Origin of the sequence: Streptomyces sp. NPDC096048, assembly GCF_044763415.1 — a bacterium.
Classification (GTDB): Bacteria; Actinomycetota; Actinomycetes; order Streptomycetales; family Streptomycetaceae; genus Streptomyces.
In genome coordinates this window covers 1-113,383 of record NZ_JBIWGG010000002.1, presented here as the reverse complement: position 1 = coordinate 113,383, position 113,383 = coordinate 1, and the positions used below count along the sequence as shown (strand labels likewise).

The window sequence follows — 113,383 nt, the reverse complement described above, 5'->3', positions numbered from 1 at the left end:
CGGGAAACCGACAGCCGCCCCGGGCGCGGACACGGGGACCTCAGGCCGTCTGCCCGCCGTCCACCACCAGGTCGGTGCCCACCACCGACGCCGCGTCGTCCGACGCCAGGTACAGCACGGCCGCCGCGACCTCCGCCACCGACGAGACCCGGCCGAGCGGCGTCTCGTCGCGCATGCGCTCGGCCCGCCCCGCTTCCGTCTCGCCGGGCCGCAGGGACATGGAGGTCGCCGTGGCGCCCGGGCTGACGGCGTTGATACGGACCCCCTCCCCGATGTGGTCCAGGGCGGCGCCCCGCGTGAGCGCCGAGACGGCCGCCTTGGTGGCCGCGTAGGCGGCGGCGCCCGGGCTGCGCTTGTGCGCACCGAAGGTGGAGGCGATGTTCACGATCGTGCCGCCGCCCGGCTGGGTGCGCATCTGGCGCACCTCCGCCTGGAGGGCGAGGAACACGCCGGTGACGTTGATGTCGAGCTGCTCGTGCCAGTCCTGCTCGGGCAGATCGGCCACGGCGACTCCGCCGCGGAAGACGCCCGCGTTGTTGACGGCCACGTCGAGGGAGCCGAAGTGATCGACGGCGGCGTCCACGACGCCCCGTACGTCGGCGGCACGGGCGACGTCGGCGGTGACGGCGAGTGCCTTGCCGCCCGCCGCCTCGATCAGGGCCACCGTCTCGTCGAGCGGCTTTTGCCCGCGCCCGGTGACGACGACGTGCGCGCCCTCGGCGGCGAGGGCCAGGGCGACGGCCCGTCCGATACCGGAGCCCGCCCCGGTGACGAGGGCGGTCCTGTCGGTGAAGCGCTGGGTGGTCATGAATCTCCCCTTTTTCTTGACCGATCGTTTCATTATGAGGTCAGCGAGACGCCCCTCCGGAGAGGGGGTCCGGTGTCTCAGTCGAGCAGCGCGAGCGCCTGTTCCGCCGCGTCCCGCACCCGGGCCGGGTCCGGCGACGCCTTCCCGACCACCCGCAGCCCCTGGAGCAGTACCAGCAGCATGCGGGCGAGGGTCAGCGGGTCGCGGCAGGCGGGCAGTTCGCCCTGGGCGCGGGCCCGGACCAGCGTCGAGTGCAGCACGGTCTCCAGCTGGTCCCAGTTGCGCTCGACCCGCCGCGCGGCGACCGGGTCGTGCGGGGCCAGCTCGGCCGCGGTGTTCGTGACGAAGCAGCCGCGTTCCCGCAGGTCATCTGCGGTCGCCTCGGCGGCGTAGCGGCGCACCAGGGACCGTACGCCCGGCAGGGCCGGGCCCGGCCGGGCGAGTTCCTCCAGCAGTTCCGGGAGCAGTCCTCGCTCGTAGCGCTCCAGCGCCTTCAGGTACAGCTCGTGCTTGTTGCCGAAGGTCGCGTAGATGCTGGCGCGCCCGACGCCGAGATGCTCGACGAGGTCGGACATCGACGTCGCCTCGTAGCCGCGCCGCCAGAACAGCTCCAGGGCTGCCCGCAGCGCGGCGTCCGGATCGAACTCCTTGGTCCTGGCCACGCGTCGCAGCCTAGGGCTATCTGAAACGGTCAGTCAAGAACGGTGTGCTCAGGCCGCCTTCACCTCGTACGTCTCCACCCGCACCGCCTCGTCGTCCAGGCACTCCCCGGTCGCCAGGTCGAAGCGCTGTTTGAGCAGCGGGGAGGCGACGAACGGGCGGCCCCGGTGAGTGCCGGTCAGGCCGCGGGAGAGGACCGCCGCGCCGGTGAACGGGTCCCGGTTGTCGATGGCGTACAGCTCGCCGTTCCGGTCGCGGAACAGGGCCACCTGGCCGCCGTCCGGCAGCAGGGCCGCGACGCCCCGGCCCGGGAGCAGGGCGCCGAGGTCGCAGGCGGTGAACCAGTCGTCCGTCAGGCGCAGCCGTACCTTCAGGTCGGTCGTCTCGGGTGCCGTCGTCTCGGGTGCCAGGGTCATCGCCGGGTGCTTCCTTCCAGGAGGTCGTTCTCGAGGGCTTCCCCGGTGCGCCGCAGGCCGATGTTCAGCAGCGGCAGGTCGGGCTTCATCTGGTCGCGCTCGGGCACGAAGCCCACGACCGGGTCGGGGGTGTCGGGCGCGTTCACGAAGGACACGAACCGGGCCAGCCTCTCGGGGTCGTTGATGGTCTCGGCCCACTCGTCGCGGTAGTGCGAGACGTGGGCGGACATCAGGGACTCCAGCTCGTCGCAGATGCCGAGCGAGTCGTGCACGACGACGTCCCGCACGTGGTCCAGGCCGCCCGGGATGCGCTCCAGCCAGGTGGAGGTGCGCTCCAGTTTGTCGGCGGTGCGGATGTAGAACATCAGGAACCGGTCGATGAGGCGGACCAGTTCGGCGTCCGAGAGGTCCTGCGCGAGCAGGTCCGCGTGGCGCGGGGTGGCGCCGCCGTTGCCGCCGACGTACAGGTTCCAGCCGTTGGACGTGGCGATCACGCCGAAGTCCTTCGACTGGGCCTCGGCGCACTCGCGGGCGCATCCGGACACCGCCGACTTGAGTTTGTGCGGCGACCTCAGCCCCCGGTAGCGCAGCTCCAGGTCGATCGCCATCCGCACCGAGTCCTGGACGCCGTAGCGGCACCAGGTCTGGCCGACGCAGGACTTCACCGTGCGCAGCGACTTCCCGTACGCGTGCCCGGACTCGAAGCCGGCGTCCACCAGCCGCGCCCAGATCACCGGCAGCTGCTCGACGCGGGCACCGAACATGTCGATGCGCTGACCGCCGGTGATCTTCGTGTAGAGCCCGAAGTCCCGGGCGATCTCGCCGATGACGATCAGCTTCTCGGGGGCGATCTCGCCGCCGGGGATGCGCGGGACGACCGAATAGGAGCCGTTCTTCTGGAGGTTGGCCAGGAAGTGGTCGTTGGTGTCCTGGAGGGCCGCCTGCTCGCCTTCCAGGACATAGCCGCTCGCGCCGATCGCCGGGGCGAGGGAGGCGATGATCGAGCCGACCGTCGGCTTGCAGACCTCGCAGCCGTCACCACCCCGGGCGCCCTCCCGGCCGTGCCGGTCGAGGAGGTCCCGGTAGGAGGTGATCCGCAGGGCGCGGACGATCTCGTACAGCTCCTCGCGGGTCTGGGCGAAGCAGCCGCACAGGCCCTTGTCGACCTCGACGCCGCTCGCCTCCAGCTCGGCGGTGACCAGCTGGCCGAGCACCTTGACGCAGGAGCCGCAGCCGGTGCCGGCCTTGGTGCACTTCTTCACCTCGGGCACGGTCGTGCAGGAGTGCTCGGTCACCGCGCCGCGGATCGCGCCCTTGGTGACGTTGTGGCAGGAGCAGATCACCGCGTCGTCGGGGAGCGCGGACGGACCCAGCTGGGCCGGGGCCCCGGCACCGGCGGGCAGCACGAGGGACTCGGGGGCGACCGGCGGGACCGAGCCGGTGAAGGCGCGCAGCGTGCCGTACGCCTCCGCGTCGCCGACCAGGATGCCGCCGAGCAGCGTGCCGTCGCGACCGACGACCAGCTTCTTGTAGAGGCCCGCGCGGGAGTCGGAGTAGACGACGTCCAGGCAGTCCCCGGCGGTGCCGTGCGCGTCGCCGAAGGACGCCACGTCCACGCCGAGCAGCTTCAGCTTGGTGGACAGGTCGGCGCCGGTGAACGCCGCCTCGTCCCGGGCGATGGTCGCGGCGACCGTCTCGGCCTGCTCGTACCCGGGCGCCACCAGCCCGTACACCCGCCCGTCGGACGCCAGCGCGCACTCGCCGATCGCGAACACGTGCGCGTCGGTGACGGTACGGCACTGCTCGTCGACGCTGATGCCGCCGCGCTCACCGACTGCCAGACCGCAGTCCCGGGCCAGCTGGTCGCGGGGGCGGACACCGGCGCTGAACACCACGAGGTCGGTGGCGAGTTCGGAACCGTCCGACAGCTTCATGCCGGTGACGGCGCCCGACGCGTCGTCGACCACGATCTCCTGGGTGCCGACGCCCGTGTGGACGGACAGGCCCATGCCCTCGATGGTGCGCAGCAGCGCCGCGCCGCCGCCCTCGTCGACCTGGACCGGCATCAGGCGCGGCGCGAACTCCACGATGTGCGAGGTGAGCCCGAGGCCCTTGAGCGCCCCGGCCGCCTCCAGGCCGAGGAGTCCGCCGCCGACCACCGCGCCGGTCGTCGCGGTCTTCGCGTACTCCTCGATGGCGAGCAGGTCCTCGATCGTCCGGTAGACGAAGCAGCCCTCGGCGTCCTTGCCGGGGACCGGCGGGACGAAGGGGTAGGAGCCGGTGGCCAGCACCAGCACGTCGTACTCGACGACCAGCCCGGAACGGGCGGTCACCCTGCGGGCGTCCCGGTCGACGGTCACCGCCGGGTCGCCGACGCGCAGCTCGATGCCGTGCTCGTCGATGAAGGCCATGTCGGTCATCGACAGGTCGTCGGGGGTCTTGCCCGAGAAGTACGAGGTGAGCTGGACGCGGTCGTAGGCGGGCCGCGGCTCCTCGCACAGCACGACCACGCGGTGCGTGGCGGTCAGGCCGCGCTCGGCGAGCGCTTCGAGGAAGCGCTGGCCGACCATGCCGTGGCCGACGAGCACGATGGTGGGGGTGGGCCCCGGGGTGGCGGTCATCAGGAGCCTCCGTCATTGGTGAGCAGGTGGAGCAGGGGGCCGCCGTCGGACGGGAGCGGCTCTGCTCCCTCCCAGGCGCGCGCGAGCGCGCCGACGGTGCCGAGTTCGCCGACCAGGACCCCGCCGACCAGCCGGTCGTCGCGGACGACGACCTTGCGGTAGGTGCCCCGGGTGGCGTCGGCGAGCTGCACGACGTCGTCGCCGGGGCGGGGGTCGGTCTCGCCGAACGCGGCGAGGTCGAAGGGGCTGTCCGGCCCGAGGGGACTGCCGGACCCGGTGAGGGTGAGCCGGGTCAGGGACCGGGTGCCGGTGTAGCGGGCGGCCGTGTCGTCCCCGGCGAGCAGCTCGGCGAGCGCGCCGGCCTGTTCGAGGGCGGGCGCGGCCAGTCCGTACACGCGTCCCGCGTGCTGGGCGCAGTCGCCGACGGCGCGGATGTGCGGGTCGGACGTGCGCAGCTCGTCGTCGACGACCACGCCCTTCGCGACCTCCAGTCCCGCCGCCCGCGCGAGGCCGACGCGCGGCCGGACCCCGCACGCGAGGACGACCAGGTCGGCGCCGAGCGCGTACCCGTCGGCCATCTCCACCGACCGGACCGCCCCGCCGACCGAGCGCACGTCGCGTACCCGGCACTCGGTGTGCACCTCGACGCCGAGGTCCTCCAGGTGCCGCCGGACGAGCGCGGACGCGGCCGGGTCGAGCTGGCGCTCCATCAGCCGCTCGGACTGCTGGGCGAGGACGACCTGCGCGCCGCGCACGGCCAGTGCGCGGGCGGCGGAGACGCCCAGCAGCCCGCCCCCGATGACGACCGCCCGCGCCCCGTGCCGTACCGCCTTGGACAGCCCCAGGCAGTCGTCCATGGTGCGGAAGGCGTGTACGCCCTCGGGCAGTTCGCGGTCCGGGGTGAACAGGCCGCGCAGGGGCGGCAGTACGGCGTTGGAGCCGGTGGCCAGGACCAGGTGGTCGTACGCGATCACCGAGCCGTCGGCGCAGCGGACCGTCCGTCCGGCCCGGTCGATGCCGGTGACCCGGCCGCGCAGCAGTCCGGCGGGTGACGGCAGGGCGATCACCTCGGGGCTGTAGCGGCCGGCCAGCACCTCGGCGAGCAGCACCCGGTTGTACGGGCGGTGCTCCTCGTCGCCGAGCAGCAGCGCGGGCGTGCCGAGCTCACCGAGCCGCCGGGCGAGCGTCACGCCCGCGAGTCCGGCGCCGATCACCACCACACGCGTATTCGAGGTCATGGCACCGAGCGTGCGGTGCGGGTGTTACCCGGTGGCATCGCGTCTGTTTCCCGCGGGGAACGCTGCCCTCAGCGGGAGCGGGGGGTGGGTGTGAGGGCACCGGCGACCGACTTGCGACCGACTCGCGACCGGCCGGCGACCGACTAGCGACCGGCTAGCGCCCGGCCGGCGACCGGCTAGCGCCCGGCCGGCGACCGACTCGCGCCCGGCCGGCGACCGACTCGCGCCCGGCCGGCGAACGACTCGCGCCCGGCCGGCGAACGACTCGCGGCCGGGCGGCAACCTCAGAAGTCCCTCATCTTGATGGACGGCACATCCATCCCGTCCATAAGCTCGCGATCATGCCCGACATATCGCTGACCACGGTCGTCCTGCTCTGCCTCGCCGCCCTCGCGGCCGGCTGGATCGACGCCGTGGTCGGCGGCGGCGGGCTCCTGCTGCTCCCGGCGCTGTTGCTCGGGCTGCCCACCGGTACGCCGGCCGCGCACGCGCTGGGCACCAACAAGGCGGTCGCCATCGTCGGCACCACCGGCGCGGCGGTGACCTACGCCCGCAAGGCACCCGTGGACGTCCGCACGGCCGTCCGCATCGGACTGGCGGCGCTGGCCGGATCGTCGGGCGGGGCCTTCTTCGCGGCCGGGATGAGCACCGAGGTGCTCAAGCCGGTGATCATGGTGGTGCTGCTCGCGGTCGCGGCCTTCGTGATCCTGCGCCCGGCCTTCGGCACCGCTCCCGCCACCGGCCCGGTCACCCGCCGCCGGGTCTTCGCCGCGATCGGCCTCGCGGGCCTCGGCATCGGCTTCTACGACGGCCTCGTCGGCCCGGGCACGGGGACCTTCCTGGTCCTGGCCCTTACCGCCGTCCTCCACCTGGACCTGGTGACCGCCTCCGCCACCGCGAAGATCGTCAACTGCTGCACCAACGCGGGCGCCCTCGCCACGTTCGCCTGGCAGGGCGCCGTCCTGTGGCAGCTGGCCGTCCTGATGGCGGTCTTCAACCTCGCCGGTGGCATGTTCGGCGCGCACACGGCCCTGAAGAAGGGCAGCGGCTTCGTCCGGATCGTGCTGCTGACGGTCGTCTTCGCACTGGTGGCGAACCTGGCGTACGAGCAGTGGCTGGCCTAGGACTCCCTCTTCCCCCGCCGCAGATCCAGCAGCTCCACCATCCCGGTCGTGTCCTCCTCCCCGTGCCCCTCGGCGAGCCACCGCTCCATGAGCGCCATGTAGGGCGTCAGCAGCTCCGGGCTCACGCCCTGCTCCTCGGCCGTGCGCAGCAGCGTCGCGTTGCCCGCCACCTGCATGGCGAGGTTGGAGACGACGTCCTTGCCGTAGTCGCCGCTCGCCAGCTGTTCGGCGGCCAGGTGGGCGGAGCCGGTCATCGCGCCGAGCCACGACACCAGCAGCGGTGCGAAGTCCTTCGGGGCGATGTCCTCGGGGCCGATCAGCGCGAAGGCGTGCGTGATGCCCGCGAACATGCCGCTCATCGCGCTCAGCAGCGCCACGTCGTGCAGCGCCGCGAAGCCCGCGTCCTCGCCGACGTAACGCGTACCGGCCGGGACGGCGAGGGTGTCCCGGTGCTCCTCGAACAGGGCGGGGGAGCCGCTGTAGAAGACGTACCCGCCGGAGTCGGCGTCCCCGATCATCGGCGGTACGGCCATGATCCCGCCGTCCAGGAAACGGGCCCCGCGCTCCTTCGCCCACGCGGCGCGGGCACGGCCCTGGGCGGGCGTGCCGGTGGTGAGGTTCACCAGGTCCCGCCCGGACAGGCCGGCCCCGTCGATGGCCTCGCCGACCGAGGCGTCGTCGAGCAGGCAGGCGATCACCAGGCGGCTCGCGGCCACCGCCTCGGCCGCGCTCGCGGCGACCGTCGCACCGTCGGCCGCGAGGGCCTCGGCGCGGGCGGGGGTGCGGTTCCAGACGGTCACGGGGTGCCCGGCGGCGAGCCAGGCGCGGACCAGGGCGGTGCCCATGGCGCCGGTGCCGAGCACGGTGAGCGGGGTGCGCGGAATACGGGGAGCGGCTGCCGTGTCGGTGATGGTGTCGGTCGTCGTGTCGGTCATGGTGTTCAGGCTCCGCCGAGGGGGGCCGCCGCTCAAGTACGCACTTGGAAGTGGGTGGTTACCCCCGGGGAAGCATCCAGGCGGCGGCCCCAGGCGGCGGACACAGACATCGGACACAGACATCGGACACAGGCAGCGGACAGGGACAGGGACAGGACGGGGAGACGGGTATGGGAACCGGGACGGCACGGCGGCCGGGGGCGTACATCTGCGGGATCGACGCGGCGATGGACGTGATCGGCGGGAAGTGGAAGGGGCTCATCCTCTGGGCGCTGCACGAGCGGCCGTACCGCTTCGGTGCCCTGCGCCGGGAGCTGCCCGGCGTGACGGAGAAGGTGCTCACCGCGCAGCTGCGGGAGCTGGAGGCCGCCGGCATCGTGCACCGCGAGGAGTACCCCGAGGTGCCGCCGCGCGTGGAGTACTCGCTGACCGCCCGGGGCGTCGCCCTCAACGAGGCGCTGGCGCCGCTCGGCGCCTGGGGGAGGGCGAACGTGCTGAACGCGTCACCGGCTGCCGGTGAGGTGCGCGAAGACGACCACGTTCCCCTGGTAACCGGTGCTGCGTGAGTAGTCGCCGCCGCAGGTGATCACGCGCAGCTCGGGCCGGTTCGCCGCGCCGTACACCTTCCGGTCGGGGAAGTCCTTCGCGGCGTACACCTCCACCGCGTCGACCGTGAACACCGCGACGCCGCCGTCCCGCCGGTCGACCTCGATCGTGGCGCCCTTCTCCAGCGCGCCGAGCCGGTAGAAGACGGCGGGACCCTCGGCGTTGTCGACGTGCCCCGCGACGATCGCGGTGCCCGTCTCGCCGGGGGAGGTGCCGGCCTCGTACCACCCGGCCAGGTTCTCCTCCTCGGCGGGCGGCACGTCGAGGCTGCCGGACGGCGTCAGGCCGAGGCCCGTCATCGGCGCGTCCACGCCGATCGCCGGGATGCGGACGCGGTCCGGCGGCGAGGGCGGCAGCGCGGGCGCGGCGGCGGCCTCGCCGGTCTGTCCGGTGCGGGCCTGCGCGGCCGACGGCTGAGGCGGGGCCTCGGCCTGGGCGCCGCCGACGAGCAGCCACGCCCCGCAGCACAGGGCGCCCGCGGTGACGGCCGCTATCGCGGTGTTGCCGACCCTGCGCATGACGTCCCCTCTCCCTCGGGTCCCTCTGAAGGCCCCCTGCCCCCTCCGGGCCGCGAGGGGCGTCGGACCCGGAGGGGGTGGGGAAGTGCGGTACCGGCGGACGGGCAGCGGAGGGTGCCCGTCAGATCCCGTCGCCTCTCGCCCGGCGATGCAGGAGCCAGGTACCGCCCGCGGCGGCGACGGCAAGAGCCGCCACACCGGCCGCGGTCTGCACGGGGTCGGGGCCAAGAGCGCCCCCGACCCCCGTCTTCACGCTTCCTCTGGGATACACCTGCTCGCGGGCCGAGGTCAGCGTGACCACCAGGTCGCCCGTCACCCGCAGGCCGCTCCCGCCACAGGTCGCGACGATCTCGTACGTCCCCGGCTGCGCGCTCGGCGGCACCTCGAAGCGGCCCACCGAGCCGCCCTCGCCCGTGCCCGGCGCCAGCGGGAACGCACCGGCGCCCACCGCGCTGGCGTCGCCCGCCGCCGAGCCGCCCTCGCCGCACGCCGCCGTGGTCACCATGGCCGGCTCGCCCGGCACGACCGAGGACGGGTACACCTCCAAACCACCGGTCGCTGCGGCCTCCCCGGCGGAAGCGGACGCCGGGGCGGCGAGGCCGACGGCCGCGACGGCGAGCGCGGTACCGGTCAGCAGGCGGGCGGTACGTCGCATCGGTGCTCCTTTGAGCTCTTCGGTGGCCCCTGCCCTACCGAGGAAAGTCGCACCGGAGGCGCCCCGCTTCCCGAGGATGCGCCGGGACTGGGATGAACGGGTGTCGGCCCCGGGCCCGGCGGGCCCGCGCGGAACGCCGTTTCGGCAGGTCACCGGCGTGTGGCGGGGGTGCACCGGAAAAGATGCCGAAGGGCGCGGGGTGCGGGTGTGAACGGGTGACCGGTGCCTCCGGACGGACCCGCCGACGTCTCGATCCGACCTCCAGCGAAGTCGACTCGCGCATGAGGGGAGAGAATGACCCTCTGTGGAAACCGCGCGACTCCCGTTCTTCGTCTACGGCACGCTCCGCCCCGGCGGCCCCAACCACGACCTCTACCTGCGCGGACGCATCCGCGCGGCGGAACCGGCCCGCCTGCACGGAGCCGTCCTCCACGCAGGCCCCGGCTACCCGTACGCCGTGGAGGAGCCGGGGGAAACCGGGGCAGGGGTCGCCGGGGAGCTCGTCACCGCCCGGCCGGAGACGTACGACGAACTGCTCGTCGCCCTGGACCGGTTGGAGGAGTACGTGCCGGGCGACCCGCGCAACCTGTACGACCGCGTGGCCAGAACGGTCGTACGGGACACCGGCGGGGCGCCCGTCCGCGCCTGGGTGTACGTCGCCGCCCCGGCCGTCGCCGCACGGCTGCGGGCCCGGGGCACGCCGATCGAGGACGGCACCTGGCCCGTGCGGTGACCGCTCCGTCGTGCTCGTCGGCGTGACCGCTACGACGTGCTCGTCGGCGTGGCCGTTACGGTGTGCCCGTCGTCGTGCCCGCCTCCGTCACCGCTTCCACCCGAACCGCGCACACCTTGAACTCCGGCATCCGCGAGGTGGGGTCGAGCGCCGGGTTGGTCAGGGTGTTGGCGCGCCCCTCGCCCGGCCAGTGGAACGGCATGAACACGGTGTCCGGGCGGATACCGGTGGTGATGCGGGCCGGCGCCACCGCCCGCCCGCGCCGGGAGACGACGGCCACCGGATCGCCCTCGGCCGCGCCCAGCCGCGCCGCCAGCCGAGGGTGCACCTCCACGAAGGGGCCGGGCGCGGCGGCGTTCAGCTCGTCCACCCGCCGGGTCTGCGCGCCCGACTGGTACTGCGCCACGACCCGTCCGGTGGTCAGCAGCACCGGGTACTCGTCGTCCGGCTCCTCGGCGCTCGGACGGTGCGAGACGGGCACGAACCTGGCCCGCCCGTCGTCGGTGGCGAAGCGGTCGAGGAAGAGCCGAGGGGTGCCCGGATGCCGGACGGCCGCCCCGGTGCCCCCGGTGCCGGTGGCCCTGGTCCCGGCGGTTCGGGCGACCCCGGCGGTCCGGGTGACCCCGGTGGTCCCGTCCGTGTCGTTCGGCGCCGGGCACGGCCAGAACACCCCGTTCTCCTCCGCCAGCCGCCGGTAGTCGATCCCGGAGTAGTCCGCCGGGCCGCCCGCGCTCGCCCGGCGCAGCTCCTCGAAGACCTCCTCGGGCTCGGTCGGGAAGCCCTTCTCCACGCCGAGCCGGGCGGCCAGTTCGTGCAGGACCTCCAGGTCGCTGCGGACCCCGTCCGGCGGACTGACAGCGCGCCGCCGCAGCAGCACCCGCCCCTCCAGGCTGGTCGTGGTCCCCGTCTCCTCCGCCCACTGCGTCACCGGCAGCACCACGTCCGCCAGCGCCGCCGTCTCGGAGAGCACCACGTCGCACACGGCCAGGAAGTCCAGCGACCGCAGCCGCTCCTCGACGTGCGCCGCGCGGGGCGCCGACACCACCGGGTTCGAGCCCATCAGCAGCAGCGACCTGATGTCCGTGCCCAGCGCGTCCAGCAGCTCGTAGGCGCTGCGCCCCGGCCCCGGCAGCGAGTCCGGGTCCACGCCCCACACCTCGGCGACGTGCCGCCGCGCCGCCGGGTCGGTCAGCTTGCGGTAGCCGGGCAACTGGTCGGCCTTCTGGCCGTGTTCCCGCCCGCCCTGCCCGTTGCCCTGCCCCGTCAGACAGCCGTACCCCGACCGGGGCCGCCCGGCCCGCCCCGTCGCCAGGCACAGGTTGATCCAAGCGCCCACCGTGTCCGTCCCCTTGGCCTGCTGCTCGGGCCCGCGCGCGGTGAGCACCATCGCCGCTTCCGGCGCGCAGAACAGCCGCACCGCCTCCCGCAGGTCGGGAACGGACACCCCCGTGATCCGCTCCACGTACTCCGGCCAGTGCGCCATCGCCGCCGCCCGCGCGTCCTCCCAGCCGGCCGTGCGCTCCTCGACGTACTCCTCGTCGACCCGCCCCTCGGCGACGACCAGGTGCAGCATGCCCAGCGCGAGGGCCAGGTCGGTGCCCGGCCGGGGCGCCAGGTGCAGGTCGGCCTGCTCGGCGGTCTTCGTGCGGCGCGGGTCGACGACGATCAGCGTGCCGCCGTTCTCGCGCAGCTCGGTGAAGTACCGCAGCGACGGCGGCATCGTCTCCGCCGGGTTCGACCCGACGAGGATCACGCACCCGGTCCGCGGAATGTCCTCCAGCGGGAACGGCAGCCCCCGGTCGAGACCGAACGCCTTCACGCCGGCCGCCGCCGCCGACGACATGCAGAACCGCCCGTTGTAGTCGATCTGCGACGTCCCCAGCACCACCCGCGCGAACTTCCCCAGCGTGTACGCCTTCTCGTTGGTCAGCCCGCCTCCGCCGAACACCCCGAGCGCGTCCGCGCCGTGCTCCGCCCGCGTGCGGGCCAGGTTCCCGGCGATCCGCCCCAGCGCCTCCTCCCAGGAGGCCGGCACCAGCGTCCCGTCGCCGGACCGCACCAGGGGCGACGTCAGCCGCACCCGGGACGACAGCAGCGCCGGCGCCGTGCGCCCCTTGCCGCACAGCGCGCCCCGGTTCACCGGGAAGTCCGCCCGCTCGGTCACCTCGACGGTCCCGTCGGCGGCGGGCGCCAGATTCATCCCGCACTGCAGGGCGCAGTACGGGCAGTGCGTGGGCGTGGCGGTGTTCTGCATGCCGTCCAGCGTGCGTCGCCCGTGTTACGCGACCGGGCGGCGCTTTGTTACGCCGCCGGGACGGTGACCTCCCCGGGGCCCGCCGGCCGCGGTGAGGGGCGCGTCACCGCTCACCGGCCAGGTCGAGCGCTCGCGCCACCCCCGGCTCCTTCGGCCCGAGGAACGTGGGATCCGGCTCGAAGACCGCGTCCAGCGCCGCCTTCCCCGCCGCGAGGATCTCCCGCGCACCCCCGTAGTACCAGGTCGCGTCGTGCACGTCGTCGACCCCGACGCCGTACGAGGCCACCCCCGCCTCCTGGCACAGCGCGACCGCCCGCCGGATGTGGAAGCCCTGGCTGATCAGCACGGCCCGGTCGACCCCGAAGACCTTCTTCGCGCGGACGCAGGAGTCCCAGGTGTCGAAACCCGCGTAGTCGCTGACGATCCGCCCGTCGGGCACCCCGTGCCGGACCAGGTACGCGCGCATGGCGTCCGGCTCGTCGTACTCCTCGCGGCTGTTGTCGCCGGTGACGAGGACCACCTCGATCCGGCCCGCGCGGTACAGCTCGGCCGCCGCGTCCAGGCGGTGCGCGAGGTACGGAGACGGCTCGCCCTCCCACAGCCCGGCGCCGAAGACGACGGCGACCTCGGTGCGGGGCACGTCGGCCGTGGTGCGCAGCCGGTCGCCGGTCGCCACGTGCAGCCACGTGGCCGGCAGCAGCCCCAGCACGCACCCGGCCATCACCGCCCGGATCAGCAGCCGCCGCCCCTTGCGGGTGCGCGGCAGGCGCGGTCTGCGAGGTCTCCAGCGGCGCATCGGTGTCGGCCCCCTCCCTGATCGTCTCCTGACCCCAGGGACGTCCGGGCGCGCCGTCCGGTTCGCCGGCCGCTCACACGCGGAGCCCGGCGCCGTGTGAACCGACGGAAAATCCCTGTGACATCCGCGCAACGGGGAGGCAATGTCCGGCGGCCACCCTCGACGCATGACGGCGATGACACTGATGGGCCGGGCGACGAGCACGGCGGCACCCGGCGGCACCCCCGCTCTGGTCGTCGTCGCCCACGGCAGCCGCGACCCGCGCGCGCTGAGCACCGTACGCGCCCTCCTCGACCGGGTCCGCGCCCTGCGCCCGAGCCTGCCGGTGCACCTCGGGCACATCGAGCTGAACGAGCCCCTGCTGCCCGACACGCTCGCCGCCCTGGGAGACGGGGCGGCCGTCCTCGTCCCCCTCCTCCTCAGCCGCGGGTACCACGTCAAGCGGGACATCCCCGAGACGGCCGCGGCATCCCCGGCCCACACCCGCGTGTCCGCCCCCCTCGGCCCGCACCCCCTCCTCGTGGACGCCCTCCACGACCGTCTCGTGGAGGGCGGCTGGCCCGTCCACGCGGGGCCGGACCACGCGGTCGTCCTCGCCTCCGCGGGCTCCCGCGACCCGGACTCCAGGACCGACACCGCCCGCACGGCCGCCCTCCTGTCCGCCCGCCTCGGCGTCCCGGTGATCCCGGCGTACGCCTCGGCGGCGTCCCCGACGGTGCCGGAAGCGGTACGCGCGCTGGAGGCCCGGGGCCACCGCGCCGTCGCCGTCGCCTCGTACTTCACCGCCCCGGGCCGCTTCGCGACGGAGTGCGCGACAGCGGCCCCGTGGATCGCGTCGCCCCCGCTGGGCACCCACCCGGCGATGGCGCGGCTGCTCCTCCACCGCTACGACCAGGCACTCGTGAAAGGCGGCGAGAACAACCTCCCCGAAGGGGCGCGGGACGCGTCGACCTGCGGCTCCGCCGGGTGGGCGCGACCAGCCACAACGCACCCCGCACCCGCGAGCGCACCGCACCCGGCACACGCATAGGCGACCCGACTGTCACACCTTCCCCTTACTGTTCACGACATGGAAGGCACCGCACCCCCACCCCCGTACGACCCGACGTCAGTCGCCCGCTACGCGCCCGAACCGGACAAACGCCCCGGCCGCACCGCCTTCCAACGCGACCGCGCCCGCATCCTGCACTCCTCGGCCCTGCGCCGCCTCGCCGGCAAGACCCAGGTCGTCACGCCGGGGGAGCGCAACCCCGTCTGGGACGCCAGCCCCCGCACCCGTCTCACCCACTCCCTGGAATGCGCCCAGGTCGGCCGCGAACTCGGCGCCGCCCTCGGCTGCGACCCGGACCTCGTCGAGGCCGCCTGCCTCTCCCACGACCTGGGCCACCCGCCCTTCGGCCACAACGGCGAACAGGCGCTCAACGCCTTCGCCGAGGACTGCGGAGGCTTCGAGGGCAACGCCCAGTCGCTCAGGCTCCTGACCCGCATCGAGCCCAAGCGGTTCACCGAGGACGGCTCCGTCGGCCTCAATCTCACCCGCGCCACCCTCGACGCCGCCACCAAGTACCCCTGGCCCCGAGGCGCCCACCCCACCGACCCCGCCTCGTCGAAGTTCGGCGTGTACGACGACGACCGGCCCGTCTTCGAGTGGCTGCGCGAGGACGCCCCCGGCGCCCGCATCTGCTTCGAGGCCCAGGTCATGGACTGGGCCGACGACGTGGCGTACTCCGTGCACGACGTGGAGGACGGCCTGCACGCCGGTCACATCGACCCGAACTGCCTGCTCGCCGACCCCGAGCGCGAGGCGGTCTTCGAGGTCGCCGTCGGCCGCTACGTCCCCGTCGGCACCGACCACGCCGAACTCGCCGCCGCCCTCGACCGGCTCCTCGCCCAGGACTGGTGGCCGCACGGCTACGACGGCTCGGCCGTCGCCCAGGCCCGCCTCAAGGACGCCACCAGCCAGCTCATCGGCCGCTTCTGCCTCGCCGCCGAGACCACCACCCGGGCCGCCCACGGCGGCGGCCGGCTCACCCGGTACACGGCGGAACTGGTGGTCCCCCGGGAGACCCGCATGGAGTGCGCCGTCCTCAAGGCGGTCGCCGTGCGCTACGTCATGCAGCGCACCGAGCAGGAGCGGCTCCGCGCCGACCAGCGCGTCGTCGTCGCCGAACTGGCCGAGGCGCTCACCGCCCGCGCCCCCGACGGCCTGGACCCCCAGTTCCGCGCCCTGTTCGACCGGGCAGCCGACGACCGCGCCCGCAAACGGGTGATCGTCGACCAGATCGCCTCCCTCACCGACGCCTCGGCCCGCTCGCTTCACGCCCGCCTGACGGGGCATCCATGAGACTGGCGGGACAGGTGTGACCCGACAGGCACGGAGGCTCCCGAAACACGGCCCTCCGTGGCCTGATCGGGTCACTCCCTCTTCCCGCACCACGTCACGTGCGGGACGCTCGCATGTGGCGGCACCCTGACGAGGAGGCAAACAAGTGGTCGACGCGGATCAGACATTCGTCATCGTCGGAGGCGGCCTGGCGGGCGCGAAGGCGGCCGAGACACTCCGCACGGAGGGTTTCACCGGCCGAGTGATCCTCATCTGCGACGAGCGCGACCACCCCTACGAGCGCCCGCCGCTGTCCAAGGGCTTCCTCCTCGGCAAGGAGGAACGCGACAGCGTCTTCGTGCACGAGCCCGCCTGGTACGCGCAGCACGACATCGAGCTGCACCTCGGCCAGACCGTCGTCGCGATCGACCGCGCCGCCAAGACCGTCCACTACGGCGACGACGGCACCCGCGCCGGGTACGACAAGCTGCTCATCGCCACCGGCGCCGAGCCCCGCCGCCTCGACGTCCCGGGCACCGGCCTCGCCGGCGTCCACCACCTGCGCCGCCTCGCCCACGCCGAACGCCTCAAGGGCGTCCTCGCCTCCCTCGGCCGGGACAACGGCCACCTCGTGATCGCCGGCGCCGGCTGGATCGGCCTGGAGGTCGCGGCGGCGGCCCGCGAGTACGGGGCGGAGGTCACCGTCATCGAGCCGGGACCTACCCCGCTGCACGGTGTCCTCGGCCCCGAGCTGGGCGCCGTCTTCGCCGAGCTGCACGAGGCGCACGGCGTCCGCTTCCGATTCGGCGTGGAACTGACCGAGATCATCGGCCAGGACGGCATGGTGCTGGCCGCCCGCACCGACGACGGCGAGGAGCACCCGGCGCACGACGTGCTCGCCGCGATCGGCGCCGCCCCGCGCACCGCGCTGGCCCAGGCCGCCGGCCTGGAGATCGCCGACCGCGCCCACGGCGGCGGCATCGTCGTCGACGCGAACCTGCGCACCTCCGACCCCGACATCCACGCGGCCGGGGACGTGGCCTCCTTCCACCACGCCCTCTTCGACACCAGCCTGCGCGTGGAGCACTGGGCCAACGCCCTGAACGGCGGCCCCGCCGCGGCCCGCGCGATGCTCGGCAAGGGCCCCGCCCACGACCGCGTGCCCTACTTCTTCACCGACCAGTACGACCTGGGCATGGAGTACTCCGGCTGGGCGCCCGCGGGATCGTACGACCAGGTGGTGATCCGCGGGGACGCGGCGAAGCGCGAGTTCATCGCCTTCTGGGTGAAGGAGGGCCGGGTGCTGGCCGGGATGAACGTGAACGTGTGGGACGTCACGGAGCCGATCCAGCAGCTGATCCGCTCGAGGACGCGGGTGGACACGGAGGCGCTCGCGAACCCGCACGTGCCCCTCGAAAGCCTCGTCGCGTAGCCGTCGGCCGGAGCCGATCGCCGCGCCCGAGGATGTCGGTGGCGCCCCGTAGACTTCAGGCGTGGCTGGACGGATCAACGACGAGGACGTGAAGGCGGTACGGGACGCGGTCCCGATCGACGCCGTGGTCTCGGAGTACCTCCAGCTGCGCAACGCGGGCGGCGGGAACCTGAAGGGGCTGTGCCCCTTCCACGACGAGAAGTCCCCGTCCTTCCAGGTCAGTCCGAGCAAGGGGTTCTTCCACTGCTTCGGCTGCCAGGAGGGCGGCGACACCATCACGTTCGTGATGAAGATCGACCACCTCACCTTCTCCGAGGCGGTCGAGCGGCTGGCCGGCCAGGCCGGCATCACCCTGCGCTACGAGGAGGGCGGGTACAACCCCACCCACCAGCGCGGCGAACGCATCCGTCTGGTCGAGGCCCACAAGATCGCCGCGCAGTGGTACGCGGAGCAGCTGGCGACCAGCCCCGAGGCCGACACCGGCCGCGCCTTCCTCGCCGACCGCGGCTTCGACCAGGCCGCCGCCCAGCACTTCTCCGTCGGCTACAGCCCCCAGGGCTGGGACCACCTCACCCGCTTCCTGCGCGGCAAGGGCTTCAGCGACAAGGAGCTGGTCCTCTCCGGCCTCTCCCAGGAGGGCCGCCGCGGCCCCATCGACCGCTTCCGCGGGCGGCTGATGTGGCCCATCCGCGACATCGGCGGCGACGTCGTCGGCTTCGGCGCCCGCAAGCTCTACGAGGCGGACAACGGCCCGAAGTACCTGAACACCCCGGACACGGCGATCTACCGGAAGTCCCAGGTCCTGTACGGCATCGACCTGGCGAAGAAGGACATCGCCAAGGCCAGCCGCGCCGTGGTCGTCGAGGGCTACACGGACGTCATGGCCTGCCACCTCGCCGGCGTCACCACCGCCATCGCGACCTGCGGCACCGCCTTCGGCGGCGACCACATCAAGATCCTCCGCCGCCTCCTGATGGACAACGGCTCCGCCCGCGTCATCTTCACCTTCGACGGCGACGCGGCCGGCCAGAAGGCGGCCCTGCGCGCCTTCGAGGACGACCAGAAGTTCGCCGCCGAGACGTACATCGCCATCGCCCCCGACGGCATGGACCCCTGCGACCTGCGCCTGGCCAAGGGCGACGACGCGGTCGCCGACCTGGTCGAGCCGCGCACCCCGCTCTTCGAGTTCGCGCTCCGCCAGATCGTCTCCCGCTACGACCTGGACACCCCGGCCGGCCGCGCCGCCGCCCTGGACGAGGCCGCCCCGGTCGTCGCCCGCATCAAGAACAGCGGCGCCCAGCACGAGGTCGCCGTGCAGCTCGCCGGCATGCTCGGCATCCTCGACACCCAGTTCGTGGTCAAGCGGATCGCCCAGCTGGCCCGCTGGTCCCGCGACCGCGGCGGCAAGGGCCCCGCTCCCGACCGGCAGCAGCGCGGCGGCGGCACCCCGCAGCAGTACGCCGCCCCCGCCGGTCCGGGCCCCCGCGGCGGCCCGGCGCTCAACCTCCGCAACCCCGTCTTCGCCACCGAACGCGAGCTGCTCAAGCTCGCCCTCCAGCGCCCCGAGCTGGTCTCCCCGGCCTTCGACGCGTACGGCGTCGACGAGTTCACCGCCCCGCCCTACGCCGCCGTACGCGAGGCGATCATGGAGGCCGGCGGCGCCGAGCTCGGCGTCCAGGACCCGCAGGACTACCTGGTCCGCGTCCGCGAGGCCGCCCCGGACGACGCCGTCCGCGCCATGGTCACCGAACTCGCGGTCGAGGCGATCATGCTGCACCGCGGCGTGAAGGACGTCGACGAGGTCTACGCGGGCGCCCAGCTGGTCACCGTCCGCCGCCGTGCCGTCGAGCGCCGCATCCGCGACATCACCGGCCGCCTCGCCCGCCTCACCGGCCACGGAGACCCCGCCGAGCTGGCCGCCGTACAGAACGAGCTGTGGGTCCTCCAGCAGTACGACCAGACCCTGCGCGTACAGGGCGCCGCCGCGCTCTAGAGCAGACCGCGGGTAACCGCGCGGTCACGCCCGGACGCAAAAAGTCACCGCACGCCCCTCGTGGCGGCGATGTGTCGTACCCCACACTGGGGGCGGTGCCTGAGTCCTCGCGGTGCGGCCGATCCGTCCCGGCGGGTCGCTGATTCCCGCGGTTCCGCTCACGCGTACGGGGCGGACAGCGGCGACGAGCCCGCTCCGCCCCCCGAAGTACCGCCGCCGGCCCCCGTCGGCCGCGTCCATCCTGGAGGTCGCCCCCGTGCAGACCCAGACCCTCACCCAGACCGACACCGGTACCGACGGCGCGGAGCCGGACGCGGAGAGCGGCGTCCTCGTCACGGTGCCCCCGCAGCACCGCGCCGTGCACCACCCCGAGAACCCCCGGAACCGGCCGGAGGAGCCGCCCGCGCCGGACGACGCCCTCGAAGCGGCCGAGCACCCCGGCGACCCCGCCGCCCCCACCGACGCCCCCGAGCCTCCGCCGCCCACCCGCACGGAGACCGGCGGGCCCTCCTCCGACCTGTTCCGGCAGTACCTGCGGGAGATCGGCCGGATTCCGCTGCTCACCGCGGCCGAGGAGGTCGACCTCGCCCGGCGCGTGGAGGCCGGGCTGTTCGCCGAGGAGAGGCTGCGGCTCGCCGTCGACCTGGACAGCCGGCTCGCCCTGGACCTCGACCGGCTCGTCGTCATGGGCCGCGTGGCCAAGCGGCGCCTGATCGAGGCGAACCTGCGGCTCGTGGTGTCGGTGGCGAAGCGGTACGTCGGGCGCGGGCTGACCATGCTGGATCTGGTCCAGGAGGGGAACCTGGGGCTGATCCGGGCCGTGGAGAAGTTCGACTACGCCCGCGGCTACAAGTTCTCCACCTACGCCACCTGGTGGATCCGCCAGGCCATGTCCCGGGCGCTGGCCGACCAGGCGCGCACCATCCGCGTCCCCGTCCACGTCGTGGAGCTGATCAACCGGGTCGTCCGCGTCCAGCGGCGCATGCTCCAGGAACGGGGCTACGAGCCGACCGCGCAGGACGTCGCCGCCCACCTGGACCTGACCCCCGAGCGGGTCGGCGAGGTGCTGCGACTCGCCCAGGAGCCGGTCTCCCTGCACGCCCCGGTCGGCGAGGAGGACGACGTGGCCCTCGGCGACCTGATAGAGGACGGCGACGCCGCCAGCCCCGTCGAGTCGGCCGCGTTCCTGCTGCTGCGCGAGCACCTGGAGGCGGTGCTCTCCACCCTCGGCGAACGCGAGCGCAAGGTCGTCCAGCTCCGCTACGGCCTGGTCGACGGCCGCCCCCGCACGCTGGAGGAGATAGGCCGGATCTTCGGCGTGACCCGCGAGCGGATCCGCCAGATCGAGTCCAAGACCCTCAACAAGCTCCGCGACCACGCGTCCGCGGACCAGCTGAGGGGCTACCTGGACTGAGCCCCCGCTCCGCCTCCCGCCGAGCCTCTACTCCACCTCCGCCACGGCCTGCGCGAACTGAGCCCGGTACAGCCGCGCGTAGGCCCCGCCGGCCGCGAGCAGCTCGGCGTGCGCGCCCTGCTCGACGATGGCCCCGTTCTCCATCACGAGGATGGTGTCCGCGTCCCGGATCGTCGACAGCCGGTGGGCGATCACGAACGACGTCCGCCCGTGCGCCAGCTTGGCCATCGCCTTCTGGATGAGCACCTCGGTACGGGTGTCCACGGACGACGTGGCCTCGTCGAGGACCAGGATCACCGGGTCGGACAGGAACGCCCGCGCGATGGTGATGAGCTGCTTCTCACCCGCGCTCACACCGGTGCCCTCGTCGTCGATCACGGTGTCGTAGCCGTCCGGCAGGGTCCGCACGAACCGGTCGGCGTGCGCGGCCCGCGCCGCCTCCTCGATCTCCCCGCGGGTGACCTTCCGCGACGCCCCGTACGCGATGTTCTCCGCGATGGTGCCGCCGAACAGCCAGGTGTCCTGGAGCACCATGCCGATGCCGGCCCGCAGCTCGTCCCGGGACATCTTCGCCACGTCCACGCCGTCCAGGGTGATCCGCCCGCCGGAGACCTCGTAGAACCGCATCAGCAGATTGACGAGGGTCGTCTTCCCGGCCCCCGTCGGTCCGACGATGGCGACCGTGTGACCCGGCTCCACCTTCAGCGACAGGTCCTCGATCAGCGGCTTCTCCGGGTCGTACCGGAAGGAGACGTGCTCCAGCTCCACCCGCCCGCGCAGGTCCTCGGGCCGGGCGCCCGGGATCGGGTCCGCCGACTGCTCCTCGGCGTCCAGCAGCTCGAAGATCCGTTCCGCCGACGCGACGCCCGACTGCACCAGGTTCGCCATCGACGCGACCTGCGTCAGCGGCATCGAGAACTGCCGGGAGTACTGGATGAAGGCCTGCACGTCACCGATGGACAGGGAGCCCGAGGCCACCCGCAGGCCGCCCACCACCGCGACGAGCACGTAGTTCAGGTTGGACACGAACATCATCAGCGGCTGCATGATCCCGCTGTTGAACTGCGCCTTGAACCCGGCCTCGTACAGCGCGTCGTTCTCCTCGGCGAACTGCTTCGCCGACTCCTCCTGGCGCCCGAACACCTTCACGAGGGTGTGGCCGGTGTACATCTCCTCGATGTGCGCGTTCAGCCGCCCCGTCGAGCGCCACTGCCGCACGAACTGCGGCTGCGACCGCTTGCCCACGCGCGTGGCCACCACGTACGACAGCGGCACGGTCACCAGCGCGACCAGCGCCAGGATCCAGGAGACGTAGAACATCATCGCCAGCACGCCGATGATGGTCAGCAGCGAGTTGATCAGCTGGCCCATCGACTGCTGCAGCGTCTGCTGGATGTTGTCGATGTCGTTCGTCGCCCGGCTCAGCACCTCGCCGCGCTGCCGCTTGTCGAAGTACGACAGCGGCAGCCGCGACAGCTTCGTCTGCACGTCCTCCCGCATCCGGAACATCGTCCGGTTGACCGCGCGGTTCACCAGCCGCGTGGCCACCGCCATCAGCAGCCCGGCGACGGCGAACACCGCCAGCGCGAGCAGCAGCACCTCACCCACGGCACCGAAGTCGATGCCCTGGCCCGGGGTGAAGTCCGTGCTGCGGAGCATGTCGGCCACGTCGCCGTCGCCGCGCTCGCGCATCGAGTCCAGGACCTGCTCCTTCGTGGCCCCGGACGGCATGTCCCGCCCGACGATGCCCGCGAAGACCAGGTCGGTGGCCCGGCCGAGGATCTTCGGCCCGATCACGCTGAGGCCGACGCTGACGACCAGGCACGCCAGCAGCGTGCAGAGGACCACCCGCTCCGGCCGGAACCGGGCGACGAGCCGCTTGCCCGACCCCTTGAAGTCCATGGAACGCTGGTCGGGGCCGCCCCCGGCCATCATGCGACCCGCAGGCCCTGCCATCAGGCAGCCTCCGCTTCCGTCAGCTGGGAGAGCACGATCTCCCGGTAGGTCTCGTTGTCCGCCATCAGCTCGTGGTGCCGGCCCACGCCGACCACCCGCCCCTCGTCCAGCACGATGATCCGGTCCGCGTCCCGGATGGTCGCCACCCGCTGCGCCACGATCACCACGGTCGCCTCGGCCGTCTCCCGGCCCAGCTCGGCACGGAGCGCGGCGTCGGTGGCGTAGTCGAGGGCGGAGAAGGAGTCGTCGAAGAGGTAGATCTCCGGGCGCTGGACCAGCGTCCGGGCGATGGCGAGACGCTGCCGCTGGCCACCCGACACGTTCGTGCCGCCCTGCGAGATCGGCGCGTCGAGCCCGCCCTCCAGCCGCTCCACGAACTCCCTGGCCTGCGCCACCCCCAGCGCGTGCCACAGCTCCTCGTCCGTGGCGTCCGGATTGCCGTACCGCAGGTTGGTGGCGACGGTGCCCGCGAAGAGGTACGGCTTCTGCGGCACCAGCCCCACGATCCTGGCCAGTACCTTCGGATCGACGGTCCGTACGTCCACCCCGTCGACCAGCACCTCGCCGTCGGTGGCGTCGAACAGCCGGGGGACCAGCCCGAGCAGCGTGGACTTGCCGCTGCCGGTGGAGCCGATGACGGCGGTCGTCTCGCCCGGCCTGGCCACCAGCTCGATGCTTCTGAGCACCGGCTCCTCGGCACCGGGGTAGCGGAAACCGGCCCCCCGGATCTCCAGGTGCCCGTGCCGGCGCAGCTCGGTGACCGGCGCCACCGGCGGCACCACGCTGCTCTCGGTGCCCAGGACCTCCTGGATGCGCTCGGCGCACACCTCGGCGCGCGGCACCATCATGAACATGAAGGTGGCCATCATCACGGACATGACGATCTGCATGAGGTAGGCGAGGAACGCGGTCAGATCGCCGATCTGCATCTCCCCGCTCTCGATCCGGTGGGCGCCGAACCACACCACCGCGACCGACGACACGTTCACCACCGTCATGACCACCGGGAACATCAGCGCGAGCAGGTTGCCGGTGCCCAGCGCCACCTCCGTGAGGTCGGCGTTGGCCTTGCGGAAGCGCTGCTGCTCGTACTCGTCCCGCACGAAGGCGCGGATGACGCGGTTACCGGTGATCTGCTCGCGCAGCACCCGGTTCACCGTGTCCAGCCGCTCCTGCATGGCCCGGAACAGCGGGCGCAGCCGCCGCACGATCAGCGTCACGCAGATCGCCAGCACCGGCACCACCGCGACGAGCACCCCGGACAGCGGCACGTCCAGGCCGAGCGCCATCACGATGCCGCCGACGCACATGATCGGCGCCGACACCATCAGCGTGAACGTCATCAGGGCCAGCATCTGGACCTGCTGCACGTCGTTCGTCGTCCGGGTGATCAGCGAGGGGGCGCCGAACTCGCCGACCTCGCGCGCCGAGAAGGACTGCACCCGGTCGAAGACCGCGCCCCGCACGTCCCGGCCGACCGCGGCCGCCGTGCGCGCGCCGTAGTAGACGGCACCGATGTTGCACACCACCTGGGCCAGCGAGATGCCGACCATCAGGGCGCCGTAGCTCAGGATGTAGCCGGAGTCACCCTTCACGACACCCTCGTCGATGATGTCCGCGTTCAGGGTGGGCAGGTAGAGGGAGGCGCAGGTCTGCAGGAACTGCAGCGCCACCAGCAGGGCGATGGGTTTCTGGTACGGCCTGAGGTAGGCCCGCAGGAGTCGTATGAGCACGCTGGGTCTCTCGGTCGGCGACAGGGGCCGATTGGTTGCCCCTGGCCCCTATCGTCGAACACTCCACCCGCGTTACCTCAACTGATTAACCCAACAGCGCGCTACTTCCGGCCTTACGGGCGGTACGGGGACCGGGAACGGCACGCGGGGGTCGCTCCTCACGTGCGCAGCGCGCCCGGGTGGGTCTGCTCCCGCACCGACACGAACTGCTGGCGCACCGCCTGCCCCACCGCCAGCTCCTCGCCCGGCTCCAGCACCTGCGCGACCGCGCCCTGCCAGACGGGGGGAGTGCGCGGGTCCAGCGTGCCCTGGGACACGCCCAGCGCCCAGGCGGCCTGCCGGGCGGAGCCGATCGCGGCGTAGTCCGCCGGCTGCGGCACGACGACCTGCGTCCCGAACAGCGCGGGCGCCGCCGCCTGCACGGCCGGCAGCTCGGCCGCCGCGCCCAGCAGGAAGACCCGCCGCACGTCCACGCCCCGGCCGCGCAGCACGTCCAGGGCGTCGGCGAGACCGCACAGCATGCCCTCGAACGCGGCCCGCGCCAGGTGCTCCGGCTTCATCGACTCGCGCCGCAGGCCGGCGAGGGTGCCGGCGGTGTGCGGCAGGTTCGGCGTGCGCTCGCCCTCCAGGTAGGGCAGCAGCACCAGCCCGTGCGAGCCCGGCGTCGACTTCATCGCCAGCTCGGACAGGCTCTCCAGGTCCGGCACGCCGAGCAGCTCGGCGGTGCCCCGCAGGGTCCGTACGGCGTTCAGGGTGGTGACGACCGGCAGGTGCATGCCGGTGGCGTCGGCCAGGGCGGTGATCATGCCGGTCTGGTCGACGAGCGGTTCGGTGTGCACGGCCATGACGGATCCGGAAGCGCCCAGCGACACCACCGCGTCGCCCAGCCCGATCCCCAGCCCGAAGGCGGCGGCCTGCGTCTCGCCGGTCCCGGCGGAGATCAGCAGGCCCTCCGGCGTCGTGCCGGCCGCGTCGGCCGGGCCGATCACCTCCGGCAGCATCACCTGGTGCCCGAGCGCCATCTCGACCAGATCGGGCCGATAGCCGCTGCTCGCCGCCGACCAGTAGCCGGTCCCGGACGCTCCGCCCCGGTCGGTGGTCCTGCGGACCGGCCGCCCGAGCAGCTGCCACACCAGCCAGTCGTGGGCCTGGAGCAGTACGGCGGTCCGGGCGGCGGCCTCGGGTTCGGTCCGGGCCAGCCAGCGCAGCTTGGTCACCGGCTGCGCGGCCTGCGGCACCGAGCCGACCGCGTGCGCCCACGCCTCACGCCCGCCGAGCGCGTCGATCAGGTCGGCGGCGGCCACCTGGGAGCGCTTGTCGCCGCCCACCATGGCCGGGCGCACGGTGTTGCCCTGCGAGTCCAGCGGCACGACCGAGTTCGCCTGCGCGGACACGCCGATGGCCTGCACGCCCTCCAGCAGGCCGCCGCCGGCGGCCTCCCCGAGGGACAGCAGCCAGGCCTGCGGATCGACGTCCGCGGGACGGCCCCCGCCTTCGGGGCTTTCCACCGGATGCGGCGCGTAGCCCTGCCGCAGCACGGCACCCGTGTCCGAATCGCAGACGACGATACGAGTGAAATCGGGCGAACTGTCCAACCCGGCGACTATCCCCATACCCGAAATTCTGCCGCACCGTGAGCGGTGTCCGTACCCGGTGGGGGCACGAGACCCGGTGGAGGCACCCGTCTCAGGTGTTGCTCGTGCCCCAGTCGTCCGCGCCGCTGCCGTTCGTGTTGCGTTCGCGCAGGGAGCGGACCCGCTGGGCCACCGAGTCGGGCATCCGGTCCCCGACCTTGTCGCTCACCGCGGAGTACGCCTTGTCGGCGAAGTGCCTGCCCTGCTGGGCCGCGGACTCGGCGGTGTTGCGTACGGCGGGGTTCTGCGCGACCTGACGGGCGGAATTCCGCAACTGCTCGTACCGCTCCCGGCCGGCCTTGGTGCCCAGCACGTATCCCACCGCGAGTCCGACGACGAACGTGAGCCGGTAACGCATGGCGGCCACCCTTCCCTTGCTCTTGATCCCCGGTGCCGGGGAGTACCGATTGGCGGAGCACCCCCCTGCTTGCGCTAATGTATGTGTCGCAGCGAGCGCGCGCCCCCTGGCGGATACCCAGGTAAGTGCGTTCGATGCGGTACGAGACCTTCCTCGGTAGCTCAATTGGCAGAGCAGCCGGCTGTTAACCGGCAGGTTACTGGTTCGAGTCCAGTCCGAGGAGCTCGGTCCTCCGTAGCTCAATTGGCAGAGCAGCCGGCTGTTAACCGGCAGGTTACTGGTTCGAGTCCAGTCGGGGGAGCATGGTGAAGGAGGGCCCCGCAGGGGGTCTTTTTTCATGTCCGGGAACCACGCGGCACGCTGCGGAGTCCTCAAGGTCATGAAGGCGTCGCGGCAGCCGACCACCCGAGGCAGGAGATCGTATGAGCGGCTATGCTGCGGCAGACGGCGCGCACACCTGTACGCGACACGCCGCTATGGGGCGGTAGCTCAGCCGGTTAGAGCAGCGGACTCATAATCCGTCGGCCGTGGGTTCGAGTCCCACCCGCCCCACTCCAGCATCTTGGCGCAGGAACGTTTTCACCTGCGCGTCCGGCCCCTGAACGCGCGTGCGGGGACGCCGGCCAGTGGCGTCCCCGCACGGTGTGAGCGTCGTCGCTGAGGTCAGACGGCCCACTTGCTGCACGTGCCGGCGCTCACCCAGCGGTGCGAGCTGATGGCGTTGCTGACCCGGTAGCCGCTGGTGAAGAAGTCGTTGGTGAGGTCGGAGGCGTAACCCTCGTTGCGGGAGAGACAGATGTTGCCGCCGCTCCACTGCGTTCCGGTTCCGTTGAAGAACTGGACCTCGTAGCTGTTTCCCTTGTTGAGGATGGACGTCGCCTTGTTGGTGTCTCCGCCCTGGAAACTTCCGCCACTGTCACCCCAGTTGGAGTCGTTGCCCGAGGCCCTGCCGAGGTATCCGTCGCAGTAGGCGTAGTCGTAGGCGTACATGTAGCCGGAGGTCGCGCCCGAGTAGTTGTCGGAGCAGGTCGCGGCCGCGTGCGCGGTGGAGACGGGGAGGGCGGTTCCGAGAGCGGCCATGGCCATGACGGTCAGTGCGGCGGGCAGTTTCCTCATGGGTGAACTCCTTGGCTGTCGGTCGATCGGTACTTTCCGTGACCGGAACGCCACGGAAATCTGTGGTGGGAACACCTTCCGGACTCAGAGGTCTCCGGCCTGTGCGAGGGCGGACATCCTCATCCGCTGGTACGCGGAGAATTCTTCCGCGTAGTCGCGCAGGGTTCGTTCGCGGTATTCCTTCTCAAGGGCACGCGCGATCTTTCCGAGGGAGGTCTTCCGGGCGCATTCCGCCTCGGTCACGGCCAGCGCGGTTTCTGCTTTCCGGGCCTGTGACTCGCTCATTCCCCTGATCAGGCCGTCCCGCTTCCGGCGGATCTCGTCAGGGCTTTCGAAGGGCTCCCCCGCACCCTTCATGCAGTGCGACCACGCCGTCACAGCGGTGACCAGACGTTCGTCCCGCAGGATCCGCGGGACGTACAGGGGCGTCAGCGACGTCACGGTCTTCTTGGCGCGGAACCAGGCCGAATGGTCGCCGTAGAGCTGTTCCCTGGCTTCCGCGTAGCAGCCTGTGCGCGGGGTGCGGACCGAGCCGCCGGACGGCAGCTCGACGGTGAGGGTGTCATCGAAGTCCCCGTCGAGCGCTCTCGAGTAGCGCATGCGTTCCTTCTCGGGGAGTGCGTTGGCGTAGGTGATGTTGGGGTGACTGCGGCGTGCCTCCTCGGCCGCGGCGTCGAACGACCGGCCGTAGCCGTACCGGCGGGCCCAGTCGACGTCGTCGACGACATACCCGCCGGCCTTGCGCTCCGCGACGCTCGCCACCGGCCCCGGCCAATAGCGGAAGCCTTGGCGTTGCATGCACTGCCGGACGAGTCCCTCCTCCGCGCGGTCGATCTCGACTTCCTCCGCGGCGGTCAGGTCCCTGACCGGAGTTCCCGGCTGGGCGGCAGCCCTTTCCTGATGCGGCCGCTCCGTTTTCGTCGGCTTTCCGCTCTCGGAAGTGCAGCCGGCGGTCAGACAGGATATGAGAACGGCCGAAAGCAGAACGGTTTTCTTCCCCCGCACCCGGTGCCTCCTCTTTCCCTCTTCGCTGCGCTCCGATCCAGGAGACTAGAGGTGCCGAGGCGAGTGGACTTTGTCGTGCGCGCACGGATCTTTGTCAGTTGTGCAGTCGGCCACCGGTCACGTTCTGTGCCTTGTGCGGCGGGTGCCGCAAGCCGCATCCTGATATCCGTGAGGGTGCGGGAGGCAAGCGTGGGGAGAGGTGGCTTGTGGGGGGAACAGATCACCGCGTCGTCGCGTCAGCCCCGGAGCGGGCGGGGCCCGGAGCCGGCCAGGGGGCGACACTCGACACTTCGGTCATGGCACCGCGGGAACGCGAGGACACGATCCGGCACGCCTTGTGGAAGTCCTTCTCCCGGGTCGACATAGATCACCACGCCCCCCAGGAGGCCATCGGAGCCCGTATGGGACTCGGCACCGTGGGACCCATGAAGGTCTGCTCCGCCCAGGGCACCCCGGTGTCCCTGCGCCGTACGGAGCGGCTGGCCCGGGAGGACGCCGAGCCGGCGGTGTTCCTCGGACTCCAGGTGGCCGGCACCAACCTGGTGGGCCAGTACGACCGCCAGTGCCTGATCGGGCCGGGGAACCTGGTGGTCTTCGAATCGACCGCTCCGTACACGCTGCGCTTCGAGAAGGCTTTCGACTATCTCTCCCTGCGCATCCCGCGTGCCGCGCTCGCCCTTCCGGAGCGGGTGCTGCGCGATGTCGCCGCCATCACCCTCGGCCCGGGCAATCCCACCGCGCGCCTCGCCTTCACGTACTTCTCCCACCTCGCCGCCAGCGAGGAATTACGCGGCGGGGAGCACGGCGAAGCGATCGTCGGACCCAGCGTGGAGCTCCTCCGGGCCGTCGTGACCTCCCAGTCCGGCGATGCCGACCTCGTCCGGGCAGCGATGTCGGAGGTGCCGCTCAGCCTGCGCATCACCCAGTACATCCGTGAGCACCTGGCCGACCCGGGGCTGTCGGCCCCGCGCATCGCCGCCGCGCACGGCATCTCGGTCCGCCACCTCTACACCGTGCTGTCACGGTCGGGCATCAGCCTCGGAGACTGGATCCGCGCGCACCGCCTGGCCGAGTGCAGGCGGGAGCTGGCCGGTCCGAGCGGCCGGGTGCGGACCATCGCGGGGATCGGCCGTGCCTGGGGCTTCGTGGACGCGACCCACTTCAGCAAGGCGTTCAAACAGGCCTACGGCATCTCACCGCGGGACTGGCGGGAGCAGCACCGCCCCGCCCCCTGGCGCGGGAGAGCCGTACGGACCGTCGCCGCGCGGGCCGACGTGCCCTGAGATCCGGCCGACGGTGTCGCCGGGTCACCGACGCTTCACGTCGTCCACCGTGTCCGGTTCCTCGTCGTCGCGTTCGCCCTCCGCCTGGGAGGGAGTGGTGTGCGGCGGGCCCGGGGCGTCGTTCCGCTCGTCGTCGCGTTCGCCCTCCGCCTGGGACGGGGTCTGATCACTCATCGTGGTGCCTCCTCGTGCCGGACGGGATCCCGGGCCGGGTACCCGTCCGTGGCCGGCGGCACCACTCAGCTCCCGAGCCTGCCCAGTGCCGTCCGCAGGGCTGTGCGCACCTCGGCCGGCGGGGGAGGGCCGTCGCTCTCGGCGCTGGCGGTGACCGCCGCGGCGACCGTGCGCAGCTTGGTGTTGGACAGCTGGGAGGCCTCCCGCAGGATGTGCCACGCCTCTTCCGACGTACAGGCGTGCAGCGCCATGAGCACGCCCCGCGCCTGGTCGATGACCGGGCGGGAGGCGATCGCGTGGCGCAGCTGCTCCACCTCCTCCTGGAGGACGTGCAGCCGCTCGGAGCGCTCCGCCGCCACCGACGAGGGGGCCGCGGCGGTCGCGGGCCGCGCCTCGGGCTCCGGCCGGTGGGCCGTGTCGCGGAGGGGGTCGGTGGTGTCCAGGCCGGTGAGTTCCAGGATCCGCAGCGGCTGGCCGTGCCAGTTCGTCGCCGTCGCCGGCACCGCCTGCCGGTGGCTGTAGCCGCCCAGCAGGTCCAGGAACCGCAACCCGGCCGTGTCCATGAACACCACGTCGCCCATGTCCAGGTCGACCCGGTCGATGTCGGCCGGCAGCGCGGCCAGCGCTTCGGCCAGGATGTCCGCGCACCCGTGAACGAGCTCTCCGCGCGGAACCAGCAGCGCCCGGCCGGCGTCCACCTGGCCGTCGATGACCAGGGTGGCCGGCCTCCCCGCCAGACGTGGTGGTGCCGATGGGGTCATGTCACCGCCTTGTCCGTCCTCGCTTCGTACCTGACAGACGTTCGCCAACGTCGCACAGCCCCCGTCGGCCTCGGACCGACCGCGGACCGGGCCCCGGTCCGCGGCTGTCCGGTGCCGCTGTCGGTGCACCTGCCCGCCCGTCCGAGGAGTACACCCGGGGCCGGGGAATGACCCGTCCATGGCTGGGTAAAGGCGCTGTCCGCCGGCTCCGGCCCGGCTCCTTTCCCCGCACGCTCACAGCGGCGCCCGCCACGTGACCGTCGTCCCCCCGCCCCCGCCCCCGCCGGTCTCGCCGTCGTCGCTGACCGTCAGCCGTACCGCGTCCCCGCCGCCCGGCGAAGCGCCGGTCGCGTCGACGGCGACCTCGACACGGGAGACGCCCGGCCGTCCGGCCGCGTCGGTCAGGGCCCGGCGCAGGGCGGTGAGCAGGCGGTCCGCTACCCGGTCCGGTACTCGGGTGTCGACGGCGCCCGTGAAACGCGTGGAAGGCGGGAAGCCGAGCAGGGCGGCGGCGGACGCGGTCTCGCGCAGCACCCGGCCGCGCAGTCCGGCGGGAGGGCCGGCCGGGGGCTGCCGCAGCGCGAAGATCGTCGTACGGACCTCCTGGACCGTGGACCGCAGTTCGTCCACCGCCCGGCCGAGGATGTCACGGACGTCCTCGGCGCCGGGGCGGCGCTGCGTGGACTCCAGCATCATGCCGGTGGCGAACAGCCGCTGCACCACCAGGTCGTGCAGGTCCCGGGCGATGCGGTCGCGGTCCTCGTAGACCGCGAGGCGCTCCCGGCCGCGCCGGGCGTCGGCGAGGACGAGGGCGAGCGCGGCCTGCGAGGCGAACTGCGTGGCGAGCAGCCGTTCGACGGCCGTGTACGGGCTCTCGCCGCGGCGGCGGGGGAGGGCGAGGGTGCCGATCAGCCGGCCGCTCGCCCGCAGGGGCAGCATCATGCTCGGCCCGAACCGGTGCCGCACGTGCGTCGTCATGCGCGGATCGGTCGCCGAGTCCGCGATGAACACTGGTTCGCCGCCCAGGAGCTGCTCCAGGACGGGGCTGCCCGGCGCGATGGCCGCGCCGACGATGCCGTCCGGGTCGTCGGACGTCGAGGCGGTCACGATCTCCATGCCGCCCTCGGCGGTCGGCTGAAGGATCACGCCCGCGCTGGCGCCGGCGAGGAGCCGGGCCCGTTCGGCGACCGTCGTCAGCGCTTCGTCGGCGCTGTCCTCGGTGAGCAGCGCGGTGGTGACGGCCGCCGCGCCCTCGAGCCAGCGTTCGCGCTGCCGGGCCGTCTCGTACAGCCGGGCGTTGCCGATCGCGATGCCGGCCTGCGTGGCGAGGACCCGCAGCAGTTGCTCGTCCTCGGCGGTGAACGGCCCGCCGCCGGGACGCGGGACGAGGCACAGCTCGCCGAACTTCTCGTCGCGCTCACCGTCGCGCACGTGGATCGGCATCCGCAGCCGGGGCGCCGGCTCCGGTACGCCGTCCGGGCCCGGGGTGCGGATCTCGGCGAGGCCGTCCCGGCCCGGGTCGGCGGTGGTCAGGGCCGCCGAGGCGGCACCGGTCAGTTCGGCGGCGCGGTCCACGATGTGCCGCAGGGTGCTGCGGAGATCGAGGTCGGTGCCGACGCCCAGGACGGCTTCGAGGAGGCGGGTCAGTCGGGACGCGGGCTGCGCGGTCATTCCGTCCGGCTTCCTCGGGTTCTTCGGTCTCCGCGCCTTCCCGGCTTCCCCGCTCCGCTCGCCGGTGGGCCGGTGGGCCGGTGGGCCGGTGGGCCGATGGGCCGGTCAGTCGGCCGAGGCCGGGTTCAGGGCCAGTGGCTCGACGCGGCCCTCCAGCATGGTGCCGAGGCCCTGGACCGCACACACGTCGGGCCGCTCCGCGATGTGCACCGGCATGCCCGTGGCCTGACGCAGCATCTGGTCGAAGCCGGGCAGCAGCGCGCTCCCGCCGACCATCATGATGCCGCGGTCGGCGAGGTCCGCGACCAGGTCCGGCGGGCAGTCCCGCAGCACCTTGCCGATCCCGTCGAGCACGGCCGTCAGCGGCGTCTGGATGGCGTTGCGCACGGTGGCGGTGTCGACGCGCACACTGCGCGCGAGTCCTGTCGCCACGTCCCGTCCGTGGATCTCGGTGGTCGTCGGCCCCTGCGGGGTGAGCCCGTTGCCGGACAGGGCGAGTTGCAGCGGACGTACGGACTGGCTGGGCAGCACCAGTTCGTGCTGGTGGCGCAGGAGCTGCACGATGGCGTGGTCCACGGCCTCACCGCCGACCGGGATGCGTTCGGCGGTCACGATCGAGCCGAGGGAGAGCACCGCGACCTGAGTGGCGTGCGCCCCGCACACCATGATCATGGTCGCCTCGGGCTGCTCCACGGGCAGTCCGCAGCCGACCGCCGCGGCGATCAGCGTGTCGACGAGTTCCACACGGCGCGCCCCGAGCCCGACCAGCGTCTCGATCGCCGCCCGCTGGGCCAGCGGATCGGCGTCGTGCGGGGTGCAGGCGGCGGCACGCAGCCGGGGCTTGCGGCGCAGGGCACGGCGGATCTTGTCGCCGAGCAGATGCCGCAGCATGCGCTGGGCCATCTCGATGTCGACGACCGTGCCGCCGGACACGGGCCGCACGACGCGGATGTAGGCGGGGGTGCGGCCGGTCATCTTCTCCGCGAACTCGCCGACCGCGATGAGCGCACCCGTGCGGGTGTTGACCGCGGCGGCGGACGGCTGGTCGACGACGAGTCCGGCACCCTTGACGTACACGCGGGTCCGCGCCGCGCCCAGATCGACGGCGAAGTGGCAGCGGCGCAGCTGCTCCAGACTGGCGGTACTGGCGGTCATGGCAGATCCTCCCGAGAGCGCGGACCGTGCGGGGCCGCCCGGTGGCCGGCCTCCTAGGCATCGTGCGCGCGGGCCGGGGCGGGCGCCTTCTGGAGAGGGCCGGGCGGGGGGCCGCTGAATGGGGGGTGTGCGATCAGCGGCCACGGGCCCCGTCGACCGTGCGGTACCAACCCCTGTCGCCGCCCAGCGGCCGGAACGCGTCCGTGGCGAGGGCGGGGACGCCGTCGCTCTCCTCGTCCTCGTACATCTCGTCCTCGTACACCGCGTCGTAGTACAGGGAGTCCGAGAGGGCGATGATCGCCTGTGCGCCGGAGGTGTCCAGGGCCGCGTCGACCGACCCGGCGTCCGCGCGGAAGACCTGCTCCTCCCCGCCGTCCGTGCGGAACTCCACCTGCCAGAACTCGACCCGCACCCGCAGGCCGCCCACGCGTGCCAGGTGCCCGGGCAGACCCCGCACGGTCGCCCGGAGGAGGCGGGAGGCAGCCACCCGCGGCGCCAGCAGCACGAGGATGCCATCGTCCTGATCGTCCAGGAGTTCGTACGCCTCACCGTGGAGCCCGCTGTCCGTCAGCAGGTCCGTGACCACGCCGTGCAGGATCCAACGGTCCTCGCCGTCCAAGGGGCCGTCTGCGGAGGCGTAGCGGGCGCAGTCGCGGAAGTCGGTGTCGAAGTCGCCGTCCCCTGCGGCTTCCTCTGCCGCCGCGACCTCCGCCAGGAGCTCCGCTCTCTCCAGGGCCGCCTCGGGGTCGAGGTCCGGATCGTCGTCCGGACCGCCGCCCCACGCGGCGCTCCCGACGAGTGTGCGGGGCTGCTCCTCCTCGGCCGGCATCTCCGGTTCCCCCAGCAGGGGTGTCCAGAGATCGTCCTCCGTGGGGAAGGGACCCTCCGGAAGCTCGTCCGGCGCGGACACGGCGCCTTCCGGGCCGCCCGGGTGCGGCGGGTCCTCGTACGCCTGCCACGGGGCGTCGTCCGCCGGCTCGTCGTGCTCCTCGCGCAGTTCCCGGCCCAGCGCCGCCAGGGCCGGGCTCCGGCCGCCGGACAGCTCGTACTCCTCGTACACCGCCAGGGCCTCCTCGCCGCGGCCCTGGCGGCGCAAGGCGATCAGATACAGGCGGCGGAAGTCCTCCCGGTGCGGGTGGGCGTGCAGCAGGCCGGCCAGGTCGGTGGAGGCCCGCTCGTACTCGCCGAGGGCCAGGTCGAGTTCGGCGCGCTTGGTGTACAGGGCGAGGCGGAGCCGGACGAGGCGGGTGCGGGCGGTGCGGGCGGCGGGGCCGGGCACGTCCGCCAGCGGTTCGTCCCCGTGCCAGAGCGCCAGCGCCTCGGTGACGTGGTCGCGGGCCTCGGCGTGCGCGCCGTCCAGCCGCGCCGCGTCGGCGCGCCGTACCAGCTCGTCGCAGTGCACCACGTCCACCTGGTCGGCGCTGGTGTGCAGGGCGTAGCCGTGGGCGGGTGTCGCCAGTACGCCGGGCCCCAGGACGTCCGCCAGCCGCGTCGCCAGCCGGGTCACCTCGGCCCGCGGGTTGCGCGGCTCGTCGCCGGGGTCCCACAGCCCCCAGCGCAGTTCCTCGTGCGTCACCGTGCGGCCGTGCTTGAGCAGCAGCATGGCGAGCAGGGCGCGGGTGTCCGGCGACAGCGTGGGGGAGCCGTCCGGGAGCCGCACCCGCAGCGGTCCCAGGACGTGGTACCGGCGCCGCTCGTACGCCTCGGCCGCCCGGGCGGGCGGCAGCGGATCCGCGAGCAGCTCCAGGCCCTGGCTCTGGGTCGCAGGCGAGGCGGACATCAGCTGGTCGAAGGCGTGCGCGTAGTGGATCCGCAGACTGCCGGGCAGCCGGTCGAGGTGGCGGGAGTCGATCGGGACCGTCAGGCGCGAGGTCCCCGATGTCAGCATCAGCAGGACGTCGCACAGCGCCCGCAGGTCCTCGGAGCGGCCCGCCGGGCCCGAGGTGCGTCCCGGTTCGAAGAGGCTGAGCCGGACCGTGCCGTCCGGCATCAGGACCACCCGGGAGGCCTCCAGACCGCCGTGCGTGACGCCCGCCTCGTGCAGGGCGGCGAGCGCCGTCGCCAGCTGCGCCCCCACCGACACCGTCAGCGGCATCGGCAGCCGCCGGCCGCCGGACCGGGTGAGGGCGTTCAGGGCGATGCCGTCGAGGTGCTCCATGACGACGTACGGGATGTCGTCCTCGATGCCGCGGTCGAGGACGGCGACCACGTTCGGGTGGGCGATCTCCGTCAGGCGGCGCGCGTCGCGCAGGAACGCCTCGCGCGACGCCGGGTCGGTGTTCGCGTCGTGCAGCCGGACCGTCACCGTCCTGTTCTCCCCGGTGTCCTCGGCCAGCCACATCCTCCCGGTCGGCGCGAGCCGGCGCACCGGCCGGTAGCGCGCGCCCAGCGCGGGCGGGAAGGGCGACGGGGCCGCTGGCCGCTCCCGCGCCGCCAGCTGCCGCGCGCTCTTCTGGCTGATCCGCGCGAACGACTCGTTCCCGTCGGCCCGTTCGGTGCCGTCCCGGTCGGGGATCAGCGCGCGGAACTCGCCGGGCGACCGCCCCGCCCGCTCGTCGATCAGGCCGCCGGTCCGCAGCAGCAGTTCGTGGGTGCGGTTGCGGGCGGTACGGGGCAGACCGCGCAGCAGCAGGTCGCGCACGCCGGGGCGGAACGCGTACGAGCCGGGCGGCCCGGCGACCGTGGTGAGCAGGCCGCTGAGGATGACCTCGGCCAGGTGCTGGGGGAGCGGGTGCGGCTCGACGGCGGCCTGCACCAGCCGCATCACCGGCAGGTCCGGACGCCCCAGCGCGAGGTGCCCGGCCAGCCGGAACGCCTGGGGCGACGCGCTCGCGCGAAAGCGCAGGACCAGCTCCTGCGCGGACAGCCGCGCCACGTCGGTACGGTCGTCGACGTCGGCCGGCAACGGGCGGTGCAGTGCGGCGGCGGCGCCCGGGTACTCGGTGCCGCCCGGGCTCGCGACCAGCGCGGCCCAGTTCGCCAGCCACTCGGGTCCCGGTTCCAGCACGGGCACGTACACGGCCTTCCCGGGCGCCCCGGGCGCGGTGCCGTCGTACGGCGTGAAGGCGAGCGACGCACTGGGCGCGGCCCGGTGCGGTGCCGACAGCCGGCCGGGGACCGGCGGCAGGGCGGTGTCCCGCCACAACTGCTCGGGCAGCGGCTGGAGTACGGCCAGGGGCGTCCGGCGCGCCCAGCGGCGCAGGGTGCCGAACCACCGGGTGCCGGCCGGGCCCTCGCGCCACTGCGGGCCCATGCAGTCGCTGATCAGCAGGGTGACGGTACGGCCGTCGGCGGGCGCGTCGGCTCCGTCGCCGCGGACGGTGCCGTCGGGTTCCGCGCGGTGCAGGGTGACCGTGCGGAAGACGCCCGACTGGGCGAGCGTGGCGTGCAGTTCGCGCACCAGGGGCTGCCAGACGGGCATCGTGGGGCCCGTGTCGTGCACCAGGTTCAGCCGCAGCCAGCGCTCCCGCACGGGCCGCAGCACCGGCAGCCACCACTCGGGTCCCGCGCCCATCCGCGCGATGCGGTCGGCGGTCGCGGCCTCGTCCACCATGTGCCCCACCGGCGCGTCGGTACGGCGCTTCAGCGGACGCAGGGAGCGTTGCAGGGCCAGCGTGTGCCGCAGCATCGGCGGGGCGGGCGCGAGCAGGGCGCTGTGCGGTTCGGCCGCCGAGGTGCCCGGTGCGGGGGCCGGGGACGGCAGGCGCAGGGGGGTGCGTGCCTCGGGTGCGGGCGGCGGTTCCTGCGGCCGGTCGCGTCGGCGCGGCCCGCCCTGCCGGTGCCGCTCCGGCGTCACCCGGGGTGCGGGCGGTGGTGCCGGCGTCGCGGGCTCCGCCTCGGCAGGGGGAGTCGCCGGAGCCGCCGGAGTCGGACGGTCCGGCTCCCCGGGCTCCATCTGCCCCGCCAGCCAGAGGAGTTCGGCCAGCTCCAGCGGGGTCGGGCGGACGCCCGAGGCCGCCCGGCCGAGGATGTCGGCCAGACGGGGAAGGGGCTCCGGTGCGCCGGGGCGGTCGGCGGGCATCAGAAGGCGTCTGGCTGCGGGGACCGGCCCAGGTACGGCATCAGCTGCTCCGCCAGCTCGTCCAGCGAGTCGGTGCCCAGGCCGGAGGAACGGGCCAGGTAGATCGCGTTGAGGAGCTGGTCGGTGGCCAGTTCGCCGCTGCCCACCCGGGACAGGAACCGGTCGATCAGCTGCTGCGCGTACCCGTCGGGCTCTCCCAGGTGGGCGCGGACGATCTCGGTGAGGTGCGCGTCGTCCGGCTGCCGCAGGCGCAGCGAGACACAGCGGCGCAGGAACGCGGGCGGGAACTCGCGCTCGCCGTTGCTGGTGAGGACGACGAAGGGGAAGGACTTGCAGCGGACCCGGCCGCGCTCGACGGGCACCCGCTGGTCGGTGCCGTCGATCAGCACCTCGGCACGCCCGTCGGGGGTGTCCCGGGAGGCCCGCACCAGTTCGGGGATCTCGTACTGGCCCTCCTCCAGGACGTGCAGCAGGTCGTTCGGCAGGTCGAGGTCGCTCTTGTCGATCTCGTCGATGAGCAGGGCGCGCGGGCGGGCGTAGGGGAGGAGGGCGGTGCCGAGCGGGCCGAGGCGCAGGTGGTTCTCGATGCCCGTACCGGCCGCCGGGTCGTCGGGACGTTCGGTGGCGTGGCGTGCCGCGTACAGCCGGGAGAGCGGGTCGTACGTGTAGAGGCCGTCGTGGAGGGTGCTGCGGCTGGTGATGTTCCACCTCAGGACCGGGCCGAGGCGCAGTTCGCGGGCGACCGCGTAGGCGAGGGACGACTTGCCGGTGCCGGGCGGGCCGGTGACCAGCAGGGGGCGCCGCAGGTACAGGGCGGCGTTGACCAACTGCACCGTGTGCGCGGAGGCCTGGTAGGTCGCGGCCCGGTGGACGCGGTCGGGCGACGCGGCCCGGGCGTCGCCGTCCTCGTCCGGCGGGTCGAGCACGGGATGGCCGTCGAAGGCCCGCCAGGGCGGCGGCGGGGGCAGCTTGGTGATGCCGTCGTGGGGGGCCGGCGCACCGGTGTAGACGGGCCACAGGGGCATGGTTCTTCTCTCCGAGCGATCGGTGCGGCGGGCGGTTCGTCCCGGCGGCGGTTCAGCCGACCGGTGAGTGCAGCAGGGCGGTGGGTTCGGCGAAGCAGCGGGGGTCGTCCCACAGCAGCTGGACGTCTCTCGCCCAGTGCTCGTCGGGGACGTCGGCCGCGTCCGCGGCCTCGCGCAGCTCCATGACCAGGCGGGGCAGTTCGGACGGTGGCACCCCGGCCACGGACACGGCGAGTTCGTCGAGGAACGCCGTACCGGAGCAGGGGCCGTCGTGCCCGTCGCCGGGGCAGCCCCTGCGCGACCACAGCAGCACCGGGACGGGGACGTGCAGACCGACCTCGAAGTGCTCCCGGGCCGCCGCGGGCGAGCTGGCGAAACCGGCCAGCTCCGCGTCGTCCCGCAGCCGCATGCGCAGGCCGGCCGGGCGCTCCCGGGTGCCGCAGTCGACGCGGTACAGCGTGCCGCCCGTGCTGACCCCGAGCTTGCGCCACTTCTTGCGCAACTGGTGGCGGAGCCGTCCGCTGCGGTGGCGGTGGCGGTCGGTCACCACGAGCGGGTAGGCGCAGCCGAGCGGCGTGGGGTCGTCCTCGCTGCACGCCCAGTGCGCCACCGGTTCGTTCAGCCACTCGCGCGGCAGCACGAAGGTGAGCAGTTCCTCGGCGCCGGGATCGAGCTGGGTGAACGCCTCGTCGATGCGCTCCTGCACGAACGACCGCACCGCGCTCCTGGCCAGCCGGCGCGTGCCCACCGGGCGGCGCTGCCCGTCCCGGTAGGCGGACACCTCGACGGTGACCTGGTCGGCGCCGACGCCGCTGTGATCGATCTCCACGACGATGGGCGACCACGTCGCGGGGCGCGGCGGCGGTGCGTGCAGCAGTGCCTCCAGCCGGTCGGCGAACCGGGCCACGGCACCCGGCTCCGGCACCTCCCACTGCACGTACGCGGCGGCTTCCCGCAGCGAGGCGAAGCCCCCTTCCGGGGGCGGCGGGTCGAAGGGGTCCATGGCGGAGACGTACAGCCGGTTCGGGTCGCACGTCAGGCCGGTGCTCTCGGCCCGGCGTACCAACGCGTACAACCGGCGGCGCGCGTCCGCCCGGTGGCCCGGCGTGGGCACCAGTTCGCCGAGTTCCGGCCAGTAGCGCGCCATGACTTCGACGGGCAGCATTCTGCCGACGCGTACGTCCTTGGCGCCCGCGACCGCGGTGACCATGCCGACGACCGTGCCGTCGGCCAGCGTCAGCGCCGCGCCGCTGAACCCGGCGGCCAGCGGTTGCCCGTGCGCCGTGAGAGCCTCCAGCTGGACCCACTCGTCCGAGATGAGCGGGCCGGGCAGGGCACGGTAGGCGGCGAGCATGCCCTCGTCGTACCCCTTGGGGAAGCCGTAGGCGACCAGCTCGGGGGCGGGCGCGGCCTGTTCGGAGCCGGGCCGGGCGAAGACGGCCGGGGCGAGCGGCACCTCGCGGTCCAGTTCCAGTACGGCCAGGTCGCCGAGGTCGGCGGGGCCGCCCTGCCAGCCGCCGTGCACGGCGACCGTGGCGGACAGCTCGCCCAGGTCCCGGCGGCCCGGGAAGGACACCGTCACCGTCGCGCTGCCGCTCCACCTGACGACATGGGCGCAGGTGAGCAACCGGCGCGCGGAGACGAGGAATCCGGCGCCGACCTCCTTGCCGCACTCGACTCGGGCGTGCCACGCGGTGCCGGTCATGACCGACCGGCGGCTTCCGGTTCCTCGGGCCGCGTCGGGGACGGCTCCGGTGCCCAGCTCAGCTTCACCACCAGATGGCCCTCCGCCGAGCCCTTGGCGATGATCGCGCCGGCCTCCGCGCTCAGTTTCACCCCGAACTCCAGCTCCACCGAATCGGGTCTGAGCGAGCCGTCCCGGAACACCCGCAGCGCGGACTCGGCCGCCGCCCGCACGCCTTCCAGGGAGCCCTCGAAGGTGCGTGCCGCCTGGGCCGGTCCGTCGCCGCGCGAGACCAGCCGCGCGCCGTCCTCGTCCTCGACACCCTCGACGACCACCCGCATGCCGTCCTCGGTCCTGAACTCGACCCACCCGTCCATGACGCCGCTCGCTCCCCGTCTGCCGTACCTGTGCGGAAGGTCATTGTGACGGACGGTGCTCGGCCCTGTCCCGCCCATTGCCTCCGGTCCACCGCCGCTCTGGCGGAAACCCGCCAGGGCGCCAATCCGCCACCTCCGGTCAACTCCGTTGTCCCACGAGCCACCTGAGACTTCTCCCAGCACTCGTCGCAGCACTCTACGACGATACGAAGAGAGGCGTGGATGAGCAGAGGACCAGTCAGACGCGGAGCGACCCTCCTGTCGGCGGGGCTCGTGATCGCGCTGCTGCCGGCCGGGACGGCGGCGGCGCAGGAGCCGCCCCCGGACACGGCGCGCACCCCGGCCGCCGCCGCCCGCACCGTCACCCTCGTCACCGGCGACCGCGTGACCGTCACCGACCTCGGCGGCGGCCGGAGGACCGTCACGGTCGAGCGCCCCGAGGGCGCCACCGGCGCCGTGCACACCCGTAGTTCCGACGGCCGGACCACCGTCGTACCGGACGAGGCACTGCCGTACCTGCGCGACGGCAGCCTCGACGAGCGTCTCTTCGACGTCGACGAGCTGCTCGACCAGGGGCTCGCCGACGCCGAGACCGGCGAACTGCCGCTGATCGTGACCTACGACGAGGGCGCACGGGCCGCCACCCCGCCCGGGGCCGAGCGGACGCGGGCCCTGCCCAGCGTGCACGGTGCCGCCGTCGAGGCCGACAAGGGGCGTGTCTTCTGGCGGGAATTCACCCGTCGCGGCGCCGGTGTCGACGGCGTGTGGCTCGACGGGCGGGTCACCGCCGCGATGGCCGAGTCCAACGCGCAGATCGGTACCCCCGAGGCCTGGCGGAACGGGCTGACCGGCAAGGGCGTCACCGTGGCCGTGCTGGACAGCGGCGTGGACGCGGGCCACCCCGACCTCGCCGGACGGGTCGCGCGGAGCCGGAGCTTCATAGCCGGGGAGGAGGTCGCCGACCGGCACGGCCACGGCACGCACGTCGCCTCCACCGTCGGCGGCAGCGGCGCGGCCTCCGACGGCAAGGAGAAGGGCGTCGCGCCGGGCGCCGCCCTCGCGGTCGGCAAGGTCCTGGACGACTCGGGCTCGGGCAGCGAGTCGGAGATCATCGCCGGCATGGAGTGGGCCGCCCGGGACGTGGACGCCGACATCGTGTCCATGAGCCTCGGCTCGACCGAGCCCAGCGACGGCACCGACCCGATGGCGCGGGCCGTCAACGCCCTGTCCCGTGAGACGGGCGCCCTGTTCGTCATCGCCGCCGGGAACACCGGCGCCCCGTCCTCCATCGGCTCGCCCGGTGCCGCAGCCGCGGCCCTGACCGTCGGAGCCGTCGACCCGGCCGACGAGGCGGCCTACTTCACCAGCGCGGGACCACGCCACGGCGACAACGCGCTCAAGCCCGACCTGTCCGCCCCCGGCGTCGACATCCTCGCCGCCCGCTCCCGGCTCAGCGAGGGCAGCGGCGACTACACCTCCATGAGCGGTACGTCGATGGCGACGCCGCACGTCGCCGGGGTCGCCGCCCTGCTCGCCGAGCGGCACCCCGACTGGACCGGCGCGCGGCTCAAGGACGCGCTGATGTCCACGTCGAAGGAGCTGGACGCGTCCGCCTACCGGCTGGGCGCGGGCCGGGTCAGCGTGCCGGACGCCGTCGGCGCCGACGTCACCGCCACCGGGAGCGCCGACCTGGGCTTCCACTCCTGGCCGTACGACCGAAACGAGCCGGTCACCCAGGCCGTCACCTACACCAACGACTCCGACACCCCCGTCGAGTTGAACCTGTCCGTGCGGGGCGCGCCCGAGGGCGTCGCCACCCTCGCCGACACCGCCCTCACCGTGCCCGCGCACGGCACCGCCGCCACCACCGTCACCGGCGACGGTGCCAAGGCGCCGGTCGGCACGACGAGCGGCCGGATCGTGGCGTCCGTCGCCGACGGCACGCCCGTCGCGCACACGGCGTTCGGGATGGTCAAGGAGGACGAGCGGTACACGCTCACCGTGCACGTCAAGGACCGGGCGGGCGCCTCGGCCCCGGCCGACCTGGTCGTCCAGCGGCTCGCCGAGGGCGTCGACCCCTTCCCCGCGCACGTCGGTGACTCCGGCACCCTGAAGCTGCGGCTCGCGCCGGGGACGTACAGCCTGACCTCCTTCCTCGACGTGCGCGGCGGCCACGGCGCCGACTCGCTCGGACTGGGTTTCCTCGCGGCGCCCGAGGTCGTCGTCGACCGGAACCGCGAGATCACCCTCGACGGACGCGAGCTGCGCGAGATCAGCGCCGACGTCGACAAGCGCACCGAGACACGGCAGCTGCTCATGGAGTACCACCGGAGCGCGAACGGCGCCGACCTGTTCGGCGCGGTCCAGGTGCCCCTGACGTACGACAGCGTCTTCGCCGCGCCCACCGGCGGGAAGGTCACCGAGGGCGACTTCGAGTACCGGACCGTGTGGCGGCTCGGCAAGCCGATGCTGGAGGTCAAGGGGATCGGTGAGGCCGTCGTCCAGTCGGGCGGCACCCTGATCGAGGGGCGCGGCCGGATGCCGCTCGTCGACGTCGGGGACGGCCCCTTCCCGGACGCGGTCCGGGGCAAGGCGGCCCTGGCCCGGCTCACCGAGGGCACCGAACCGGCGGACCTCGCCCAGGCGGCCCAGGACGCGGGCGTGAGGGCGCTGTTCGTGACCGACGGCGCGGCGGGGCGGCTGATGGCCTGGTGGGGCACGGCGGACAACACCGACCGGCCGTTGCAGATCGCCACCGTGAGCGCGGCCGACGCGAAGCGGCTGCGGCACGCGGGTCGGGTCGACATGACCGGGACGCGCGACACGCCCTACACGTACGACCTCTCCGAGGGGCATCGCGGCGCCGTTCCCGACCGGGACCTCACCTACGAGCCCGGACGTCGCGATCTCGCCACGCTGCGGACGAGGTACCACGCGGCCGAACCGGCGAGCGGCGGCGAGTTCCGGTACTCGATCACCGACGCGTTCCCGATCGGAATCGGCTTCCGGGAGCGGATCGACTACCCCGTCGAGCGCACCGAGTACGTGTCGACCGGGCCGGGCCAGCTGTGGCACGAGTCCGTGACGGCCGCCGACGGCGCGCTGGAGCAGCGGTCCGGAACGGTCCGGTACGAGGGAGGGGCGCGTACGGAGCTGAACTGGTTCAAGCCCGTGTGGCACCCGTACCTCGGCACCGGACTCGGCTGGGGACAGCAGCGCGCGGGCAACCGGCTCCAGTTCAACGCCCCCGGCTGGGGCGACTCCGGCCCCGACCACACCGGCTTCGGCGACGTGTGGAGCGAGGGCAGCGGGATGTCGCAGACCACGTCGGTGTACCTGGACGGCGAACTGGTCGGCCAGGGGCCGGGTTCCGCCGCGTACGTGGACGACGCGCCGGCCGACGAGCACACGTACCGGCTCGTCACCGACACCGCGCTCGACCCCGATCGCTGGCGCCTCGGGACCGAGGGGCACGCGGAGTGGACCTTCCGCTCGGCCGCCGCTCCGGACGACCGCTGGACCCACCTCCCCCTGATCAACCTCTCCTTCGACGTCGGCACCGACCTCGCGGGCGAGGTGCGCGGCGGGAAGAGGCTGCGGGTCGGCATCGGCGCGGCGTACGTGGCGGGCGCCCCGGACACCGGGGCGATCGGCGGCGGCAAGCTGGAGGTGTCGTACGACGAGGGCGAGACCTGGCGGCAGGTCCGGCTGCGCGACGGCGACGGGGAGGACGACGGGGAGGCGTCCTGGCACGGGACGCTGAGCGTGCCCCGCGACGCCGGGCACGTCTCGCTGCGGGCCTTCGCGCGCGACGACCGGGGCGGCTCGGTCACGCAGGAGATCGTGCGGGCCGTGGCCGTGCGGTGACACGCGGACGGCGCCGCCTCCCTGGGACGGGGAGGCGGCGCCGCCGTGGTTCTCGGACCGTCAGACCAGCCAGCCGACGAAGTGGACGAGGCCGGCGAGGATGTCGGTGAGAAGGTTCATGATCGTGCAGCTCCTTGCGCTGTGCATGGGTGGGACCTACTTGGGACGTGTGCGTCGACTACGGTCTGCAGCCCGTTGCTCGCACAACGTAAGTATCGTTGGTCTCTGCAGTCACATTCGCTCCTCAGGGCGACGATCACCTGTTCCAGGGAACAACTGATCGCTTGTTCGGATCACGCCAAGCTCGGCCAAGTCCTGCGGTCGCAGCCGCAGTTGACCGGCCGTCGCCTCCACCTCCTCCGCCGGGCGCTTCAGGATCGCCGCCGCGAGCTCCGGCGCGATGACGGAGAAGTAGCTGTCCGGCGTGGCCCAGGTGCTGCCCGGCGCGGCCAGCGCCAGCGCCCCGCCCGAGCCGCCCTCGCCGATCACCAGCGTGGTGACCGGCGTCCGCGCCGACGCCACCGCCGCGAACAGGTCGGCGATCGCCGCGCCCACGCCCTGCCGCTCCGCCTCCGCGTCGTTGGCCGCGCCCGGGGTGTCGACCAGGGTCAGCACCGGGATGCCGAGCCGGTCCGCGAGGCGGATCAGCCGGGTGGCGGTGCGGTATCCGGCGGGCCTGGTCGCCGTCCCGGTCTGGGCGGCGTACGCGACCGTCCGCCCCGCGTGCTCGCCGAAGCCGCAGAGCATGCCGTCCGGGTCGGTGCCCCCGCAGCGGTCGCCGGAGAGGGCGACGCGGTGGGCGAAGTAGGCGTCCAGGTACGCCCGGGCGCGCGGCCGTCCGGGGGCGCGGGCCCGCCGGACCGCGTCCCACCCGCCGGCCGGCAGGTCCCGTGCGCCCAGCGGCTCGGGCACCGGCGCCGGGTCGCCGGACGGCGCCGTCAGCAGCCGCAGCCACCGCCCCAGCGTCCCGCGCAGCTCCCCGGCCGGTACGACGGCGTCCGCGCTGCCCGCCGCGACCTGCGCCTCGGCCGTGTACGCCGCCGGGTCCGCGTCCGGCGGCCGGACCCGGGAGCCGGCGAAACCCACCTGGGCGCCGGGCAGCGCGAGGACCACGTCGGCGCCCGCGCCCAGCGTCGCCCAGCCGCCGCCGGTGGCCGGGTCGCGCAGTACGGCGATCTGCGGCAGCCCGGCCTCCCGGGTGAGCGCCGACTGGCGTGCCACCCGCTGGAGCTGGGTCAGCGCGAGCATCCCCTCCTGCATCCGGCTGCCGCCGGTGGCGACCAACGGCACCACCGGCAGCCGGTGTTCGCGGGCGTACGCGTACGCCGCCGTCAGCCGGTCGCCGGTGGCGCGGCCCAGCGAGCCGCCGAGGAAGCCGAACTCGAAGGCGAGGAGCACGGCCCGGGTGCCCTGGACGTGCCCGGTTCCGCAGACGACGGACTCCTCCTCGCCGGTGCGCTCGGCGGCGCGGGCGCGGGAGGCGTCGTAGCCGTGCCAGCCGAGGGGGCCGTCGGGATGTGACCGCCCGGCAGGGTGGGGGAGTTCGGCGAAGTCGTCGGTGAGGAGGGCGAGGAACTCGCGCGCGGACCGCCGGTCAGTCATGCGTCAGCGCCCGCTTCATGATCTTTCCCATGTCGTTGCGGGGGAGGGCGTCGAGGTGCCGCAGAACGCGGGGCCGCTTGTGCGGGGCGAGCCGGCCCGCGACATGGCCGGCGAGCGCGTCGAGGGTGGGCGGCGAGGCGGGGTCGGCGGGCACGATCCACGCCACGATGCGCTCGCCGAGGTCCGGGTCGGGCTCTCCGGTGACGGCGGCCTCCCGCACCCCCGGGTGTTCGAGGAGGGCGTTCTCGATCTCGCCGGCCCCGATCTTGTACCCGCCGCTCTTGATCAGGTCGGTGGCCTTGCGGCCGACGATGCGGACATAGCCGTCGGGGTCGCGCACCGCCATGTCGCCGGTGCGGAAGAAGCCGTCGTCGGTGAAGGCGGCGGCGGTGGCGTCGGGGCGATTCAGATACTCGGAGAACAGGTTCGGGCCGCGCACCTGGATCTCGCCGACGCTCTCCCCGTCCAGCTCCGCGATCGGCGTGCCGTCGTCCTCCACGAGCCGCAGCTCCACCCCGGGCAGCGGCACTCCCACGGTCCCGGCGCGCGGCTCGCCGTCCGCCCGCACGCTGGTGTTCATCAGCGTCTCGGTCATGCCGTACCGCTCGATCACCCGCCGTCCGGTCGCGGCGGCGATCCGCTCGTGGTCGTGCACGGGCAGCGCGGCCGAACCGGACACCAGCAGCCGGGCCCCGGCAAGCGCCTTCGCCAGCTCCGGGTCCCCGGGCAGCGCCTCGGCGATCCGGTGGTACATCGTCGGCACCCCGAACAGCATGGTCGCGCCGTCGTTCAGCTCCCGCGCCGCGCCCTCGGCGGAGAACCTGCCCAGGTGCCGCACGGACCCGCCGCGCCGCAGCGGGCCGAGGACGCCGAGCACCAGGCCGTGCACGTGGAACAGCGGCAGCCCCTGCACCAGTACGTCGTCGGCGGTCCACCGCCACGCGTCGGCGAGCGCGTCCAGGGTCGTCGCGAGCGCGCGCCGGGGGATGACGGCGCCCTTGGGCGGGCCGGTGGTGCCGGAGGTGTAGACGACGAGCGCGGGATCGCCGTCGCCGGTGCGACCGTCGTCGGGGACGGGTCCGGTGGCGCGCACGTCGACGTCGACGCGCTCCAGGGCGGCCAGGGCGGGCGGGAGTTCGCTCCCCGGCGGCGCCAGGACGAGCGAGGGCTCGCTGTCGGAGAGGATGTGCGCGAGTTCCTTGTCGCCGGACTTCGGGTTGAGCGGCACGGCGGGGACGCCGGCCAGCAGCGCCGCCACCACGGCGACGGCGGTCTCCATCTCCGGCGTCGCCCAGACGGCGACCCGCCCGGCGCCCCGGATCCGTCCGGCGGCGCCACCCGCGGCGGCGGCCAGTTCCGCGTACGTCAGGGAACGCCCGCCGAACCGCAGGGCGGGCCGGTCGGCCCCGGCGCCGGTCGCGGCCGGGGAGAGGGCGGGGAAGAGAGAGGACACGCGTCGTACTCCTTAGCTGTTGCTCACGATTACCGGTCGTCCGAGGTGGACCTACCCGAAGCCGGGCACGACCAGCACCAGCCACGCCAGCGCGGGTACGACCGCCACGACGATCCCTCCGTACACCATCAACTGCCGGAAGAAGCGCTCCCGGTCCACCTCCGGCGCCGCGGCCAGCACCAGCGCGCCGTTCGTCGAGAACGGGCTGACGTCCACCACCGTCGCCGAGACCGCGAGCGCCGCCACCATGCCGACCGCACCGATCTCGCCCTGCGCGAGGAACGGCACCGCCAACGGGATCAGTGCGCCCATGATCCCCACCGAGGAGGCGAAGGCCGACACGATCGCGCCGATGTAGCAGAGCAGCATCGCGGCCAGCAGCGGGACGCCGATGCCGCCGACACCCTCACCGGCCCAGGTGATGGTGCCCATCTCCTCCAGGACGCCGACGTACGTGAGGACACCGCAGATCAGCAGGACCGTGGACCAGGCGATCTCGCCGACCGCGCGACGGCTGTCGTCCGGCCAGGCGGTGCTCAGCACGACGGCCAGGGAGACCGCGGTCAGACCCGCGTCCAGGTCGAAGCCGAGGACGGCGACGACGAGGGCGACCAGGGCGACCAGGGTGGCGACCCGGGCCGGGGTGAGGCGCGGGCCGCTGCCGGTGGCGTCGGTGTCCTGGCCCGGGCGGACGGCCACGGCGGTGGGGGCGGTGCCAGCGGCGCCGGGGGCGGTGCCGGTGCCGCCGCCGGTGCTGGTGCCGGTACCGGTGCCGCCGCTGGTGCCGGTGCCGCCGCCCGTGTCGGTGGGCTCCGCGCCCTTGCCGACCGCGCCGCCGTCCTCCGGCGCCACCGAGCCCCGCGCCCACAGCTTCCGCCCGCCGAACAGCACGAACAGCACGCTCGCGATGACGAGGTTGGCGATGAGCGAGGCGAGGAAGAGGGTGACCTCGCTGCCCGGCAGGCCCTCGCGCTCGACGATGCCGTTGACGATCGAGCCGTAGATGCTGATCGGCGAGAAACCGCCGGCCTGCGCGCCGTGCACCACCATCGTGCCCATGAGCAGCGGGCTGATCGCGTACCGGGTGGCGAAACTCAGCGCGATCGGCGCGACGATCGCCACCGCGGCCGGGCTGACCGCGCCGATCGCCGTGAGCGCGCCGGTCAGCGCGAACATCACCCACGGGATCAGCGCCACCCGCCCCCGCACGAGCCGGACGGCCGCGTGCACCAGCCAGTCGGTGGTGCCGTTGGCCCGGGCGATCGCGAAGAGGTAGGTGACGCCGACGAGGACGACGAACAGGTCACCGGGGAAACCGGCGAAGATGCCGTCCGCGTCGAGGTCCGCGACGAGCGTGCCCACCCCGAAGGCGGCGGCGAAGGCGAGCGCGCCCATGTTGACGGAACGGGTGGTGGCGATGACGAACACCACGACGAGGACGAGGATCGAGATGAGTTCGGGGGACATGCGGGGGCTCCCGAGGGCTGACCTGATTGGCTGAGTGGATGAGCCACTTGGATCGTGCGGTTGGCTGGTCAGCGTGGGGCCGCCCCGGGCCGCCGTCAAGGGGTCGCGCAGGAATTGGCTCAGCCACTCGGCCACGCTCGGCCCGGTGTTACGCTCCCGGCGAGAGGGGGATCTCGTGACCGACGCCCTGCGCCCCATGACCAAGCAGCGCCTGTACGAACAGGTGCTGGAGCGGCTGCGCCAGTACGTCACCGACGGCGGCCTGAGCGCCGGCGACCGGCTTCCGCCCGAACGGGACCTCGCCCAGCGACTCGGTGTCAGCCGGGCCTCGGTGAAGCAGGCGATCGTGGTCCTGGAGGTCCAGGGCCTGGTGGAGGCACGGCACGGCGGCGGGACCTACCTGGTCCGGGACAGCCTCGACGTCGAACCCGTCGAGAAGATGGTCGAACGCCGACGACGGCTCCCGGACGTCCTGGAGGCCCGCGAGGCTTTGGAGACGAAGCTCGCCGAACTGGCCGCCGAGCGCCGCACGGAGGACGACCTGGCCGCGATGCGGTCCGCGCTGGCCGTGATGGCCGAGGAGATCGAGGGGGGCGGGCACGGCGTCGAGGGCGACCGCCTGTTCCACGCGGCGGTGACGGCCGCCGCGCACAGCAGCCTGCTCGCGGAGTTCATGCGCTCCATCGCCCACCAGATCGCCGAGAGCCGCACCGAGTCCCTGCGCCAGCCGGGCCGCCCCGGCCGGTCCCTGGCCCAGCACCAGGACATCCTGGACGCCGTCGCCGCCCGGCAGCCCCGGCAGGCCGCCACCGCGATGCGGCGCCACGTCCGTACGGTCGCCAAGGTCCGGCTGCTGGACTGGGACCCGGAAGAGGAACGGTAACCAATGCCTGATACGTCTGCGATGCCCCGAATAGCGCTCGTCACCTGCCGTCCCGGACCGCACGTCAGCGAGGACCGTGATCTCCCGGCGCTCGTGCGGGCGCTGGAGGAGGCGGGGGCGCGGGCGTCCGCCGAGGTGTGGGACGACGACGGCGTCGACTGGGGGTCCTTCGACCTCGCCGTGATCCGTTCCACCTGGGACTACAGCTGGCGGGCGGGCGAGTTCGCGGCGTGGGCCGAGAAGTGCGGCCAGGTCACGCGGCTCGCCAATCCGGCCGGTGTCGTGCGGTGGAACACCGACAAGCGCTACCTCGGCGACCTCGCGGCGGCCGGCGTGCCCACCGTCCCCACCCGCTACGTGGCCCCCGGCGAGCGGCCCGGCCTGCCCGGCGACCACGAGTACGTCGTCAAGCCCACCTCGGGCGCCGGGGCCCGCTTCGCCGCCCGCTACACGCCCGGCGAGCACGCCACCGCCGTACGGCAGATCGAGCGGATGCACGCCGAGGGGTTCACGGCGATGGTGCAGCCGTACGTGAGCAGCATCGACACCGCCGGTGAGCGGGCGCTGCAGTTCTTCGGCGGGCGCCTGCTGCACGCCAGCCGCAAGGGCGCGGTCCTCACGCCCGGGACGCCGTACGACGAGCGCAAGGTCGCCCACCCCGGTCTGGAGCCCTGGACCCCGGCCCCGGCCGAACTCGCCGTCGCCGAGCGCGCCCTGGCCGCCGTCCCGGACGCCCCCGAGCTGCTGTACGCCCGCGTCGACCTGGTGGACGGCGAGGACGGGCGGCCGCGGGTGATGGAGCTGGAACTGGTCGAGCCGAACCTGTTCCTGTGGCTGCACGCGCGGTCGGTGCCGCGGGTGGTGGAGGCGGTGCTCGACGCGGCTAGCGGTCGCTGATCGCCGTCCGCTGGAACAGTCCCCAGGTGAACTCCGCGACGACCTCGTGGCGTCGCCCCCGCGCGTCCGGGGCGGCGAAGGCCAGCCCCCAGCGGGTGGGTGCCGAGCCCTGGAGCGGGCGGGCGGGGGCGAAGGCGCGGGCCGCCTCGTCGACCGTGCAGGACCAGGGCGTGAGGTCGTCCAGGGTGCGCAGCTCCGGTCCCCCGGCGCCGGGGGCGCGGACCAGCCACGCGTTCCACACGGCGCCCTTGTCGGCCACGAGCACCTCGAAGCGCAGATCCGGCCAGAGCGGGAGCGTCCACTGCCGGGCCTCGCACTCCAGGTCGCCGATCCGGCGGGGCGCCACGGACTCGGGCTCGCCCAGGACCGAGCGGTAGCGGGCGGCCGCCGAGCGGGAGCGCGGGGAGCGGAGCATCGCCTGCCAGCGCTTGTTCGCCTCCCGCATCTCCGCGAGCGAGGCGCCCAGCTCGCGACGGGCGTCCTCGACCGGGCCCGGGTTGTGGTCGGCCATGCGGCGCAGCAGCACGAGCTGGAAGTCGCGCGGGGTGAACGGGCCGGTGGGCCGCTTTCCGGTGGGCATGGGGACCATCGTGGCCCATGGAGTGAGCGCGCGGCGGAGATGCGCCGTGCGGAGGTGCGCATCGCGGTGCCGCATGCCCATTGCCCCGGCAAACGCGATATGAGTAGCCTGTGTTCGCTATTCCGACCGCCTGTTGAAATCTCGAACATACTTAGGGAGGGGGCGGGACATGGGACGCCTCGTACCAGCCGTGACCCGGGCTCTCGACATACTGGAGCTCTTCCTCGACGGGGACGGCACGCTCTCCGCCCCCGACATCGTGCGCCGGCTCCAGCTGCCGCGCACCACCGTGCACGAGCTGGTCACCACGCTCGCCGCCCGCAAGTACATCGTCCCCGTGGCCGGGCAGCCCGGACGGTACCGCCTCGGCGTGCGTCCGTACCAGCTCGGCGCCCGCTACGCCGAGCACCTCGACCTCGCCGCCGAGGGCCAGCAGGTCGCCCGGACCGTCGCCGAGACCTGCGACGAGACCGTGCACGTGGCGATCCTGGAGGACACCGACGTCATCTACATCGCCAAGGTCGACTCCACGCACGCGGTGCGCATGGTGTCGGCGGCCGGTCGCCGGCTGCCCGCCCACTGCACCTCCGTCGGCAAGATGCTGCTGGCCTCCCTGCCCGAGCAGGAGGTCGCCGCCCGCTTCCCCGACGGCGCCGAACTGACCGCGATGACCCCGAACAGCATCACCGACCCGGCCGCCCTGCGCGAGACCCTGGCCGGGATCCGCGAGCGGGGCATCGCGGTGGAGAGCCGCGAGTCCAACCCGGACGTCTCCTGCGTGGCCGCCCCGGTCCGCGACCGCACCGGCCGGGTCGTCGCCGCGCTGTCGATCTCCGTGCCCATGATCCGCTGGAGCGAGGAGCGCCTCGGCGAGCTGGAGCAGCTCGCCGTCAAGGGCGCCACCGATCTCTCGGAGCGACTCGGCCACCGGAGCGCCGCATGACGGGGCACGGTACGACGTCGACCGGGACGGCGTACGAGGTGGCCGTCCGGGCGGAGGCGTCCCTGGGCGAGGGTCCCACCTGGGACCCGGCGACGGGCCGCCTCCTGTGGATCGACATCCTGAACTCCCGCGTCCACACCTACGACCCGGCCACCGGCCGGCGCACGGTCCGCCGCACCGACCAGCACGTGGGTGCCGTCAAGCCCCGCGCGGGCGGCGGCCTCGTCCTCAACCTGCGGGACGGGATCGGTCTGCTCGACCCCGACGACACCTTCCGCTGGCTGCACCGGGAGGCCGTCCCCGGCCGCCGCGCCAACGACGCCGCCGTCGCCCCCGACGGCACGCTGTGGGCCGGCACCATGCGCTACGACGAGGCACCCGGCGGCGGCTCGCTGTCCCGGGTCACCGGGGACGGCACGGTCGAGGTCGTCCTCGGCGACGTGGCGGTGAGCAACGGCACCGGCTGGAGTCCCGACGGGCGGCTGATGTACTACGTCGACTCGCCGACCCGCCGTATCGACGTCTTCGACGTCGCGGACCCCGGCACCGGGGGCGGCCGGAACGGCCGGATCACGGGGCGCCGGCCCCTGGCCGCCATCGAGGACGGCGCCGGCTTCCCGGACGGCCTCTGCGTCGACGCCGAGGGCTGTGTCTGGGTCGCCCTGTGGGACGGCGGCGCGGTACGCCGGTACACCCCGTCCGGTGACCTGGACCGGGTGATCGCCCTCCCCGTCCCCCGGGTCACGGCCTGCGCCTTCGGCGGCCCCGGCCTGACCGACCTGTACATCACCACGGCCCGGGTGGGGCTGACGGCCCCGCATCCGCTGGCCGGCTCGGTGCTGGTGGTGCCGGGCGCGGGCCGGGGGACGGCCCAGCCGGCGTTCGCGGGCTGAGCACGGGGCCGCCGCGGCCGGGGCGGACGCCGGTGCGCGTCCGCCCGTTCCGTCACAGCCCCGTCCCTCACAGCCCCCTCCCCTCACACGCCCGTGCCCTCACACGCCCGTGCGGTCCAGCCCCCGGAGCACCTCCCGCTCACCCGGAGTCAGCGGCGGCCCGGTCAGCGGGGCGAGCGGGGAACCGGTGAGGGCGGCCAGGACCGCGTCGGGGCGGAACATGCGGGTCGGGGGCGTGCGCATGCTGGTGACGTCCCAGATCGCCGAGGCCGCCGCGAAGGAGCCCGTGGCCGCCCTCGTCATGCGCCGGGTGTACGCCGACACGACGCGGTCGGCGGGCCCCGGCCGTCCGCCGCGCACTCCCGGGTAGAGGACGTCCTGGCCGACGGCCATGGACCACGCCGGGTCCGCCGAGCGCGCCGCACCCCGCAGCACCCGCCGGGCGAGGCCGGGCGCGCCGAGAGCACCGGCCCGCTCCAGCTCCCGGCCGAGGACCCGCGCGCCGAACGCGGCCACCGACATGCCGTGCCCGTACGCCGGGTTGAAGGTGGCCAGCGCGTCGCCCAGGACGACGAAACCGTCGGGCCACCGGGCGGACTTCTCCAGGTACCGCCGCACATTGCTGGTCGACCGGCTCAGATGCACGTCGGTGAGCGGCTGCGCGCCGGAGATCAGCCGTCCCACGATCGGGTCCGGCAGTTCGAGCGTGTACCGCAGGAAGCCCTCCGGGTCCGCCGGCGGCTCACCGCCTCGCGTGCCGCCGCAGCTGACCATCCACCGGTCGTCCTCGATCGGCAGGACCATCGCGCTCCGCCCCGGCCGGGACACGTACGGGTCGGACTGCACGATCGTCAGCGGAAACCGCTCCGCACCCTCCGGAACCCGATAGACGCGCGTCGCGTTGACCAGCCCGGAGTCCACGGTGCGCTCCCGGACACCGGGGAGACCGAGCCCGTCGAGCCAGGTGACGACCCGGGTGCCGCGCCCGCTCGCGTCGACGACGAAGTCCGCGTCGAGATCCGTGTCCCCGCCGACGGCCGCGACGCGCACGCCCCGCACCCGGCCGGCGGAACCCGTCAGCCCCACCACCGCCGCCTTGCGGACCTCGACCGGGCAGTGCTCCAGCACCGCCGCCCGCACCGTCCAGTCCAGCAGCGCCCGGCTGCACGTGAGCATGACGGGCCCCTCGCGCCGCCACCGCCGCAGCCAGCCCTCGGGCGTGCGGGCCAGCATGCCCGAGCTGAGGGATATCTCGTGGGCCCCGGCGGCGAGCAGCCGTTTGCCCAGGCTCACGCCCGGCACCAGCTCCTCCATGGCGGCCAGCCCTCCGGTCATGAGCAGATGCGCGTGCCGCCCCTGCGGCAGCCCGCGGCGGTGCTCCGGCCCCTCGGGCAACTCGTCACGGTCCAGTACGAGCACCTCGTCCACGCCCGCGGTGGACAGCACGGACGCGGCCAGCATCCCGGCCAGGCCGGCACCGATGACGACAGCTCTACGCGACATGGGGCTCCTCGGGTTCAGCCATGGGTCCGGTCATGGAGGACGGCACCGCACCGCCGGACGCGGCGGGCGGACGGTCGAGCGCCTGCGCCAGCTCCACCAGACCGCTCGGGCCGGACACCTCGGTGGCGTGCAGACGGTAGGTACCGGCGGTCTCGGGCGGTTCCTCACCGGTGACGGCCCGGCGCGCGGCGTCGGCGAGCATGGCCGCCTCCGCCGCCAGCCGGGCCTCGTGGGGTGAGCGGCCCGCGCCCAGGGCGGTGTCCCGCACCCGCTCACGGACCCGGTGGTCGAAGTACGGCGCGAGCGCGAGCAGGGCGTCGTGGATGGACACCTCACGCCACTGGAGCCGGGCCTGGGGGAGCTGCCACCAGGCGGTCGGGGGCTTGGGGGCGGTGGACACCGACCTGACCAGGGACCACAGCGGATCCAGCCGCCGGTAGTCGCCCAGTCCCCGCCAGTGGTCGACCACGGGCGGCAGCAGCCTGGGCAGCACGAACCCGGCCGAGCACAGCAGCGCGGCCAGCGACGCCATCGGCGGGGCCACGGTGGTGGACAGGAAGTCGAGGTCGTGACCGGTCCAGCGGGCCACGACGGCCGTGTACTTGGTCAACTGGAACCCCACCACGTCCAGCAGCGCCCCGAGCAGGATCAGCCGCAGCCCGGCCCGGAGCAGCCCGCCCACCTCGCGGCCCCACTTGACGCAGACGACGCACATCACGAGCATCGCCGCGCTGTGCCCGAGCAGGTACAGCAGGATCATCTCCCGCATGAACGGGGTGCCGGCGTAGTACGTGTCGAGGTCGGTCAGCCGCTCGGTGTCCGCGTCGGCGAGCGTGAACAGCACGACGATGGCGACCACCAGGAGACCGTAGGCGGCCACGCTGCGCAGCACCATGCGCCGCACCCGCTCGCGGGAACCGCCCCGCCAGTTGATCAGCAGCACGAGCACGGCGCAGCTGTACGCGGAGAGCATCCCGTAGGTCAGCGGGGCCCCGAAGTTGGGGACGCCGGTCAGCTCGTTGACGGTGGCGAGAGTGGCCGGGGCGGCGCAGACGAAGACCAGGGCGCCGAGGACGATCGCCATGCAGGTGGACAGGGTGAGCGGGTTCCGCATGGCCGTGCGGGGGCGGCGGAAGAGCAGGACGGAGGTCATCCCGAAGACGACGGCCGCCAGGTACACGACGAGGCTCATATCGGCAGACTCCTCTCGCCCGGGGCCCGGTTCACGCGGTCCCCGCCGTGGTCGTACCGCTCGGCACGGCGGCGGGGGCCGGCGGCAGCGGCGCCGTACCGGCCAGCACGTCGGCGATCCGGCCGAGGGCGGCCGGGCCCGGCACCCGGCCGGGGAACGGACCGGCGCCGCCGGGAGGCGGAGCATCCCCGCCCGGTCCCGCCTCGTGCCGTACCGCGGCGGTGATCACCGCCGCCCAGGCGTCGGCCTCGGCCCGTTGCGGATCACCCGTCGCCGCCAGCACACCGGCGCGGGTCCGGTCGTACAGGTCCCGGTCGAAGTACGCGTCCAGGTGGCCGAGCGCGTTGTGGATGCTGGTCTGGCGCCACATCAGCCGCGTGGTGGGGGAGGCGAACCGGGGGCGGGGCAGCCGCAGCGTGCGGCGGGTGAGCAGGTCGTCCAGCGCCCGCTCCAGGGGTTCGAGCCGGGCGTACGTCCGCCGGGCCCGCCGCCATTCGGTCACCCGGGGCGTCACCAGCGGGACCAGCACCCCGACGACGATCAGCAGGGCACCGAGACCGGCGGCGGCCGGGGAGAAGGCGGTGTCGAGCGCCGACCAGTCCCGCCCCGACCAACTGGCGCCGACCGCGGCCAGCTTGGCGACGCTGTAGCCGGCGCCGCACAGCGAACCGACGCCGAGCAGCGTCAGGCCGGCCCGCAACCCGCCCCGCACCCGGCGCGCCCAGCGCAGCGACGACACCGTGGTGACGGTCACCGCGATGAGGTGCGCGACCAGGTAGAGCACGATCATCTGGGCGATGAACGGGGTCGTCGCGTAGTAGGTGTCCAGGTCGGTGCGGCGCTCCACGGGCGCGTCACCGAGGGCGAAGGTCACCGCGATGCCGAGGACCACGGCGGCGTAGGCCAGCGTCCAGCGGCGGGCGGTGCGGTGCACCCGGGGCCCGCCGCGCCAGTGGACGACGAGGACCTGGGAGGCGGCGCAGTACCCGGTGATGGCCGCGTAGGTAAGCGGGGCCGCGAGGTTCGGCACACCGCTCAGCCGGTTGACGGCGCCGACCGTCGGAGCCGCCCCGAGCAGGAAGCAGAGCCCGGCCAGCCCCAGCACGGCGCAGATGGCACGCAGATACGGATCGCGGCGGTGGCGCACCAGATCGGGGGCCTTCACCAGCAGGCCGAGCCAGAGCACTCCGCAACTGACGTAGTTGATCAAGCCGTTCATCTCGTCGTCCCGCGGTAGTTGAGCGCGGCCCCGATGCGTCCGGCGAGGTCCTGGGGGTCGTCGGGGTCGCCGCCCTCCGCGGCGAACACCGAGTCGGTGGAGGCCTCCAGCCAGGTGCGCAGCCGACGGCCCATCAGCATGCCGAAGCGGTCCGCCTCCTGCTCCTCGGCCAGGGAGAAGTCGGTGCGCGCGGCGACCGGCCGGGGCTCGGCACCGACGTCCGTCTCCGCCTGGCGGCGGCTCATGTGCCACACCTCGTGGCAGAGGATCACGATCTGGTGCCACACGGCGGCGCGTTCGTCCACCACCACGTCGTCGTGGCTCTCGCGCTCCAGCCACAGTCCGCTCGCGGTGTGCGGCGGGAACGCCGCGCGGTGGACGACCACGTCACGTCCCCGCCATGCGCTGACGGAGGCGACGAGCGCGTCGAACAGGACCTCGGGGTCGGCCGGGACCGGCACCCGGATGGGGTCGATGAGGGCGTCAGCGAGACGACGCATCTCCTTCCTGGTACGCACCGATGTCTCCCTGTTCCCCTGGTTGCTGCTCGGTCACCTGTGCAATATGCCAAGACGGGTGCCGTCCGGGCCAGTTCCGCGTGCGGCACGGTCACTCGGTGACCGCCACGGTGTCCCCGGGTGCCGCGGCGCGGGCGCGGACCTCCCGGATCGCGTCGGGGTGGCGCAGGGCGCGCGAGAGCGCCCCGATCTCGCGGAGCAGGTCCGTGGTGTCGGGGCCGTGGGTGCCGTCGCCGCCGTCCGCGCGGGGCCCTGCGTCGACCGCGTCGAGGATCACCACCGCCGACGCGAGCGCCTTCGCCCGTGCCGGGGGGAAACCGAGGTCGAGGGCCGCGACGTACGACCGCTCGCCGAGCCGCTCGTCGGTGCGCCGGGCCAGCGGCAGCAGGACGTCGCGGATGAAGGTCTCGCGGCGGGTCAGGCGCAGTTCGGGGCTGGCCCGCAGGACGAACGGCACCCCGGAGCCGTGCACGGTCCGCGTCAGCCGGTACAGCGGACGCAGCCGGCGGTGGGCCAGGCGGATCCGCCACCGCTCGTGCAGGTACTGCCCGGCGTGCGGCAGGATGAAGCCGACCGCGATCGACACCGCGGACAGACAGGCCAGGGCCGGGGCCACGTCCAGGCTGAGCCAGTCCAGGTCGTTGCCGGTCCAGCGGGCCGTGACGGCGGTGAGTTTGGCGGCGTCGAAGGCCAGGTTCAGCGCGTAGCCGATACCCAGGAACCTCAGTCCCCAGCGCAGCCAGGCGTCGAACCCGCCGGTGCGGATCCAGTTCCAGATCAGCTTCGAGGTGATGAGCACGGCGGTGGTGTGCGCGACGAGGTACAGCAGGATCTCCTCGCGCATGAACGGCGTGTTGGCGTAGTACGTGTCCAGGTCGCGGGTGCGCTCCACGGGCACGTCGGCGAGGGCGAACAGCACCCAGAGCGCGACGATCACGCTTCCGTAGGCCAGGACGACCCAGCGCGTGGCCCGGCGGGTCGGGGCGGAGCGCTCGGACAGCCCGTCGCGCCAGGCGATGATCAGCACCAGACAGGAGCCGCAGAACGCGGTGAGCAGCGAGTACACCCAGGGCGCCGAGATGTTGGGCACGCCGGTGACGCGGTTGACCCAGACGATGGTCGAGGGCGCGACGAACACGAACACCGCGCAGGCGAGCAGCAGCAGGCCGCCGACCGCGCGCAGCAGCGGGTCCCTCCAGAGCCGGATGATCGTCGGCACTTTGATCGCCAGGGCGGCGGCCAGGACGGCGGCCGGGATCCACCAGAAGGACGTGTAGAACTCGCTGAGGAACGAGGCCGGACCCATGGCCGCGTCCGCGGACTCCATCTTCGCCCCCCACCCCCGCCGGCACTCTCCGTCGTGTCCCAAGGCCGTTCGAGCCTACGCGGCCGCGCGTGTCCGCGTCATGCGATGCCGGCGCACGGAAAGTCCTGCCCCTGGTTCTTGTCCGAACCATTGACGCGAAAGCGCCGTCCACTTACGGTCCCGTTCGAAGTTACGAGCGCTATTCGATATCTCGAACAATCCATGAGCAGATAGGGCAGGGCATGGGACGACCTGGCCTGGATCGCAGGCACTTTCTGGGCGCGGCGGGCGGTCTGACGGTCGCGGGAAGCTTCGGCTTCGCGGCCCTGGGCACGGGCGCCGACGCGCTCGCCTCCGGTGCGGACACCCGCGTGAGCTACTGGAACCTCTTCAGTGGCGGCGACGGCTACAACATGATCGCGATGCTGGACTCCTTCCGTAAGGACAACCCCGGCATCGACGTGAAGGACTCCACCCTCCAGTGGGGCAGCCCCTTCTACACCAAGCTCGCCATGGCGGCCGCCGGCAACCGCGCGCCGGACCTCGGCGTCATGCACCTCGGCCGCGTCACCGGCTTCTCGCCCGGCCGCCTCCTGGACCCCTGGGACGTCGGCCTGCTCGCCAAGTACGGCGTGAAGGAAGCGGACTTCAACCCCGAGCTGTGGAAACGCGCCGTCATCGACGGCAAGCTCTACGCCCTCCCGCTCGACATCCACGTCCAGCTCTGCTTCTACCGCAAGGACGTGCTGAAGAAGGCGGGCCTGCTCGGCGCCGACGGGCGGATGGTGCCCGTGACGTCGACCGAGGAGTGGTTCGACGTGCTGAAGGAGGCCAGGAAGGCCACCAAGAAGGGCCTGCAGACCATCGGCTTCTGGCACAACGACCAGAACTTCCAGTGGTGGGACTTCGTCGCCTTCTACACCCAGCTCGGCGGCACCTGGTTCAACGAGGGGAACACCGAGGTCACCTTCGACACCGACAAGGCCACCCAGGTCCTGGAGTTCCTGCGCCGGCACGTCGCCGACGGCTACGCGAACCCGAGCTTCGGGGGCGGCGCGGGCGCCGAACAGTTCGTCAACGGCGCCCCCTTCGCGTGGGAGGGCAACTGGTCGGTGCCCGTCTTCTCCGGTGCGAAGCTCGACTACGGCGCGACCCCGCTGCCGCCCGTCTTCGGCGAGCGGGCCACGCACGCCGAGTCGCACGCCTTCGTGCTCCCGCATCAGGCGGACCGCGGCGGCGCCACCAACGAGGCCGCGCACCGACTCGCCGCCTACATCGTCAAGCACGCCCAGCAGTGGGCGGCCGGCGGGCACATACCCGCCTACACGCCGACCCTGTCCACGGCCGCGTACAAGGAGCTGAACCCGCAGAGCGAGTACGTCACCGCGATGGACCACCAGGCCACCGAGCCGAAGGTGTGGTTCGCCGGCTCCACCGGCATCCTCGCCCAGCGCGTCGGCCCGATCGTCGTCTCCTCGACGATGGGCTCGGCGAAGCCGGAAGCCGCCGCCCGCCGCATGAAGGGCGCGCTCACCGACCTGCTCGGCACGAAGAACCCCATGGACGGCAGAACCGCCGCGCAGGGAGGTGCGGCCGCATGACCACGACCAGCGCTGAAACGATCATCCGCCCGGCGCGCGCGAAGACCGCCGCCGACCGCGTCACCGTCCGCCGCGGGCAGGGCTTCCAGCACGGCGGCTGGTTCGTCGCCCCGTTCCTCGCCCTGTTCGCGCTCTTCGTCGTCTGGCCCCTGCTGCGCGGCCTCTACCTCAGCTTCACGGACGCCAACATCTCCGGCGACAGCGCGAGCTTCATCGGCCTGGACAACTACAGCGAGGCCCTCCAGGACCCCCTGATGTGGGACGCGCTCGGCCACAGCGCGTACTTCACGCTGCTCGTCGTGCCCTGCATCACGGTCCTCGCCTTCCTCCTCGCGATGCTCGCCCACCACATCGAGCGCGGCAAATGGCTGTGGCGGCTGTGCTTCTTCATGCCGTTCCTGCTGCCGTCCACCGTCGCCGCCAACCTGTGGCAGTGGCTGTTCAACCCCGGCACCGGCATGGTGAACCACGTCCTCGGCCTCGAGACACCGTGGCTGACCGACAAGTCGTACGCCCTGCTCGCGGTCGTCATCACCACCCTGTGGTGGACGGTCGGCTTCAGCTTCCTGCTCTACCTCGCCGCACTCCAGGGCATCCCCGCGCACCTCTACGAGGCCGCCAGGCTGGACGGCGCCAACGCCTGGCACCGCACGCTCCACATCACGCTGCCGATGCTGCGCAACATCACCGGCCTCGTCGTCGCCCTGCAGATCCTCGCCTCGCTCCAGGTCTTCGACCAGGCAGTCGTGATGCAGGACTTCGGGCCGGGCCCCGAGGAATCGACCCGCACCTTCGTGCAGTACACCCTCGAACAGGGCTTCACCAGCTACCGCGTGGGCTACGCCTCCGCGATCTCCATCATCTTCTTCGTGCTCATCGCGGCCGTCGCCCTCACCCGGATGTGGCTGCTGCGCAACCGTGAGGAGGGCGGCCGATGACCACCGCCACGGCGCCGACGCGCACCAAGGCCCGCAGGCCCTGGTCGACCGGCCAGATCGTGCTCACCCTCCTCGGCACGGCCGTCTCAGTGCTGTTCCTGGCGCCCCTGGCCTGGGCGCTGTTCACCTCGCTCAAGTCGGAGACCGAGGCCGTCGAGGTGCCGACGCACTGGCTGCCCGAGGACTGGACGGGCCAGGCGTGGACGGCCCTCTTCGAGACCGGCAACATCACCAACTGGTTCGTCAACTCCCTCGTCGTGTCGGTCTGCGTCACGACGATCGTGCTGCTGGTCAGCGCGCTGGCCGGCTACGGCTTCGCCCGCACCGAGTTCCGGGGCAAGGGCCTGCTGATGGGCGTCGTGATGGCGGGCCTCATGGTCTCCCCGGCCGTGCTCGGCGTCCCGCTGTTCACCACCGTCCAGCAGATGGGGATGGTCGACACCTACTGGGGCATGATCCTGCCGCAGTGCGCGCCCGCCGCGATGGTCTACATCCTCTACAAGTTCTTCCAGGGCATCCCGCGCGAGCTGGAGGAGGCCGCCTTCATCGACGGCGCCGGCCGCTGGCGCGTCTTCTTCACGATCATCGTGCCGCTCTCCCGCCCCTCGCTCGCGGCGGTCGGCATCTTCACCTTCATCAGCTCGTGGAACAACTTCCTGTGGCCCTACATGGTCACCAACAACCCCGACCTGATGACCATGCCGAACGGCATCGCGACCGTCATGAACTCCTACGGCATCCAGTGGGCCCAGCTCATGGCCGGCGGCCTCATGGCCGGCCTGCCGCTGATCATCGTCTTCGTCTTCTTCCAACGGCAGATCGTGGCGGGCGTCGCCCACACGGGATTGGCGGGCCAGTGACCGTACGCAGAACCCTCGCCGCCGCGGCGACGGCCGCCCTGATGGCCCTGTTGCCCAACGCGGCGCAGGCCGCGGAGCGTTACCCCGACCCGCGCCCCATCACCGGCCAGCAGATCATCCACGACCCCACCGTCATGCGCCTGAAGGGCGGCGGCTACGTCGCCTACTCCACCGGCGGCGTCATCGGCGCCCGCCTCTCCGAGGACGGCAGGCACTGGGACGACGCGGGCAACGCCTTCGCGAAGCCCCCGGGCTGGTGGTACGAGTACAACGACACCGGCGACCCGTGGGCCCCCGACCTCTCCTACCGCGCCGGCCGGTACTGGCTCTACTACGCGGTCTCCTCCTGGGGCACCAACCACTCCGCGATCGGCGTCGCCACCTCCCGCACCGGCCTGCCCGGCACCTGGACCGACCACGGCAAGGTCTTCTCCTCGGAGACGACCGACACCTGGAACGCCATCGACCCGGCGGTCATCCGCGCCGACGGCCGCCTGTGGATGTCCTTCGGCTCGTACTGGAGCGGCATCCGCATGGTCGAGCTGGACCCGCGCACCGGCAAGGCGGTCGAGGACGCGAAGGTCCACCACCTCGCCACCCGCCCCGACGAGCCGTACGCCGTCGAAGGCCCGGAGATCGTCAAGCACGGCCGCCACTACTACCTGTTCGCCTCGTACGACGCGTGCTGCTCCGGCGTGAACAGCACGTACAGGATCAAGGTCGGCAGGTCCACGGACATCGAGGGCCCGTACGTCGACAGCACGGGCACCCCGCTGCTGGAAGGCGGCGGCGACCTCCTCCTGGAGGGCCACGGCCCCTACATCGGCACCGGCGGCCAGTCCGTCTTCCGCGACCGGGGCCGGGACTGGCTGGCGTACCACTACTACGACGCCGAGGACGAAGGCACGCCCAAGCTCGGGCTGAACGCCCTGACCTGGACCAAGGACGGCTGGCCGAAGGTCTCCTAGGGGGCACGGCCGGCCACCACGAACCCGCGGACCCACGCGTACCGGACACACGCGAACCTCTGGAAAGGCAGACATGCGAACCGCCCGCTTCACCCTCGACCCCGCCTTCACCGTCGGTGAGGTCAACCCCCGCCTCTTCGGCTCCTTCGTGGAACACCTCGGCCGCTGCGTGTACACCGGCGTCTTCGAACCGGACCACCCCACCGCCGACGAGGCCGGCCTGCGCCAGGACGTGCTGGACCTGGTCCGGGAACTCGGCGTCACCGCCATCCGCTACCCCGGCGGCAACTTCGTCTCCGGCTACAAGTGGGAGGACTCGGTCGGCCCGGTGGAGGACCGCCCCCGCCGCCTCGACCTGGCCTGGCGCTCCACGGAGACCAACCGCTTCGGCCTGTCCGAGTACATCGCCTTCCTCAAGAAGATCGGCCCCCAGGCCGAGCCCATGATGGCGGTCAACCTCGGCACCCGCGGCGTCGCCGAGGCCCTCGAACTCCAGGAGTACGCCAACCACCCCTCCGGCACGGCGCTCTCCGACCTGCGTGCCGAGCACGGCGACAAGGACCCCTTCGGCATCAGGCTCTGGTGCCTCGGCAACGAGATGGACGGCCCCTGGCAGACCGGCCACAAGACCGCCGAGGAGTACGGCCGGATCGCCGCCGAGACCGCGCGCGCCATGCGCCAGATCGACCCGGACCTCGAACTCGTCGCCTGCGGCTCCTCCGGCCAGTCCATGGAGACCTTCGCCGAGTGGGAGGCGACGGTCCTCAAGGAGACGTACGACCTGGTCGACCACATCTCCCTGCACGCCTACTACGAGCCGCACGACGGCGACATCGACTCCTTCCTCGCCTCGGCCGTGGACATGGAGTCGTTCATCGAGAACGTCGTCGCCACCTGCGACCACATCGGCGCCCGCCTCAAGTCCAAGAAGAGGATCAACCTCTCCTTCGACGAGTGGAACGTCTGGTACATGGCCAAGACCCAGGCCGAGGTCAGCGCCCTGGACTGGCCCGAGGCGCCCCGCCTGCTGGAGGACAACTACAGCGTCACCGACGCCGTCGTCTTCGGCTCGCTCCTCGTCGCCCTGCTCCGGCACGCCGACCGCGTCACCGTCGCCTGCCTCGCCCAGCTCGTCAACGTCATCGCCCCGATCATGACCGAGCCGGGCGGCCCGGCCTGGCGCCAGACGACGTTCTTCCCGTTCGCGCAGGCCTCGAAGTACGGCCGGGGCGAGGTCCTCGACGTCCGGGTGGACTCACCGACGTACGAGACGAAGAAGTACGGCGAGGCCGACCTGCTGCACGCCACCGCCGTGCGCGCCGAGGACGGCTCCGTCACCGTCTTCGCCGTCAACCGCTCCCGCACCGAGTCGCTGCCGCTCGACGTGGCCCTGAGCGGCCTGGAGCTGACCGAGGTCGTCGAGCACAGCGCCCTGGCGGACGCCGACCCGGACGCCCGCAACACGCTCGCCGAGCCCGAGCGGGTCGTCCCGCACCCGGTCGAGGGCACGGCCGTGGCGGACGGCAGGCTGACCGCCGCCCTGGAGCCGCTGTCCTGGAACGTGATCCGGCTGCGCTGAGGCCCGACGAGGTCAGCGGCGCGGGCCGGGGGAGGCGACCGGTTCCACCGGCACCCCTCCCGCCGCGCCGCCCAGCAGCTCCAGCCGCACCGCCCCCGGCCCCGGCACCGCCTCGCCGTCGGTCAGGACGGCGAGGGCCAGGGTGTTGGCGGCGGCGCGGGTGCGCAGGATGCCGTTCGGCAGGACGAAGGTGTGCGGCGCTGCCGTGGGGTCGTCGCCGGCGTACTCGCCCATGTTCCAGCCGTTCAGGAAGACCTGGGCGCGGTAGTCGCGGCCCGGGCCGCCGTCGAGGACGAGCCCGACCGAGGCGTCGACGTCCGGCGGGACGTCCAGCCGGAAGGTGGTCCGGTACCAGGTCACGCCCTGGCGCCGGTCCTCGCGGGGGAGAGACGCCGAGGACACCTCGTCCCAGTCGCCGTCGTCGTACCCGGGCAGATGCCAGCCCCACCGCTCCCCGTACAGCCCGCCGTTGTTGAGCGGCCCGCGCACGGGGTCGGGGGCGGCCGCGCCCTGGATCCGCCACCTCACCTCCGGTGACGCGCCCTCGAAGGCGACCGAGGTCAGGCCGCGGGCCGCCCGGTAGGCGTCCTGGTCGTGCTGTGTGCGCCGGACCAGGACGGACAGGACGAGGGAGGCACCGACGTCGGGCCGCTCCCGCAGGCGCTTCCGGAGTGCCCGGGGCAGCCGGAAGCCGGCCGTGGCGGTCCACGTGCCCTCGCCGTCGTCCTCCCGGCCCATGCGGTGGGTGCCCAGCGGCTCCCCGTCCAGCCAGGCCATCAGCATCCCGTGCGCGCCCGTGCTGTAGGCGAGGGACACCGACTCCAGGTCCGCGGCGCCGGTGAGCCGGCCCCGGTACCAGACGTCGCCGTAGTGGAAGCCGTAGTCGTCGGCGAAGAGCACGGGCTGCCCGTCGGGCACCGGGGTCGTGCTGTGCGAGGTCCGCCGGTCGGCGACCGCCCACCCCGAGTCGTCGTAGCCGGGGCCGGACTCCGGGTTCTCGGTGCGCCGCCGCCAGCCCTCCAGCGCGGGCAGTACCAGGTCGGGCACGCCGGGCAGCGGCCAGACGGCCATCAGGCTCTGGGCGCGGCCGACGGACGCCTCCACCGGCTCGCCGTTCCAGGTGACGTGGGTGATGCCGCGCGGCGCCCACACTTCCAGGCCGCGCTCCTCGACGGTGTCGCCGGTCAGCCGGATCGTGGCGCCGTCCAGGGTGACGTCGCGCAGCAGCGCCGGGCCGTGCACGAGGACCCGGCCCGACGGAGTCTCGTACGGCCACAGCCGCAGCGAGGCGGCGTCGTCGGCGACGAGCAGGATCAGGGTGCGGTCGGACTCGCCGCTGCGCACCCGCAGCCGGGTCACCCGGTCCTCCGCCAGGGGCACGGTGATGTGCAGTCTCCCGTGGTCGTACGCCCAGGCGGCCTCCTCGTCCAGCCGGGTGGGCCACGGCTCGTCCGGGCAGTCCAGCACCAGGTGCGCGTTCTCGCCGGCCCGGCCCACGAAGGCGGCGATGTCCAGCCGCCCGACGCTCAGGGACATCATGGGCTGCACGGTGGCGTACGCCAGTTTCCGGCCCGATCCCAGGTGGAGCCCGGTGGCGAACAGCTTGGCGTCCCGGGCGGGGACGGTGACCTCCACGTCGGTCCCGCCCATCGGCAGCGTCGACGTGACGTCGGTCGCGGAGTCGTTGCGCGCGACGTACGCGTGGGTGCCGGTGTCCGGGTTGGCCAGGTGCCGCACCCGGATCCGGGCGTCCGAGGCCCTGACCCGCGGCGCCTCGTCCAGCCGGGTGAAGTCGGGTACGTGGCGGAGCAGCTGCCCGAGCTGGTGGAGCGGGGCGAGCTTGTCCGTCGGCCGGCGGGCCTCGTCGATCGCCGCGGTGGGGTCGTACGTGGGCGTGGGCGCGGACGGCGCGGCCAGCCAGCCCCACGAGGTGCCGCCGAACGCCGTGCGGACGTGGTGCAGCGTGACGCCCCGCGCGAGGTGGTCGAGATGGACCCGCCGCGCCTCGGCGGCGTCCCGGGTGTGCTCCGCCTCTCCCCAGGGGACCGGGGTGTCGGCGTGCAGGAGGGGTACGTCGATGCCGTCGGCGCGGAGCCTGTCGTGCAGGCGGGTCAGGTGGGCGCGCCGCGGGGCGTCGACCCGGTAGAGCAGGACGGTGCCGGTGCCACGGGTGTACTGGTGCCGGGCGGCGACGGCGTTGACGCGGCTCAGCCACTCGTCGGCGTGGCGCAGGTACGCGGGGTCGGCGGTCCCGGCCCGGCCCTCGGCGGCCGTCAGCCAGCCGGGCAGGCCGCCCGCGTCCACGTCCGCGCCGATGTACGGGCCGGGCCGCAGGACGACGTACATACGGGTCTCGGCGGCCGTGCGCAGGAACAGGTCCAGGTCGCGGACGCCGGTGAAGTCGTACTCGCCGGGGGCGGGGGAGTGCTGGTTCCAGGCGAGGCGGACGCCGACCGCGTTGTAGCCGTAGGCGCGCATCTTCTGCAGCACGTCCCGCCACAGGGACGGGCTGGGCAGCCGGAACGGGTGCATCTCGCCGGACCACAGCGCGAGACGTCTGCCGTCGATCAGCAGGGAGTACCGGTCCAGGGCGACCCGGTGGCGCACCCCGTCGGCGCCGGGCGGTCCGGGCGGCGGCCCGGTGGGCACGGGGCCACGGACGCCGGTGCGGGGCAGCGCCTGGCTGCTCACGCTGCCGCCGAGTGCGAGACCGAGGACGCTGGTGCCCGCGAGGGCGCTGAACGCTCGTCTGCTGAGCCTGCTGAGCTCCAAGGGAGCCTCTCCTGTTGCTGTACTTCTGGTGCTGCGCTGCCGGGCCATTCTCCACAACCGGACCGGCGATGCGTTAAATGGCCAAAGTGCGTCCTGTCCGCGTTCCGCGGGTGTGCATACGATGTGATCGTCGCGTGAATGACATGTGCACAACAGATGTGCAGGTCATTCAACTACATCCACCCCCCACTGACCGGAATGGGAGACCCATGGCCACCGGCCTGCTCCTGAGCGGCACGATCGCCGCGCTCCTCACCTCCGCGCTGCCCGCGCAGCACCAGCCCTCCGGCGGGTTCGAGGACCCGCCGCCGGACAAGATCGTCATCAAGGTCGCCACGGTGAACGGCTCCGGCTGCCCGCAGGGCACGGCGGCGGTCGCCGTCTCGGAGGACAACACCGCCTTCACCGTCACCTACAGCGACTACCTCGCCCAGGCGGGCGGCGACTCCGCGCCCACCGCCTTCCGCAAGAACTGCCAGCTCAACCTGCTCGTCCATGTCCCGCAGGGCTTCACCTACGCCGTGGCCAGCGCGGACTACCGCGGCTTCGCCGCCCTCCAGCCCGGCGCCAAGGGCACCCAACGGGCCTCGTACTACTTCCAGGGCTCCCCGAACACCGAGTACCGCACCCATCCCTTCAGCGGCCCGCTCAACGACAACTGGCAGGCCACCGACAGCACCGACTGGGCCCAGCTGGTCTGGGCGCCCTGCGGAGTGCAGCGCAACTTCAACATCAACACGGAGCTGCGGGTGAGCACGGGGACGTCCGACCCCGCCGAGGTGAGCTTCATGACGATGGACTCCACGGACGGGGACATCAGCACGGTGTACCACCTGGCGTGGAAGGAGTGCCCCGAGTCCTGACCGGTGACCGACGGCGGGTGTGGTCGCGGTCGCGGCCGATCACGGCCACGCCCGTGCCGCCGGTGACGTCGGCGGCGCGGGCGTTTTTTCGACGTGGACCACGACCGTCCCCCGGTTGACGGCGTACCCGCGCGGCAGGGCCCGCGCGTGCGCCGGTCCTCCCCGCGCGGTTGTGCGGGTCACGAACCGCTCGGCCGGCACAGGAGCGGCTTGTCCAGTTCGGAGCAGGGGCGGTGGCCCCGGGAGCGGATGATGTCCTTGCCGACCTCGTTGGCGAGGTAGCGCAGGAAGCCCGCGGCGATCGAGTCGGCCGGGGGTTCGCCGTAGGTGTAGGCGATCTCCGTCTGCCAGTACGGGTAGGCGCCCTCGTCGGCGCCCTCCAGGGTCGCTGGGTAGCCGTCGATGCGGACCAGCCGCACGTCGTCGCGGGCGGTGGCGGCGCCGACCTCGCTGTGGCCGAGGGCGCCGGGGATCGAGGCCACGGTGTCCAGCAGGCCGGGGGTGCCGCCGACCTCGCAACGGCCCGGCGTCTTCGCGTCCAGACTCTTGCAGTCGTTGGCCGTGGTCGCGAGCAGGGGTCTGCCGTCCAGGACCTGCTCCTGGAGCGTGGTGCGGGTACCGGAGCCGGGGTTGCGGCTGACGAGCTGGACGGGCAGGTCGTTGCCCTTCACCTGCTTCCAGTTGGTGATCTCCCCGGCGTAGATGTCCCGGACCTGCGTCAGCGACAGGTCCCGCACCCCGGTGTCCTTGTTGACCACCAGGGTGAACAAGGACAGGGCGACCGGTCTGGGCAGCAGTTGCGGGCGGCCGTCGGACTTGGGGCCGTCGCTGAACGACAGCCGGTCACCCAGGCCCTGGCCCTCCTCCGGCGCGGCCTTCCCGCCTGCCGCGGCGAGGGCGTCCAGACCCGGGACGCTGCCCTTGAAGGAGTCGTCGGTGAGCGGGATGCGGGCGTCCGTGCAGGTCTTCGTGTACTGCTCGGCGGCGCGCTCCAGGACCGGCTGGAAGGCCGTGGAACCCGACAGGTGCAGCGTCCCCTCGGCGCAGTCCAGCGGCGCGGCCGCGGCGTCCTCGCCGCGGGCGAACGTGGAGACGGACTGGGCCGCGCTCACCAGGACGAGCAGGGCGAGCAGCCAGCGGACCGGCCGGGAGGCGAAGGGGTAGTACTCGGTCTTCTTGATGGTTCCGCCGCGCACCCCGCCGACGACGCCCGCGGTGACGTCCGGGTCGGGGAAGTCGGTCTCGGTGAAGTCCGGGAGGCGGTCCAGGACCGCCAGTACCTTGTAGTGCGCCCGCCGGTTGAGCTTCACCTTGGGCAGCCTGATGACACCGTCCGTGGCCCCGAGGCCCGGCGTCCCCGGCGTGAAGAAGTCGCGCAGCACGGTGTGGCTGCACTCCGTCACGACCATGCCGACCACGCGGCGGCCCGGGAACGCCACGCGTATGCCCACCGAGTCGTTGGCGGGAGCCACGTAGTCCTCCTCGACTATCGGGGTCCAGCCGACGTTCTCGATGCGCAGCAGGACGACCGAGGGGTCGCGCAGGTCGGTGCCGTCCCACTGCATGCGCTGGAGCACCCCGGCCTCCGGCCCGGAGGAAGTGGCCGAGTCCCGGGCGCTGGTGTCCATCTGGACGCGGTAGCCGAGCCGTTTGCGGCCCGCGAGGAAGAACTCCCACAGGGCGGCGGTCACGGGCACGGCGAGGCCGAGCACGGCGATCACGAACTCCCACGGAACACCGTTCATTGACCGAGACTCCCGGGTCGGGGCGGAGGCGCATGGATGGGGAGGCCATGTTGTCCGGGCGTGAAGCTGCTCAACCGCGGGCGTGCCGACCGGCCGTCGGGAATTCATCGGTGCGTCACCTGTGAAACGTGGTGTTTTCCGGACGTTGGTTGCCGATGCCGCGCGGGCCATTGACGCGCAAGGGGTTCGATTCTACGTTCCGTCCGAAGTGGCGATCGATGTTCGACATACAGAACAGGAGCGTCTCCCCATGAGCCGCAAGAAGCGAACCGCACTCCTCGCTCTCCCCACCGCCGCGCTGCTCGCCCTGATCCCCACCACGGCTTCGGCGTATCCCAACCCCGGCCGGGTCACCGGCTCCGTGGTCACGCACGACCCGACGATGATCCGCACCTCGTCCGGGCAGTACCAGCTCTACGCCACCGGCGGCGGCATCAGCAGCAAGGCGTCCGCCGACCGCACGGCCTTCTCCGCGGGCGCCGACGCCTTCGGTTCCCGGCCCTCCTGGTGGTCGCGCTACTCCTCCGTCCCGGAGGCGTGGGCGCCCGACATCTCGTACCACGGCGGAAAGTACCTGATGTACTACTCCGTCTCGAAGTTCGGCTCCAACACCTCCGCCATCGGCCTCGCCGGATCCAGCACCGGCCAGCCGGGCAGCTGGAGCGACTACGGCATCGTCTACACCTCCAGCTCCTCCAGCGACTACAACGCCATCGACCCCAACCTCTTCGTCGACGACGACGGAAAGTGGTGGCTGTCCTTCGGCAGCTGGTGGACCGGCATCAAGATGATCCGGATCGACCCGTCCACCGGAAAGCAGCACGCCTCCGACACCGCCCGCCGTTCCCTCGCCTCCCGCCCGTCGGGCACCAAGGCCGTCGAGGCGCCCTACATCGTCAAGCGGAACGGGTACTACTACCTCTTCGCCTCGTACGACACCTGCTGCGCCGGCACCAGCTCCACGTACAAGGTCAAGGTCGGCCGGGCGACCAGCGTCACCGGGCCCTACCGCGACAAGAACGGCGTCTCCATGATGAACAACGGCGGGACGCCCGTGCTCGAGTCGCACGGCAGCGTCATCGGCCCCGGCGGCCAGTCGATCATGAACGACGTCGACGGCGACCTGATCGTCTACCACTACTACGACGGCAACGACAACGGCACTCCCAAGCTCGGCATCAACCTCCTGAACTGGAGCAGCGGATGGCCCGTCGCCTACTGACCCTGCTGGCCGCCCTGCTGCTCGCCCTCTCGCTCGGACAGCCCCCCGCGAGCGCGGCCACCTTCGCCAACCCGGTCAAGGCGCAGAAGGGCGCCGACCCCTGGATCACCCACCACGACGGCAACTACTACATGGTGACGACGAGCTGGACCGACGTCATCACCGTCCGCAGGTCGCCCACCCTCGGCGGGCTCGCCACCGCTCCCGGCGTGCAGGTCTGGAAGGGCGACGCGGCCTCCCGGTGCTGCAACATCTGGGCGCCCGAACTGCACTACCTGAACGGCCGCTGGTACCTGTACTACGTCGCCGGGCAGAACGTCCCCGACTACAACCCGACCCAGCGCAGCCACGTCCTGGAGAGCGCCGGGTCCGACCCCATGGGCCCGTACACCTACCGGGGGCAGCTCAACCCGGCCTGGATGCTCGACCCCACGGTGGCGACGATCAACGGTCGGCTGTACCTCTTCGGCAGCACGCACAGCGGGACCCAGAACATCGTCGCCGCGCGGATGTCGAACCCGTACACGGTCTCCTCCTCCTTCACCACCGTCTCCACGCCGACGCACGACTGGGAACGCTCGGGCGCCCCGGTCAACGAGGGGCCGGAGATCCTCCAGCGGGGCGGCCGGACCTTCCTCGTCTACTCCGCCAGCGGCTGCTGGACCCCCGACTACAAGCTCGGGCAGCTGGCACTGACCGGGTCCGATCCGGTGTCCGCGTCCTCCTGGACGAAGAAACCGACGCCGCTGTTCCAGCGCAGTGACGGCAACGGCGTCTACGGGCCGGGGCACAACGGCTTCTTCACCTCGCCCGACGGCTCCGAGAGCTGGATCGTCTACCACGCCAACGACGCCGCCTCGGAGGGCTGCGACAACGGGCGTACGGCGCGGGCGCAGAAGTTCGGCTGGAACTCCGACGGCACCCCGAACCTCGGCACACCCGTCCGGCTCGGGGCGAGCATGCCCGGACCCTCGGGCGAGCCGGCGTCCGTCTCGACCACGTACACGGTCACCAACCGCAACAGCGGCAAGTGCCTGGACGTGGCCGGGGGTTCGTCGGCGGACGGGGCAAACGTGGTGCAGTACTCCTGCAACGGCGGCGCCAACCAGCGCTGGCGCCTGGAGGACCGCGGCGACGACACCCACCGGCTGGTCAACGTGGCCACCGGGAAGGTGCTGGACACCGCCGACTGCTCGGCCGCCGACGGGGCCGACCTGCGGCAGTGGTCCTGGCTGGACAACACCTGCCAGCGGTTCCGGTTCCTCGCCACCGACGGCGGCCACGTCCGCATCGTCAACGAGGCCACCGGCAAGGTCGCCGACGTCGCGAACTGCTCGTCGGCGGACTCCGCCGACGTACGGCAGTGGACGTGGCTGAACAACGCCTGTCAGCAGTGGCGGCTGAACCCGGCGTGAAGCACGGTCCGCGCCCTCACCCCGTACGGCCCATGCCCGCCGGGTTCGGCCAGTTCTGCGGTCCCGGCCGGCCCGTCGCCGGGACCGACTCCAGCCCGTTGGTGCCCCTGACCTGGGCGGCCGTGAGGCCACCGCGGGCCGGGACGCCGGGCGGGGTGGGGCCGGTGGGCGCCGGGTACCGCGCCGCCGCGGCAGCGGGGGCCGGGGCGGGCGCGGGAACGGGGGCGGGTGCGGGCATGGGCTGCTGCGGGACCGGTGCCGGGTGGGGGACCGGCACCGGCCCGGGGTACGGCGCCGGCTGGGGGACCGGCGCCGGTTGCGGGACCTGCCGCGGTGCCGTCGGCACCGGCATCGGGCCGAGGGCGGCCGCGGCCGGGTCGGCGGGCACCGCGGCGGGGAGCGGCACGCCGGTGCCGACGGCCGGAGCGGCGACGAGCCCCGGGGTGCCGGCACCGGCGGCCTGAGCGGCGAGCCCCCGCAGTCCGGCCCCGTTGGTCTCGCTCATCAGCCGGTCCACCGCCGCCGTGCCCGAGCTGTAGCTGGTCCCTGGAGCGGGCTCGGGCACGGCGGCTCCCCTCCCGGCCCCGTAGAGCACCTGTTCCAGGCCGGACACCAGGCGTCGCACGTCGGCCTGGGGGCGCACCACGAGACGCAGGAAGCGGCTGGACGAACCGATCTTGTTGCCGCACTCACGGACCAGGACCCGGTGCTCGGTGAGCATGCGGTCCCGGACGACGGTGCCCTCGGCGCCCACGGGCAGACGCACGAAGAGGAAGTTGCCCTGGGAGGGATAGACGGTCAGGCCGGGCAGCGAGGAGAGCTGACCGGCCATCTCCAGGCGGTCGCGGCGGACCTGGTGCAGGCTCCGCGCGTACTCGGGCCCGTGGTCGCGCAGCATGAACACCACGTGCTCCGCGAAGGAGTTGAGGTTCCACTTGGGGAGCATGGCGCGCACCCGGCCCGCGAGCGCCGGATTGGCGACCAGGTAGCCGAAGCGGATGCCGTGCAGCCCGAAGTTCTTGCCGAGGCTGCGCAGGACGACGACGTTGGGGCGCAGCATCGCCTCCTGGACCACACTGGGCTCCGCCTCCGCGTCGGCGAACTCCAGGAACGACTCGTCGATGACGATCAGGTCCCGGTCGGCCATGGCGTCCATGAACTGCACGAGCGCGTGCTTGTGCAGGAAGCCGCCGTCGGGGTTGTTGGGGTTGCAGACGACGGCGACCCGGGTGCCGCGGACCCGGATGAACTCGGCGTACTGCGCGAGGTCGAGGGCGAAGCCGCTGGACTCCTGGAGCGGGAACATGTCGACCCGCTTGCCGGTCTCCATGGGCTGGTCGGTCCAGCGGCCGAAGGTGGGGACGGGGACGGCGAGGGACTCCCGGACCAGCAGATGGTCGATCCAGGTGATCAGCTCCGTGGAGCCGTTGCCCATCGCCACGCACTGCGGCGGCAGTTGGAGCAGGCCGCACAGTTCGGCGGTGATGGTGTCGGCGCCGCTCGGGTAGTACGTGATGATGTCGCGCAGCCGGGCGGCCATCTCGTCGAACATCGCCGGGGTGGGGAAGTACGGGTTGCAGGGGATGCAGAAGTCCACCGGGCCGGCGCCCGTCGCCTCGCCGCTCTCCCGCGTCAGCGCCGCCATCGACGGGCTGTGCGCCGCGGTGCTGCGGAACAACGAGGTGACGTTGCCGGACAAGAGAACCTCCGTAGGTGGGCGGCCCGCGCGGGGGAGCACGGGCCGCCCTTACATACGGAGGGGGGTGGGACGCCGTTCAACGCGTGTGAAGAAAGTGTGCCCTCACGCGTCGAACGAGTGCACCGTGGTCGTCCGGTACGTCTGCCCCGGCCGCAGCACGGTCGACGGGAACGACGGCTGGTTCGGCGAGTCCGGGAAGTGCTGCGTCTCCAGGCACAGGGCGTCGCCCTGCCGGTAGAGGGAGCCGCCGGTGCCGGTCAGGGTGCCGTCGAGGAAGTTGCCCGAGTAGAACTGCAGGCCGGGCTGGTCGGTGGCGATGCGCAGGGTGCGGCCCGAGGAGCGGTCGCGCAGGGTGGCGATGTGCTCGGGGCGGTCGGTGATGCCCTTGTCCAGCACCCAGTTGTGGTCGAAGCCCTTGGCGGTGACCAGCTGCGGGTGGGCGTCCCGGATGTCCCGGCCGATCGGCTTGGCCCGGCGGAAGTCGAAGGGCGTACCGGACACCTTCGCCAGCTCGCCCGTCGGGATCAGGCCCGCGTCGGTGGGCGTGTAGCGGGACGCGGCGATCGACAGCTCGTGGTCCTCGATCGTGCCGCTGCCCTCGCCGGCCAGGTTCCAGTAGACGTGGCTGGTGAGGTTGACGACGGTGGCCTTGTCGGTGGTGGCCTCGTAGTCGATGCGCCACTCGCCGCGCCGGGTGAGCGTGTACGTCACCTTCGCCCTGAGCGTGCCCGGGTAGCCCATCTCGCCGTCGACGCTGGTGTAGTGCAGGACCAGGCCGACGTCGGAGCCCGCGGCGAACGGCTCGACGTCCCAGACCCGCTTGTCGAAGCCCTGGGCGCCGCCGTGCAGGCTCTGCGCGCCGTCGTTGACGGAGAGCTGGTACGCCGTGCCGTCCAGGGAGAAGCGGCCCTGGCCGATGCGGTTGCCGTAGCGGCCGATCAGAGCACCGAAGTAGGGGCTGGAGGCCACGTAGTCGTCGAGGTTGTCGAAGCCCAGCGAGACGTTCTCGCGGCGGCCCCGGCGGTCGGGGACCTCCAGGGACTGGACGACGCCGCCGTACGACAGCACCTTCATCCGCGTGCCGCCGTTCTCCAGCGACCAGCGGTACACCTTCGTGCCGTCGGCGAGCTTGCCGAAGAACTCCTTCACCGGCTTCCTGCCTCCCGTGGCGTGTGCCGTGCCGCCGAGCGTGGCGGCGGTGATGCCCGCGGCCGCTGCCGATGCGATGACCGTGCGTCTGCTCAGTTCCATGTGCGGCTCCTCTGTTTCCGTGGAAAGAAGTCCGTGGAAGGAAGCGGGCCCCGCCTCTCGATCGGGCGGGGCCCGGAGTGACCTACGAACCGACCCTGCGCTTGTTCCACACGTCGAACCCGACCGCCGCCAGCAGCACCGCGCCCTTGATGACCTGCTGCCAGTCGGTGCCGATGCCGACGAGGTTCATCCCGTTGTTCAGCACGCCCAGGACCAGACCGCCGATGATCGCGCCGAGGACCGTGCCGACGCCGCCGCTCATCGACGCGCCGCCGATGAACGAGGCGGCGATGGCCTCCAGCTCGAAGTTGAGGCCGGCCTTGGGGGAGGCCGCGTTGAAGCGGGCGGCGAAGACCAGACCCGCCAGGGCCGCGAGCATGCCCATGTTCAGGAAGACCAGGAAGGTGACCTTCTTGTCCTTCACACCCGACAGCTTGGCCGCGGGCAGATTGCCGCCGATGGCGTAGATGTGGCGGCCGATGATCGCGTTGCGCATCACGTAGCCGAACCCGACGACCAGCACGCCCAGGATGAGCAGCACGACCGGGGCGCCCTTGTAGCTGGCGAGCAGCAGCGTGACGACGAGGACGGCGGAGACCAGCGCGACCAGCTTGAGCAGGAACAGCTTGGCCGGCGGCACCTCCAGGGCGAACTCCTGCTGCCGCTTGCGGTCGCGCACCTCCTGGAACACCACGAAGGCGATCAGCGCGAAGCCCAGCAGCAGCGTGAGGTTGTGGTAGTTGGTGTTCGGGCCGACCTCGGGCAGGAAGCCGTTGGCGATCTTCTGCAGGTCCTTCGGGAACGGGCCGAGGGTCTGGCCCTTCAGGAAGATCTCCGTCAGACCGCGGAAGAGCAGCATGCCCGCGAGGGTCACGATGAACGAAGGTATGCCGAGATAGGCGATGAAGAACCCCTGCAACGCGCCCGCTGCCGCACCGATGGCCAGGCAGAGCACCACCGCGAGCGGCCAGGGAAGGTCGTTGTCGACCATGAGCACGGCGGCCATCGAGCCGATGAAAGCGGTCAGTGAGCCGACCGACAGGTCGATGTGGCCCGCGATGATGACGAGCATCATGCCGATCGCGAGGATCAGGATGTAGCTGTTCTGCAGCACCAGGTTGGAGACGTTGCGCGGCAGCAGCAGGTCGCCGTCGGACCACACCGCGAACAGCACCACGATCAGGCCGAGGGCCATCAGCATGCCGTACTGGCGCATGTTGCGGCGCATGCCGTCGAGCACCAGCCGCAACAGGCCGCCGCCGGAGGCCGCTCCGTCCTTGCCGGGCGGCGCGGGGGCCGGGGTCTTGGCGGTCAGGTCCGTGCTCATCGGGTTACCTCTTCGTCCTTCTTGTCCTTCGTCATCCGACGCATCAGCGCTTCCTGTGACGCCTCGGCCCGCGAGAACTCACCCGTCAGCCGCCCCGCGGCCATCGTGTAGATGCGGTCGCACATGCCGAGCAGCTCCGGCAGTTCGGAGGAGATGAAGACGACCGCCTTGCCCTGGGCGGCCAGTTGGTCGATGACCGTGTAGATCTCGTACTTGGCGCCCACGTCGATGCCGCGCGTGGGCTCGTCCAGGATCAGCACCTCGGGACCCGCGAAGATCCACTTGCTGAGGACGACCTTCTGCTGGTTGCCGCCGGACAGCTTGCCCACCGGTTCGAAGACGGTCGGCGCCTTGATGTTCATGGACTTGCGGAAGTCCTCGGCGACCTGCCGCTCCCCGTGCTCGTCGACCACGCCCCGCTTGGCGACCTTGCCCAGCGCGGTCAGCGAGATGTTCCGGTTGATGGTGTCGATGAGGTTGAGGCCGTAGTGCTTGCGGTCCTCGGTGACGTACGCGATGCCGTGCCGCACCGCCTCCGGGACGGTCTTCGTACGGATCTCGGAGCCGTCCCGGAGGACCGTGCCGCCCGCGTACCTGCCGTAGGTGCGGCCGAAGACGCTCATCGCGAGTTCCGTGCGGCCGGCGCCCATCAGCCCGGCGATGCCGACGATCTCGCCGCGCCGCACCTCGATCGAGACGTCGTCGACGACCTTGCGCTGCTGGTCGATGGGGTGGTGCACGGTCCAGCCGCGGATCTCCAGGGCGGGCGCGGCCCCCTCCTCCGGATGGTGCGGGGTGCGCTCCGGGAAGCGGTTCTCCAGGTCGCGGCCGACCATTCCGCTGATGATCCGGTCCTCGGTCGTCTCCTCGGCCTTCACGTCGAGCGTCTCGATGGACTGCCCGTCGCGGATGATCGTGACCGAGTCGGCGACCCGGCGGATCTCGTTCAGCTTGTGCGAGATGATGATCGAGGTCATGCCCTGTTCCTTCAACTGAAGGATCAGGTCCAGGAGTTTGCCGCTGTCCTCGTCGTTGAGCGCCGCCGTCGGCTCGTCGAGGATGAGCAGCTTCACCTTCTTCGACAGCGCCTTGGCGATCTCCACCAGCTGCTGCTTGCCCACGCCGATGTCGGCGACGCGGGTCTCCGGGTGCTCGTCGAGACCGACCCGGCGCAGCAGCTCGGTGGCGTGCTTGAGGGTGTCGTTCCAGTTGATGAGTCCGCGCTTGGCGTGCTCGTTGCCGAGGAAGATGTTCTCGGCGATGGACAGGTACGGCACCAGCGCCAGCTCCTGGTGGATGATCACGATGCCGTGCTGCTCGCTCGCCCGGATGTCCTTGAACCGGCAGGTCTCGCCGTCGAAGAGGATGTCCCCCTCGTAGCTGCCGTGCGGATGGACGCCGGAGAGCACCTTCATCAGGGTCGACTTGCCGGCGCCGTTCTCCCCGCAGATGGCGTGGACCTCGCCCTGGCGAACGGTCAGTGTGACGTCCGACAGCGCTTTGACACCGGGAAAGGTCTTGACGATCGAGCGCATTTCCAGGACGGGTCCCGCCATGGTCGTGCCTTCCAATCCTTTTGGGGGCCCGGTTACTTGAGGTCGTCCGCGGAGTAGATGCCGCCCTCGATGAGGACCTTCTCGTAGTTGGACTTGTCGACGCTGACCGGCTGGAGCAGGTAGGCGGGGACGACCTTGGCACCGTTGTCGTACGACTTGGTGTCGTTGACCTCGGGCTTCTTGTCGTTGAGGGAGGCTTCGACCATGTTCGAGGCGACCTTGGCGAGCTCGCGCAGGTCCTTGAAGACGGTCTGCGTCTGCTGGCCCGCGATGATCGACTTCACCGAGGCGAGCTCGGCGTCCTGGCCCGTGACGACCGGCATGGACTTGCTGCCCGAGCCGTAGCCGTCCGACTTCAGGGCGGACAGGATGCCGATGGAGATGCCGTCGTAGGGCGAGAGCACCGCGTCGATCCGGGCGCTGCGGTAGCTGGAGGTGAGCAGGTCGTCCATGCGCTTCTGCGCGGTGCCGCCGTCCCAGCGCAGGGTGGTGACCTGGTTGAGGTCGGTCTGCTTGGACCTGACGACCAGATCGCCCTTGTCGATGTACGGCTTCAGGACGCTCATCGCGCCGTTGAAGAAGTACTTCGTGTTGTTGTCGTCGTTGGAGCCGGCGAACAGCTCGATGTTGAAGGGCCCCTTCTTGGAGCCGTCCTTCAGACCGAGCTTCTCGACGATGTACGTGCCCTGCAGCTCGCCGACCTTGCTGTTGTCGAACGAGGCGTAGTAATCGACGTTCTCCGTGCCGAGGATCAGCCGGTCGTAGGAGATGACCGGGATGTCGGCGTCCTTGGCCTGCTGGAGCACGTTGCCCAGGGACTTGTTGTCGATCGCGGCGATGACCAGGGCGTCCACGCCCTGCGTGATCATGTTCTCGATCTGGGAGACCTGCTGGTCCGGGTCGTCCTCGCCGTAGACGAGCTTGGTCTCGTAGCCCTTGGCCTTCAGTTCCTTCTCGACGTTGGCGCCGTCGGAGATCCAGCGCTCGGAGGACTTGGTCGGCATCGCGATACCGATGGTGCCGCCTTCGGCGCCGCCCTTGTCCTCCTCACTGCCGCCCTCGCTGTTCTGGCCGCAGGCGGTCAGCGTGAGGGCGAGGGAGGCGGCGGAGGCTATGGCTGCGAGTGCGGCTCTGCGGTTGCGCATGGTCATCATCCTTGATGTGGGTGCAGGGCTCGGTCTGGTGGTGCCAGGACGCGAAGGGAGCTGAGGGGGCGACCGAGAGGCAGGTGTGTGGGATTGTGCGCGGTCGTGTCTTCTTTTGTGAAGGAAGTTTCCGGAACGTTATGACGAGATCTCGAACCGGTTGAGCGAGCCCGGCTCGCGCGTGCCGAGCGGAGCCATGTCACCGTCCGCCCCGTGCCGCGCGAGCAGGTCCAGTGCGAGCCGGCCGCGCCGCACCCGCTCCTTGGCGGTGGTCAGCGTCAGTTCGCGCAAGTGGTGGCCGTACGGATAGATCCCGGGCGCCTTGGCGAGGCCGAACTTCAGATACAGCGGGGCGCCGCGCCGGACCAGCTCGGCGACCTCGTACATCCGCACGTAGCCGCCGAGGTCGTCGGGAGCCTCGATGTACATGTCCATCGGCGCGGCCGAAGCCCGCCGTATTTCCGTCAGGTGCTCGAGCGTCAGGTCGCTGGGCACGTTGATGGAGTCGGCGCCGAGCCGCTCGTACACCGCGTACGAGGCCGGGTTGACCGGCCCCACGAGCGCCGAGAGCTTGAGCGTGGTGTCGGCGGGGACGATCCCGGCCGACCGCGCCCGGTGCAGCGTCCACAGCACGCCCTCGTCGGCGACGAGCAGGCACTTGACGCCCAGCTCCGTGGCCCGCACGGCGTCCTCGACGCAGCCGGCGACCGCGTCGTGGCCGCGGGCCCGCAGGCCCGCGCCGCCCGAGTCGGTCCGGGTGGAGCCGCCGATGTCCCAGGTGCCTCGCGGGCCGGTGAACAGGCAGAGCTCGATGTCGCGTTCGGCGGTGGCCTCGACCATCTCGGTGATCTCGGCGTCGGTCAGCATCCACACGCCGCTGCCCTGGCTGATCCGGTGGATCGGCACGTCCAGCCGCGAGGACTCCTTCAGTACCACCCCCAGCGCCTCCGGGCCCTCGCAGGAGGGGATCTCGGTGCGCCAGCGGCCGCCGCCCGGGAAGGAGTGCGGCGAGGTGTCGGCGGGGTCGGGGGCGGGCGCGGCCAGGCCGAGGGCGGTGAGCGCCTGCTCACCGGGCCTGCGTGCGGCGGCCTTGGCGGAAGCGTCGGTCACAAGCTGTCCTTAGTGTTCGGTATTTCGGACGAAGTTCGCCGCTTTGGGCAGGGAGACACGCGGTTGGGTGTACGCCGGTACGGAGGCCGTCAGGTCGCCCCCGTACCGGCGTACGGCTCAGGGGCGGCCGTCAGGGACGCAACAGCACCTTGCCGACCTTCGGGTCGCCGGACCCCACCAGCTCGATGGCCTCGGCGAACTCCGCGAGCGGCAGCTCGTGCGTCACCAGCGGCCGCGGGTCGAGCAGGCCGGCCGCGAAGACCCGCACCGTGTGCGCCCAGGCGTCCGGCGGTGCCCCGAAGACGGTGTGCACCTCCAGCTGCCGTACGACCAGGTCGGTCGGGTCCAGCCCGTCGGCGCCCGGCGCCGGGATACCGGTCAGCACCAGCCGCCCGCCCCTGCGCAGCAGTGCGGCGGCGGTACGGGCGGCGTCGGCGGACCCGGCGGTCTCGATGACGACGTCGAAGTCGTCCGGGAGGAGCCGGTCCTTCGTCCGGAAGTCGGTCGCGCCGTACTGCCGCGAGAGCGCCTCCCGGTCTCCGCGCGTGCCCACGACCAGCAGCTCGCCCGGGGACGCGGCGCGCAGGAACTGCACGGCGAACATGCCGAGCGTCCCGGTGCCGACGACCGCGACCCGCTCGCCGGGGCGGGCGTTCGCCTTGAGCGCGGCGGCGGCGATGCAGGCGGCGGGCTCCAGCAGGGCGGCGGCGGTGAGGTCGGCGTCGTCGGGCAGGACGTGCAGGAGGCGGGCGGGCAGCGTCAGCGTGGGCGCCATCGCTCCCGGCTGGGTGAATCCCGTCTCCTCGTACCCCGCCGTGCACAGCGTCGTCTCGCCCGCGTGACAGCGGTCGCAGACCTGGCAGTTGCGGAACCCCTCACCGACCACCCCGCGCCCGACGAGGGACGCGGGCACCCCGGCGCCCACCCGCCGCACGGTCCCGGACCACTCGTGACCGGGGGTGAGCGGGTAACGCACGTACCCCTCGGGCCGGTTGCCCTGGTACACCTCGCGGTCGCTGCCGCAGATCCCGGCGGCGTGCACCCGCACCAGCGCCTCGCCGGGGCCGGGTTCGCGCGGCTCGTGCGGCACGAGCCGGTGCTCGCCCGGCGCCTCGATGACGACCGCGCCGCTCATGCCCCGGTGCCCTTGGGCTTGCGCTGCTCCCAGCCCTCGGCCCACAGGTCGAACCGCGCCTGCTGCTGCGGGAACTCGGCCGCGGCGTCGGTGTCCAGCTCGACCCCGAGGCCGGGCGCGTCGGACAGGTGGAAGCACCCGTCCTCCGGGTTCACCCGCGGCGCGCCCTTCACGACCTTCTTGATCTCCGCGTCCGCGAAGTCGTTGAAGTGCTCCAGGATCTTGAAGTTCGGTGAGGTGAAGCCGACCTGGAGGCTCGCGGCGGTCAGCACCGGCCCGCCCACGTTGTGCGGGGCCACCAGCGTGTAGTGGGTCTCGGCGGTGGCGGCGAGCTTCCGGGTCTCCCAGATGCCGCCGATATGGCCGACGTCGGGCTGGATGATGTCCACGGACTGGTCCTCGAACAGCTCCCGGAACTCGATCCGGTCGTGGATGCGCTCACCGGTGGCGACCGGGATGTCGACCTTCTCGGCGACCTTCCGCAGCGCCTTGAGGTTCTCCGGCGGGACCGGCTCCTCCAGCCAGGCCGGCTTGAAGGGCGCGAGTTCGCGCGCGAGCCGGACGGCGGTGGCGGGGGAGAAGCGCCCGTGCATCTCCAGCATCAGCTCGGCGTCGGGCCCGATCGCGTCCCGCACCGCCTCGATCAGCGACACGGCGTACAGGCTCTGCGCGTGGTCGAGCTCGAAGTGCCCGGTGCCGAACGGGTCGATCTTCAGCGCCCGGTACCCGCGCTCCATGACCCCCTGCGCGGCCTTGTGGTAGGCCTCCGGGGTCCGCTCGGTCGTGTACCACCCGTTGGCGTACGCCTTCACCTTGTCGGTGACCTTGCCGCCGAGCAGCTGCCAGACCGGGACGCCGAGCGCCTTGCCCTTGATGTCCCAGCAGGCCATCTCGACGACGGCGATACCGGACATCACGATCTCGCCGGCGCGGCCGTAGTCGCCGTACTTCATGCGGCGGACCAGGTCCTCGACAGCGAACGGGTCGGATCCGAGAATGTGGTTGGCCTCGGCCTCCTTCAGATAGCCGAGGAGGGCGTCGGTGTGCCCCAGCATCCGGGTCTCGCCGACTCCAGTGATCCCCTCGTCGGTGTGCACCTGGACGTACGTCAGGTTGCGCCACGGCGTCCCGACCACGTGTGTGCTGATTCCGGTGATGCGCACGGCGGTTGCCCTTCGCTATGTTCGATATTTCGTCACTCGTTCGAAATGCTGGCGTGACAGTAAGGAGGCGGCGGTCGGGGTGTCAATGGGTCGGACACATAACGGTTTCGACAGTTTCGAAAGCGGGAGCGGAGCGGTTCCGACCGCTTCCCCACACAACCTTCACAGCCACGTCTAGGAACGCGCCCGTCGCGGAACTTAACCTTCCCGCGTCATGGACTACTGCCACCCGTGCCGACGGCACCTCAACGGCGCCCTCGCCTGCCCGGGGTGCGGCGCACCCGTCGAAGAACTACGCGCGTCCGACCCGTACGTGACGGAGGGTGAGGAGCACCCGCCGCGAGTCTCCGACGAGACCGATGAGACTCATGCGGCCGACGCGCCGGCCGACGGGGCCCCCGGCGACGCCTCTCGCGGCGGGAGGGGCAGCCGCCGCGACCGCAAGGCCGCCGCACACCGCAGGCGCCGCCGCCGGACCCTGCTGATCACCGCGGGCTTCGTCCTGGCCGCCGGCGGACTGAGCCTCGCGGAACTCGGCATGGACGCCCCCGGCTCCCCGGCGAAGCCGGCCGCCGCCGGAGGCGAGACGACGGACGGCGGGACGACGCGCGAGGTGGGGGAGTCGTCGGCCGTACCGGCCGACGAGACGTCGAGGGCGACCTCGACCTCCGGCACACCGTCCCCCGACGCGTCCGCCTCGGCGTCGGCGTCGGCGTCGACCTCGGCCTCGGCCTCGGAGTCCCCGGACGCGGAGAGGTCCAGCACGGCGGACGAGGCCGAGGTCCCGTCGGCACCCCCGGGGTCGGCATCGGACACGGCCCCCACCCCGGACCCGCCGTCGACGGACCCGGAAGACCCGCCCCCGCCCCCGGCCACGACACCCGCCCCGACGACCTCACCGGACCCGACCCCCACCGAAACCTGCGACCGCTTCCTGTGGTGGTGCACGTAAGGGTCCGGCGTCCGGATCACGCCTGCGTCGCGGGGGCGCGCCCCGCCCCCTGGCGGCGGCGCCGGACCACCGGCGAACGCCGGTTCACTCCCCGAGCATCCTCCGCAACGCGTCCCGCAGGGCGACCCGCTCACCCTCCGACAACCCCGCCAGCGGCTCCCGTGCGAACCGCAGCGACTCCCGCAGCCCCCGCGCCACCCGTCGCCCCTCGTCCGTCGCCGCCGCCACCTTCACCCGGCGGTCGGCGGGGTCCGGGCGCCGCTCGACCAGTCCCCGCGCCTCCAGCCGGTCCACGATCCCGGTGACGTTCGACGGCTCGCACTTCAGCTTCTGGGCCAGCTTCCGCATCGGCAGCGGCTCCAGCGACAGCAGGCTCAGCAGCTTGGCCTGGGCTCCGGTCAGGGCGCGTTCCGCGGCCGCCTCCTCGTAGTCGGCGTGGAAGCGGGCCACGACCTCGCCGATCAGCTCGACGACTTCCAGGGTGAGCGCGTCCGGTCGGCGTGGGGTGTCGCGTGGTGTGGCCATGGAATCCAGGGTACCCATTTGTTTGACAACCTGAAATGTTCAGACGCATGGTTGTTTCAGAGCCTGAAACATCTCGGAAAGCCCCAGGAAAGGTTCCCCATGACCGACTCCCCCGCCCTCCCCGCCGTCAACCGCGAATGGCACCTGGTCAGCCGCCCGGTCGGCTGGCCCAAGCCCGAGGACTTCGCCCTCGTCGAGGCGGAGGTCCCCACCCCCGGTGAGGGCCAGGTACTGGTGCGCAACCTGTACGTCTCCGTCGACCCCTACATGCGCGGCCGCATGAGCGCCGCCAAGTCGTACGCCGACCCCTACGAACTGGGCAAGCCCATGCTGGGCGGCGCGGTCGGCGAGGTCGTCGCCTCCAACGCCGAGGGCTTCGCCGCGGGCGACCACGTCCTGCACTTCTTCGGCTGGCGCGAGTACGCCGCCATGGACGCGAAGAACGCCGTCAAGGTGGACCCGGAGGCCGCGCCGCTGTCGACGTACCTCGGCGTGCTCGGCATGACGGGCCTCACCGCGTACGCCGGTCTGCTGCGCGTCGCCGCGCTCAAGGAGGGCGACACGGTGTTCGTCTCCGGCGCCGCCGGCGCCGTCGGCAGCCAGGTGGGGCAGATCGCCAAGCTCAAGGGCGCCGCCCGGGTCATCGGCTCCGCCGGCTCGGACGAGAAGGTCAAGCTGCTCGTCGACGAGTACGGCTTCGACGCCGCCTTCAACTACAAGGACGGCCCGGTGAGCGAGCAGCTGCGCGCCGCCGCCCCGGACGGCGTCGACGTCTACTTCGACAACGTCGGCGGCGACCACCTGGAGGCCGCCATCGGCTCGCTCAACCTGAACGGCCGCATCGCCATCTGCGGCGCGATCTCCGTCTACAACAACACCGAGCCCGCGCCCGGCCCGAAGAACCTCGCCCGTCTCATCCAGACCCGAGGCCGCATCGAGGGCTTCCTGGTCGGTGACCACTACGACCTCCAGTCGCAGTTCGTCCAGGAGGTCGGCCCCTGGGTCCGCTCCGGCGAGCTGAAGTACCGCGAGACGGTCGTCGAGGGCATCGAGAACAACCTGGAGGCCTTCCTCGGCGTCCTGCGCGGCGACAACACCGGCAAGATGATCGTCAAGCTCTGACGAGCCGCGCGGGAAGAGCGGGAAGAGCGGCCTTCACTGGATTTCCGGCATGCGGTAGCGTCTTTCCGAAATCTGTCGTGATCGTGGGCGCGAGTCACGGCGAACCGAGGAGGAAGACAACCGCATGCCCATTCAGCAGTCCGAGGTCCTCTACACCGCCGTCGCCACCGCCGAGAACGGCCGCGACGGACGGGTGGCCACCGATGACGGCAAGATCGACGTGGTCGTGAACCCGCCCAAGGAGATGGGCGGCAACGGCGCCGGCACCAACCCGGAGCAGCTGTTCGCCGCCGGGTACAGCGCCTGCTTCCAGGGCGCGCTCGGCGTGGTCGCCCGCCAGGAGGGCGCCGACGTCACCGGTTCGACCGTCACCGCGAAGGTCGGCATCGGCAAGAACGACGACGGCTTCGGCATCATCGTGGAGATCTCCGCCGAGATCCCGACGGTGGACGCCGCCACCGCGCGGTCGCTGGTGGAGAAGGCCCACCAGGTCTGCCCGTACTCGAAGGCGACCCGCGGCAACATCACCGTGACGCTCGTCTGACCGGGCCGTCGCGTACGGCACGCCGGAGGCCGCACCCCGAGACGTGGGGTGCGGCCTCCGGCGCGTCTCACGCCGCTCGGGTGCCGAGCGCCGCCCCGTGCACCGCCGCCACCAGCCGCCCGTTCTCCGGCGCCGCCCCGCCGGGGTAGGCGCACCGGCGCCTGGTGTACCCGTACGCCAGCCCGCTGAACGGGTCCGCGAAGCCCTGGCTGCCGCCCGCGCCGCTGTGCCCGATCGCCCCGGCCCCCAGGAACGGGTACCAGGTGTCCGCCGTCGCCTCGAAGCCGAGCCCGTACGACCGGTGCGTCCGGGTCACCAGGTCGTGACCGACCGAGTGGAACTGCCCGAACTCCGCCACCGTGTCCGGCTTCAGCAGCGGCGCCTTGCCGTCCAGGTCTCCGATCGCCGCCGCGTACAGCCCGGCCAGCCCGCGCGCCGAGGCCACGCCGCCCACGGAGGCCGGACCCAGGGCGCGCACGACCGGCTCGTTGGGCAGGGTCTCCAGGTCGGTCGGGTGCGCCGCGTTGCGGTTGAAGGCGATCGCGGTGAGGGTGTGCGGGCCGTCCGGGAGCGGGTCCGGCGCCACCCGCTGCACCGGGGTGCGGACCACCGCCCGGGCGGTGCGGAAGCGGTGGTTCAGCGACGCCGGCAGACCCAGGTGGAAGTCCAGGTGGTGCGGGGCGCGGACCCGCTCCTCGTAGACCTCCTGGAGGGTGTGGCCCGTGGCCCGGCGCACCACCTCGCCCGCGAGGGCGCCCAGGACCAGCGCGTGGTACCCGAAGGCCGTGCCGGGGCGCCAGTACGGACGCTGGTCGGCGAGACGTTCGGCGATCACCCGGTCGTCGGCCAGTTCGGCGGTGCTGAAGCCGGTGTCCGTGCCGACCACGCCCGCACGGTGCGCGAGCAGGTCGCGCAGGGTCAGCGCGCCCTTGCCCTCGGCCGCGAACTCCGGCCAGTAGTAGGTCACCTTGCGGTCCAGCTCCAGGGTGCCCTCCTGCACCAGCATGGCGACCACCAGGTGGGCCGCGCCCTTGGTGGCCGAATGCACCCCGTACAGCGAGCCGGCGTCGGCGCCGTCGCCGGTCCACAGGTCGACGACCCGGCGACCGCGCACGTAGGCGCACAGCTGACCCTCGTAGTCCGGCCGTTCACCGGCCACGACCGCCGCGAACTCCTCACGCACCGCCTCGAAGCCGTCGGCGACGGTGCCGTGGATCCTCTGCGTCATCCGCTTCTCCTCACCAACTCGGCGGACCTCTGCGGGGCCGTTCGCCGATCGGTACGGCGGAATGACCGCGTTCGACTCAATCGCGGCTCCATCGGGGCACGGCGGTGCCGGTCCCCGACCGGTAGAGTTCCGCCCATGCGCGATCTTGGGGCGGGATTCGGCCATCTCCTGAAGGGCCAGCGCTGGGTGGCCCGGCACGGCAGGAGCTACGGCTTCGGGCTCCTCCCGGGCCTGATCACACTGGTGCTGTACGCGGCGGCGCTGGTCGGCCTGGCGCTGTGGGGCACGGACCTCGTCGCCTGGGCGACCCCCTTCGCCGACGACTGGTCGAGCCCCTGGCCCGGCCTCTTCCGCGGCTTCCTCACCGCCGTCCTGTTCGCCCTCGCCCTGCTCCTGGCCGTCCTCACCTTCACCGCGGTCACCCTGCTGATCGGCCAGCCCTTCTACGAGAGCCTCTCCGAGCGGGTCGACCGCGACGTCTCCCCGGACGGCACCGCCCCCGAGTCGAACCTGCCGCTCTGGCGCGAGCTGTGGGTCTCCGGCCGCGACAGCCTCCGGATCCTGCTCCGCGCCGCCGTCTGGGGCGTGCTGCTCTTCGCCCTCGGCTTCATCCCGGTCGTCGGGCAGACGGTGGTCCCGGTGGTCGGCTTCTTCGTCACCGGTTTCTTCCTCACCGAGGAACTCGCCTCCGTCGCCCTCCAGCGCCGCGGGGTCGAACTGCGCGAGCGCCTCGCCCTCCTGCGCTCCCGCAAGATGCTGGTCTGGGGCTTCGGCACCCCGCTGAGCGTGTCCTTCCTGGTGCCGTTCGTCGCGGTGTTCCTGATGCCGGGCGCGGTCGCGGGCGCCACGCTCCTCGCCCGCGAACTGCTGGGCGAGGAGACCCGCGACGGCGACGACCGCTCCGACGGCGGCTCCGCGGACCCGGCGGTCAGCTCCGGCCCGATTGGTCGGACTTCGACGCGCTGACCGCCACGGCCACGATCGCCCGCGTCTGCGCCACGATGTCCAGCCGGTTGCGCACGAACGCGGGATCGCTGACCGCCCCGGTCGCCGGGTCGGTGTTCCCGGCCCCGAACCGCAGCACCGGCGTGTGGACGTGCCCGCCCGGCAGCGTGGCGCCCAGCCCGAGCCGGTCCCGCAGCAGGGTCGCCCGGTAGGCGATCTCGTTGGAGAGGTAGTCCCCGCCGCCTCCCGCGCGGGCTGTCGAACCGGGCGTGGGCCCGTCCGGCCGTACCACCGGCTCGGTGCCTCCCGCCGGGATCTCGGTCACGCTCGTGTTGTCGTACACGGGGAAGCGGCCGGTGTCCGAGGCCGTGATCGCCTCGTACGGCAGTGTGGTCGTCGTCCACTGCGGCTGCGAGGCCGGGTCGGTGACGGGCACCGTCTCCGTGCGGGAGACGTTCTCGTTGTCGGGGAAACCGCCCCGCCAGGCCCCGTTGGTCCGCTCCACGTCGAACCGCCCGACCCGGCCCTGGCTCACGGTCGTGAACAGATCCACCCTCGGCAGGTACGGCCGCAGGGCGCGCTCCACCGCCCCCTCCGCGAAGTCCCGCCAGCGCACCGGGAACACGGCCGTCTCCACCCGGGCTGGCCCGTCCGGTGTGTCGATCACCGTGCCGTCCAGGGCGAGCGCGGCGGCGCCGGACGGGTTGGAGATCCGGATGTCGCGGTCCAGGGTGAAGGGGTCGAAGCCGGTGAGCAGGACCCGCTTCACGCCCTTGCCGCGGGGGAGGCGGATGTCGCCCTGGCCGCGCGAGGCGCGCTCCAGTTCCCCGAGCAGCGCGGCCCGCTGCCGCCCGGTCAGCCCGAATTCCGGCTCCCAGGTGCGCAGTTCCCGGGTCATCCCGAGCCGCGCCCAGTACAGCGGCCGGTCGTCGTCCCGGCTGAGGTCCCCGCGGGCCGGGCCCCGCCCCTGCACCCGGTCCACCGCGCGCCGCCACAGCGCCGAGCCCTCGCGCGCGACGAGGCGCCGGGCCTCGCGGTAGGAGTCCGTCCGCCCGAGCCCACGGGCGAACGCCGGCCCCACCGAGGCGAATCCGGAGCGCCGCAGGATCTCCTGGGGCACCTCCCCGTCGAGCCGCCGCTCCTCGGCGGTCGGTGCGGAGACGGTGGCCGGGGGCGCCGCCGTGGCCGTCGCCGGGGCCGCGAGCCCCGCCACCAGGGCCAGTCCGAGTACGCCGATCCGAACGCGTATGTGTGTCAAGGGAGTTCAGGTCCTTCCGTCGCCGTGGGGTGCGCTGTGGGACGGCGGCAGTATCCCGTGACGGAAGGGGCGTGCGCCATGGGGCGTGGCGGCCGGTCGGTGGCCGTTTGTGAAGGGTTCGTACGAACCGGCGACCGGACGCCCGATCATGGACCACCGGATCACCGGGGCGATTACCGTCTGACGCGGGACCGCCCACGGCGTGCCCCCACGAACAGCCCCGGCCCGGGACCTGACATCCGGGCCGGGGCTCAGTACCGGGACCCGGCACCGGGACCCGGCACCGGGACCCGGCACCTGGGGGAGCACCGCACGGGCTACCCACCGCACGGGCTACCGCACCGAGAACCCGTACACCGTCTCCGAGCGGAAGACCTCGCCGGGCCGCAGCACCGTGCTCGGGAACTCCGGCCGGTTCGGCGAGTCCGGGAAGTGCTGCGTCTCCAGTGCGATGCCGTCCCCGGGCGCGAACGGTTCGCCCAGGTGGTCGGCGGTGTACAACTGGAGTCCGGGCTCGGTCGTCGCCACCGTCAGCACACGCCCCGACGCCGGGTCGTACAGCTCGGCGACCTCCACGGCGGTGTCCGTCACGCCCTTGTCGAGGACGAAGTTGTGGTCGTAGCCGGAACCGACCTTGCGCGCCCGCCGGAAGTCGAAGCGCGTGTCCGCCACGTCCCGCGTGCCGCCCGTCGGGATCAGGTCGGCGTCGACCGGCGTGATCCGGGAGGCGGCGAGCCGCAGTTCATGGCCGCCCGCGTGCCCGGCGCCCGTCCCGCCCAGGTTGAAGTAGCTGTGGTTCGTCGGGTTCAGCACCGTCGGCGCGTCCGTGACCGCCTCGTACGCGATCCGCAGCGCACCCGACTCGTCCAGCGTGTACGTCGCCGAGATCTCCACGCGGCCCGGGAAGCCCTCCTCGCCGTGCGGACTGACCCGGCTCAGCCGGACACCGTGCGCGCCCTCCCCGACGGGCTCCACGTCCCACACGCGCTTGTCGAAGCCGCGCTCACCGCCGTGCAGCGAGTTCGGCCCGTTGTTGAGCGCCAGCGTGTACGACCGCCCGTCCAGCGGGAAACGCCCGCCCGCGATCCGGTTGGCGTACCGCCCGACGAGCGCGCCGAAGTAGGGCTCCGGGTGCGTCACATAGCCGTCCAGGTCCGCGAACCCCAGCACCACACCGGCGGCGTTCCCGTCCCGGTCCGGGACCTCGGCCGACTGCACGATCCCGCCGTACGACAGGACCCGTACCCGCACGCCGGCCCGCTCCAGGGTCCAGCGGTGGACGGGGGTGCCGTCCGAAAGTGTGCCGAAGAGTTCGCTCATGTGCGGAACTCTAGGACACGCCGCCCAGGTCAGAGTGGGTCAGGGCTGCTTCGCGGTGACCGCGCGGTACGCGATCTCGGCCAGCCGGGCCTGGCCGTCCACACTCGGGTGGAACCAGTCCCAGCGGCTCAACTGGCCGGTCCCGAACCGGTACTCGTGCACCGCGCCGCCGTCGGTGCGGCACAGCCGGTCCTTCGCGCAGACCTCCCGCAGCACCTCGTTGTAGTCCTCCACCCGGTCCCGCACGGTGTTCCGCCGCAGCGTCGCCGCCGAGTCCATGGAGTCCGCGTCGCCCAGCATCGACGGGCAGATGCCCAGCTTCCACACCTGCTTGCCCAGCGGGTTGGTGCGTCCCTGCGACCAGAGCCGCTTCAGGTCCGGGATGCTCGCCACGTACACCTGCGCCTTGGGCAGGCTCTCGCGCAGCACGCCCATGGCCTCCTCGAACCGGTCCCGGAAGTCGGCCACCGACGTCATCGCCGAGGTCGTGGCCCGGCAGGCGTCGTTGGCCCCGACCATCACCGCGACCAGCTCCGGCTTCCGCGCCGCCGCCCGGGTCACCTGCCCGGGCAGGTCCGCCATCCGGGCGCCGGTGACCGCGTAGTTCCAGCTCCGCTCGGCCGCCTCCGCCTTCCCCAGCAGCCGTACGGCGAGACTGTCGACCTCGGCGCTGCCGCCGGTCGCCCACGAGACCTCCGGGCAGTCCGACAGGACCGAGCAGGCGTCGAAGCCGCGCGTGATGGAGTCGCCCACCGCGGCGACCGAGTCGGGGCTCGTGTCCCAGGCGGGGGAGGGCTTCGGCCGCTTCGACGCGGAGCCGGACGGGTCGGGGGAGTCGCCGCCGACGGCGTCGCAGCCGGCCACGCCCAGGACGGCGGCGGTCACCACGGCGAGCGCGGCACGCGAACGGCGGCGGCCGACACGCGAACGTCGATGAGCGACACGCGAAAGCCGACGACCGACAGGCGTCCTCCGGCCCGTCCGCTGACCCATACCGGTCCCACCCCTCGCCTCGTGCCTCCAACGTCCTCAACCCATGACACCGCGCCAGGGTTCCCGAGGGCGCGGATGCAACGGCTCACACCCGCACAAGCGTCCTGCCGGGTGAATGGCGGAGGTTTGTCGGCACCGGGACCGACGGTACGTCACACTCCTTGCCCCGTCGCACGGTAGCCTCGCCATCAACGTGGCCCGCCAGGCCACAACCGTTCCGCCCGTTCCGAGATGTCCCGCTCAGCCCGGAGGTTCCGGTGACGACACGTGGAGTTCTGTACGTGCACTCCGCGCCGCGCGCGCTCTGCCCGCACGTCGAGTGGGCCATCGCCGGGGTGCTCGGCACGCGCGTCGGCCTGGACTGGATCCGGCAGCCCGCCGCGCCCGGCACCTGGCGCTCGGAGTTCTCCTGGCAGGGCCAGGCCGGCACCGCCTCCAAACTCGCCTCCGCACTGCGCGGCTGGCAACTGCTGCGCTTCGAGGTCACCGCGGAGCCGTCCGCGAACGCCGAGGGCGAGCGCTACAGCTGCACCCCCGAGCTCGGCATCTTCCACGCCGTCACCGGCATCCACGGCGACATCATGATCCCCGAGGACCGGCTGCGCGCCGCCCTGGTCCGCTCCCGGCGCGGCGAGACCGACCTGGAGTCCGACGTCGCCAAACTCCTCGGCAAGCCCTGGGACGACGAACTGGAACCCTTCCGCCACGCGGGCGAGGGCGCCCCGGTCCGCTGGCTGCACCAGGTGGTCTGAAGCGCCCCGAAGGGGCGCGGGTCTTCGCCGATGTGCGGCTCCGCCGCGTACGCGCGATTGGCCGCGTACGACCCGCACCCGGCATCCCGACGGACGACGATGGCCCGGGCCCCTCCGAGGGGCCCGGGCCATCGAACGTGCGGCTCGGCCGCTCAGACCGTCCGGAACGCGAGTACGACATTGTGGCCGCCGAAACCGAACGAGTCGTTCAGCGCGGCGATCCGGCCCTCGACGGGCAGCTTCCGGGCCTCGCCCCGGACGATGTCCGCGGCGGCCTCGGCCTGCGGGTCGAGGTTCTCGACGTTGATGGTCGGCGGCGCCACCCGGTGGTACAGGGCGAGCACCGTCGCGACGGACTCCACGCCGCCCGCGCCGCCGAGGAGGTGACCGGTCATCGACTTGGTGCCGGAGACCGCCATGTGGTCGACGTCGTCGCCGAGGACCTTGCGCAGCGCCTTCAGCTCGGCGATGTCACCGGCCGGCGTCGAGGTGGCGTGCGCGTTGACGTGCACGATCTCGGCCGGGTCCAGGTCGGTGTTGTCCAGCAGGTGCTGCAGGGCGTGCGAGATGCCGCGGCCCTCCGGCTCCGGCTGCACGATGTCGTGGCTGTCGGCGGAGATGCCCTGGCCGACCGCCTCCGCGTAGACGCGGGCACCGCGTGCCGCGGCGTGCTCGGCGGACTCCAGGACGAGGACGCCGGCGCCCTCACCGAGGACGAAGCCGTCGCGACCCGTGTCGAAGGGGCGGGAGGCGCCCTGCGGGTCGTCGTTGTTCTTGGACATCGCCATCATGTTGCCGAACGCGGCGATGGGCAGCGGGTGGATCGCCGCCTCCGTGCCACCCGCGACGACGACGTCGGCGCGGCCGGTGCGGATCATCTCGATGGCGTAGCCGATGGCCTCGGCGCCCGACGCGCAGGCGGAGACCGGCGTGTGCACGCCCGCCCGGGCGCCCACGGCCAGGCCCACGTTGGCCGAGGGGCCGTTCGGCATCAGCATGGGGACGGTGTGCGGGGAGACGCGGCGGACGCCTTTCTCCTTGAGCACGTCGTACTGGTCGAGCAGGGTCGTCACGCCGCCGATGCCGGAGGCGATGACCGCGCCGAGCCGGTCGGGGTCGACGCTGCCGCCCTCGGCCGCCTCGCCGGCCTTGCCGGTGAAGCCGGCGTCCTTCCAGGCCTCCTGCGCCGCGATCAGCGCGAACTGGGCCGAACGGTCCAGACGGCGGGCCTGGGGCCGCGGGATGACCTCGGAGGGGTCCACGGCGACCGGTGCGGCGATGCGGACCGCCTGGTCGGCGGCCCACTCCTGCTCCAGGGGCTTGACGCCGGACTTGCCGGCGACCAGGCCTTCCCAGGTAGAGGCTGCGTCGCCACCCAGCGGTGTGGTTGCGCCGATACCGGTGACGACCACGGTGCGATTGGTCGAGCTCACGGGAATTCTTTCTCCAACGGGATACGGATTCGTACGGCGCCACCGCCGGGTGGCGGGGCAGTCAGCCCAGAGGCGGTGATCGGGTGATCAGCCCTGGTGCTTGAGGATGTACTCGGTCGCGTCGCCGACCGTCTTGAGGTTCTTGACGTCCTCGTCCGGGATCTTGACGTCGAAGCGCTCTTCGGCGGCGACGACGACCTCGACCATGGACAGCGAGTCGACGTCCAGGTCGTCGGTGAAGGACTTGTCCAGCTGGACGTCCTCAACCGGGATGCCGGCGATCTCGTTCACGATCTCGGCGAGACCGGCGACGATCTCTTCCTGAGTGGCGGCCATGGTGGCGCTCCTTCGTTGTTTTCAGAGGGTGTGGCGGCCCGCCGCGTCAGCGGCAGGTGTTGCTGGTCTCCGTTCCGGACCGGTGATCCGGCACGGAGTGCCTAGGGGAGGGTAACGACCGTCGCGGCGTAGACGAGACCCGCCCCGAAGCCGATGACGAGCGCGGTGTCGCCGCTCTTGGCCTCGCCGGTCGCCAGGAGCCGCTCCATCGCGAGCGGAATCGAGGCGGCCGAGGTGTTGCCGGTGGTACGGATGTCACGGGCGACCATGACGTGCTCCGGCAGCTTCAGCGTCTTCACCATCGAGTCGATGATCCGCACGTTGGCCTGGTGCGGGATGAAGACGTCCAGGTCGTCCGGGCTGATTCCGGCCGCGTCCAGCGCCTGCTGCGCGACCTTCGCCATCTCGAACACGGCCCAGCGGAACACCGCCTGGCCCTCCTGCGTGATCGCAGGAAACTTGACGTTGCCCTCGCTGTCGAGGGGCAGTTCGGAGACGTCGCCGATCCGGAAGCGGTCCCAGGAGACCGTCTGCTTGATCGTCTCGGACTTGTCGCCCTCCGAACCCCAGACCGTCGGACCGATCGCCGGCTCCTGGGACGGGCCGACCACGACCGCGCCGGCGCCGTCGCCGAACAGGAAGGCGGTGGCCCGGTCCTCCAGGTCGGTCAGGTCCGAGAGCCGCTCCACCCCGATGACCAGGACATACTCCGCCGAACCCTCGACAATCATGCCCTTGGCCAGCGTCAGACCGTAGCCGAAGCCCGCGCAGCCCGCCGAGATGTCGAAGGCGGCGGCCTTGTCCGTGCCGAGCTTGTCGGCGATCTCGGTGGCGACGGCCGGGGTCTGGCTGAAGTGCGACACGGTCGAGACGACCACGGCACCGATCCGCGAGGCGTCGATACCGGCGTCCGCGATGGCCTTGCCCGAGGCCTCGATCGACATCGCGGCGACGGTCTCCTCGGGCGACGCCCAGTGCCGCGTCTCGATGCCGGAGCGCGAGCGGATCCACTCGTCGGACGAGTCGATCTTCTCGAGGATCACCTCGTTCGGCACGACCCGGGTCGGGCGGTAACCGCCGACGCCGAGGATGCGCGCGTACGGGGCGCCCTTGCTGGGCTTGATCTTCGACATGCTCTCGCGCTCCTTGTCAGGCCTGCTGGCCGTGCTCGGCGACGAGCTCGCGGGCCGCGTCGAGATCGGCGGGGGTCTTCAGGGCCAGCGTCTTCACGCCCGGCAGTGCCCGCTTGGCCAGCCCGGTCAGCGTGCCACCCGGGCACACCTCGATCAGTGCGGTGACGCCCAGCTCCTTGAACGTCTCCATGCACCGGTCCCAGCGGACCGGGTTGGCGACCTGGCCGACGAGGCGCTCCAGCACCTCGGCGCCGGTGGCGACGGCCCGCCCGTCCTTGTTGGAGACGTACGTCACCTTCGGGTCGGCCGGCGTGAGGGCCTTCGCGGCCTCGGCGAGCTTGTCCACCGCGGGCGCCATGTGGTGCGTGTGGAACGCGCCGGCCACCTTCAGCGGGACGACCTTGCGCACGCCCTCGGGCTTGTCGTCGTTCAGCGCGGCCAGCTGCTCCATGGTGCCGGCCGCCACGATCTGACCGGCGCCGTTCACGTTCGCCGGGGTCAGACCGAGCTTCTCCAGGTGCGCCACGCTCACCTCGGGGTCGCCGCCGAGCAGCGCCGACATGCCGGTCTCGGTGACCGCGGCGGCCTCGGCCATGGCCAGGCCCCGACGGCGTACGAGGGTCAGCGCGGCGGTGTCGTCGAGGACACCCGCGAACGCGGCGGCGGTGATCTCACCGACGCTGTGGCCCGCGACCGCACCCGGCGCGATGTCCGTCATGTCACCGAGTGCCGCCGCGGAGAGGATTCCGGCGGCGACCAGCAGCGGCTGGGCGACGGACGTGTCACGGATCTCGTCCGCGTCGGCCTTCGTGCCGAAGTGGGCGAGATCGAGTCCAATGGCGTCGGACCACGCGGCGACGCGGTCCGCGGCACCGGGAAGGGCGAGCCAGTCAGTCAGGAAGCCGGGCGTCTGGGCGCCCTGGCCGGGAGCGACGAGTACGAGCACTCTCACACTCTCTCTTGAGGACGGCCACGACCGCCCGTGGGGACAGGGACGAAGAACACGAGGGGGTTTTGTAGACCCCCGACAAAAGCTTAGAGTTGCTGATCTCCATCGGCCAGACGCCCCAGGATGAGCGCGATCCGCAGTGTGAACGCAGACCGTACATCAGAGGGTGACCATCCGGTGACGTCAGTCACACGTCGGAGCCGGTAGCGCACGGTGTTCGGGTGAACGAAGAGCATCCGGGCGGCGCCCTCGAGACTGCTCGCCTGTTCGAGATAGACGCTGAGCGTCTCCAGCAGCGCGGCCCCGGCCTCCTCCAGTGGTCTGTAGATCTCCTCCACCAACTGCACACGGGCCGACGGGTCGGAGGCGATCGCGCGCTCCGGCAGCAGATCGTCCGCGAGCACCGGGCGCGGCGCGTCCGGCCAGGCGGTGCACGCCTTGAGCCCGGCCGCGGCGGCCTGCGCGGACCGGGTCGCGGCCAGCAGGTCCGGCACCACCGGACCGGCCACCACGGCGCCCTGCGCGAACGGCCCGATCAGCGACTTCGCGACCGCCAGCGGATTGTCGCTGCCACCCGCGATCACCACCAGCCGGTCCCCGAGCACCCCGGTCAGCACTTGGAGCTTGGCGTGCCGGGCCGCGCGCCGGATGGCCTCCACGGTCAGCTCGGAGTCCCCGTCGGGAGCGGTGCCCAGCACCACGCACACGTGCTCCGGCGAGTTCCAGCCGAGCGCGGCGGCCCGCGAGAGGGCGCCCTCGTCGGCCTCCCCGCTGAGCACGGCGTTCACGACCAGCGACTCCAGCCGCGCGTCCCAGGCACCGCGTGCCTCGGCGGCCTGCGCGTACACCTGGGCGGTCGCGAAGGCGATCTCCCGGGCGTACACGAGCAGCGCCTCGCGGAGCACCGACTCGTCCCCGGGAGCGGCGACCTCGTCGATCGCGGACTCCATGACCTCGATCGTGGTCCGCACCATCTCGACGGTCTGCCGCAGCGTGATCGCCCGGGTCAGCTCGCGCGGCGCGGTGCCGAAGACGTCGGTGGAGATGGCCTGCGGGGCGTCCGGGCGCCGGAACCACTCGGTGAAGGCGGCGATGCCCGCCTGGGCCACCAGCCCGATCCAGGAGCGGTTCTCCGGTGGCATGGCCCGGTACCACGGCAGCGTCTCGTCCATCCGCGCGATGGCCTGCGCGGCGAGCGACCCGGAGGACTGCTCCAGCCGCTTCAGGGTCGCGGTGTGCGGGTGGACGGCGTGCGCCCCGGGCTCGGGCATGCTGGTTTCGGGTTCGGGCACGTGGACAAGACTGCCTTATCGGGACGGGTGAGCGTGTCGCCGGGTCTACGGTGGACGACGTGATGGACGTACGGCGCGCCGACGAGCGCTATCCCGGAGGCGACGCGGCGGCCGGCATCGAGTCGTGGCACGCCTTCTCCTTCGGACCCCACTACGACCCCGGCAACCTGCGCTTCGGGCCGCTGATCGCCTGCAACGAGGAGCGCCTCGCGCCCGGCGCCGGCTTCGACGAGCACCCGCACAGCCACACCGAGATCGTCACATGGGTGGCCGAGGGCGAACTGACCCACCGCGACACCGCGGGCCACGAGACGACCGTGCGGGCCGGGGACGTGCAACGCCTCAGCTCGGCGGGCGGCGTCCGCCACGTCGAGCGCAACGACGGCGCCGCGCCCCTGACCTTCGTCCAGATGTGGCTGGCCCCGCGCGACCCCGGCGGCGACCCCGCCTACGAGATCGTCCGCGGCATCGCCGACTCCACCCCGTACGCCGTCCCCGAGGCGGGCGCGATGCTCCACGTGCGCCGCCTCACGGCGGGGGAGCGGACCGCGGTGCCGGACGCGGCGTACGTCTACGTCCACGTCGTGCGCGGCGACGTACGCCTGGACGGCGAGGAGCTGGGCCCGGGCGACGCGGCCCGTGTCACGGACGCCGACGGTGTGGACGCGGTGGCGGTGACGCCGGCCGAGCTGCTGCTCTGGGAGATGTCCTAGCGGCTGGGAGGTGCCCTGGGGCCTGGGAGGTGCCCCGGTGCCTGCCGTGCGGATCATGCCGGCGTCGCGGGGCGTGGCACGCACCTCTGCGGCGTTGCCGTCGGTTGTGACTCTCGGCCGACCTGAACGGCAGGCCCTAGACCTCGGCGAGCACCGCGTCCGTGAAGGCCGGCCAGACCTCGGCCGCCCAGGGGCCGAACGCCCGGTCGGTGAGCGCCACGCAGGCGAGCCCGGCATCCGGGTCGATCCACAGGAACGTACCGGACTGACCGAAGTGCCCGAAGGTGCGCGGCGACGACGACGCGCCCGTCCAGTGCGGGGACTTGGAGTCGCGGATCTCGAAACCCAGCCCCCAGTCGTTGGGGTTCTGGTGCCCGTAGCCCGGCAGCACGCCCTTCGTGCCCGGGTACTGCACCGTCATCGCCGCGGCGACCGTGCGCGGGTCCAGCAGCCGCGGCGCCTGCACCTCGGCGGCGAACCGCAGCAGGTCCTCGACCGTGGACACCCCGTCCTTGGCCGGGGAGCCGTCGAGGGCGGTGGCCGTCATGCCCAGCGGCTCCAGTACGGCCTGTCGCGCGTACTCGGCGAACGGGATGTCCGCCGCCTTCGCGATGTGGTCGCCGAGCTGCTCGAAACCGGCGTTGGAGTACAGCCGGCGCTCCCCGGGCGGGGCGGTCACCCGGTGCTCGTCGAAGGCCAGGCCCGAGGTGTGCGCGAGCAGGTGACGCACGGTCGACCCGGCGGGACCGGCGGGCTCGTCCAGCTCGACGGCGCCCTCCTCGTACGCGACGAGTGCCGCGTACGCCGCGAGCGGCTTGGTGACCGAGGCGAGGGGAAACCGCTGCCCGACCGGGCCGCGGGTGCCCAGGATCGTGCCGTCGGCTCGTACGACACCCGCCGCGGCGGTGGGAACCGGCCAGTTCTCGATCAACGCGAGGCTCTTCAAGGACATGCCACCGAGCCTAAGGCTCACAGGTACAGCCTCATCGAGGGGGTCGTGTCGCGGGTGAAGCCGAGGGACTCGTAGAGGGGCTCGGCGTCGGGGGACGCGGTGAGCATGACGTGCCCCGCGCCCCGCTCATCCGGTACTCCGGCGTGCCCGCCGCCGGCGCCGCCAGCGCCTCCGCCCGCTCGGGGTGGTCGGCGTACGGGACTCATGCCGACACGCCGGTGACCGGTCGCGCCGCGCGTCCTGGTATTTCCCGCGGCGGTCCGCTCACCCTGCCCACGGTGGCCCGCTCGCCGTCGGCTTCTTACCGCGGCCGCTTGCTTGGAGTGCACTCCAAGGTCATAGCGTGGAGCGCATGACGGTGATGCAGACCACGGCCGAGACCCTCGGGCCGAACGCCACCAGAACAGACATCTGCTCCGCCCCGCCCCGGCGCCACCCGCGCCCCGACGGGCAGGACCACTACACCATCAGCGAGGTCGTCGCCTTCACCGGACTGACGGCCCACACGCTGCGCTGGTACGAGCGGATCGGCCTGATGTCCCACATCGACCGCTCGCACACCGGGCAGCGCCGCTACAGCAACCGCGACCTGGACTGGCTCGACTTCGTCGGCAAACTGCGCCTGACCGGCATGCCGGTCGCCGACATGGTCCGGTACGCGGAGCTGGTGCGTGAGGGCGAGAGCACGTACCCCGACCGGCGGGAACTGCTGGAGTCCACGCGCCGAGACGTGCTGACGCGGATGGCCGAGCTCCAGGACACCCTCGCCGTACTCGACCGGAAGATCAGCTTCTACGGGGACGCCGGACGCACCCGTGAAGAGGAGGGGACCCGATGACCGACGGCAGGATCCCGACGGTGCGGCTCGGCGACGACGGCCCGGAGGTGGGTGTCCAGGGCCTCGGCTGCATGGGCATGAGCTTCGGCTACGGCCCGTCGGACGCCGACGCCTCCCGGGCGGCCCTGGAACGGGCGCTGGAGCTGGGCGTCACGCTCTACGACACGGCCGACGCGTACGGCGCCGGCGAGAACGAGCGGTTCCTGTCGCCGTTCTTCAAGGCCCACCGCGACGAGGTCGTCATCGCGACCAAGTTCGCCCTGTCGATCCCGCCGGACGAGCCGACGAAGCGGATCATCCGCAACGACCCGCCGTACATCCGCCAGTCGGTCGAGGCGAGCCTGAGCCGCCTGGGCGTCGACGTGATCGACCTCTACTACATGCACCGGCGCGACGTGAGCGTGCCCATCGAGGAGACCGTCGCCGTCATGGCGGAGCTGGTCCGCGAGGGCAAGGTCAAGCACCTCGGGCTGAGCGAGGTGACGGGCGACGAGCTGAGGGCCGCACGGACGGTGCATCCGATCGCCGCCGTGCAGTCGGAGTGGTCGCTGTTCAGCCGGGACATCGAGGCGGGCGTGGTGCCGGCCGCCCGCGAACTCGGCGTGGCCCTCGTCCCGTACTCGCCCCTCGGCCGCGGCTTCCTCACCGGCTCCTTCGCCAACGCGGACCAGGACCTCACGGCCGGCGACTTCCGCCGCCAGCAGCCCCGCTTCACCGGCGACAACGCGGCGGCCAACGCGGCCCTCCTCGATCCGGTCCGCACGGTCGCCGAGGCCCACGGCGCCACCCTCGGCCAGATCGCCCTGGCCTGGGTCCAGCAGCGCGCCGGGGTGCACGGCCTGCCGGTCGTTCCGATCCCGGGCACTCGCAAGCCGGCCCGGGTGGAGGAGAACACGGCGGCGACGGGCCTCACCCTGACGCGGGACGAGCTGTCCCTGCTGGAGCCGATCGCGGAGAAGGTCGCCGGGGACCGCTACGCGGACATGACGTTCACCTCGGCCGGACGTGAGTAGTCACAGCTCCGCCAGCAGCTCCGCCTTCTTCGAGGAGAACTCCTCGTCCGTGACCAGCCCCGCCTGATGCAATTCCCCGAGGTGCCGGATCCGCTCGGCGATGTCCGCGGGGTCACGCCGGGGGGCCGGCACCGGAACCGGCACCGCGGGACCGCGGTCCCGCACCGCCGCCAGCACCGCCGCCGCGAACGGCAGTGACTCGTGCACCGGCCCGTACCCGAGCCCGAACACGACCGAAGAGGGGTCCTGGTCAGCCTGCGGAGCGACCGCCGAGGCATCCCGCGGCAGCAGCCGCAGGTACCCCTCGAACGCCTCGGGGGACCGCCACTCCACCCCGCCCAGGTCGGCGACCGGGAAGGTCTGGTCGCCGGCCTTCCACTTCGCCGACGACGCGCCCGTCCAGGACCACCGGAACGTCACCGACGTCCCGTCGAAGGACGCCTTGCCGTCGTACGCCTTGAAGTGCAGGGGTGCCTCGGGCGCCGGGACCAGGTACCGCTCGGTCTTGCCGGACTCGCTCAGCAGGCCCCGCAGCTCTTCGGCGTAGTACTCCGCGAGCGTCTCCCGCTCGGCGGGCAGCACCAGCCGGTACGGGTCGCTGCCCTCCTTCAGCTGTCCGGCCGCCGCCTCCATCAGCGGATCGGCGCCCGGGCGCGGCTCGACGCGCAGCACGACCGTGCCCCGCCTGCCGGGCGTGAGCGTCACCCCGGCGATCGCCTCCAGGGGGACACGGCGTTCCCCCAGCGCCTGGAACAGCTTGGGTGTTCGAATCCCCCGTTCGTAGCGGATGAGCACGGAGTCGGACTCGAACTCCCAGGCGGCATGAAATCCGGCCAGTACGTCACCCATGCGGCTCATCGTATGCGGCACGAGCTCCTCCGTCCCCTCCCCGTGCAAACCGGAGTTTCTGCGCCTCTACGCGCGTCCGGCCGTCGCTGCTGCGGACAAACCCGCCCGGCATGTGTCGTTCTGTGCGGCGCAGTCCAGCGTGCGGTATGCGCCAACGCCGATCTGCGCGAAGTTCCGCAGGCTCTCCGTGCCCGGCACGAAGTAGCCGCTGTGCCCCTGGGCGCCCCGCGCGGACAGCACCCGTGCCCCGAACGCCGCGGACACCGGATCGGCTCCGTGCCCGAGGCCGCCGACCTCCAGGTACGGCACGTCCTGGATCCAGTCGTCGGCGTCCCGCATCGACCACACCCGGGCGGAGGTGTGCAGCTGGGTGGCCTTCTCGACGCGCATGCCGGGGCTGCCGGCCACCGCTATGTCGGTCACCCGGCCGGGCAGCGTGTCGGCGGCGAGGCCGCACACCACCGAGCCGTAGCTGTGGCAGAACAGCGAGACGGGGGAGCGGCCGGGCAGCGCCCGCAGCAGCGCGTTCAGCCGGACGGCCCCCTGCTCGGCCCGGGTCGCCGTCGCGGCCTCCATGCCGAGGCCGCTGGGGGAGGTGTAGTCGGCCCAGGCGATCACGGCCGTACGCGTGTCCGGGCTCGCCGCGCGCTCGGCCGTGTACAGCGCCTCGGCCATGCCGACGGGCGCCGAGTACTTGCGGTCGGTGCGCTGGAAGGTGAGCAGCTCGGTGTCCACGCCGGGCACGACGACGGACACGCGCTCGGCGCGGTTCAGGTTCCCGAACACCTCGGCGACCTTGCCCGAGCCCGCCGGATCGAAGGCGAGGATGTGGCGGTCGGGGTTCAGCAGCGAGTCGTAGCCGTGCGCGCGCCGGCCCGCCTCGCGCTGCCCGGACAGGGACAGCCGCTTGTCGTGCATGCGCAGTCGCTCCACGGCCCGTGCCTTGCGGAGCGCCGCGCGGTTGGCGAGGTACCGCAGCTCGACGGGGGCGCCGTTCATGTTGCCGACGGCGAGGGGGTAGCGGCGGGCCAGGCTCGCGCGCTGCCACTGGGTGAGCGAGGCGAAGAAACGGGCCAGCCGGGCGGGGGCCGCCTGCGCGTCGGGCAGCCGGCGTCCGTCGATCCGGCCGTGCTCCCAGGCCGTGACCGACGCTTCGAGGGCCGTGGGTCCCCGCTGGTTGCGCAGGGCGGTCCAGCCGGTGGTCGCCAGCATCACGAACACCACGGCCAGGGCGAGCAGTGCGCGCCAGACGTTCAGCTGCGGGGAGGTGTCGAAGGAAGTCACTGGGAGGACACACTAGGAGAACGGGACGGTCTCGCGTGAATCCAGTGACACGGATCACGTTTCGGTCGGGTGTTACGGGGTTGGATCCGCCCGTCCGGACTGTTCGGCGCCTCGGGAGCCGGAGCCGGAGCCGGGGTCGGAGCCGGAGCCGGAGCCGGGGTCGCTCCGCCAGTTCCCGGTGAGCGCGGGTTCCACCTGGTCGAGGTAGGAGGAGGTCAGGTCGCGCAGCGCCGCGAGACTGGCGTCGTCCCGCGCCGACCAGATCCGTTCGGTCACCCGCATCACCGATCCGAAGACGGCCACGACCACGCGCGGCCGCGGGTCCGCGTCCACGTCCAGTCCCTCGCGGTCGGCGATGACGCGCGCGATCTCCTCCTCCAGCTCCGTCGCGCGCCGCAGATGGGCGGCGAGCAGCGCGGGCGTCGACTCGATCACCCGGTAGAAACGCATGTGCAGTTCGAGCGGGACCAGCTGCTCGACGGCCTCACCGATGGTGCACCAGCTCGCCATGAGGGCCTGGCGCATCGCGTCCAGCGGTGCCTCGCCGGGCGGTCGGCCGCGTACGGCCTCGACGAAGTGCGACTCCGCGAGCCGCGACACGAAGAAGGCCGCCTCCTCCTTGCTCGCGAAATAGCGGAAGAAGGTGCGCTGCGAGACATCGGCCGCCTCGGCGATGTCGTCGACGGTCGTCTCCTCGTAGCCACGCTCGGTGAACAGTTCGAGGGCGGAACGCAGCAGCGTGTCCCGGGTGCGCTGTTTCTTGCGTTCGCGCAGCCCCGATGGGATGACTGGGTCCGCCATGTTCAAAAGACTCGCTCCTCGGGTCCGCGCCGACGTGTTGCCTCGCCGTTCGTTTCCGCAGTTCAGGCTAGCGGGAGATGTCGTGTCAGTTACCGACTAGTGAAATGGTTTGTCAACTGTCAGTGGCTGTCATTAATCTCGAATGTATGACTAGTCAGACCACCATCGACAAGACGGGAGCGGGGGGCGAGGGAGCGTCGTCCGGCCCGTCGGGCCCTCCGCCGGCCGGCGGACTGCGCGGCCACCCCTGGCTCACCCTCATCACCGTCGCTGTAGGGGTCATGATGGTGGCCCTCGACGGCACCATCGTGGCCATCGCCAACCCGGCGATCCAGGTCGACCTGAAGGCCAGCTTCGCGGACGTCCAGTGGATCACCAACGCCTACTTCCTCGCCCTCGCGGTCTCCCTGATCACCGCGGGCAAGCTCGGTGACCGTTTCGGGCACCGGCAGACCTTCCTCATCGGAGTGGTCGGCTTCGCCGCCGCCTCCGGTGCCATCGGCCTGTCCGACACCATTCCGCTGGTCGTCACCTTCCGTGTGCTCCAGGGCGTGTTCGGCGCCCTGCTGATGCCGGCCGCGCTCGGCCTGCTGCGGGCCACCTTCCCGGCCGAGAAGCTCAACATGGCCATCGGTATCTGGGGCATGGTCATCGGCGCCTCCACCGCGGGCGGCCCGATCCTCGGCGGCGTGCTGGTCGAGCACGTCAACTGGCAGTCCGTGTTCTTCATCAACGTGCCGGTGGGCATCCTCGCCGTCGTCCTCGGCGTCGTGATCCTGCTCGACCACCGCGCGGAGAACGCACCGCGCTCTTTCGACGTCCTGGGCATCGCGCTGCTCTCCGCGGCGATGTTCTGCCTGGTCTGGGCGCTCATCAAGGCCCCCGAGTGGGGCTGGGGAGACGGCAGGACGTGGCTGTTCCTCGTCGTGTCCGTCGCGGGCTTCGGGCTGTTCGCCTTCTGGGAGACGAAGGTCAAGGAGCCGCTGATCCCGCTGGCGCTGTTCCGTTCCGTCCCGCTGTCGGCGGGTGTCGTCCTCATGGTCATGATGGCGATCGCCTTCATGGGCGGCCTGTTCTTCGTGACGTTCTACCTCCAGAACGTGCACGGCATGAGCCCGATCGACGCGGGCCTGCACCTGCTGCCGCTCACCGGCATGATGATCGTCGGCTCGCCGCTCGCCGGCGCGATGATCACCAAGGTCGGCCCGCGCATCCCGCTGGCCGGCGGCATGGCCTGCACCGCGCTCGCCATGTACGGCATGTCCACGCTGGAGACGGACACCGGCAGCGGCATCATGTCGCTCTGGTTCGCCCTGCTGGGCCTGGGCCTCGCGCCCGTCATGGTCGGTGCCACCGAGGTCATCGTCGGCAACGCGCCGATGGAGCTGTCCGGCGTGGCCGGCGGCCTCCAGCAGGCGGCGATGCAGATCGGCGGCAGCCTCGGTACGGCCGTGCTGGGCGCCGTGATGGCCTCCAAGGTCGACAGCGACCTGGCGGGCAACTGGGCGGACGCCGGCCTTCCGAAGCTGTCGCCGGAACAACTGGACCAGGCCTCCGAAGCGGTCCAGGTGGGTGTGGCGCCGGTGGCCGAGGGCATGCCGGAGCAGATGGCGGCGAAGGTCACGGAGGTCGCGCACGACACCTTCATCTCCGGCATGAGCCTGGCCTCGCTCGTCGCCGCCGGTGTCGCGGCCGTCGCCGTGCTGGTCGCCTTCCTCACCAAGCGCGGTGAGAACGCGGAGGCCGGCGCGGGCGTGGGCCACATCTGACGGAACGCCGGGCGCCGCCGGCCCGCTCCGTCCCCCTTCCGGCCCTGTTCGCCTATCCGGGTGACAGGGCCGGAGAACCCTCCCCTCCGACGGGTCTCGCAGGTCACAGTGGGTCAAGTCCTCCGCAGGGCACGGGGGCGAGGAGCTGCGGCGCGCTGCTGGAGGGGGGCAGCGCGCAGGCAGCGCGTTCGCGGCAGGCATAAGGCGCCGCACCGGGGTACCCGAACTCTACGAGGAGTTCAGGGAGTTGACGATGGCGAGCTTCGGACAAGGATCGCGCGGGCACCCCCGCTCACGTGGCCGGACGTGGTCACGGACCGGGCCGGACCGCGCGACGCTCGCGGTCGTCGGAGTCGTCTGCGCGGTCGCCGGGTTCTTCGTGCTGGGGATCATCCTCGGCCCCGTCGCCGTAGTCTGCGGCTGGCTCGCGATGGGCCGAAGCTGGGCGGGTTCCCGCCCGGCGCCGGCCGTGGTCGCTCTGGTCCTGGGCATCATCGACACGGTCCTGGCGTTCGTCCGGCTCGCCGGGGCGGCGTCGCCGGGCTACGGCATGTTCTGACCCGGCACGGCCAGCGGCTCCCGACGCCGGTGGCTCGCCGGTTCCGCGTCGGCGGGGCCACCGGATACGGCGTCGTCCGTGGACGAGTCCGGCACCGCGCCGCCGGGCCTCCGCAACTCGGCCACCTCCGCCCGCAGCGCGCGGACCTCCTCCGTGAGCGCCTGAAGCGCCTCGGTCCGCCGCCGCCCCTCCACGTCGTCCCGCTCGAACCTGGCGATGAACCACGCCGCGATGTTCGCGGTCACCACACCGAGCAGTGCGATCCCGGACAGCATCAGGCCGACGGCCAGCACCCTTCCCATCGCCGTGGTCGGCGCCAGGTCCCCGTACCCCACGGTGGTCATCGTCGTGAACGACCACCACATGGCGTCACCCAGGGTCCGGATGTTCCCGTCCGGCGCGCTCCGCTCCACCGAGAGCACCGCCAGCGACCCGAAGATCAGCAGCCCGACCACCGAGCCGGCGACATAGGTCGTCAGCCGGATCTGCGAGGCCATCCGCGCCCGCCGTCCCACCAGGAGCAGCGTCGAGACCAGTCGCAGCAGCCTGAGGGGCTGCAGCAGCGGCAGCAGCACCGCGCAGAGGTCCAGCCAGTGGGTGCGGACGAACCTCATGCGGTGCGGGGCGAGGCGTAGCCGCACCAGGTAGTCGACCGTGAAGGCCCCCCACACCACCCACTCGGCCACCAGGCACGTCCGCACCACGGCCGGGCTCACCGAGCTGTCGACGATCGGTGTCGCGTAGGCGACGGCGAACAGCAGGGCCAGCACCAGCAGCGGCCGCTGAGTGTGCCGCTCCCAGCGTTTCCGCGCCGTTTGCCGCCCTGCGTCCGCTTCGGTGCTCATCCCCGCATCGTAGATCCCCCGTCCGGGCGGCCGGGAGGCGACGCCGCCGCCCGCCGCCGCCGCCCGCCGCCGCGGGCCGCCGCGGTCGCGCTACCGGTAGCGCGACCGCGGCGGCACTACTAGGCGTCGCCGCCCGCGACCCCCGGATCCGCCGCCGCCACATCGAGCAGCCGGTACCGGTCGATCGCCTGCTTCAGCACCGAACGGTCGACCTTGCCCTCACGCGCCAGCTCGCTCAGCACCCCCACCACGATCGACTCCGCGTCGATGTGGAAGAAGCGCCGCGCCGCACCGCGGGTGTCCGCGAAACCGAACCCGTCCGCGCCCAGCGACTGGTACGTCCCCGGCACCCAGCGCGCGATCTGGTCCGGAACCGACCGCATCCAGTCGGACACGGCCACGAACGGCCCCTGTGCGCCGGCCAGCTTCCGCGTCACGTACGGCACCTGCTGCTCCTCCTCGGGATGCAGCAGGTTGTGCTCCTCGCACGCCACCGCGTCGCGCCGCAGCTCGTTCCAGGAGGTCGCCGACCAGACGTCGGCGCGCACGTTCCACTCCTCGGCGAGGATCCGCTGCGCCTCGACGGCCCACGGCACCGCGACCCCGGACGCCATGATCTGCGCCGGGATCGAGCCGCCCGTGCCCTCGCTGAAGCGGTGGATGCCCTTGAGGATGCCCTCGACGTCCACGTTCTCGGGCTCGGCCGGGTGGCGGATGGGCTCGTTGTAGACGGTGAGGTAGTAGAAGACGTCCTCGCCGTGCGGGTGCTGCTCGTCCGCGCCGTACATCCGGCGCAGGCCGTCCTTGACGATGTGCGCGATCTCGAAGCCGAAGGCCGGGTCGTACGCGACGCACGCCGGGTTCGTCGAGGCCAGCAACTGCGAGTGGCCGTCGGCGTGCTGGAGGCCCTCACCGGTCAGAGTCGTACGGCCCGCGGTCGCGCCCAGCACGAAACCGCGCGACAACTGGTCGCCCATCTGCCAGAACTGGTCGCCGGTGCGCTGGAAACCGAACATCGAGTAGAAGACGTAGACCGGGATGAGCGGCTCGCCGTGCGTGGCGTACGCCGAGCCGGCCGCGATCAGCGAGGCCGTGCAGCCGGCCTCCGAGATGCCGTCGTGCAGCATCTGCCCGGTCGGCGCCTCCTTGTAGGCGAGCAGCAGGTCCCGGTCCACGGACTCGTACTGCTGCCCGAGCGGGTTGTAGATCTTCGCACTCGGGAAGAAGGAGTCCATGCCGAACGTGCGGTACTCGTCCGGTGCGATCAGCACGAACCGTTTGCCGATCTCCTTGTCCCGCATGAGGTCTTTGAGGAGCCGCACGAAGGCCATCGTCGTCGCGATGGACTGCTGGCCCGACCCCTTCTTCACGGTCGCGTACGTCTTGTCGTCCGGCAGTGCGAGCGGCTTCGACCGTACGACGCGGGTCGGGACGTAGCCGCCGAGGCCGAGCCGGCGGTCGTGCATGTACTGCATCTCCTCCGTGTCCCGGCCGGGGTGGTAGTACGGCGGCGGGCCGGACTCCAGCTCCTTGTCGGAGATCGGCAGGTGCAGCCGGTCGCGGAAGCGCTTGAGGTCGTCGACCGTCAGCTTCTTCATCTGGTGCGTGGCGTTGCGGCCCTCGAAGTTCGGGCCCAGCGTCCAGCCCTTGATCGTCTTCGCCAGGATGACCGTCGGCTGGCCCTTGTGCTCCAGGGCCGCCTTGTACGCGGCGTAGATCTTCCGGTGATCGTGACCGCCGCGCCCCAGGTGCAGGATCTGGTCGTCGGTCATGTTCTCGACCATCGCGCGCAGCCGGTGGTCGTCGCCGAAGAAGTGGTCGCGGATGTAGGCGCCGGACTCGGTGGCGTACGTCTGGAACTGCCCGTCCGGTGTGGTGTTCATCCGGTTGACCAGCACACCGTCGCGGTCCTGCGCGAGCAGCGGGTCCCAGGTGCGGTCCCACACCAGCTTGATGACGTTCCAGCCGGCGCCGCGGAAGACCGACTCCAGCTCCTGGATGATCTTCCCGTTGCCGCGCACCGGGCCGTCGAGGCGCTGGAGGTTGCAGTTGACCACGAAGGTCAGGTTGTCCAGACCCTCGCGGGCGGCGATGGAGAGCTGGCCCAGCGACTCCGGCTCGTCCATCTCGCCGTCGCCGAGATAGGCCCACACGTGCGACTTCGACGTGTCCGCGATCCCGCGCGCGTGCATGTAGCGGTTCATCCGCGCCTGGTAGATCGCGCCGATCGGCCCGAGGCCCATCGAGACCGTCGGGAACTCCCAGAAGTCCGGCATCGACCGCGGGTGCGGGTACGACGAGAGGGCGTTGGGCGCCGCGGACTTCTCCTGCCGGAAGCCGTCCAGGTGCTGCTCGCTCAGCCGGTCCAGCAGGTACGCGCGCGCGTAGATGCCCGGCGAGGCGTGGCCCTGGAAGAAGACCTGGTCACCGCCGTCGCCCTCGTCCTTGCCCCGGAAGAAGTGGTTGAAGCCCACGTCGTACAGGGAGGCCGAGGAGGCGAAGGTGGCGATGTGGCCGCCGACGCCGATACCCGGCCGCTGGGCGCGCGAGACCATCACCGCGGCGTTCCAGCGGGTGGCGTTGAGGATCTTGCGCTCGATCTCCTCGTTGCCGGGGAAGAACGGCTCGCTCTTGGTCGGGATGGTGTTGACGTAGTCCGTGCTGCGCATCTCGGGCACGGCCACGCGCTTCTCGCGGGCCCGCTCGATCAGCCGCAGCATCAGATAGCGGGCCCGCTCCCGGCCGCGCTCGTCGACGGCGGCGTCGAGGGAGTCGAGCCACTCCTGGGTTTCCTCGGGGTCGAAGTCAGGAACCTGACTCGGGAGGCCGCCAATGATGATCGGATTGCGATCACTGCGATCGGATGCGGAAGCCACGCTGTTCCTTCGCTGTCAGAGGGCCACTTTGCCGGGTCTCTACGCCGATTCCCCGCCGATTCCCCATCGTGTACCTCGCGGAGGCAAACGTCATCTGTACCGTGGGGTAACCGGTTCCCCCATGGGAGTCGGGGGCACGTTCATTCGAGTCTCGTACCCACACATGGTTCCCAAATGCGCAAACGGGGCAGATAGGTGTGGTGTACGTCACCTTCGGTCTGGAAGGCATGGCTGGAGTTGCGGCGACACGGCCGGGATCGTCACCGTTTCGGCGGTCCCAGTCGCCGGGTACTTGCGCGATCCGTCCCGCCCGTGTGGACTACGGCCAATGCTTCGCGCACGCGCGTGGCTGAGATATTCACCAAGACATGATCAGGAGGCAACCCGTGAGCGCGACCGCGGACCACGCGGAGGAGCGGACGAACCCTGCCGTCAGGCTGGGGTTCCAGCCCGGGCAGGTGGTCCAGGAGATCGGCTACGACGACGACGTCGACCAGGAGCTCCGCGAGGCCATTGAGGGCGCCGTCGAGGGCGAGCTGGTGGACGAGGACTACGAGGACGTGGCCGATGCCGTCGTGCTGTGGTTCCGCGACGACGACGGCGACCTGACGGATGCGCTGGTGGATGCCACCACGTACATCGAAGAGGGCGGGGCGATCCTGCTCCTCACGCCGAAGACCGGCCGTTCGGGGTACGTCGAGGCCAGCGACATTTCGGAAGCCGCGACGACCGCCGGACTGACGGCGGCCAAGAGCGTCAGCGTCGGAAAGGACTGGAGCGGCAGCCGACTGGCTACGCCCAAGGCCGCCAAGTCCAAGCGGTAGCCGGCCAGGCTCCGCACCACACCCGGACCCGTACGGGCCGACCGCCGTCGGCCCGTCCGCGGACCCGCGATGACCCCTGCGTAGGGTGGTTCCAGCGAACCACCCTACGAAGGGACGAACAGGACATGGCGCTCCAGGTCGGCGACAAGGCCCCCGACTTCGAACTCAAGGACAACCACGGCGCGACCGTCCGGCTGTCCGACTTCCGCGGCCGGAAGAACGTCGTGCTGCTCTTCTACCCGTTCGCCTTCACCGGTGTCTGCACCGGTGAGCTGTGCGAGGTGCGCGACAACCTGCCGCAGTTCTCCGACCGCGACACCCAGGTGCTCGCCGTGTCCAACGACTCCATCCACACCCTGCGCGTGTTCGCCGAGCAGGAGGGCCTGGAGTACCCGCTGCTGTCCGACTTCTGGCCGCACGGCAACGTCTCGCGCGCGTACGGCGTCTTCGACGAGGACAAGGGCTGCGCCGTCCGGGGCACCTTCATCATCGACCAGGAGGGTGTCGTCCGCTGGACCGTCGTCAACGGCCTGCCGGACGCCCGTGACCTGGCCGAGTACGTGAAGGCGCTCGACAACCTGTGATCGAGACGTGATCGACACCGTGTGATTTGTCGGTTCCAGGGCCTGCGAGGGGCGGGAACCCGTCACTAGGATCGAATCGTTGATCCGATATCCACGCACTACGGGGCTCCCCGCCCCCTGGACACCAATGGAGGACTCGTGGGAGTCAGCCTCAGCAAGGGCGGCAACGTATCGCTGACCAAGGAGGCCCCGGGCCTGACCGCGGTCATCGTCGGTCTGGGGTGGGACATCCGCACCACGACCGGCACCGACTTCGACCTCGACGCCAGCGCGCTGCTGCTGAACAGCGGCGGCAAGGTCGCCAGCGACGCGCACTTCATCTTCTTCAACAACCTCAAGAGCCCGGACGGGTCGGTCGAGCACACCGGCGACAACCTCACCGGTGAGGGCGAGGGCGACGACGAGCAGATCAAGATCGACCTCGCCACCGTCCCCGCCGACGTCGAGAAGATCACCTTCCCGGTCTCGATCTACGACGCCGAGAACCGCCAGCAGTCCTTCGGCCAGGTGCGCAACGCGTTCATCCGCGTCGTCAACCAGGCCGGCGGCGCCGAGATCGCCCGCTACGACCTGAGCGAGGACGCGTCCACGGAGACCGCCATGGTCTTCGGCGAGCTGTACCGGCACGGTGCGGAGTGGAAGTTCCGCGCCATCGGCCAGGGCTACGCCTCCGGCCTGCGCGGCATCGCGCAGGACTTCGGCGTGAACGTCTGAGTCACCGCTACGTCCGAGGCCACCGCCTCGACCGTCCGGCGCCGCACGGTTTACGTGCGGCGCCGGACGCGCAGGAAACCCGAGAACCATCACCCGGGGAGGGATCACCATGGGCGTCACGCTTGCCAAGGGAGGCAACGTCTCCCTGTCCAAGGCCGCACCGAACCTCACACAGGTACTGGTCGGACTGGGCTGGGACGCGCGTTCCACCACCGGAGCACCTTTCGACCTGGACGCCAGCGCACTGGTGTGCAGCAGCGGCCGGGTGCTCGGCGACGAGTGGTTCGTCTTCTACAACCAGCTCAAGAGCCCGGACGGGTCGGTCGAGCACACCGGCGACAACCTCACCGGTGAGGGTGACGGCGACGACGAGTCGGTGCTGGTCGACCTCGCCGGGGTGCCGGCCCACTGCGACAAGATCGTCTTTCCGGTGTCGATCCACATGGCCGATGAGCGCGGCCAGACCTTCGGCCAGGTCAGCAACGCGTTCATCCGCGTCGTCAACCAGGCCGACGGCCAGGAACTCGCCCGCTACGACCTGAGCGAGGACGCCTCCACGGAGACCGCGATGATCTTCGGTGAGCTCTACCGCTACCAGGGCGAATGGAAGTTCCGAGCGGTGGGGCAGGGGTACGCGTCGGGGCTGCGCGGCATCGCCCTAGACTTCGGAGTCAACGTTTCGTAAAGCCGCGTACGGCGCGGGGGAGCCCCGTACAAACACGATTGGGTAGCCAGTGGTTCTGAAAACCTTCGGGTGGTCGTTCGCGGTCACCGCGCTCGGCCTGGTGGCCGCGGTCTTCTACGGGGGGTGGGCCGCCTTCGGCATCGT

Annotated in this window: 94 protein-coding genes, 3 tRNA genes and 2 pseudogenes; 39 read left to right on the top strand and 60 right to left on the bottom strand. The window is 72.3% G+C overall.

The window, feature by feature from the left end:
* Positions 1-40: 40 nt before the first annotated feature.
* From ACIQ6R_RS05035 to ACIQ6R_RS05015, 5 genes are all read right to left on the bottom strand, one after another.
* Positions 41-808, bottom strand: a complete 768-nt coding sequence (locus tag ACIQ6R_RS05035) for an SDR family NAD(P)-dependent oxidoreductase (protein WP_404177951.1) — start codon at positions 806-808, stop codon at positions 41-43.
* A 77-nt stretch (positions 809-885) separates the two neighbouring features.
* Positions 886-1,470: a TetR/AcrR family transcriptional regulator gene (locus tag ACIQ6R_RS05030; protein WP_404177954.1), complete on the bottom strand. Its 585-nt coding sequence runs from the start codon at positions 1,468-1,470 to the stop codon at positions 886-888.
* A 48-nt stretch (positions 1,471-1,518) separates the two neighbouring features.
* Complete coding sequence (gene nirD, locus ACIQ6R_RS05025; RefSeq protein ID WP_404177957.1) at positions 1,519-1,884, bottom strand: nitrite reductase small subunit NirD; 366 nt, start codon at positions 1,882-1,884, stop codon at positions 1,519-1,521.
* Positions 1,881-4,505 carry a nitrite reductase large subunit NirB gene (gene nirB / locus ACIQ6R_RS05020; RefSeq protein ID WP_404218785.1) on the bottom strand — a complete coding sequence of 875 codons (2,625 nt, stop codon included), beginning with the start codon at positions 4,503-4,505 and terminating at the stop codon, positions 1,881-1,883. Before nirB ends, nirD begins: the two co-directional genes overlap by 4 nt.
* Positions 4,505-5,743 carry an NAD(P)/FAD-dependent oxidoreductase gene (locus tag ACIQ6R_RS05015; protein WP_404177963.1) on the bottom strand — a complete coding sequence of 413 codons (1,239 nt, stop codon included), beginning with the start codon at positions 5,741-5,743 and terminating at the stop codon, positions 4,505-4,507. The genes nirB and ACIQ6R_RS05015 overlap by 1 nt, the downstream gene beginning before the upstream one ends.
* Positions 5,744-6,084: 341 nt before the next feature.
* On the opposite strand from ACIQ6R_RS05015, the gene ACIQ6R_RS05010 reads away from it, so the two are divergent.
* A complete protein-coding gene (locus ACIQ6R_RS05010; protein ID WP_404218783.1) occupies positions 6,085-6,867 on the top strand; it encodes a sulfite exporter TauE/SafE family protein in 783 nt (260 codons plus the stop codon).
* On the opposite strand, the gene ACIQ6R_RS05005 is transcribed toward ACIQ6R_RS05010, so the two are convergent.
* Positions 6,864-7,778, bottom strand: coding sequence for an NAD(P)-dependent oxidoreductase (locus ACIQ6R_RS05005; protein ID WP_404219604.1), 915 nt, complete (start codon positions 7,776-7,778; stop codon positions 6,864-6,866). The genes ACIQ6R_RS05010 and ACIQ6R_RS05005 overlap by 4 nt on opposite strands.
* A 194-nt stretch (positions 7,779-7,972) precedes the next feature.
* On the opposite strand from ACIQ6R_RS05005, the gene ACIQ6R_RS05000 reads away from it, so the two are divergent.
* Positions 7,973-8,368, top strand: coding sequence for a winged helix-turn-helix transcriptional regulator (locus ACIQ6R_RS05000; RefSeq protein ID WP_404218781.1), 396 nt, complete (start codon positions 7,973-7,975; stop codon positions 8,366-8,368).
* Here ACIQ6R_RS05000 and ACIQ6R_RS04995 read toward each other — a convergent pair.
* Together ACIQ6R_RS04995 and ACIQ6R_RS04990 are read right to left on the bottom strand one after the other, a co-directional pair.
* On the bottom strand, positions 8,306-8,926 hold the full coding sequence (locus ACIQ6R_RS04995) for a class F sortase (RefSeq protein WP_404218779.1): 621 nt from the start codon (positions 8,924-8,926) through the stop codon (positions 8,306-8,308). The genes ACIQ6R_RS05000 and ACIQ6R_RS04995 overlap by 63 nt on opposite strands.
* Positions 8,927-9,047: 121 nt before the next feature.
* Entirely contained in the window at positions 9,048-9,581 is a 534-nt protein-coding gene (locus ACIQ6R_RS04990) for a hypothetical protein (RefSeq protein WP_404218777.1), read from the bottom strand.
* A 304-nt stretch (positions 9,582-9,885) separates the two neighbouring features.
* Between ACIQ6R_RS04990 and ACIQ6R_RS04985 the strand changes: the two genes are divergently transcribed.
* Positions 9,886-10,314: a gamma-glutamylcyclotransferase family protein gene (locus tag ACIQ6R_RS04985; protein WP_404175155.1), complete on the top strand. Its 429-nt coding sequence runs from the start codon at positions 9,886-9,888 to the stop codon at positions 10,312-10,314.
* A gap of 55 nt (positions 10,315-10,369) precedes the next feature.
* Here ACIQ6R_RS04985 and ACIQ6R_RS04980 read toward each other — a convergent pair whose 3' ends face one another.
* Complete coding sequence (locus tag ACIQ6R_RS04980; protein ID WP_404218775.1) at positions 10,370-12,568, bottom strand: molybdopterin oxidoreductase family protein; 2,199 nt, start codon at positions 12,566-12,568, stop codon at positions 10,370-10,372.
* A gap of 103 nt (positions 12,569-12,671) precedes the next feature.
* Entirely contained in the window at positions 12,672-13,364 is a 693-nt protein-coding gene (locus ACIQ6R_RS04975) for a vancomycin high temperature exclusion protein (protein WP_404175150.1), read from the bottom strand.
* Positions 13,365-13,530: 166 nt separating this feature from the next.
* On the opposite strand from ACIQ6R_RS04975, the gene ACIQ6R_RS04970 reads away from it, so the two are divergent.
* From ACIQ6R_RS04970 to ACIQ6R_RS04950, 5 genes and pseudogenes are all read left to right on the top strand, one after another.
* Positions 13,531-14,394 carry a sirohydrochlorin chelatase gene (locus tag ACIQ6R_RS04970; protein ID WP_404218773.1) on the top strand — a complete coding sequence of 288 codons (864 nt, stop codon included), beginning with the start codon at positions 13,531-13,533 and terminating at the stop codon, positions 14,392-14,394.
* A gap of 39 nt (positions 14,395-14,433) precedes the next feature.
* On the top strand, positions 14,434-15,708 hold the full coding sequence (locus ACIQ6R_RS04965) for a deoxyguanosinetriphosphate triphosphohydrolase (RefSeq protein WP_404218771.1): 1,275 nt from the start codon (positions 14,434-14,436) through the stop codon (positions 15,706-15,708).
* Positions 15,709-15,853: 145 nt separating this feature from the next.
* Positions 15,854-17,119: an NAD(P)/FAD-dependent oxidoreductase gene (locus ACIQ6R_RS04960; protein ID WP_404218769.1), complete on the top strand. Its 1,266-nt coding sequence runs from the start codon at positions 15,854-15,856 to the stop codon at positions 17,117-17,119.
* A 61-nt stretch (positions 17,120-17,180) separates the two neighbouring features.
* Positions 17,181-19,112, top strand: a complete 1,932-nt coding sequence (gene dnaG / locus ACIQ6R_RS04955) for a DNA primase (RefSeq protein ID WP_404175139.1) — start codon at positions 17,181-17,183, stop codon at positions 19,110-19,112.
* Positions 19,113-19,276: 164 nt separating this feature from the next.
* Positions 19,277-20,526 (top strand): annotated as a pseudogene (locus tag ACIQ6R_RS04950) (RNA polymerase sigma factor); the annotation flags it as partial.
* Between the two features lie 27 nt (positions 20,527-20,553).
* Here ACIQ6R_RS04950 and ACIQ6R_RS04945 read toward each other — a convergent pair.
* From ACIQ6R_RS04945 to ACIQ6R_RS04930, 4 genes are all read right to left on the bottom strand, one after another.
* Complete coding sequence (locus ACIQ6R_RS04945) at positions 20,554-22,482, bottom strand: ABC transporter ATP-binding protein (RefSeq protein WP_404218767.1); 1,929 nt, start codon at positions 22,480-22,482, stop codon at positions 20,554-20,556.
* Positions 22,482-24,215, bottom strand: coding sequence for an ABC transporter ATP-binding protein (locus ACIQ6R_RS04940; protein ID WP_404175133.1), 1,734 nt, complete (start codon positions 24,213-24,215; stop codon positions 22,482-22,484). The genes ACIQ6R_RS04945 and ACIQ6R_RS04940 overlap by 1 nt, the downstream gene beginning before the upstream one ends.
* A 158-nt stretch (positions 24,216-24,373) precedes the next feature.
* Complete coding sequence (locus tag ACIQ6R_RS04935) at positions 24,374-25,828, bottom strand: FGGY-family carbohydrate kinase (protein ID WP_404175130.1); 1,455 nt, start codon at positions 25,826-25,828, stop codon at positions 24,374-24,376.
* 73 nt (positions 25,829-25,901) lie between these two features.
* Positions 25,902-26,207, bottom strand: a complete 306-nt coding sequence (locus tag ACIQ6R_RS04930) for a YtxH domain-containing protein (protein WP_404218765.1) — start codon at positions 26,205-26,207, stop codon at positions 25,902-25,904.
* A 150-nt stretch (positions 26,208-26,357) separates the two neighbouring features.
* Between ACIQ6R_RS04930 and ACIQ6R_RS04925 the strand changes: the two genes are divergently transcribed.
* The 3 genes from ACIQ6R_RS04925 to ACIQ6R_RS04915 all read left to right on the top strand — a co-directional run bounded on the left by ACIQ6R_RS04925 (position 26,358) and on the right by ACIQ6R_RS04915 (position 26,759).
* Positions 26,358-26,430: transfer RNA gene (locus ACIQ6R_RS04925), tRNA-Asn, on the top strand.
* A 5-nt stretch (positions 26,431-26,435) separates the two neighbouring features.
* Positions 26,436-26,508, top strand: a tRNA-Asn gene (locus ACIQ6R_RS04920).
* Between the two features lie 177 nt (positions 26,509-26,685).
* Positions 26,686-26,759: transfer RNA gene (locus tag ACIQ6R_RS04915), tRNA-Ile, on the top strand.
* Between the two features lie 111 nt (positions 26,760-26,870).
* Here ACIQ6R_RS04915 and ACIQ6R_RS04910 read toward each other — a convergent pair.
* On the bottom strand, positions 26,871-27,323 hold the full coding sequence (locus ACIQ6R_RS04910) for a hypothetical protein (protein ID WP_404175125.1): 453 nt from the start codon (positions 27,321-27,323) through the stop codon (positions 26,871-26,873).
* An 84-nt stretch (positions 27,324-27,407) separates the two neighbouring features.
* Positions 27,408-28,121, bottom strand: coding sequence for a hypothetical protein (locus ACIQ6R_RS04905; RefSeq protein ID WP_404218763.1), 714 nt, complete (start codon positions 28,119-28,121; stop codon positions 27,408-27,410).
* A gap of 503 nt (positions 28,122-28,624) precedes the next feature.
* Here ACIQ6R_RS04905 and ACIQ6R_RS04900 point away from each other — a divergent pair.
* The gene (locus ACIQ6R_RS04900; protein ID WP_404218761.1) at positions 28,625-29,611 is read left to right on the top strand and encodes a helix-turn-helix domain-containing protein; all 987 of its coding nucleotides are present in this window, start codon (positions 28,625-28,627) and stop codon (positions 29,609-29,611) included.
* Positions 29,612-29,635: 24 nt separating this feature from the next.
* On the opposite strand, the gene ACIQ6R_RS04895 is transcribed toward ACIQ6R_RS04900, so the two are convergent.
* From ACIQ6R_RS04895 to ACIQ6R_RS04860, 8 genes are all read right to left on the bottom strand, one after another.
* Positions 29,636-29,785 carry a hypothetical protein gene (locus ACIQ6R_RS04895; RefSeq protein ID WP_404175116.1) on the bottom strand — a complete coding sequence of 50 codons (150 nt, stop codon included), beginning with the start codon at positions 29,783-29,785 and terminating at the stop codon, positions 29,636-29,638.
* Between the two features lie 65 nt (positions 29,786-29,850).
* Positions 29,851-30,546, bottom strand: a complete 696-nt coding sequence (locus tag ACIQ6R_RS04890) for an ANTAR domain-containing protein (RefSeq protein ID WP_404218759.1) — start codon at positions 30,544-30,546, stop codon at positions 29,851-29,853.
* Between the two features lie 234 nt (positions 30,547-30,780).
* Positions 30,781-32,217: a GAF domain-containing sensor histidine kinase gene (locus ACIQ6R_RS04885; protein WP_404218757.1), complete on the bottom strand. Its 1,437-nt coding sequence runs from the start codon at positions 32,215-32,217 to the stop codon at positions 30,781-30,783.
* Between the two features lie 105 nt (positions 32,218-32,322).
* On the bottom strand, positions 32,323-33,372 hold the full coding sequence (locus tag ACIQ6R_RS04880) for a rod shape-determining protein (protein WP_404175108.1): 1,050 nt from the start codon (positions 33,370-33,372) through the stop codon (positions 32,323-32,325).
* A 133-nt stretch (positions 33,373-33,505) separates the two neighbouring features.
* Complete coding sequence (locus tag ACIQ6R_RS04875; RefSeq protein WP_404218755.1) at positions 33,506-37,393, bottom strand: SAV_2336 N-terminal domain-related protein; 3,888 nt, start codon at positions 37,391-37,393, stop codon at positions 33,506-33,508.
* On the bottom strand, positions 37,393-38,418 hold the full coding sequence (locus tag ACIQ6R_RS04870; RefSeq protein ID WP_404218753.1) for an AAA family ATPase: 1,026 nt from the start codon (positions 38,416-38,418) through the stop codon (positions 37,393-37,395). Before ACIQ6R_RS04870 ends, ACIQ6R_RS04875 begins: the two co-directional genes overlap by 1 nt.
* Positions 38,419-38,470: 52 nt before the next feature.
* Positions 38,471-40,123 carry a trypsin-like peptidase domain-containing protein gene (locus ACIQ6R_RS04865; RefSeq protein WP_404218751.1) on the bottom strand — a complete coding sequence of 551 codons (1,653 nt, stop codon included), beginning with the start codon at positions 40,121-40,123 and terminating at the stop codon, positions 38,471-38,473.
* On the bottom strand, positions 40,120-40,479 hold the full coding sequence (locus tag ACIQ6R_RS04860; protein ID WP_404175097.1) for a CU044_2847 family protein: 360 nt from the start codon (positions 40,477-40,479) through the stop codon (positions 40,120-40,122). Before ACIQ6R_RS04860 ends, ACIQ6R_RS04865 begins: the two co-directional genes overlap by 4 nt.
* 222 nt (positions 40,480-40,701) lie before the next feature.
* Between ACIQ6R_RS04860 and ACIQ6R_RS04855 the strand changes: the two genes are divergently transcribed.
* Positions 40,702-44,346, top strand: a complete 3,645-nt coding sequence (locus ACIQ6R_RS04855) for a S8 family serine peptidase (protein ID WP_404218749.1) — start codon at positions 40,702-40,704, stop codon at positions 44,344-44,346.
* 231 nt (positions 44,347-44,577) lie between these two features.
* Here ACIQ6R_RS04855 and ACIQ6R_RS04850 read toward each other — a convergent pair whose 3' ends face one another.
* The 3 genes from ACIQ6R_RS04850 to ACIQ6R_RS04840 are packed head-to-tail and all read right to left on the bottom strand — an operon-like array spanning position 44,578 to position 48,868.
* The gene (locus ACIQ6R_RS04850) at positions 44,578-45,948 is read right to left on the bottom strand and encodes a carboxyl transferase domain-containing protein (RefSeq protein WP_404218746.1); all 1,371 of its coding nucleotides are present in this window, start codon (positions 45,946-45,948) and stop codon (positions 44,578-44,580) included.
* The gene (locus tag ACIQ6R_RS04845) at positions 45,941-47,401 is read right to left on the bottom strand and encodes an acyl-CoA synthetase (RefSeq protein ID WP_404218744.1); all 1,461 of its coding nucleotides are present in this window, start codon (positions 47,399-47,401) and stop codon (positions 45,941-45,943) included. The genes ACIQ6R_RS04850 and ACIQ6R_RS04845 overlap by 8 nt, the downstream gene beginning before the upstream one ends.
* Positions 47,402-47,452: 51 nt before the next feature.
* Complete coding sequence (locus ACIQ6R_RS04840; protein WP_404218742.1) at positions 47,453-48,868, bottom strand: SLC13 family permease; 1,416 nt, start codon at positions 48,866-48,868, stop codon at positions 47,453-47,455.
* Between the two features lie 175 nt (positions 48,869-49,043).
* On the opposite strand from ACIQ6R_RS04840, the gene ACIQ6R_RS04835 reads away from it, so the two are divergent.
* Together ACIQ6R_RS04835 and ACIQ6R_RS04830 are read left to right on the top strand one after the other, a co-directional pair.
* Positions 49,044-49,751: a FadR/GntR family transcriptional regulator gene (locus ACIQ6R_RS04835; protein WP_404218740.1), complete on the top strand. Its 708-nt coding sequence runs from the start codon at positions 49,044-49,046 to the stop codon at positions 49,749-49,751.
* A 21-nt stretch (positions 49,752-49,772) separates the two neighbouring features.
* Complete coding sequence (locus ACIQ6R_RS04830; RefSeq protein WP_404219602.1) at positions 49,773-50,648, top strand: RimK family alpha-L-glutamate ligase; 876 nt, start codon at positions 49,773-49,775, stop codon at positions 50,646-50,648.
* Here the strand turns inward: ACIQ6R_RS04830 and ACIQ6R_RS04825 are convergent.
* Positions 50,635-51,228 (bottom strand): hypothetical protein, encoded by a 594-nt coding sequence (locus tag ACIQ6R_RS04825; RefSeq protein WP_404175080.1) that lies wholly within the window; start codon positions 51,226-51,228, stop codon positions 50,635-50,637. The genes ACIQ6R_RS04830 and ACIQ6R_RS04825 overlap by 14 nt on opposite strands.
* 169 nt (positions 51,229-51,397) lie before the next feature.
* Here ACIQ6R_RS04825 and ACIQ6R_RS04820 point away from each other — a divergent pair, with 169 nt between their 5' ends.
* Together ACIQ6R_RS04820 and ACIQ6R_RS04815 are read left to right on the top strand one after the other, a co-directional pair.
* Positions 51,398-52,171 (top strand): IclR family transcriptional regulator, encoded by a 774-nt coding sequence (locus tag ACIQ6R_RS04820; RefSeq protein ID WP_404218737.1) that lies wholly within the window; start codon positions 51,398-51,400, stop codon positions 52,169-52,171.
* Positions 52,168-53,064 carry an SMP-30/gluconolactonase/LRE family protein gene (locus tag ACIQ6R_RS04815; RefSeq protein WP_404218735.1) on the top strand — a complete coding sequence of 299 codons (897 nt, stop codon included), beginning with the start codon at positions 52,168-52,170 and terminating at the stop codon, positions 53,062-53,064. Before ACIQ6R_RS04820 ends, ACIQ6R_RS04815 begins: the two co-directional genes overlap by 4 nt.
* 99 nt (positions 53,065-53,163) lie before the next feature.
* Here ACIQ6R_RS04815 and ACIQ6R_RS04810 read toward each other — a convergent pair whose 3' ends face one another.
* The 5 genes from ACIQ6R_RS04810 to ACIQ6R_RS04790 all read right to left on the bottom strand — a co-directional run bounded on the left by ACIQ6R_RS04810 (position 53,164) and on the right by ACIQ6R_RS04790 (position 58,823).
* Positions 53,164-54,567 (bottom strand): FAD-dependent oxidoreductase, encoded by a 1,404-nt coding sequence (locus ACIQ6R_RS04810; RefSeq protein WP_404175071.1) that lies wholly within the window; start codon positions 54,565-54,567, stop codon positions 53,164-53,166.
* Positions 54,557-55,759 carry an MAB_1171c family putative transporter gene (locus tag ACIQ6R_RS04805; RefSeq protein ID WP_404175068.1) on the bottom strand — a complete coding sequence of 401 codons (1,203 nt, stop codon included), beginning with the start codon at positions 55,757-55,759 and terminating at the stop codon, positions 54,557-54,559. The genes ACIQ6R_RS04810 and ACIQ6R_RS04805 overlap by 11 nt, the downstream gene beginning before the upstream one ends.
* A gap of 31 nt (positions 55,760-55,790) precedes the next feature.
* Positions 55,791-56,978, bottom strand: a complete 1,188-nt coding sequence (locus ACIQ6R_RS04800; protein ID WP_404218733.1) for an MAB_1171c family putative transporter — start codon at positions 56,976-56,978, stop codon at positions 55,791-55,793.
* Complete coding sequence (locus tag ACIQ6R_RS04795; protein WP_404175063.1) at positions 56,975-57,496, bottom strand: toxin; 522 nt, start codon at positions 57,494-57,496, stop codon at positions 56,975-56,977. Before ACIQ6R_RS04795 ends, ACIQ6R_RS04800 begins: the two co-directional genes overlap by 4 nt.
* A 91-nt stretch (positions 57,497-57,587) precedes the next feature.
* Entirely contained in the window at positions 57,588-58,823 is a 1,236-nt protein-coding gene (locus ACIQ6R_RS04790) for a DUF6545 domain-containing protein (protein WP_404175060.1), read from the bottom strand.
* 221 nt (positions 58,824-59,044) lie between these two features.
* Between ACIQ6R_RS04790 and ACIQ6R_RS04785 the strand changes: the two genes are divergently transcribed.
* The 5 genes from ACIQ6R_RS04785 (at position 59,045) to ACIQ6R_RS04765 (ending at position 64,748) form a co-directional block, all read left to right on the top strand.
* Entirely contained in the window at positions 59,045-60,403 is a 1,359-nt protein-coding gene (locus tag ACIQ6R_RS04785; RefSeq protein WP_404218731.1) for an extracellular solute-binding protein, read from the top strand.
* Complete coding sequence (locus ACIQ6R_RS04780) at positions 60,400-61,341, top strand: carbohydrate ABC transporter permease (RefSeq protein WP_404218729.1); 942 nt, start codon at positions 60,400-60,402, stop codon at positions 61,339-61,341. The genes ACIQ6R_RS04785 and ACIQ6R_RS04780 overlap by 4 nt, the downstream gene beginning before the upstream one ends.
* Positions 61,338-62,201 (top strand): carbohydrate ABC transporter permease, encoded by an 864-nt coding sequence (locus ACIQ6R_RS04775; protein ID WP_404175051.1) that lies wholly within the window; start codon positions 61,338-61,340, stop codon positions 62,199-62,201. The genes ACIQ6R_RS04780 and ACIQ6R_RS04775 overlap by 4 nt, the downstream gene beginning before the upstream one ends.
* Positions 62,198-63,169 carry an arabinan endo-1,5-alpha-L-arabinosidase gene (locus ACIQ6R_RS04770; protein WP_404218727.1) on the top strand — a complete coding sequence of 324 codons (972 nt, stop codon included), beginning with the start codon at positions 62,198-62,200 and terminating at the stop codon, positions 63,167-63,169. The genes ACIQ6R_RS04775 and ACIQ6R_RS04770 overlap by 4 nt, the downstream gene beginning before the upstream one ends.
* Before the next feature lie 73 nt (positions 63,170-63,242).
* The gene (locus ACIQ6R_RS04765; protein WP_404175046.1) at positions 63,243-64,748 is read left to right on the top strand and encodes an alpha-N-arabinofuranosidase; all 1,506 of its coding nucleotides are present in this window, start codon (positions 63,243-63,245) and stop codon (positions 64,746-64,748) included.
* Between the two features lie 12 nt (positions 64,749-64,760).
* Here the strand turns inward: ACIQ6R_RS04765 and ACIQ6R_RS04760 are convergent, their stop codons facing one another.
* The gene (locus ACIQ6R_RS04760; protein ID WP_404218726.1) at positions 64,761-67,568 is read right to left on the bottom strand and encodes a beta-galactosidase; all 2,808 of its coding nucleotides are present in this window, start codon (positions 67,566-67,568) and stop codon (positions 64,761-64,763) included.
* A 161-nt stretch (positions 67,569-67,729) separates the two neighbouring features.
* Here ACIQ6R_RS04760 and ACIQ6R_RS04755 point away from each other — a divergent pair, with 161 nt between their 5' ends.
* Complete coding sequence (locus tag ACIQ6R_RS04755) at positions 67,730-68,383, top strand: DUF4360 domain-containing protein (RefSeq protein ID WP_404175041.1); 654 nt, start codon at positions 67,730-67,732, stop codon at positions 68,381-68,383.
* Positions 68,384-68,562: 179 nt separating this feature from the next.
* Here the strand turns inward: ACIQ6R_RS04755 and ACIQ6R_RS04750 are convergent, their stop codons facing one another.
* Positions 68,563-70,128 carry a substrate-binding domain-containing protein gene (locus ACIQ6R_RS04750; protein WP_404218725.1) on the bottom strand — a complete coding sequence of 522 codons (1,566 nt, stop codon included), beginning with the start codon at positions 70,126-70,128 and terminating at the stop codon, positions 68,563-68,565.
* Between the two features lie 250 nt (positions 70,129-70,378).
* Between ACIQ6R_RS04750 and ACIQ6R_RS04745 the strand changes: the two genes are divergently transcribed.
* The gene (locus ACIQ6R_RS04745; protein ID WP_404218723.1) at positions 70,379-71,350 is read left to right on the top strand and encodes an arabinan endo-1,5-alpha-L-arabinosidase; all 972 of its coding nucleotides are present in this window, start codon (positions 70,379-70,381) and stop codon (positions 71,348-71,350) included.
* Positions 71,332-72,765, top strand: a complete 1,434-nt coding sequence (locus ACIQ6R_RS04740; protein WP_404175035.1) for a family 43 glycosylhydrolase — start codon at positions 71,332-71,334, stop codon at positions 72,763-72,765. The genes ACIQ6R_RS04745 and ACIQ6R_RS04740 overlap by 19 nt, the downstream gene beginning before the upstream one ends.
* 16 nt (positions 72,766-72,781) lie before the next feature.
* On the opposite strand, the gene ACIQ6R_RS04735 is transcribed toward ACIQ6R_RS04740, so the two are convergent.
* From ACIQ6R_RS04735 to ACIQ6R_RS04700, 8 genes are all read right to left on the bottom strand, one after another.
* Positions 72,782-74,464, bottom strand: coding sequence for a pyridoxal phosphate-dependent aminotransferase (locus ACIQ6R_RS04735; protein WP_404218721.1), 1,683 nt, complete (start codon positions 74,462-74,464; stop codon positions 72,782-72,784).
* A 102-nt stretch (positions 74,465-74,566) separates the two neighbouring features.
* The gene (locus ACIQ6R_RS04730) at positions 74,567-75,715 is read right to left on the bottom strand and encodes an aldose epimerase family protein (protein WP_404218719.1); all 1,149 of its coding nucleotides are present in this window, start codon (positions 75,713-75,715) and stop codon (positions 74,567-74,569) included.
* Positions 75,716-75,797: 82 nt separating this feature from the next.
* Positions 75,798-77,042 carry a multiple monosaccharide ABC transporter permease gene (gene mmsB, locus ACIQ6R_RS04725; protein ID WP_404175027.1) on the bottom strand — a complete coding sequence of 415 codons (1,245 nt, stop codon included), beginning with the start codon at positions 77,040-77,042 and terminating at the stop codon, positions 75,798-75,800.
* Positions 77,039-78,598 (bottom strand): multiple monosaccharide ABC transporter ATP-binding protein, encoded by a 1,560-nt coding sequence (gene mmsA, locus ACIQ6R_RS04720; protein ID WP_404175024.1) that lies wholly within the window; start codon positions 78,596-78,598, stop codon positions 77,039-77,041. The genes mmsB and mmsA overlap by 4 nt, the downstream gene beginning before the upstream one ends.
* A gap of 32 nt (positions 78,599-78,630) precedes the next feature.
* Positions 78,631-79,743: a multiple monosaccharide ABC transporter substrate-binding protein gene (chvE, locus tag ACIQ6R_RS04715; protein WP_404175021.1), complete on the bottom strand. Its 1,113-nt coding sequence runs from the start codon at positions 79,741-79,743 to the stop codon at positions 78,631-78,633.
* 138 nt (positions 79,744-79,881) lie between these two features.
* Positions 79,882-80,853: a hypothetical protein gene (locus ACIQ6R_RS04710; protein ID WP_404218717.1), complete on the bottom strand. Its 972-nt coding sequence runs from the start codon at positions 80,851-80,853 to the stop codon at positions 79,882-79,884.
* A gap of 130 nt (positions 80,854-80,983) precedes the next feature.
* Positions 80,984-81,988, bottom strand: a complete 1,005-nt coding sequence (locus ACIQ6R_RS04705) for a zinc-binding dehydrogenase (protein WP_404175015.1) — start codon at positions 81,986-81,988, stop codon at positions 80,984-80,986.
* Positions 81,985-83,151 (bottom strand): mandelate racemase/muconate lactonizing enzyme family protein, encoded by a 1,167-nt coding sequence (locus ACIQ6R_RS04700; RefSeq protein WP_404175012.1) that lies wholly within the window; start codon positions 83,149-83,151, stop codon positions 81,985-81,987. Before ACIQ6R_RS04700 ends, ACIQ6R_RS04705 begins: the two co-directional genes overlap by 4 nt.
* A gap of 214 nt (positions 83,152-83,365) precedes the next feature.
* Between ACIQ6R_RS04700 and ACIQ6R_RS04695 the strand changes: the two genes are divergently transcribed.
* A complete protein-coding gene (locus tag ACIQ6R_RS04695) occupies positions 83,366-84,103 on the top strand; it encodes a hypothetical protein (protein ID WP_404218715.1) in 738 nt (245 codons plus the stop codon).
* Positions 84,104-84,187: 84 nt separating this feature from the next.
* Here the strand turns inward: ACIQ6R_RS04695 and ACIQ6R_RS04690 are convergent, their stop codons facing one another.
* Positions 84,188-84,628 (bottom strand): MarR family winged helix-turn-helix transcriptional regulator, encoded by a 441-nt coding sequence (locus ACIQ6R_RS04690; RefSeq protein WP_375919930.1) that lies wholly within the window; start codon positions 84,626-84,628, stop codon positions 84,188-84,190.
* Positions 84,629-84,727: 99 nt separating this feature from the next.
* Here ACIQ6R_RS04690 and ACIQ6R_RS04685 point away from each other — a divergent pair, with 99 nt between their 5' ends.
* Both ACIQ6R_RS04685 and ACIQ6R_RS04680 read left to right on the top strand, forming a co-directional pair.
* A complete protein-coding gene (locus tag ACIQ6R_RS04685) occupies positions 84,728-85,750 on the top strand; it encodes an NADP-dependent oxidoreductase (RefSeq protein WP_404175006.1) in 1,023 nt (340 codons plus the stop codon).
* A gap of 124 nt (positions 85,751-85,874) precedes the next feature.
* Entirely contained in the window at positions 85,875-86,294 is a 420-nt protein-coding gene (locus ACIQ6R_RS04680) for an organic hydroperoxide resistance protein (RefSeq protein WP_404175004.1), read from the top strand.
* 67 nt (positions 86,295-86,361) lie between these two features.
* Here the strand turns inward: ACIQ6R_RS04680 and ACIQ6R_RS04675 are convergent, their stop codons facing one another.
* The gene (locus ACIQ6R_RS04675; protein ID WP_404218713.1) at positions 86,362-87,522 is read right to left on the bottom strand and encodes a serine hydrolase domain-containing protein; all 1,161 of its coding nucleotides are present in this window, start codon (positions 87,520-87,522) and stop codon (positions 86,362-86,364) included.
* Positions 87,523-87,657: 135 nt separating this feature from the next.
* Here ACIQ6R_RS04675 and ACIQ6R_RS04670 point away from each other — a divergent pair, with 135 nt between their 5' ends.
* Positions 87,658-88,488 carry an EI24 domain-containing protein gene (locus tag ACIQ6R_RS04670; RefSeq protein ID WP_404218711.1) on the top strand — a complete coding sequence of 277 codons (831 nt, stop codon included), beginning with the start codon at positions 87,658-87,660 and terminating at the stop codon, positions 88,486-88,488.
* Here the strand turns inward: ACIQ6R_RS04670 and ACIQ6R_RS04665 are convergent.
* The 3 genes from ACIQ6R_RS04665 to ACIQ6R_RS04655 form a co-directional block, all read right to left on the bottom strand.
* A complete protein-coding gene (locus tag ACIQ6R_RS04665; protein ID WP_404218709.1) occupies positions 88,451-89,725 on the bottom strand; it encodes a pyroglutamyl peptidase in 1,275 nt (424 codons plus the stop codon). The two genes, ACIQ6R_RS04670 and ACIQ6R_RS04665, sit on opposite strands and share 38 nt — an antisense overlap.
* A 333-nt stretch (positions 89,726-90,058) precedes the next feature.
* The gene (locus tag ACIQ6R_RS04660) at positions 90,059-91,045 is read right to left on the bottom strand and encodes an aldose epimerase family protein (protein ID WP_404218707.1); all 987 of its coding nucleotides are present in this window, start codon (positions 91,043-91,045) and stop codon (positions 90,059-90,061) included.
* A gap of 39 nt (positions 91,046-91,084) precedes the next feature.
* On the bottom strand, positions 91,085-91,933 hold the full coding sequence (locus tag ACIQ6R_RS04655; RefSeq protein WP_404218705.1) for an SGNH/GDSL hydrolase family protein: 849 nt from the start codon (positions 91,931-91,933) through the stop codon (positions 91,085-91,087).
* 362 nt (positions 91,934-92,295) lie between these two features.
* On the opposite strand from ACIQ6R_RS04655, the gene ACIQ6R_RS04650 reads away from it, so the two are divergent.
* Positions 92,296-92,790 (top strand): DUF3145 domain-containing protein, encoded by a 495-nt coding sequence (locus ACIQ6R_RS04650; RefSeq protein ID WP_404174986.1) that lies wholly within the window; start codon positions 92,296-92,298, stop codon positions 92,788-92,790.
* A gap of 152 nt (positions 92,791-92,942) precedes the next feature.
* On the opposite strand, the gene ACIQ6R_RS04645 is transcribed toward ACIQ6R_RS04650, so the two are convergent.
* The 5 genes from ACIQ6R_RS04645 to fasR form a co-directional block, all read right to left on the bottom strand.
* Complete coding sequence (locus ACIQ6R_RS04645) at positions 92,943-94,223, bottom strand: beta-ketoacyl-[acyl-carrier-protein] synthase family protein (protein ID WP_404174984.1); 1,281 nt, start codon at positions 94,221-94,223, stop codon at positions 92,943-92,945.
* Positions 94,224-94,310: 87 nt separating this feature from the next.
* Entirely contained in the window at positions 94,311-94,559 is a 249-nt protein-coding gene (locus ACIQ6R_RS04640) for an acyl carrier protein (protein WP_073951948.1), read from the bottom strand.
* Positions 94,560-94,660: 101 nt separating this feature from the next.
* Complete coding sequence (locus tag ACIQ6R_RS04635; protein ID WP_376671283.1) at positions 94,661-95,692, bottom strand: ketoacyl-ACP synthase III; 1,032 nt, start codon at positions 95,690-95,692, stop codon at positions 94,661-94,663.
* A gap of 16 nt (positions 95,693-95,708) precedes the next feature.
* Entirely contained in the window at positions 95,709-96,638 is a 930-nt protein-coding gene (locus ACIQ6R_RS04630; protein ID WP_345625999.1) for an ACP S-malonyltransferase, read from the bottom strand.
* An 89-nt stretch (positions 96,639-96,727) separates the two neighbouring features.
* The gene (fasR, locus tag ACIQ6R_RS04625; protein ID WP_404174980.1) at positions 96,728-97,933 is read right to left on the bottom strand and encodes a fatty acid biosynthesis transcriptional regulator FasR; all 1,206 of its coding nucleotides are present in this window, start codon (positions 97,931-97,933) and stop codon (positions 96,728-96,730) included.
* 62 nt (positions 97,934-97,995) lie between these two features.
* On the opposite strand from fasR, the gene ACIQ6R_RS04620 reads away from it, so the two are divergent.
* Entirely contained in the window at positions 97,996-98,646 is a 651-nt protein-coding gene (locus ACIQ6R_RS04620; RefSeq protein ID WP_404175229.1) for a pirin family protein, read from the top strand.
* A 136-nt stretch (positions 98,647-98,782) separates the two neighbouring features.
* Here ACIQ6R_RS04620 and ACIQ6R_RS04615 read toward each other — a convergent pair whose 3' ends face one another.
* Both ACIQ6R_RS04615 and ACIQ6R_RS04610 read right to left on the bottom strand, forming a co-directional pair.
* On the bottom strand, positions 98,783-99,598 hold the full coding sequence (locus tag ACIQ6R_RS04615; protein WP_404174977.1) for a serine hydrolase domain-containing protein: 816 nt from the start codon (positions 99,596-99,598) through the stop codon (positions 98,783-98,785).
* A 17-nt stretch (positions 99,599-99,615) separates the two neighbouring features.
* Positions 99,616-99,726, bottom strand: a pseudogene (locus ACIQ6R_RS04610) (GNAT family N-acetyltransferase); the annotation flags it as partial.
* A gap of 224 nt (positions 99,727-99,950) precedes the next feature.
* Here ACIQ6R_RS04610 and ACIQ6R_RS04605 point away from each other — a divergent pair.
* A complete protein-coding gene (locus ACIQ6R_RS04605; protein ID WP_404218703.1) occupies positions 99,951-100,436 on the top strand; it encodes a MerR family transcriptional regulator in 486 nt (161 codons plus the stop codon).
* Entirely contained in the window at positions 100,433-101,449 is a 1,017-nt protein-coding gene (locus ACIQ6R_RS04600; protein ID WP_404218701.1) for an aldo/keto reductase, read from the top strand. The genes ACIQ6R_RS04605 and ACIQ6R_RS04600 overlap by 4 nt, the downstream gene beginning before the upstream one ends.
* Here ACIQ6R_RS04600 and ACIQ6R_RS04595 read toward each other — a convergent pair whose 3' ends face one another.
* The 3 genes from ACIQ6R_RS04595 to ACIQ6R_RS04585 form a co-directional block, all read right to left on the bottom strand.
* Positions 101,450-102,298, bottom strand: coding sequence for a DUF4429 domain-containing protein (locus ACIQ6R_RS04595; protein ID WP_404174968.1), 849 nt, complete (start codon positions 102,296-102,298; stop codon positions 101,450-101,452).
* A 66-nt stretch (positions 102,299-102,364) separates the two neighbouring features.
* The gene (locus ACIQ6R_RS04590; RefSeq protein WP_404218699.1) at positions 102,365-103,582 is read right to left on the bottom strand and encodes an alpha/beta hydrolase family protein; all 1,218 of its coding nucleotides are present in this window, start codon (positions 103,580-103,582) and stop codon (positions 102,365-102,367) included.
* A gap of 72 nt (positions 103,583-103,654) precedes the next feature.
* Entirely contained in the window at positions 103,655-104,383 is a 729-nt protein-coding gene (locus ACIQ6R_RS04585; RefSeq protein ID WP_404218697.1) for a TetR family transcriptional regulator, read from the bottom strand.
* A gap of 146 nt (positions 104,384-104,529) precedes the next feature.
* Between ACIQ6R_RS04585 and ACIQ6R_RS04580 the strand changes: the two genes are divergently transcribed.
* Entirely contained in the window at positions 104,530-106,152 is a 1,623-nt protein-coding gene (locus tag ACIQ6R_RS04580) for an MFS transporter (protein ID WP_404218695.1), read from the top strand.
* Between the two features lie 253 nt (positions 106,153-106,405).
* Complete coding sequence (locus ACIQ6R_RS04575) at positions 106,406-106,711, top strand: small hydrophobic protein (protein WP_404218693.1); 306 nt, start codon at positions 106,406-106,408, stop codon at positions 106,709-106,711.
* On the opposite strand, the gene ACIQ6R_RS04570 is transcribed toward ACIQ6R_RS04575, so the two are convergent.
* Both ACIQ6R_RS04570 and aceE read right to left on the bottom strand, forming a co-directional pair.
* Positions 106,696-107,556: a potassium channel family protein gene (locus ACIQ6R_RS04570; RefSeq protein WP_404218691.1), complete on the bottom strand. Its 861-nt coding sequence runs from the start codon at positions 107,554-107,556 to the stop codon at positions 106,696-106,698. The two genes, ACIQ6R_RS04575 and ACIQ6R_RS04570, sit on opposite strands and share 16 nt — an antisense overlap.
* Positions 107,557-107,675: 119 nt before the next feature.
* Positions 107,676-110,432, bottom strand: a complete 2,757-nt coding sequence (gene aceE / locus ACIQ6R_RS04565; RefSeq protein WP_404218688.1) for a pyruvate dehydrogenase (acetyl-transferring), homodimeric type — start codon at positions 110,430-110,432, stop codon at positions 107,676-107,678.
* A gap of 386 nt (positions 110,433-110,818) precedes the next feature.
* Between aceE and ACIQ6R_RS04560 the strand changes: the two genes are divergently transcribed.
* From ACIQ6R_RS04560 to ACIQ6R_RS04545, 4 genes are all read left to right on the top strand, one after another.
* A complete protein-coding gene (locus ACIQ6R_RS04560; protein WP_279563571.1) occupies positions 110,819-111,256 on the top strand; it encodes a DUF3052 domain-containing protein in 438 nt (145 codons plus the stop codon).
* A gap of 125 nt (positions 111,257-111,381) precedes the next feature.
* Positions 111,382-111,840, top strand: coding sequence for a peroxiredoxin (locus ACIQ6R_RS04555; protein WP_404174947.1), 459 nt, complete (start codon positions 111,382-111,384; stop codon positions 111,838-111,840).
* Between the two features lie 138 nt (positions 111,841-111,978).
* The gene (locus ACIQ6R_RS04550; RefSeq protein WP_053130137.1) at positions 111,979-112,554 is read left to right on the top strand and encodes a calcium homeostasis/redox stress adaptation protein; all 576 of its coding nucleotides are present in this window, start codon (positions 111,979-111,981) and stop codon (positions 112,552-112,554) included.
* Positions 112,555-112,663: 109 nt separating this feature from the next.
* Positions 112,664-113,239: a TerD family protein gene (locus tag ACIQ6R_RS04545; RefSeq protein ID WP_404174943.1), complete on the top strand. Its 576-nt coding sequence runs from the start codon at positions 112,664-112,666 to the stop codon at positions 113,237-113,239.
* Positions 113,240-113,383: the final 144 nt, after the last annotated feature.

What these genes read in the sequence shown, in the direction of transcription:
- ACIQ6R_RS04815 (WP_404218735.1), top strand. Translation starts at nt 52,168, where the DNA reads ATGACGGGGCACGGTACGACGTCGACCGGGACGGCGTACGAGGTGGCC.
- ACIQ6R_RS04810 (WP_404175071.1), bottom strand. Translation starts at nt 54,567, where the DNA reads ATGTCGCGTAGAGCTGTCGTCATCGGTGCCGGCCTGGCCGGGATGCTG.
- chvE (WP_404175021.1), bottom strand. Translation starts at nt 79,743, where the DNA reads ATGCGCAACCGCAGAGCCGCACTCGCAGCCATAGCCTCCGCCGCCTCC.
- mmsA (WP_404175024.1), bottom strand. Translation starts at nt 78,598, where the DNA reads ATGGCGGGACCCGTCCTGGAAATGCGCTCGATCGTCAAGACCTTTCCC.
- ACIQ6R_RS04850 (WP_404218746.1), bottom strand. Translation starts at nt 45,948, where the DNA reads ATGACTGACCGGCGGTCCGCGCGCGAGTTCCTCGCCCTCCTCACCGAC.
- ACIQ6R_RS04785 (WP_404218731.1), top strand. Translation starts at nt 59,045, where the DNA reads ATGGGACGACCTGGCCTGGATCGCAGGCACTTTCTGGGCGCGGCGGGC.
- ACIQ6R_RS04975 (WP_404175150.1), bottom strand. Translation starts at nt 13,364, where the DNA reads ATGCGCCGCTGGAGACCTCGCAGACCGCGCCTGCCGCGCACCCGCAAG.
- ACIQ6R_RS04900 (WP_404218761.1), top strand. Translation starts at nt 28,625, where the DNA reads ATGGCACCGCGGGAACGCGAGGACACGATCCGGCACGCCTTGTGGAAG.
- ACIQ6R_RS05000 (WP_404218781.1), top strand. Translation starts at nt 7,973, where the DNA reads ATGGGAACCGGGACGGCACGGCGGCCGGGGGCGTACATCTGCGGGATC.
- ACIQ6R_RS04545 (WP_404174943.1), top strand. Translation starts at nt 112,664, where the DNA reads ATGGGCGTCACGCTTGCCAAGGGAGGCAACGTCTCCCTGTCCAAGGCC.
- ACIQ6R_RS04800 (WP_404218733.1), bottom strand. Translation starts at nt 56,978, where the DNA reads ATGAACGGCTTGATCAACTACGTCAGTTGCGGAGTGCTCTGGCTCGGC.
- ACIQ6R_RS04805 (WP_404175068.1), bottom strand. Translation starts at nt 55,759, where the DNA reads ATGAGCCTCGTCGTGTACCTGGCGGCCGTCGTCTTCGGGATGACCTCC.
- ACIQ6R_RS04760 (WP_404218726.1), bottom strand. Translation starts at nt 67,568, where the DNA reads ATGGCCCGGCAGCGCAGCACCAGAAGTACAGCAACAGGAGAGGCTCCC.
- ACIQ6R_RS05035 (WP_404177951.1), bottom strand. Translation starts at nt 808, where the DNA reads ATGACCACCCAGCGCTTCACCGACAGGACCGCCCTCGTCACCGGGGCG.
- ACIQ6R_RS04880 (WP_404175108.1), bottom strand. Translation starts at nt 33,372, where the DNA reads ATGACCGCCAGTACCGCCAGTCTGGAGCAGCTGCGCCGCTGCCACTTC.
- ACIQ6R_RS04780 (WP_404218729.1), top strand. Translation starts at nt 60,400, where the DNA reads ATGACCACGACCAGCGCTGAAACGATCATCCGCCCGGCGCGCGCGAAG.
- ACIQ6R_RS04865 (WP_404218751.1), bottom strand. Translation starts at nt 40,123, where the DNA reads ATGACCGGCACCGCGTGGCACGCCCGAGTCGAGTGCGGCAAGGAGGTC.
- nirB (WP_404218785.1), bottom strand. Translation starts at nt 4,505, where the DNA reads ATGACCGCCACCCCGGGGCCCACCCCCACCATCGTGCTCGTCGGCCAC.
- ACIQ6R_RS04555 (WP_404174947.1), top strand. Translation starts at nt 111,382, where the DNA reads ATGGCGCTCCAGGTCGGCGACAAGGCCCCCGACTTCGAACTCAAGGAC.
- ACIQ6R_RS05010 (WP_404218783.1), top strand. Translation starts at nt 6,085, where the DNA reads ATGCCCGACATATCGCTGACCACGGTCGTCCTGCTCTGCCTCGCCGCC.
- ACIQ6R_RS04620 (WP_404175229.1), top strand. Translation starts at nt 97,996, where the DNA reads ATGGACGTACGGCGCGCCGACGAGCGCTATCCCGGAGGCGACGCGGCG.
- ACIQ6R_RS04905 (WP_404218763.1), bottom strand. Translation starts at nt 28,121, where the DNA reads ATGCAACGCCAAGGCTTCCGCTATTGGCCGGGGCCGGTGGCGAGCGTC.
- ACIQ6R_RS04575 (WP_404218693.1), top strand. Translation starts at nt 106,406, where the DNA reads ATGGCGAGCTTCGGACAAGGATCGCGCGGGCACCCCCGCTCACGTGGC.
- ACIQ6R_RS04750 (WP_404218725.1), bottom strand. Translation starts at nt 70,128, where the DNA reads ATGAACGGTGTTCCGTGGGAGTTCGTGATCGCCGTGCTCGGCCTCGCC.
- ACIQ6R_RS04830 (WP_404219602.1), top strand. Translation starts at nt 49,773, where the DNA reads ATGCCCCGAATAGCGCTCGTCACCTGCCGTCCCGGACCGCACGTCAGC.
- ACIQ6R_RS04930 (WP_404218765.1), bottom strand. Translation starts at nt 26,207, where the DNA reads ATGCGTTACCGGCTCACGTTCGTCGTCGGACTCGCGGTGGGATACGTG.
- ACIQ6R_RS04685 (WP_404175006.1), top strand. Translation starts at nt 84,728, where the DNA reads ATGACCGACTCCCCCGCCCTCCCCGCCGTCAACCGCGAATGGCACCTG.
- ACIQ6R_RS04970 (WP_404218773.1), top strand. Translation starts at nt 13,531, where the DNA reads ATGACGGCGATGACACTGATGGGCCGGGCGACGAGCACGGCGGCACCC.
- ACIQ6R_RS04585 (WP_404218697.1), bottom strand. Translation starts at nt 104,383, where the DNA reads ATGGCGGACCCAGTCATCCCATCGGGGCTGCGCGAACGCAAGAAACAG.
- ACIQ6R_RS04745 (WP_404218723.1), top strand. Translation starts at nt 70,379, where the DNA reads ATGAGCCGCAAGAAGCGAACCGCACTCCTCGCTCTCCCCACCGCCGCG.
- ACIQ6R_RS04910 (WP_404175125.1), bottom strand. Translation starts at nt 27,323, where the DNA reads ATGAGGAAACTGCCCGCCGCACTGACCGTCATGGCCATGGCCGCTCTC.
- ACIQ6R_RS05015 (WP_404177963.1), bottom strand. Translation starts at nt 5,743, where the DNA reads ATGACCTCGAATACGCGTGTGGTGGTGATCGGCGCCGGACTCGCGGGC.
- ACIQ6R_RS04990 (WP_404218777.1), bottom strand. Translation starts at nt 9,581, where the DNA reads ATGCGACGTACCGCCCGCCTGCTGACCGGTACCGCGCTCGCCGTCGCG.
- ACIQ6R_RS04730 (WP_404218719.1), bottom strand. Translation starts at nt 75,715, where the DNA reads ATGGAACTGAGCAGACGCACGGTCATCGCATCGGCAGCGGCCGCGGGC.
- ACIQ6R_RS04580 (WP_404218695.1), top strand. Translation starts at nt 104,530, where the DNA reads ATGACTAGTCAGACCACCATCGACAAGACGGGAGCGGGGGGCGAGGGA.
- ACIQ6R_RS04695 (WP_404218715.1), top strand. Translation starts at nt 83,366, where the DNA reads ATGGACTACTGCCACCCGTGCCGACGGCACCTCAACGGCGCCCTCGCC.
- ACIQ6R_RS04775 (WP_404175051.1), top strand. Translation starts at nt 61,338, where the DNA reads ATGACCACCGCCACGGCGCCGACGCGCACCAAGGCCCGCAGGCCCTGG.
- ACIQ6R_RS04870 (WP_404218753.1), bottom strand. Translation starts at nt 38,418, where the DNA reads ATGCCCCTGTGGCCCGTCTACACCGGTGCGCCGGCCCCCCACGACGGC.
- ACIQ6R_RS04675 (WP_404218713.1), bottom strand. Translation starts at nt 87,522, where the DNA reads ATGACGCAGAGGATCCACGGCACCGTCGCCGACGGCTTCGAGGCGGTG.
- ACIQ6R_RS04790 (WP_404175060.1), bottom strand. Translation starts at nt 58,823, where the DNA reads ATGGAGTCCGCGGACGCGGCCATGGGTCCGGCCTCGTTCCTCAGCGAG.
- ACIQ6R_RS04705 (WP_404175015.1), bottom strand. Translation starts at nt 81,988, where the DNA reads ATGAGCGGCGCGGTCGTCATCGAGGCGCCGGGCGAGCACCGGCTCGTG.
- ACIQ6R_RS04600 (WP_404218701.1), top strand. Translation starts at nt 100,433, where the DNA reads ATGACCGACGGCAGGATCCCGACGGTGCGGCTCGGCGACGACGGCCCG.
- ACIQ6R_RS04820 (WP_404218737.1), top strand. Translation starts at nt 51,398, where the DNA reads ATGGGACGCCTCGTACCAGCCGTGACCCGGGCTCTCGACATACTGGAG.
- ACIQ6R_RS04875 (WP_404218755.1), bottom strand. Translation starts at nt 37,393, where the DNA reads ATGCCCGCCGACCGCCCCGGCGCACCGGAGCCCCTTCCCCGTCTGGCC.
- ACIQ6R_RS04840 (WP_404218742.1), bottom strand. Translation starts at nt 48,868, where the DNA reads ATGTCCCCCGAACTCATCTCGATCCTCGTCCTCGTCGTGGTGTTCGTC.
- ACIQ6R_RS04615 (WP_404174977.1), bottom strand. Translation starts at nt 99,598, where the DNA reads ATGTCCTTGAAGAGCCTCGCGTTGATCGAGAACTGGCCGGTTCCCACC.
- mmsB (WP_404175027.1), bottom strand. Translation starts at nt 77,042, where the DNA reads ATGAGCACGGACCTGACCGCCAAGACCCCGGCCCCCGCGCCGCCCGGC.
- ACIQ6R_RS04980 (WP_404218775.1), bottom strand. Translation starts at nt 12,568, where the DNA reads ATGCAGAACACCGCCACGCCCACGCACTGCCCGTACTGCGCCCTGCAG.
- ACIQ6R_RS04605 (WP_404218703.1), top strand. Translation starts at nt 99,951, where the DNA reads ATGACGGTGATGCAGACCACGGCCGAGACCCTCGGGCCGAACGCCACC.
- ACIQ6R_RS04595 (WP_404174968.1), bottom strand. Translation starts at nt 102,298, where the DNA reads ATGGGTGACGTACTGGCCGGATTTCATGCCGCCTGGGAGTTCGAGTCC.
- ACIQ6R_RS04660 (WP_404218707.1), bottom strand. Translation starts at nt 91,045, where the DNA reads ATGAGCGAACTCTTCGGCACACTTTCGGACGGCACCCCCGTCCACCGC.
- ACIQ6R_RS04965 (WP_404218771.1), top strand. Translation starts at nt 14,434, where the DNA reads ATGGAAGGCACCGCACCCCCACCCCCGTACGACCCGACGTCAGTCGCC.
- nirD (WP_404177957.1), bottom strand. Translation starts at nt 1,884, where the DNA reads ATGACCCTGGCACCCGAGACGACGGCACCCGAGACGACCGACCTGAAG.
- ACIQ6R_RS04935 (WP_404175130.1), bottom strand. Translation starts at nt 25,828, where the DNA reads ATGGGGATAGTCGCCGGGTTGGACAGTTCGCCCGATTTCACTCGTATC.
- ACIQ6R_RS04755 (WP_404175041.1), top strand. Translation starts at nt 67,730, where the DNA reads ATGGCCACCGGCCTGCTCCTGAGCGGCACGATCGCCGCGCTCCTCACC.
- ACIQ6R_RS04690 (WP_375919930.1), bottom strand. Translation starts at nt 84,628, where the DNA reads ATGGCCACACCACGCGACACCCCACGCCGACCGGACGCGCTCACCCTG.
- ACIQ6R_RS04670 (WP_404218711.1), top strand. Translation starts at nt 87,658, where the DNA reads ATGCGCGATCTTGGGGCGGGATTCGGCCATCTCCTGAAGGGCCAGCGC.
- ACIQ6R_RS04825 (WP_404175080.1), bottom strand. Translation starts at nt 51,228, where the DNA reads ATGCCCACCGGAAAGCGGCCCACCGGCCCGTTCACCCCGCGCGACTTC.
- ACIQ6R_RS04765 (WP_404175046.1), top strand. Translation starts at nt 63,243, where the DNA reads ATGCGAACCGCCCGCTTCACCCTCGACCCCGCCTTCACCGTCGGTGAG.
- ACIQ6R_RS04570 (WP_404218691.1), bottom strand. Translation starts at nt 107,556, where the DNA reads ATGAGCACCGAAGCGGACGCAGGGCGGCAAACGGCGCGGAAACGCTGG.
- ACIQ6R_RS04740 (WP_404175035.1), top strand. Translation starts at nt 71,332, where the DNA reads ATGGCCCGTCGCCTACTGACCCTGCTGGCCGCCCTGCTGCTCGCCCTC.
- ACIQ6R_RS04890 (WP_404218759.1), bottom strand. Translation starts at nt 30,546, where the DNA reads ATGACCCCATCGGCACCACCACGTCTGGCGGGGAGGCCGGCCACCCTG.
- ACIQ6R_RS04945 (WP_404218767.1), bottom strand. Translation starts at nt 22,482, where the DNA reads ATGGCAGGGCCTGCGGGTCGCATGATGGCCGGGGGCGGCCCCGACCAG.
- ACIQ6R_RS04635 (WP_376671283.1), bottom strand. Translation starts at nt 95,692, where the DNA reads ATGTCGAAGATCAAGCCCAGCAAGGGCGCCCCGTACGCGCGCATCCTC.
- ACIQ6R_RS04995 (WP_404218779.1), bottom strand. Translation starts at nt 8,926, where the DNA reads ATGCGCAGGGTCGGCAACACCGCGATAGCGGCCGTCACCGCGGGCGCC.
- ACIQ6R_RS04855 (WP_404218749.1), top strand. Translation starts at nt 40,702, where the DNA reads ATGAGCAGAGGACCAGTCAGACGCGGAGCGACCCTCCTGTCGGCGGGG.
- ACIQ6R_RS04680 (WP_404175004.1), top strand. Translation starts at nt 85,875, where the DNA reads ATGCCCATTCAGCAGTCCGAGGTCCTCTACACCGCCGTCGCCACCGCC.
- ACIQ6R_RS04640 (WP_073951948.1), bottom strand. Translation starts at nt 94,559, where the DNA reads ATGGCCGCCACTCAGGAAGAGATCGTCGCCGGTCTCGCCGAGATCGTG.
- ACIQ6R_RS04860 (WP_404175097.1), bottom strand. Translation starts at nt 40,479, where the DNA reads ATGGACGGGTGGGTCGAGTTCAGGACCGAGGACGGCATGCGGGTGGTC.
- ACIQ6R_RS04895 (WP_404175116.1), bottom strand. Translation starts at nt 29,785, where the DNA reads ATGAGTGATCAGACCCCGTCCCAGGCGGAGGGCGAACGCGACGACGAG.
- ACIQ6R_RS04885 (WP_404218757.1), bottom strand. Translation starts at nt 32,217, where the DNA reads ATGACCGCGCAGCCCGCGTCCCGACTGACCCGCCTCCTCGAAGCCGTC.